Origin of the sequence: Streptomyces sp. SAJ15 (genome assembly GCF_007595705.1) — a bacterium.
Taxonomy (GTDB): domain Bacteria; phylum Actinomycetota; class Actinomycetes; order Streptomycetales; family Streptomycetaceae; genus Streptomyces.
Genome location: NZ_NISY01000001.1, coordinates 977,427 through 1,092,769, shown reverse-complemented (window position 1 = coordinate 1,092,769; position 115,343 = coordinate 977,427). Strand labels below are relative to the sequence as shown.

88 protein-coding genes, 1 pseudogene and 1 riboswitch (1 of these 90 only partly in view) are annotated in these 115,343 nt (G+C 72.5%); of the genes and pseudogenes, 36 read left to right on the top strand and 53 right to left on the bottom strand.

Annotated elements, in window-relative coordinates:
* Nucleotides 1-400: 400 nt before the first annotated feature.
* Nucleotides 401-541, top strand: coding sequence for a hypothetical protein (locus tag CD790_RS34415; protein ID WP_186318864.1), 141 nt, complete (start codon nt 401-403; stop codon nt 539-541).
* On the opposite strand, the gene CD790_RS04770 is transcribed toward CD790_RS34415, so the two are convergent.
* Nucleotides 535-2,133 carry a metallophosphoesterase family protein gene (locus tag CD790_RS04770; protein WP_144381667.1) on the bottom strand — a complete coding sequence of 533 codons (1,599 nt, stop codon included), beginning with the start codon at nt 2,131-2,133 and terminating at the stop codon, nt 535-537. The genes CD790_RS34415 and CD790_RS04770 overlap by 7 nt on opposite strands.
* 151 nt (nt 2,134-2,284) lie before the next feature.
* Here CD790_RS04770 and CD790_RS04760 point away from each other — a divergent pair, with 151 nt between their 5' ends.
* Both CD790_RS04760 and CD790_RS04755 read left to right on the top strand, forming a co-directional pair.
* Nucleotides 2,285-3,328: a 3-isopropylmalate dehydrogenase gene (locus CD790_RS04760; RefSeq protein ID WP_144381665.1), complete on the top strand. Its 1,044-nt coding sequence runs from the start codon at nt 2,285-2,287 to the stop codon at nt 3,326-3,328.
* Nucleotides 3,329-3,474: 146 nt separating this feature from the next.
* Entirely contained in the window at nt 3,475-4,563 is a 1,089-nt protein-coding gene (locus CD790_RS04755) for a branched-chain amino acid aminotransferase (RefSeq protein ID WP_144381664.1), read from the top strand.
* A 111-nt stretch (nt 4,564-4,674) separates the two neighbouring features.
* On the opposite strand, the gene CD790_RS04750 is transcribed toward CD790_RS04755, so the two are convergent.
* The gene (locus tag CD790_RS04750) at nt 4,675-5,649 is read right to left on the bottom strand and encodes an SGNH/GDSL hydrolase family protein (protein WP_144381663.1); all 975 of its coding nucleotides are present in this window, start codon (nt 5,647-5,649) and stop codon (nt 4,675-4,677) included.
* Between the two features lie 263 nt (nt 5,650-5,912).
* Between CD790_RS04750 and CD790_RS04745 the strand changes: the two genes are divergently transcribed.
* Nucleotides 5,913-6,233, top strand: a complete 321-nt coding sequence (locus CD790_RS04745) for a putative quinol monooxygenase (RefSeq protein WP_144381662.1) — start codon at nt 5,913-5,915, stop codon at nt 6,231-6,233.
* A 22-nt stretch (nt 6,234-6,255) separates the two neighbouring features.
* On the opposite strand, the gene CD790_RS04740 is transcribed toward CD790_RS04745, so the two are convergent.
* Together CD790_RS04740 and CD790_RS04735 are read right to left on the bottom strand one after the other, a co-directional pair.
* Complete coding sequence (locus CD790_RS04740; protein WP_260867314.1) at nt 6,256-7,083, bottom strand: MerR family transcriptional regulator; 828 nt, start codon at nt 7,081-7,083, stop codon at nt 6,256-6,258.
* 171 nt (nt 7,084-7,254) lie between these two features.
* A complete protein-coding gene (locus CD790_RS04735) occupies nt 7,255-7,830 on the bottom strand; it encodes a TetR/AcrR family transcriptional regulator (protein ID WP_144381660.1) in 576 nt (191 codons plus the stop codon).
* An 83-nt stretch (nt 7,831-7,913) separates the two neighbouring features.
* On the opposite strand from CD790_RS04735, the gene CD790_RS04730 reads away from it, so the two are divergent.
* Nucleotides 7,914-9,545: an MFS transporter gene (locus CD790_RS04730; protein WP_144381659.1), complete on the top strand. Its 1,632-nt coding sequence runs from the start codon at nt 7,914-7,916 to the stop codon at nt 9,543-9,545.
* Nucleotides 9,546-9,634: 89 nt separating this feature from the next.
* Nucleotides 9,635-10,837, top strand: coding sequence for a serine hydrolase (locus CD790_RS04725; protein ID WP_144381658.1), 1,203 nt, complete (start codon nt 9,635-9,637; stop codon nt 10,835-10,837).
* Nucleotides 10,838-10,862: 25 nt separating this feature from the next.
* Here the strand turns inward: CD790_RS04725 and CD790_RS04720 are convergent, their stop codons facing one another.
* The 9 genes from CD790_RS04720 to CD790_RS04685 all read right to left on the bottom strand — a co-directional run bounded on the left by CD790_RS04720 (nt 10,863) and on the right by CD790_RS04685 (nt 23,613).
* Nucleotides 10,863-12,362, bottom strand: coding sequence for an MFS transporter (locus tag CD790_RS04720; RefSeq protein ID WP_144381657.1), 1,500 nt, complete (start codon nt 12,360-12,362; stop codon nt 10,863-10,865).
* Between the two features lie 29 nt (nt 12,363-12,391).
* Entirely contained in the window at nt 12,392-13,099 is a 708-nt protein-coding gene (locus CD790_RS04715; RefSeq protein ID WP_144381656.1) for a TetR/AcrR family transcriptional regulator, read from the bottom strand.
* A 284-nt stretch (nt 13,100-13,383) separates the two neighbouring features.
* Nucleotides 13,384-15,000 carry a phosphoglycerate dehydrogenase gene (gene serA, locus CD790_RS04710; RefSeq protein WP_144381655.1) on the bottom strand — a complete coding sequence of 539 codons (1,617 nt, stop codon included), beginning with the start codon at nt 14,998-15,000 and terminating at the stop codon, nt 13,384-13,386.
* A gap of 410 nt (nt 15,001-15,410) precedes the next feature.
* Nucleotides 15,411-16,409, bottom strand: coding sequence for a ketol-acid reductoisomerase (gene ilvC, locus CD790_RS04705; RefSeq protein ID WP_144381654.1), 999 nt, complete (start codon nt 16,407-16,409; stop codon nt 15,411-15,413).
* Between the two features lie 94 nt (nt 16,410-16,503).
* Nucleotides 16,504-17,028: an acetolactate synthase small subunit gene (gene ilvN / locus CD790_RS04700; RefSeq protein ID WP_144381653.1), complete on the bottom strand. Its 525-nt coding sequence runs from the start codon at nt 17,026-17,028 to the stop codon at nt 16,504-16,506.
* 36 nt (nt 17,029-17,064) lie between these two features.
* Nucleotides 17,065-18,954, bottom strand: a complete 1,890-nt coding sequence (locus CD790_RS04695; RefSeq protein ID WP_144381652.1) for an acetolactate synthase large subunit — start codon at nt 18,952-18,954, stop codon at nt 17,065-17,067.
* A gap of 261 nt (nt 18,955-19,215) precedes the next feature.
* The gene (locus CD790_RS04690; protein ID WP_144381651.1) at nt 19,216-22,227 is read right to left on the bottom strand and encodes a bifunctional diguanylate cyclase/phosphodiesterase; all 3,012 of its coding nucleotides are present in this window, start codon (nt 22,225-22,227) and stop codon (nt 19,216-19,218) included.
* Nucleotides 22,224-22,379: a hypothetical protein gene (locus CD790_RS34410; RefSeq protein WP_186318863.1), complete on the bottom strand. Its 156-nt coding sequence runs from the start codon at nt 22,377-22,379 to the stop codon at nt 22,224-22,226. Before CD790_RS34410 ends, CD790_RS04690 begins: the two co-directional genes overlap by 4 nt.
* Nucleotides 22,380-22,641: 262 nt before the next feature.
* Complete coding sequence (locus CD790_RS04685) at nt 22,642-23,613, bottom strand: 2-hydroxyacid dehydrogenase (RefSeq protein WP_144381650.1); 972 nt, start codon at nt 23,611-23,613, stop codon at nt 22,642-22,644.
* Between the two features lie 84 nt (nt 23,614-23,697).
* Between CD790_RS04685 and CD790_RS04680 the strand changes: the two genes are divergently transcribed.
* The 3 genes from CD790_RS04680 to CD790_RS34405 all read left to right on the top strand — a co-directional run bounded on the left by CD790_RS04680 (nt 23,698) and on the right by CD790_RS34405 (nt 26,216).
* Nucleotides 23,698-24,699 carry an aldo/keto reductase gene (locus CD790_RS04680; protein WP_144381649.1) on the top strand — a complete coding sequence of 334 codons (1,002 nt, stop codon included), beginning with the start codon at nt 23,698-23,700 and terminating at the stop codon, nt 24,697-24,699.
* A gap of 84 nt (nt 24,700-24,783) precedes the next feature.
* On the top strand, nt 24,784-25,971 hold the full coding sequence (locus tag CD790_RS04675) for a PQQ-dependent sugar dehydrogenase (protein ID WP_399216935.1): 1,188 nt from the start codon (nt 24,784-24,786) through the stop codon (nt 25,969-25,971).
* A 74-nt stretch (nt 25,972-26,045) separates the two neighbouring features.
* A complete protein-coding gene (locus CD790_RS34405; RefSeq protein ID WP_186318862.1) occupies nt 26,046-26,216 on the top strand; it encodes a DUF6191 domain-containing protein in 171 nt (56 codons plus the stop codon).
* Nucleotides 26,217-26,226: 10 nt separating this feature from the next.
* On the opposite strand, the gene CD790_RS04670 is transcribed toward CD790_RS34405, so the two are convergent.
* The 3 genes from CD790_RS04670 to CD790_RS04660 form a co-directional block, all read right to left on the bottom strand.
* The gene (locus CD790_RS04670; RefSeq protein ID WP_144381648.1) at nt 26,227-29,277 is read right to left on the bottom strand and encodes a helix-turn-helix transcriptional regulator; all 3,051 of its coding nucleotides are present in this window, start codon (nt 29,275-29,277) and stop codon (nt 26,227-26,229) included.
* An 80-nt stretch (nt 29,278-29,357) separates the two neighbouring features.
* On the bottom strand, nt 29,358-29,537 hold the full coding sequence (locus CD790_RS04665; protein WP_144381647.1) for a hypothetical protein: 180 nt from the start codon (nt 29,535-29,537) through the stop codon (nt 29,358-29,360).
* A 173-nt stretch (nt 29,538-29,710) separates the two neighbouring features.
* Nucleotides 29,711-31,945: an MMPL family transporter gene (locus CD790_RS04660; RefSeq protein WP_144381646.1), complete on the bottom strand. Its 2,235-nt coding sequence runs from the start codon at nt 31,943-31,945 to the stop codon at nt 29,711-29,713.
* Nucleotides 31,946-32,122: 177 nt separating this feature from the next.
* On the opposite strand from CD790_RS04660, the pseudogene CD790_RS04655 reads away from it, so the two are divergent.
* Nucleotides 32,123-32,785, top strand: a pseudogene (locus tag CD790_RS04655) (MlrC C-terminal domain-containing protein); the annotation flags it as partial.
* A 37-nt stretch (nt 32,786-32,822) separates the two neighbouring features.
* On the opposite strand, the gene gatB reads toward CD790_RS04655, so the two are convergent.
* The 10 genes from gatB to CD790_RS04605 all read right to left on the bottom strand — a co-directional run bounded on the left by gatB (nt 32,823) and on the right by CD790_RS04605 (nt 45,101).
* Nucleotides 32,823-34,331 carry an Asp-tRNA(Asn)/Glu-tRNA(Gln) amidotransferase subunit GatB gene (gene gatB / locus CD790_RS04650; RefSeq protein ID WP_144381645.1) on the bottom strand — a complete coding sequence of 503 codons (1,509 nt, stop codon included), beginning with the start codon at nt 34,329-34,331 and terminating at the stop codon, nt 32,823-32,825.
* Between the two features lie 23 nt (nt 34,332-34,354).
* Entirely contained in the window at nt 34,355-34,585 is a 231-nt protein-coding gene (locus tag CD790_RS04645) for a hypothetical protein (RefSeq protein ID WP_144381920.1), read from the bottom strand.
* A gap of 97 nt (nt 34,586-34,682) precedes the next feature.
* Nucleotides 34,683-36,176 carry an Asp-tRNA(Asn)/Glu-tRNA(Gln) amidotransferase subunit GatA gene (gatA, locus tag CD790_RS04640; RefSeq protein WP_144381644.1) on the bottom strand — a complete coding sequence of 498 codons (1,494 nt, stop codon included), beginning with the start codon at nt 36,174-36,176 and terminating at the stop codon, nt 34,683-34,685.
* A 2-nt stretch (nt 36,177-36,178) separates the two neighbouring features.
* On the bottom strand, nt 36,179-36,475 hold the full coding sequence (gene gatC / locus CD790_RS04635) for an Asp-tRNA(Asn)/Glu-tRNA(Gln) amidotransferase subunit GatC (protein ID WP_144381643.1): 297 nt from the start codon (nt 36,473-36,475) through the stop codon (nt 36,179-36,181).
* 1,239 nt (nt 36,476-37,714) lie between these two features.
* Nucleotides 37,715-39,811, bottom strand: coding sequence for a bifunctional diguanylate cyclase/phosphodiesterase (locus CD790_RS04630; protein WP_144381642.1), 2,097 nt, complete (start codon nt 39,809-39,811; stop codon nt 37,715-37,717).
* 548 nt (nt 39,812-40,359) lie between these two features.
* Complete coding sequence (ligA, locus tag CD790_RS04625; protein WP_144381919.1) at nt 40,360-42,546, bottom strand: NAD-dependent DNA ligase LigA; 2,187 nt, start codon at nt 42,544-42,546, stop codon at nt 40,360-40,362.
* Between the two features lie 34 nt (nt 42,547-42,580).
* Entirely contained in the window at nt 42,581-43,606 is a 1,026-nt protein-coding gene (locus CD790_RS04620; RefSeq protein WP_144381641.1) for a methionine synthase, read from the bottom strand.
* Nucleotides 43,603-43,833: a hypothetical protein gene (locus CD790_RS04615; RefSeq protein WP_144381640.1), complete on the bottom strand. Its 231-nt coding sequence runs from the start codon at nt 43,831-43,833 to the stop codon at nt 43,603-43,605. Before CD790_RS04615 ends, CD790_RS04620 begins: the two co-directional genes overlap by 4 nt.
* Nucleotides 43,834-43,936: 103 nt before the next feature.
* Nucleotides 43,937-44,377 (bottom strand): MarR family winged helix-turn-helix transcriptional regulator, encoded by a 441-nt coding sequence (locus tag CD790_RS04610; protein WP_186318861.1) that lies wholly within the window; start codon nt 44,375-44,377, stop codon nt 43,937-43,939.
* Between the two features lie 34 nt (nt 44,378-44,411).
* The gene (locus tag CD790_RS04605) at nt 44,412-45,101 is read right to left on the bottom strand and encodes an SDR family oxidoreductase (RefSeq protein WP_144381639.1); all 690 of its coding nucleotides are present in this window, start codon (nt 45,099-45,101) and stop codon (nt 44,412-44,414) included.
* 161 nt (nt 45,102-45,262) lie between these two features.
* Between CD790_RS04605 and CD790_RS04600 the strand changes: the two genes are divergently transcribed.
* Nucleotides 45,263-45,823 carry a Uma2 family endonuclease gene (locus CD790_RS04600; protein ID WP_186318860.1) on the top strand — a complete coding sequence of 187 codons (561 nt, stop codon included), beginning with the start codon at nt 45,263-45,265 and terminating at the stop codon, nt 45,821-45,823.
* A 15-nt stretch (nt 45,824-45,838) separates the two neighbouring features.
* Here the strand turns inward: CD790_RS04600 and CD790_RS04595 are convergent, their stop codons facing one another.
* The 3 genes from CD790_RS04595 to CD790_RS04585 all read right to left on the bottom strand — a co-directional run bounded on the left by CD790_RS04595 (nt 45,839) and on the right by CD790_RS04585 (nt 49,320).
* Complete coding sequence (locus CD790_RS04595; RefSeq protein WP_144381637.1) at nt 45,839-46,918, bottom strand: PASTA domain-containing protein; 1,080 nt, start codon at nt 46,916-46,918, stop codon at nt 45,839-45,841.
* Nucleotides 46,919-47,075: 157 nt separating this feature from the next.
* Nucleotides 47,076-48,236, bottom strand: coding sequence for a tRNA 2-thiouridine(34) synthase MnmA (gene mnmA, locus CD790_RS04590; RefSeq protein WP_144381636.1), 1,161 nt, complete (start codon nt 48,234-48,236; stop codon nt 47,076-47,078).
* 193 nt (nt 48,237-48,429) lie between these two features.
* Nucleotides 48,430-49,320 carry a hypothetical protein gene (locus CD790_RS04585; RefSeq protein ID WP_144381635.1) on the bottom strand — a complete coding sequence of 297 codons (891 nt, stop codon included), beginning with the start codon at nt 49,318-49,320 and terminating at the stop codon, nt 48,430-48,432.
* Here CD790_RS04585 and CD790_RS04580 point away from each other — a divergent pair.
* The gene (locus tag CD790_RS04580) at nt 49,319-50,011 is read left to right on the top strand and encodes an N-acetylmuramoyl-L-alanine amidase (protein ID WP_144381634.1); all 693 of its coding nucleotides are present in this window, start codon (nt 49,319-49,321) and stop codon (nt 50,009-50,011) included. The two genes, CD790_RS04585 and CD790_RS04580, sit on opposite strands and share 2 nt — an antisense overlap.
* A gap of 134 nt (nt 50,012-50,145) precedes the next feature.
* Here the strand turns inward: CD790_RS04580 and CD790_RS04575 are convergent, their stop codons facing one another.
* The 9 genes from CD790_RS04575 to CD790_RS04535 all read right to left on the bottom strand — a co-directional run bounded on the left by CD790_RS04575 (nt 50,146) and on the right by CD790_RS04535 (nt 60,545).
* Nucleotides 50,146-51,315 carry a cysteine desulfurase family protein gene (locus tag CD790_RS04575; RefSeq protein WP_144381633.1) on the bottom strand — a complete coding sequence of 390 codons (1,170 nt, stop codon included), beginning with the start codon at nt 51,313-51,315 and terminating at the stop codon, nt 50,146-50,148.
* 135 nt (nt 51,316-51,450) lie between these two features.
* Nucleotides 51,451-52,110, bottom strand: a complete 660-nt coding sequence (locus CD790_RS04570; RefSeq protein WP_144381632.1) for a trimeric intracellular cation channel family protein — start codon at nt 52,108-52,110, stop codon at nt 51,451-51,453.
* Nucleotides 52,111-52,143: 33 nt separating this feature from the next.
* A complete protein-coding gene (locus CD790_RS04565; RefSeq protein ID WP_144381631.1) occupies nt 52,144-53,229 on the bottom strand; it encodes an ABC transporter ATP-binding protein in 1,086 nt (361 codons plus the stop codon).
* An 11-nt stretch (nt 53,230-53,240) separates the two neighbouring features.
* Entirely contained in the window at nt 53,241-54,401 is a 1,161-nt protein-coding gene (locus CD790_RS04560) for an ABC transporter ATP-binding protein (RefSeq protein WP_399216928.1), read from the bottom strand.
* Nucleotides 54,398-55,396, bottom strand: coding sequence for an ABC transporter permease (locus CD790_RS04555; protein WP_222108217.1), 999 nt, complete (start codon nt 55,394-55,396; stop codon nt 54,398-54,400). Before CD790_RS04555 ends, CD790_RS04560 begins: the two co-directional genes overlap by 4 nt.
* A 141-nt stretch (nt 55,397-55,537) precedes the next feature.
* A complete protein-coding gene (locus CD790_RS04550) occupies nt 55,538-57,352 on the bottom strand; it encodes an ABC transporter substrate-binding protein (RefSeq protein WP_260867311.1) in 1,815 nt (604 codons plus the stop codon).
* Between the two features lie 35 nt (nt 57,353-57,387).
* Entirely contained in the window at nt 57,388-58,386 is a 999-nt protein-coding gene (locus CD790_RS04545; RefSeq protein ID WP_144381630.1) for an ABC transporter permease, read from the bottom strand.
* Between the two features lie 412 nt (nt 58,387-58,798).
* Nucleotides 58,799-59,542 (bottom strand): enhanced serine sensitivity protein SseB C-terminal domain-containing protein, encoded by a 744-nt coding sequence (locus CD790_RS04540; protein WP_144381914.1) that lies wholly within the window; start codon nt 59,540-59,542, stop codon nt 58,799-58,801.
* Between the two features lie 223 nt (nt 59,543-59,765).
* Nucleotides 59,766-60,545 (bottom strand): enhanced serine sensitivity protein SseB, encoded by a 780-nt coding sequence (locus tag CD790_RS04535; RefSeq protein ID WP_144381629.1) that lies wholly within the window; start codon nt 60,543-60,545, stop codon nt 59,766-59,768.
* Nucleotides 60,546-60,762: 217 nt separating this feature from the next.
* Between CD790_RS04535 and CD790_RS04530 the strand changes: the two genes are divergently transcribed.
* Nucleotides 60,763-61,524 carry a hypothetical protein gene (locus CD790_RS04530; RefSeq protein WP_144381628.1) on the top strand — a complete coding sequence of 254 codons (762 nt, stop codon included), beginning with the start codon at nt 60,763-60,765 and terminating at the stop codon, nt 61,522-61,524.
* A 177-nt stretch (nt 61,525-61,701) separates the two neighbouring features.
* Here CD790_RS04530 and CD790_RS04525 read toward each other — a convergent pair whose 3' ends face one another.
* Nucleotides 61,702-62,394, bottom strand: coding sequence for an AAA family ATPase (locus CD790_RS04525; RefSeq protein ID WP_399216926.1), 693 nt, complete (start codon nt 62,392-62,394; stop codon nt 61,702-61,704).
* 179 nt (nt 62,395-62,573) lie between these two features.
* A riboswitch (glycine riboswitch) is annotated at nt 62,574-62,681 on the top strand.
* 165 nt (nt 62,682-62,846) lie between these two features.
* On the opposite strand from CD790_RS04525, the gene gcvT reads away from it, so the two are divergent.
* The 4 genes from gcvT (at nt 62,847) to CD790_RS04505 (ending at nt 67,283) form a co-directional block, all read left to right on the top strand.
* Nucleotides 62,847-63,962 carry a glycine cleavage system aminomethyltransferase GcvT gene (gcvT, locus tag CD790_RS04520; protein ID WP_144381627.1) on the top strand — a complete coding sequence of 372 codons (1,116 nt, stop codon included), beginning with the start codon at nt 62,847-62,849 and terminating at the stop codon, nt 63,960-63,962.
* A gap of 121 nt (nt 63,963-64,083) precedes the next feature.
* A complete protein-coding gene (gene gcvH, locus CD790_RS04515; protein WP_144381626.1) occupies nt 64,084-64,464 on the top strand; it encodes a glycine cleavage system protein GcvH in 381 nt (126 codons plus the stop codon).
* A 36-nt stretch (nt 64,465-64,500) separates the two neighbouring features.
* Nucleotides 64,501-65,760, top strand: coding sequence for a serine hydroxymethyltransferase (gene glyA, locus CD790_RS04510; RefSeq protein WP_144381625.1), 1,260 nt, complete (start codon nt 64,501-64,503; stop codon nt 65,758-65,760).
* 140 nt (nt 65,761-65,900) lie between these two features.
* Nucleotides 65,901-67,283: an L-serine ammonia-lyase gene (locus CD790_RS04505; RefSeq protein ID WP_144381624.1), complete on the top strand. Its 1,383-nt coding sequence runs from the start codon at nt 65,901-65,903 to the stop codon at nt 67,281-67,283.
* An 83-nt stretch (nt 67,284-67,366) separates the two neighbouring features.
* Here the strand turns inward: CD790_RS04505 and CD790_RS04500 are convergent, their stop codons facing one another.
* On the bottom strand, nt 67,367-68,098 hold the full coding sequence (locus CD790_RS04500; RefSeq protein WP_144381623.1) for a hypothetical protein: 732 nt from the start codon (nt 68,096-68,098) through the stop codon (nt 67,367-67,369).
* A 404-nt stretch (nt 68,099-68,502) separates the two neighbouring features.
* Between CD790_RS04500 and CD790_RS04495 the strand changes: the two genes are divergently transcribed.
* Together CD790_RS04495 and CD790_RS04490 are read left to right on the top strand one after the other, a co-directional pair.
* Nucleotides 68,503-69,054: a glycoside hydrolase family 25 protein gene (locus tag CD790_RS04495; RefSeq protein ID WP_144381622.1), complete on the top strand. Its 552-nt coding sequence runs from the start codon at nt 68,503-68,505 to the stop codon at nt 69,052-69,054.
* Between the two features lie 78 nt (nt 69,055-69,132).
* Nucleotides 69,133-69,441 carry a hypothetical protein gene (locus CD790_RS04490; RefSeq protein WP_144381621.1) on the top strand — a complete coding sequence of 103 codons (309 nt, stop codon included), beginning with the start codon at nt 69,133-69,135 and terminating at the stop codon, nt 69,439-69,441.
* Between the two features lie 101 nt (nt 69,442-69,542).
* Here the strand turns inward: CD790_RS04490 and CD790_RS04485 are convergent, their stop codons facing one another.
* The 6 genes from CD790_RS04485 to CD790_RS04460 all read right to left on the bottom strand — a co-directional run bounded on the left by CD790_RS04485 (nt 69,543) and on the right by CD790_RS04460 (nt 75,245).
* A complete protein-coding gene (locus CD790_RS04485; protein ID WP_144381620.1) occupies nt 69,543-69,758 on the bottom strand; it encodes an EF-hand domain-containing protein in 216 nt (71 codons plus the stop codon).
* Nucleotides 69,759-69,799: 41 nt separating this feature from the next.
* Nucleotides 69,800-70,456, bottom strand: coding sequence for an N-acetylmuramoyl-L-alanine amidase (locus tag CD790_RS04480; protein WP_260867310.1), 657 nt, complete (start codon nt 70,454-70,456; stop codon nt 69,800-69,802).
* 503 nt (nt 70,457-70,959) lie between these two features.
* Nucleotides 70,960-71,466 carry an ATP-binding protein gene (locus tag CD790_RS04475; protein ID WP_144381619.1) on the bottom strand — a complete coding sequence of 169 codons (507 nt, stop codon included), beginning with the start codon at nt 71,464-71,466 and terminating at the stop codon, nt 70,960-70,962.
* A 309-nt stretch (nt 71,467-71,775) separates the two neighbouring features.
* Nucleotides 71,776-72,543 carry an enoyl-CoA hydratase/isomerase family protein gene (locus tag CD790_RS04470; RefSeq protein WP_144381618.1) on the bottom strand — a complete coding sequence of 256 codons (768 nt, stop codon included), beginning with the start codon at nt 72,541-72,543 and terminating at the stop codon, nt 71,776-71,778.
* 119 nt (nt 72,544-72,662) lie between these two features.
* Nucleotides 72,663-73,832 carry an Ig-like domain-containing protein gene (locus CD790_RS04465; protein WP_144381617.1) on the bottom strand — a complete coding sequence of 390 codons (1,170 nt, stop codon included), beginning with the start codon at nt 73,830-73,832 and terminating at the stop codon, nt 72,663-72,665.
* A gap of 225 nt (nt 73,833-74,057) precedes the next feature.
* Nucleotides 74,058-75,245 (bottom strand): Ig-like domain-containing protein, encoded by a 1,188-nt coding sequence (locus CD790_RS04460; RefSeq protein ID WP_144381616.1) that lies wholly within the window; start codon nt 75,243-75,245, stop codon nt 74,058-74,060.
* A 645-nt stretch (nt 75,246-75,890) separates the two neighbouring features.
* On the opposite strand from CD790_RS04460, the gene glgX reads away from it, so the two are divergent.
* Genes glgX through CD790_RS04445 form a run of 3 tightly spaced genes read left to right on the top strand, consistent with a single transcriptional unit; the run spans nt 75,891 to nt 82,139 of the window.
* Entirely contained in the window at nt 75,891-78,347 is a 2,457-nt protein-coding gene (gene glgX / locus CD790_RS04455; RefSeq protein ID WP_399216991.1) for a glycogen debranching protein GlgX, read from the top strand.
* Between the two features lie 34 nt (nt 78,348-78,381).
* Entirely contained in the window at nt 78,382-80,280 is a 1,899-nt protein-coding gene (locus tag CD790_RS04450) for an ABC transporter ATP-binding protein (RefSeq protein ID WP_144381615.1), read from the top strand.
* Nucleotides 80,277-82,139 carry an ABC transporter ATP-binding protein gene (locus tag CD790_RS04445; RefSeq protein WP_144381614.1) on the top strand — a complete coding sequence of 621 codons (1,863 nt, stop codon included), beginning with the start codon at nt 80,277-80,279 and terminating at the stop codon, nt 82,137-82,139. The genes CD790_RS04450 and CD790_RS04445 overlap by 4 nt, the downstream gene beginning before the upstream one ends.
* Before the next feature lie 24 nt (nt 82,140-82,163).
* On the opposite strand, the gene CD790_RS04440 is transcribed toward CD790_RS04445, so the two are convergent.
* Both CD790_RS04440 and CD790_RS04435 read right to left on the bottom strand, forming a co-directional pair.
* Nucleotides 82,164-83,351, bottom strand: coding sequence for a hypothetical protein (locus tag CD790_RS04440; RefSeq protein ID WP_144381613.1), 1,188 nt, complete (start codon nt 83,349-83,351; stop codon nt 82,164-82,166).
* A 72-nt stretch (nt 83,352-83,423) separates the two neighbouring features.
* Entirely contained in the window at nt 83,424-84,059 is a 636-nt protein-coding gene (locus CD790_RS04435; RefSeq protein ID WP_144381612.1) for a TetR/AcrR family transcriptional regulator, read from the bottom strand.
* A 99-nt stretch (nt 84,060-84,158) separates the two neighbouring features.
* Between CD790_RS04435 and CD790_RS34400 the strand changes: the two genes are divergently transcribed.
* The 5 genes from CD790_RS34400 to CD790_RS04415 all read left to right on the top strand — a co-directional run bounded on the left by CD790_RS34400 (nt 84,159) and on the right by CD790_RS04415 (nt 91,817).
* Entirely contained in the window at nt 84,159-84,329 is a 171-nt protein-coding gene (locus CD790_RS34400; protein WP_186318859.1) for a hypothetical protein, read from the top strand.
* Nucleotides 84,330-84,418: 89 nt separating this feature from the next.
* A complete protein-coding gene (locus tag CD790_RS04430; protein WP_313956473.1) occupies nt 84,419-84,829 on the top strand; it encodes a VOC family protein in 411 nt (136 codons plus the stop codon).
* An 852-nt stretch (nt 84,830-85,681) separates the two neighbouring features.
* A complete protein-coding gene (locus tag CD790_RS04425; RefSeq protein WP_144381610.1) occupies nt 85,682-87,967 on the top strand; it encodes a M4 family metallopeptidase in 2,286 nt (761 codons plus the stop codon).
* Between the two features lie 305 nt (nt 87,968-88,272).
* The gene (locus tag CD790_RS04420) at nt 88,273-89,883 is read left to right on the top strand and encodes a M4 family metallopeptidase (RefSeq protein WP_399216921.1); all 1,611 of its coding nucleotides are present in this window, start codon (nt 88,273-88,275) and stop codon (nt 89,881-89,883) included.
* Nucleotides 89,884-90,143: 260 nt separating this feature from the next.
* Nucleotides 90,144-91,817: a M4 family metallopeptidase gene (locus CD790_RS04415; protein ID WP_260867309.1), complete on the top strand. Its 1,674-nt coding sequence runs from the start codon at nt 90,144-90,146 to the stop codon at nt 91,815-91,817.
* A 156-nt stretch (nt 91,818-91,973) separates the two neighbouring features.
* Here CD790_RS04415 and glgP read toward each other — a convergent pair whose 3' ends face one another.
* Nucleotides 91,974-94,652 carry an alpha-glucan family phosphorylase gene (glgP, locus tag CD790_RS04410; protein WP_144381609.1) on the bottom strand — a complete coding sequence of 893 codons (2,679 nt, stop codon included), beginning with the start codon at nt 94,650-94,652 and terminating at the stop codon, nt 91,974-91,976.
* Nucleotides 94,653-95,086: 434 nt separating this feature from the next.
* Here glgP and CD790_RS04405 point away from each other — a divergent pair, with 434 nt between their 5' ends.
* From CD790_RS04405 to CD790_RS04385, 5 genes are all read left to right on the top strand, one after another.
* A complete protein-coding gene (locus tag CD790_RS04405; protein ID WP_144381608.1) occupies nt 95,087-97,258 on the top strand; it encodes an alpha-1,4-glucan--maltose-1-phosphate maltosyltransferase in 2,172 nt (723 codons plus the stop codon).
* Complete coding sequence (gene treS / locus CD790_RS04400; RefSeq protein WP_144381607.1) at nt 97,255-98,946, top strand: maltose alpha-D-glucosyltransferase; 1,692 nt, start codon at nt 97,255-97,257, stop codon at nt 98,944-98,946. Before CD790_RS04405 ends, treS begins: the two co-directional genes overlap by 4 nt.
* A 431-nt stretch (nt 98,947-99,377) precedes the next feature.
* The gene (locus tag CD790_RS04395) at nt 99,378-100,943 is read left to right on the top strand and encodes a maltokinase N-terminal cap-like domain-containing protein (protein ID WP_144381606.1); all 1,566 of its coding nucleotides are present in this window, start codon (nt 99,378-99,380) and stop codon (nt 100,941-100,943) included.
* A 408-nt stretch (nt 100,944-101,351) separates the two neighbouring features.
* Nucleotides 101,352-103,544, top strand: a complete 2,193-nt coding sequence (glgB, locus tag CD790_RS04390) for a 1,4-alpha-glucan branching enzyme (RefSeq protein ID WP_260867348.1) — start codon at nt 101,352-101,354, stop codon at nt 103,542-103,544.
* A gap of 221 nt (nt 103,545-103,765) precedes the next feature.
* A complete protein-coding gene (locus CD790_RS04385) occupies nt 103,766-104,542 on the top strand; it encodes a class I SAM-dependent methyltransferase (protein WP_144381605.1) in 777 nt (258 codons plus the stop codon).
* Nucleotides 104,543-104,702: 160 nt separating this feature from the next.
* On the opposite strand, the gene CD790_RS04380 is transcribed toward CD790_RS04385, so the two are convergent.
* On the bottom strand, nt 104,703-106,169 hold the full coding sequence (locus CD790_RS04380; RefSeq protein WP_186318858.1) for a cation:dicarboxylate symporter family transporter: 1,467 nt from the start codon (nt 106,167-106,169) through the stop codon (nt 104,703-104,705).
* A gap of 169 nt (nt 106,170-106,338) precedes the next feature.
* Between CD790_RS04380 and CD790_RS04375 the strand changes: the two genes are divergently transcribed.
* From CD790_RS04375 to CD790_RS04360, 4 genes are all read left to right on the top strand, one after another.
* Complete coding sequence (locus tag CD790_RS04375; RefSeq protein WP_144381604.1) at nt 106,339-108,075, top strand: ATP-binding protein; 1,737 nt, start codon at nt 106,339-106,341, stop codon at nt 108,073-108,075.
* 270 nt (nt 108,076-108,345) lie between these two features.
* Nucleotides 108,346-109,047: a response regulator gene (locus CD790_RS04370; RefSeq protein WP_144381603.1), complete on the top strand. Its 702-nt coding sequence runs from the start codon at nt 108,346-108,348 to the stop codon at nt 109,045-109,047.
* 125 nt (nt 109,048-109,172) lie between these two features.
* Complete coding sequence (locus CD790_RS04365) at nt 109,173-110,558, top strand: extracellular solute-binding protein (RefSeq protein ID WP_399216917.1); 1,386 nt, start codon at nt 109,173-109,175, stop codon at nt 110,556-110,558.
* Nucleotides 110,555-111,469, top strand: coding sequence for a carbohydrate ABC transporter permease (locus CD790_RS04360; protein WP_144381601.1), 915 nt, complete (start codon nt 110,555-110,557; stop codon nt 111,467-111,469). The genes CD790_RS04365 and CD790_RS04360 overlap by 4 nt, the downstream gene beginning before the upstream one ends.
* A gap of 12 nt (nt 111,470-111,481) precedes the next feature.
* Here CD790_RS04360 and CD790_RS04355 read toward each other — a convergent pair whose 3' ends face one another.
* The 3 genes from CD790_RS04355 to CD790_RS04345 all read right to left on the bottom strand — a co-directional run.
* Nucleotides 111,482-112,840, bottom strand: coding sequence for a glutamine synthetase family protein (locus tag CD790_RS04355; RefSeq protein WP_144381600.1), 1,359 nt, complete (start codon nt 112,838-112,840; stop codon nt 111,482-111,484).
* Nucleotides 112,841-114,352 (bottom strand): amino acid permease, encoded by a 1,512-nt coding sequence (locus CD790_RS04350; RefSeq protein ID WP_260867308.1) that lies wholly within the window; start codon nt 114,350-114,352, stop codon nt 112,841-112,843. It abuts the gene before it with no gap.
* Nucleotides 114,353-114,433: 81 nt separating this feature from the next.
* Nucleotides 114,434-115,343 carry the 3' portion of a hypothetical protein gene (locus tag CD790_RS04345; protein ID WP_144381599.1) on the bottom strand. It continues 125 nt past the right edge of the window, so the window shows 910 of its 1,035 coding nt (coding positions 126-1,035); the start codon falls outside the window, past its right edge; it ends in the stop codon at nt 114,434-114,436.

The window sequence follows — 115,343 nt, the reverse complement described above, 5'->3', positions numbered from 1 at the left end:
CGCGACAACGACACGCTCCGAGCCGCCCGGCCACCCTGCCACCCAGCCCTCCGGCCGCGGCGCCCCGGACGGGCGAGCCACCCGGACAGCCGAGCCGTGCGGCACAGATCAGGACCCTGGGCGCATCCGCCCCCGCGGGCCGCCACCCGACCGGGGCGCCGCGTCCGGCCGCGCCCCTGGCGGAACTCCGCGTCTCAGATAGTAGGACGTCCGACTAATTGTGCAGACAGCCCGGCTCCGCTGGCTTACGTTGGTGGAAGCCGAACATGTCGCTCCATCCAGCGACGGCGGATGCGGCCCGGTGCGGGCGCAGGTGACCCCTGCCGCACCCCGGCCCCCGCCCCTCACGGCTTCATGTCCACTTTCTCGGGGCTCTCAACAGCAAGAGGAGACCGTGACCATGGCCGAGACCGCCGTCCGCCGCGCCCGCCACACCGTCCGCCGCAAGACCGACCACCTCGACGCCGACCGGAAGAACGCCGCCGCCGCGCTGCAGCGGGCGCTCGACCGCCGCGACAACGGCGGCTCCACCGGTCACTGAGGTCGGGTGCGGCGCGGGCGGGTGATCGTGAAGTGGTCGACCCGCTCGCCCGACTCCGCCAGCGTGGTGACCCTCATCCGCGGCGCGCGCCCGCCCGGATCGACCTCCACCGCGAGGAACGAGAAGCCGGTGTAGCGGACCCGCGACCACTCCACCTGTTCCGGGCTCTTCTGCCGACCCCTGGTCCAGTGGTAGGTGTCCACGTGGTCCAGGTCCTTCTCGTGTCCCTCATAGCTGTCGGGGACCGGGAAGGAGTACAGCCGGGCGCCGGCGCCGCCCGCGGTGGCGTAGACGATCCCGTCGCGCGTGGGGTCGGTCTCCCCGCCGATCGGCACCGGACGGGACTCCCCGCCACGCCGAATGGCGTCGGTCCGCTCGTAGACGTGGTTGTGTCCGTTGACCACCAGGTCCACCCGGTGTTTCTCGAAGAGCGGCACCCAGGCGTCGCGGACGCCGCCGTCCGAGGCGTGCGCGCTGGTGGTGGAGTAGGCGCAGTGGTGGAAGAAGACCACGACGAAGTCGATGCCGGGGGCCTTCCGCAGCTCCCCCAGCCGGCGGTCCAGCCAGCGGGTCTGCCGGCCCTGGGTGTACCCCCGGTTGGCGGGGATCTCGTACGAGACGTCGTTGGCGTCCAGCGCCACCACGGCCAGGTTTCCGTAGACGAAGGAGTAGACGCCGGGTGCCGTGCGCGGGTCGGGGCCGTTCTCGGGCAGTGACCAGCGGGCCAGCTGACCGCCGTAGCCGTCCGGGGAGTACCACGCCTCCATGTCGTGGTTGCCGGTCGTGACCATCCACGGGACCCGTGCGGCCACCGACTCGGTCTGTGCCAGGAACTGGTCCCAGAGCCGCGCGTCATAGGTGTCGTCGGTCTCGCCCTGACCGGAGGAGTCCGCGTAGCAGATGTCGCCGGCGTGCAGATGGAAGGACGGGTTCTGGCCCAGGATCAGCTGGTCGTTGGCGAGCGCGTCATAGCTGATGCCCTGGTCGCCGAAGGCGGTGAAGACGAACCTCTCGGCCTGGGCGGGGGCGGTGCGGAAGGTGCCGAGGGTGGAGAGGCGGTGCGGGTCGGCCGGGTCGAAGCCGTCGTGGCCGACGCCGTAGTAGTAGGTGACGCCCGGGCGCAGCCCGTCCAGCGCGGCGTGCAGGTAGTACTGCTCCACCGGCGGGAGCCGGTCGCTGAGCGGCGGGGTGTGCAGCCGCCGCACCTCCGCCTCGATCTTGCGGCTCAGCTCCCAGGGCTTGAGGCCGACGCGCACGTAGGGCTTCCGCACCGCCAGGGGCACCTGCCAGGAGATCCGCATCTGGGTGCGGGGATCGGCGCCGAACGCCAGGTGGCGCCCGAACGGGGCCACCAGCGAGCCGTCGACCCGGCCCGCCGCGGCGGAGGTGACGCGTGTCGGGGCGGCGGCCGGCCGCTCCGCGCCGCACGCGGCCCCGCCCAGCGCCACCGCGCCGGCCATGGCGCCCGCTCCGGCCGCACCGGTGCGCAGCACCCGCCGGCGGGAGAACCGGGCGCGCAGATAGGCGTGCTGCTCGGCCATCGACATGCGGTCGGCGAGCTGCCGGGGGATGCCGGTGCGTGGTGTGTCCATGCGTCGAAAGGTCCCAGGGGCCGCCGACCTCCAGCCGTACGGCGGGTGAACGGAGCCCGTACGGGGCCGCGTCGGCCGTCCACGCCTCGACCGACTGTCCGTATGGCGGACGATGCGTGTCAATCACTGGGACGGGGAGTAGGGTCCCGGTATGTCTCGCAGCATTCGCCTCGCAGTGATCCCCGGTGACGGTATCGGCCAGGAAGTGGTGGCCCAGGGCCTGAAGGTCCTCACCGCCGTGCTTCCCCAGGACGTGAAGCTGGAGACCCGGGAGTACGACCTCGGGGCCCGGCGCTGGCACGCCACCGGAGAGACCCTCCCGGACGCCGAACTGGACTCCCTCAAGCAGCACGACGCCATCCTGCTGGGCGCCATCGGCGACCCGTCGGTGCCCTCGGGGGTGCTGGAGCGCGGGCTGCTGCTCAAGCTGCGCTTCGCCTTCGACCACTACGTCAACCTGCGGCCGTCCAAGCTCTTCCCCAACACCGCCACCCCGCTCGCCGGCCGCCCCGACATCGACTTCGTCGTGGTCCGCGAGGGCACCGAGGGCCCGTATGTCGGCAACGGCGGCTCGCTGCGCACCGGCACCCCCGCCGAGGTGGCCACCGAGACCAGCCTGAACACCGCCTACGGGGTGGAGCGGGTGGTCCGCGACGCCTACGAGCGGGCCGACGCCCGGCCGCGTAAGAAGCTCACCCTGGTCCACAAGAACAACGTGCTGGTGCACGCCGGCCACCTGTGGAAGCGGATCTTCGACGCGGTGGGGCGGGAGTACCCGGACGTCACCACCGACTATCTGCACGTCGACGCCGCGACGATCTTCTTCGTCACCCAGCCGGAGCGGTTCGACGTGATCGTCACCGACAACCTCTTCGGCGACATCCTCACCGACCTGGCCGCGGCCGTGACCGGTGGCATCGGGCTCGCCGCCTCCGGCAACATCAACCCGACCGGCGCCTTCCCGTCGATGTTCGAGCCGGTGCACGGCTCCGCCCCGGACATCGCGGGCACCGGCAAGGCCGACCCGACCGCGACCGTGCTCTCCGTCGCCCTGCTCCTCCGGCACCTCGGCTACACCGCCGAGGCCGCCCGCATCGAGGAGGCCGTGGCGGCCGACCTCGCGGAGCGGGACGCGGCCGCCCCGCGGACCACCGACCAGATCGGTGACGCGCTGGCGGCCCGGGTATCCGGCTGATCCCGGGGGGATCCCAAGCGCCCCACGGGAGTGATAATCGAATGTGGGGCCGCTTCGCCGAGGGGATGCTCGGACGTCCTAGCAACCGGTGATGCCGCCGGTGCCGGGTGCGGTCCGCCACGACTAAGGTGAAGGACACGGAACCCATGACGACGACCTCGATCGCGCTCAAGCCCTCCCCACAGCCGCTCTCCGACGCGGAGCGGGAGCAGATCCTGGCCAACCCCGGCTTCGGCCGCCACTTCACCGACCACATGGTGACGATCAAGTGGACGGAGGGGCTGGGGTGGCACGACGCCCAGCTCGTGCCGTACGCCCCGCTGCCGCTCGACCCCGCCAACATGACGCTGCACTACGCCCAGACCATCTTCGAGGGGCTCAAGGCGTACCGGCAGCCGGACGGCGGGGTGGCCACCTTCCGCCCGGACGCCAACGCCCGTCGCTTCCAGGACTCCGCGCGCCGGCTCGCGATGCCCGAACTGCCGGTGGAGACCTTCATCGCGGCCTGTGACGCGCTCGTCAACCAGGACAAGGCGTGGGTCCCCGGCAACGGTGAGCAGTCCCTCTACCTGCGGCCGTTCATGTTCGCGACCGAGGTGGGGCTGGGCGTGCGCCCCTCGAACGAGTACCTCTTCGTGGTGATCGCCTCCCCGGCCGGCGCCTACTTCCCCGGCGGTGTGAAGCCGGTCTCGGTCTGGCTCTCCGAGGAGTACGTGCGCGCCTGCCCCGGCGGCACCGGCGCGGCGAAGGCGGGCGGCAACTACGCCGCCTCCCTGGTGGCCCAGGCCCAGGCCGCCGACCACGGCTGCGACCAAGTGGTCTGGCTGGACGCGATCGAGCGCCGCTGGATCGAGGAGATGGGCGGCATGAACCTGTACTTCGTGTACGGGAACCGCATCGTGACGCCCGAGCTGACCGGCTCGCTGCTGCCCGGCATCACCCGCGCCTCGCTGCTGGAGATCGCCGCCGACCTCGGCTACGAGGTCTCCGAGGGGCGGCTCTCGGTGGAGGACTGGAAGCGCGGTACCGAGGACGGCTCGCTCACCGAGGTGTTCGCCTGCGGCACCGCCGCGGTCATCACCCCGGTCGGCTCGGTCAAGTCCACCAGCGCGAGCTGGACCGTGGGCGACGGCCGGCCGGGTGAGGTCACCATGCGGCTGCGCAAGGCACTGCTGGACATCCAGACCGGCGCCGTCGAGGACACCCACGGCTGGATGCACCGTCTGGGCGAGTGACGCCCGAGGCCCCGTGGACGGCCGACGGCCCCCACCGGGCCGTGGACGAGAAGGGCCCGCCCTGGCGCGTCGAACGCCGGGGCGGGCCTCCGTCGTGTCCCGGGCCGCGGCTCAGAGCTCCCGGTGCATCGCCCGCAGCACGGCGCGGGCGGTGTTCGCCTGCCCGAAGGCGTTGGGCAGCACATTGGCGACGTTGTCCGGGTAGGGGTAGCCGGGCGCGGTGAGCCCCTCCACCCAGCGCCACCGGCCGGCGCACACGTCCGCGCCCCGACTGGAGTGGTGGGTGTCCACATAGGCGGCGTACCGGTGGTGCCGGGCGGTCTGCCGCTCGATGACGCGGTTGATCGGGTCGAGCACCCCGTCCCGCAGCCACTCCAGGTCCGCGCGGCTCATGTGGCCGAACTGCGTCTGGTCGCCGACCGTGCAGCGGGAGGCGTCCGCCGGGACGATCGACGGGTAGCCGACGGTGAGGATCTTCGCGTGCGGCGCCTTGCGATGGATCCGGCGCAGCATGTCGTCGTACTCCCGGACCGCCGAGGCCAGTCGGGCCTCGACCAGCTCCCGCGTCCGCTCCTCGCAGGGGACCGGCGAACCGTCGGACGCGCGCGGCGGCTCCTGCATCGCGCAGGCGTAGACGACCTCGCCGAAGCCGGAGTCCTTGCCGCCCATGCCGACGGTCACCAGGTCGGTGTCCTCGTCGACGGCCGCCAGTTGCGGGGCGACGGCCTTGAAGGTCCTGCCCTCCAGATAGTCCCGCGGCGAGCCGAGCGGCACCTGGCCCTGGTGGGCGATCTCCGCCAGCATGGCGTTGTTGCAGGCCACGTCGGTCAGCCGGACCCGCCCGCCCCACGCCCCGGCCACGAGTCGGGGGTAGGAGCCCTCGGTGCGGGCGCATCCGGTGTGCGCGCCCTCCGGGTCGAGCTCCGCGCCGGTGGGCGGGATCACGCCCGCGGTGTACGAGTCCCCCAACGCGACCCAGTTCAGCGGGGCTTCGGGCGACTCGGCCGCGCCGGCCCGGGGCACGGTGCCCACGGCCAGCGCCGCCAGGGCGACGGTGGTCAGCAGGCGGAGCGACGTACGCGTCATGCTCTCTCCCTCGTACTCGACGTACTCCTGGTGCGGGACGTACTCGCGGTGGAGGAACTCACGATCTTCGGTGTCGCTCGACCAAGGGTAGGGATCTCCTCGATCCGCGCCAGAGGGCCGCGTCGCGGTCGGCCACACCGCGCGCGGGGTTCGACCGGCCGTGCGGCGCCCCGACGGCGGTAGGTACGACTTGCGCCGTACCTACCGCCGCCACTACGGTCCTAGGTACGAGATCATTCGTACCTATCTCCCGGGAGCCTCCCATGTCCCCCACCGCCCCGTACACCCTCGTCGGCATCGCCCGCCCCAAGCCGGAGCGCGCGGCCGAACTCAGGGAGCTGCTCCTGTCGTTCGTGGAGCCGACCCGGGCGGAGGAGGGCTGCCTGGAGTACCACTTCCACGAGGACCGGGACGAGCCCGGCGTCTTCGTGTTCTACGAGGCGTGGCGCTCCAAGGAGGACCTCGACGCGCACCTGGCCCTGCCGCACCTCCAGGACTTCTGGCAGCGCCGGATGGAGTACCTGGAGCGCGACCTGGAGATCCGCTGGCTCACGATGCACAGCCCGTACGAGCCGCGCCGGTGAGCCGGTGGCGCGACCGCCGACCTCAGCCGATCGGGTAGGCGATGTCGCACACCTCGTCGGAGGGCCCGGCCGAGGGCCAGTCGGCGAAGTAGACCTCGCGGCAGGGGGCGCCCTCGCTCAGCCCCTGGTCGGCGATCCAGCCCTCGACCGCCTCGTAGGCGGAGAGGATCTGCGGATAGACGACCTGGCCCTTGGTCAGCCGGGTGTACGCCTGGCGGTGGGCCGGCTCGACGCGCACCTCGATCGTGCGGTGCGCGGCGGCGTAGACGCGGGCCGCCTCCGGGTCGGCCACCGGGACGCACGCCTCCGCCGGGCCGTCGCTCTCGTCGCTGACGTCCGCGTGGTACACGACGAACGGGTGCCCGGCGACGCCGCCGCACTCCTCCTCGGCGGCCTTCTCCAACCGATCGAGCGAGGAGCCGATCCAGGCGGGCAGATCGTCGCTCAACAGGTGCTTGCGCAGCGCGAGGACGGTCTGCTCCGGGACCTCGCGGGTGGTGACGTCGTACATGTCTGGCCTCCTGCCTGACAGGCGTGCACGGAGGTGCGCCGCCAGGGCGCGCCGGCCGACCATGTGCTCCTCGATCTCGGCCCAGAAGGCCGCCACCTCGTCCGCGGCCTTCGACCCGGGGAGCTCCAGCACGGTCGCGATCCGCGCGAGCGGCATGTCCAGCCGGCGCAGCAGCGCCACCAGCCGGGCCCGCCCGACCTGGTCGGCGCGGTACCAGCGGTAGCCGGTGGCCGGGTCGACGTGGTCGGGCACCAGCAGGCCCAGCCGGTCGTACAGGCGCAGCGCCTTCGGTGAAAGCCGCGACTCGCGCGCGAACGCGCCGATGCTCAGATACTCCACGGGTAGCTCTCCTCCGTCCCGGGCACCTCGCCCGGTGCACCGCACGATGGGGGTTGCCCCCGGGACAGGGTCAAACCCCCGGCGCGCCCGAGCCGGCGGCGCCCGTCGCGGCGCCGGTCGCTCCGGCGGCACGCACCCGATCGACGGCCGGACCCCCGCCCCGCCGCGGGGTCACTCCCCCGTCACCAGGCGGCGCATCGCCTCGGCCAACTGCTCCCCGCCGGGCGTGAGCTCGTCGTCCAACGCCATCTGCACGACCATCCCGCTCACCAGCGTCATATAGAACGAGCCGAGGATCTTCGCGGAGTCCGGGTCGACCTCGCTGTCGTCGATGCCGTGGAACAGCGCCACCAGCCCCTCGCGCCCCTCCGGTTGGGCGCGGCCGAACGCCGCCCGCAGCTCCGGGTCCCGCTCCGCCTGGAGGATGGCCTCCAGCTGGGCCATCCACAGCCCCCGATGCCGGTCGAAGAGCGCGCGCACCCGCGTCCAGCTCGACGCGAAGCGCTCCAACGCCGTCGCGTCCCCGGGGACTTCGTCCTTCAACATCGCGGCCAGCTCGTCGCCCCAGTCGCCCATGGCGGAGAACAGCGCCTCCCGCATCAGGGCGTCCTTGGAGCCGTAGTGGTAGCCGATGGAGGCCAGGTTGGCGCCCGAGGCGGCCACGATGTCGCGCGCGGTCGTGCGCGACCACCCCTTCTCCAGCAGGCAGCGCTTGGCGCCCTGCAACAGATCCTCGCGATGTCCCATGGACTCACCCTACCCCGCGGCCATACAGCCGTCTTATACAAGCGTTCTAGACAGGCGTTTAATACAGCCGTATAGTCCTCGACATGACGACGCCCTCCCTCAACTCCCCGCGGCGCGCCGGCCGCCGGGAGTGGACCGCCTTCGTGGTCCTGATGCTTCCGCTGCTGCTGGTCTCCATGGACGTGTCGGTCCTGTATTTCGCCATTCCGGCGATCAGCCGCGAGCTGGACCTCAGCGGCACCCAACAGCTGTGGATCTTCGACATCTACGCCTTCGCGCTGGCCGGCCTGCTGATCACCATGGGCTCGCTCGGCGACCGGATCGGCCGCCGCAAGCTGCTGCTGCTCGGTGCCGCCGCCTTCGGCGCCGCGTCGGTCGCCGCGGCCTACGCGCAGAGCGCGGAGATGCTCATCGCCGCCCGCGCGCTGTTGGGCATCGGCGGAGCCACCCTGATGCCCTCGACGATGGCGCTGGTGCGCAACCTCTTCCAGGACCCCGGACAGCGGGCCGCCGCCGTCGGCATCTGGTCGGGCGTCATGACGGCGGGCGTCGCGCTCGGCTCGGTGCTGAGCGGCGTCATGCTCAGCCACTTCTGGTGGGGCTCGATCTTCCTGATCAACGTCCCGGCGATGGTGCTGCTGCTGGTGCTGGCGCCGATCCTGGTCCCGGAGTTCAAGGACCCGGCGCCCGGACGCTTCGACCTGCCCAGCGTGCCCCTCTCGATGGGCGCCGTGCTCCCCGTGATCTACGGACTGAAGAAGATCGCGGCCGACGGCTTCGCGACCACCCCCGCCCTCGCCATCGGCGCCGGGCTCGTCCTCGGACTGCTCTTCGTCCGCCGCCAGCTCACCCGGCGCGACCCGATGATCAACCCCGCCCTCTTCCGCAACCGCGGCTTCGGCTCCGCGGCCGCCCTCAACGCCGTCGCGATGTTCGCCATGATGGGCTCCACCTACTTCACCACGCAGTACCTGCAGTCGGTGCTCGGCCAGAGCCCGCTGGAGGCCGCCCTGTGGAGCCTGGCCCCCTCCCTCCTCATCGGCTGCGCCGCGCCGGTGGCCACCATGCTCGTCCAGCGCGGTGTACGGCGCGCCCACGTCGTCGCCGGAGGCTTCGTGCTGGCGGCCGTCGGGCTCGGGGTGCTGACCCTGGCCGACACGGACTCGCTGTGGACCGTGCTGCTCGGCTGCGGCGTCAGCGCCGCCGGCATCGTCACCGTGATGTCGACCGTCACCGACCTGGCGCTGGGCATCACCCCGCCCCGGACGGCCGGGTCGGCGGCCTCGCTGCTGGAGACCGGCCAGGAGTTCGGCGGCGCGCTCGGCATGGCCGCCCTCGGCAGTGTCGGCAACGCGGTCTACCGGCACGACGTCACCGAGGCCGCCCCCGCGGGCCTTCCCGCCGACACCCTGGACGCCGTGCGCGAGACCCTCGGCAACGCCTCGGTGCTGGCCGGCGGACTGCCGGGCCGCGCCGGCGAGGCACTCCTGACCACCGCGCGCGAGGCCTTCACCCACGGGATGCAGCTCGCCGCCGCGACCGGCGCCCTGGTGCTGCTCGCGGCGGCCGTCCTGGCGACGGTCACCCTGCGGAACGTCGGCGACCGGCCGACGGACGCCCCGTCCGCCGACCCCGAGCGGCCGGAGACCGGCCCCACCGAGGCGGCCAGAGCCGAACTCCCCGAGCAGAACACACCCCTGACGCTCACTCAGTGATCGGAGCGCCTCCCCTACGGCACGCCTCAGGGACGGTCCGGGGATCTCCCCGGATGGCCCTGGGGCGCCGCGCCGTGAGGGTGGAGGTCATGACGACGACACGCCTGTCCCGCCGCTCCCTGCTCGCCACCGCCGCCGCCGGGACCGTGGTGGCCGCCGTGGGGCTGCCCGCCGGCCGCGCGACCGCGGCCACCGTCGGCGCCCCGCGCCGGGAGCCGGCCCCCGTCCCCCCGCTGAAGCCCGGTGCCCTCCGGTCCGCCATCGACGACCTGGAGCACCCGGTGGTGACCGCCGCCCAGCTGCGGATCAGCGGCTCGGCCGGGTCCTGGTACGGCTCCTCCGGAGCCACCGAACTGCCCGGCGGGCGCCCCGTCCGCGCGGGTGACAAGGTGCGGATCGGCAGCATCACCAAGGTCTTCGTGGCCACCGTCGCGCTCCAACTCGTCGCCGAGCGCCGGCTCACCCTCGACACCACCGTCCAGCGGGTGCTGCCCGGCCTGCTCCCCTCCCGCTGGCCCGGTATCACCCTGCGTCAACTGCTGAACCACACCAGCGGGCTGCCCGCCGAGCACGGCCCGGACCTGCCGGACCTCAGCACCCCGGAGCGGGTCTACGACCACCGCTTCGACCGCTGGACCCCGCGGCGGCTCGTGGCCACGGTGACCCACGGGGCGCCGGAGCTGAAGTTCACCCCCGGCACGGCCCAGGAATACCGCGGCGTCAACTACGTGCTGGCCGCCCTGATGGTCGAGGAGCTGACCGGCCGGCCGTACGGGGCGGAGATCTCCGCCCGACTGCTGCGCCCGCTGGGTCTGCGCGGCACCTCGGTCCCCGGCCATGAGCGCCGGATGCGCGGCCCGCACGTGCACGGCTACCTCCGGATGACCGACGGCAGCCTCCGCGACATGGCCGTCGTCGACCCCTCGGACGCCTGGGGCGAGGGCGAGATGGTCTCCTCCACCGCCGACCTGGACCGCTTCGGTCGGGTGCTGTTCTCCGGCGCGCTGCTGCCGTCGCGGCTCCAGCGGGAGCTGTTCACCCTGCCGCCCGAGGAGGTGCGGATGTGGGGTGATCCCTCCGCTGCCGCCCGCTACGGCGTGGGCCTGCAGACGGCCACGGTGAACGGCATCACTCTGTGGGGAAAGACCGGAGAGACGTACGGCTACGCCTCCGGTCTGTTCTCCACCGTGGATCAGGCGCGGCAGCTGGTGTACTCCTTCACCCCGGTGCGCCGGGACGCGAGCCTCCAGGAGATGACCCGGCGCATCGCCCACGCCGCCACCGCGCCGTAGCCGGCCCCGCACTACCGGCGAGCCCTCAAAGAGAGTGCGCCGTGGCGGGCTGCGCGTCCTCGACGCCCTGCTCCCGGGGCGGACGCGGGGTGTTCATCAGGAACGCCACCACCCCGGCCGCGGCCACCAGGATCACCGTGGCCCAGACGAACGCCTCCGTGTAGCCCTCGACCAGCGCGGCCTTGACGGTGTCCTTCGGCACCGGCCCGCGCCGCTCCCCGATCCGCGAGCTCAGGTAGTCGGTGGTGGCGCTGGTGGCGATGGTGTTGAGCAGCGCGGTGCCGATCGAGCCGCCGATCTGCTGCGCGGTGTTGACGGTGGCCGAGGCGACGCCGGCCTCCTCGGCCCGGACGCCGTGGGTGGCGTAGTTCATCGCCGGGGCCATCACCAGGCCCATGCCGAAGCCGACGAGGATCTCCGAGGGCAGCAGGCCGCCCGCGTAGGAGCTGCCGGCGTCGAGCGGGATCAGCAGACCGACGCCGAGGGCGGTGATGAGCAGCCCGGGCACCATCAGGGCACGCGGTGGCACCCTCGGGATCAGCCGGGTGGCGACGCCGGCCGCGCCCACCACCACGGCGAAGGACATCGGCAGGAAGGCCACGCCGGTGACCAGCGCCGAGTAGCCCTTGACGACCTGCATGTAGTAGGTGAGGAAGAGGAAGAGCGCGAACATGCCGACCACCGACATCGCGACGGCCAGGTACGCGCTGCCGCGGGTGCGGTCCGCGACCACCCGCAGCGGCAGCAGCGGCCGCGCCACCCGCCGCTCGACCAGGACGAACGCGAACAGCAGCACGGCGCCGAGGGTGAGCAGTCCGCTGGCTCCGAGCGAGCCCCAGCCCTCGGACTCCGCCTCGCTGCATCCGTAGACGACGGCCACCAGGCCGGAGACGGCGAGCAGCACCCCGGGGATGTCGAAACGGGCGGCGGCGCCGGGGGTGCGGGCGTCGGCCGGAAGCACGTACCAGCCGAAGACGGCGAGGACGGCGATCGGCACGTTCACATACAGGCACCAGCGCCAGTCCAGGTACTCGGTCAACGCCCCGCCCAGCACCAGGCCGAGCGCGCCGCCGCCGCCCGCGATGGCGCCGAAGACGCCGAACGCCTTGGCGCGCTCGCGCGGCTCGGTGAAGCTCACCGCGAGCAGCGAGAGGGCCGTGGGCGCGAGCAGCGCGGCGAAGGCGCCCTGGAGGGCACGGGCGGCGAGCAGCATGCCGAAGCCGGAGGCGGCGCCGCCGAGCGCGGAGGCGCCGGCGAAGCCGAGCAGCCCGATGACGAAGGTCCGCCGGCGTCCGGTGTAGTCGGCGATGCGACCGCCGAGCAGCAGCAGGCTGCCGAAGGCCAGGGTGTAGGCGGTGATGACCCACTGCCGGTCGCCGTCGGAGATGCCGAGGTCCGCCTGGGCCGAGGGCAACGCGATGTTCACGATGGTGATGTCGAGGACGATCATCAGCTGTGCCAGGCCGATGAAGGCCAGTGCCAGCCAACGGCGGGGGTTGGTCACATGGGGCGATTCCATGGTCATGGCCGTGCCTTTCACACAGGGGCGGGGGCTTAGGCGTGGGTGGGGCCGGCGGCCGGGCCGGCGCTGGGGTCGTGATCGGCGTCGGGGTCGGCGGCGGGCCCGGGGCCCTTGGCCAGGCGCTCCCGCAGCCGCTTGAACTCCTCGCCGGTGATGGCGGGCCCGGGCAACGGGTCCCTCGGCCGCTCGGCCCCCGGCGCGCGCAGGCCGTCGATGTAGACGTCCAGATGACGATGGGCGAGGTCGCCGTCGAACGGGATCCGAGCGCCCGGCAGCGGCCGGCTGAGCCGGGTCAGCACCAGGGCGATGTCGCCGAAGACGACGTCCTCGCGGATCAGTCCGTCCCGCTGGGCGCGGGTCAGCATCTCCTGGACCGGCTCGACGGCGTCACCGCGGGCCGCGTCGACCATGGAGTCGACGTCGACCCGGCCCATCAGCGAGGGCATCACCGAGCCGACCTTCAGGTCGAGGGCGGCGTGCATGAACCGTCGCAGCCCCACGGCCGGGTCGGGTTCCTCGGCGAGCGCGCCGTGGGCGGCCGCGATGAGGGCGGTGAACACGTCGAGCGCCACCGCCTGGATCAGGTCGTCGCGCTCGGGGAAGCGCCGGTACAGGGTGGCGATCCCCACCCCCGCCCGCCTGGCTATCTCGTCCAGCGGGGCGTCGGGCCCCTGGTCGACGAAGATCTCGCGGGCCGCGCGAAGGATCTGCTCGCGGTTGCGCTGGGCGTCGGCGCGCATGGCACACCTTCCGAATCACTGAAGCAGGGTGTGAGTGAGCGGGCGCAGGTGGATAAATTTTCTCCACTTAGCGTTCGAGGCTCAGCGTAGCGAGAGGCGGGCATTAATTCAACACATGATGAAAAACTCGCCGCCCCGGTCGACCCGCCGCCCCCGCACCCACCGCCGACCGACCGCCGCCGACCGCCGACCGCCGACCGCCCACCCGCCGACCGCCCGCCCAACGCCACGGGCCCGGCCCCCGCCGAAGCGGGGACCGGGCCCGGAGAAAGGGACGCCGACGGTCAGTCGACCAGGTTCACCGACCGCGCGGAGGTGGCACCGATCTCGTCGGCGATCTCGGCGAGCACCCCGGCGGGGATGGTGTCGTCGACGGTGAGCGCGACCACCGCCTCACCGCCGATCGTCGCCCGCGAGACCTGCATGCCGGCGATGTTGATGCGCGCCTCGCCCAGGATTCGGCCCAGCGTGCCCACCACACCCGGCCGGTCGATGTAGCGGAAGAACGCCATGTGGTCGGCGAGCGCCAGGTCGACGTCGTACTCGCCGACCGCGACGATCTTCTGCAGGTGCTTGGGGCCGGCCAGCGTGCCGGAGATCGAGACCTCCGAGCCGTCGGAGAGGGTACCGCGCACGGTCACCACGTTGCGGTGCTCGGTCGACTCCGAGCTGGTGGTCAGCCGCACCTCGACGCCGCGCTCCTGCGCGAACAGCGGGGCGTTCACATAGGAGACCGTCTCGTCGACGACGTCCTCGAACACACCCTTGAGCGCGGAGAGTTCCAGCACCTTGACGTCGTGCTGGGTGATCTCGCCGTACACCTCGACGTCGAGCCGGACCGCGACCTCGCCCGCCAGGGCGGTGAAGATCCGGCCCAGCTTCTCGGCCAGCGGCAGACCGGGCTTGACGTCCTGGGCGATGACCCCGCCCTGCACGTTGACCGCGTCCGGGACCAGCTCGCCGGCGAGCGCCAGGCGCACCGAGCGGGCCACCGCGATGCCCGCCTTCTCCTGCGCCTCACCGGTGGAGGCGCCCAGGTGCGGGGTGGCCACCACGTTGTCGAACTCGAAGAGCGGGGAGTCGGTGCACGGCTCCTTGGCGAAGACGTCCAGGCCCGCGGCGGCGACCCGGCCCTCCTTGAGCGCGGAGGCCAGCGCCGCCTCGTCCACGATCCCGCCCCGCGCGGCGTTGACGATCCGCACCTCCGGCTTGACCTTGTGCAGCGCCTCGTCACCGATCAGACCGATGGTCTCCGGCGTCTTGGGGAGGTGGACGGTGATGAAGTCCGAGACCTCCAGCAGCTCGTCCAGCGAGAGCAGCTTGACGCCCATCTGCGCGGCGCGCGCGGGCTGCACATACGGGTCGTACGCGACGATCTTCATCCCGAAGGCCGACATCCGCTGGGCCACCAGCACCCCGATGCGGCCGAGGCCGACCACGCCCAGCGTCTTCTCGCTCAGCTCGACACCGGTGTACTTGCTGCGCTGCCACTCGCCCCGCTTCAGCGCGGCGTTCGCCTGCGGGATGTTGCGCGCGGTGGCCAGCAGCAGACCGCAGGCCAGCTCGGCGGCGGTGACGATGTTGGAGGTCGGAGCGTTCACGACCATGACGCCGGCCTTGGTGGCGGCCGCGACGTCCACGTTGTCCAGACCGACGCCGGCCCGGGCGACGACCCTCAGTTTCCGGCCCGCGGCGATCGCCTCGGCGTCCACCTTGGTCGCGCTGCGCACGAGGATCGCGTCGACGTCGGCGATGGCGGGGAGCAGCTCGGCGCGGTCGGCGCCGTTGCAGGTCCGGATCTCGAAGTCCGGCCCCAGGGCGTCGACGGTGGCGGGCGACAGCTCTTCAGCGATGAGAACGACGGGCTTGCCGGCCGGTGTGCCGTTCGAAGCAGTGCTCACGGAGTCTCAGTCCTCACTTGTCCTTCGCGGACGGCCGTCCCGACGGCCGAAGGCGGTGAAGGGGGCAGCCGCGTGGAAGACGCACGACGCTGTGAGCCTGACGCGCTTGTTAGAAAGGCAGTGTAGTGGCGAAAGGCCCCGCGTCTTGCGCCTATCCGGCACTGTCACCCTCACGCGCCTGGCCAGGTCGTCGAGGCGCGCGTACCCCGGGTAACGCGTTTCGCCCGGTCTGCCCCACGATCCCCGCCCACCCGCCCCCGGAAAGGGGCGGGTGGGCGGGGAGGAGTCCCGGCGGGAAGCGCCGGGGTCACCACAGGCGGCGGGTCGGCCGCGTCACGGCGCCCGCCACGGGCGGCGGGGCCGCGGGACCGGGCCACCCCGGCGTCCCGCGACCCCCCGCCCGGAGGCGGTCACGCCTCCTCGTCGACCCAGCTCATCAGCTTGCGCAGCTCCTTGCCGGTGGTCTCCAGCAGGTGCTCGCTGTCCTGGGTCTTGTACTCGTTGTACTTCTTCAGGCCGCCGTGGTACTCGTCCATCCAGTTCTTGGCGAAGGTGCCGTCCTGGATCTCGGCGAGGACCTTCTTCATCTCGGCCTTGGTGGCGTCGGTGATGATGCGCGGGCCGGTGACGTAGTCGCCCCACTCGGCGGTCTCCGAGACCGACCAGCGCATCTTCTCCAGGCCGCCCTCGTACATCAGGTCCACGATCAGCTTCAGCTCGTGGAGGCACTCGAAGTACGCGATCTCCGGCTGGTAGCCGGCCTCGACCAGGGTCTCGAAGCCCGCCTTGACCAGCGCCGCGGTGCCACCGCAGAGCACCGCCTGCTCGCCGAAGAGGTCGGTCTCGGTCTCCTCGGTGAAGGTGGTCTTGATGACGCCGGCGCGGGTGCCGCCGATGGCCTTGGCGTACGACAGCGCCAGCGGGAAGCCGCCGCCGGTGGCGTCCTGCTCGACGGCCGCGATGCACGGCACGCCGCGGCCCTCCTCATACTGGCGGCGGACCAGGTGACCCGGGCCCTTGGGGGCGACCATGCAGACGTCGACGCCGGCCGGCGGCTTGATGAAGCCGAAGCGGACGTTCAGGCCGTGGCCGAAGAACAGCGCGTCGCCGTCCTTGAGGTTGTCCTTGACGGACTCCTCGTAGACCTGCGCCTGGATCGGGTCCGGGACCAGGATCATGATGACGTCGGCCTCGGCCGCGGCCTCGGCCGGGGTGACCACGCGCAGGCCCTGCTCCTCGGCCTTCGCCTTCGACGTGGAGCCCTCGTGCAGGCCGACCCGGACGTCGACCCCCGAGTCGCGCAGCGACAGCGCGTGGGCGTGGCCCTGGCTGCCGTAGCCGAGGACCGCGACCTTGCGGCCCTGGATGATGGACAGGTCGGCGTCGTCGTCGTAGAACAGCTCGGCCACTGGTGGTCTCTCCTAGGTATCGGGGTTGTCCGTCCCACCGTATGACGGGTGGACGGGTGATGGTTGGCGTGGGTGAGTGGCGCGGATGACGCGGTTACGCCGAGCGGTCGAGCGCGCGCAGGCTCCGGTCGGTGATGGAGCGTGCGCCGCGCCCTATGGCGATGGTGCCGGACTGCACCAACTCCTTGATGCCGTACGGTTCCAGCATCCGGAGCATGGCTTCCAGTTTGTCACTGCTGCCGGTGGCCTCGATGGTCACGGCCTCCGGCGAGACGTCCACGGTCTTGGCGCGGAACAACTGGACGATCTCCACGACCTGGGAGCGGGTCTCGTTGTCCGCACGGACCTTCACCAGGACGAGTTCACGCTGGATCGCGGAGCTGTCCTCCAGCTCGACGATCTTCAGCACGTTGACGAGCTTGTTGAGCTGCTTGGTGACCTGCTCCAGCGGCAGCTCCTCGACGTTCACCACGATGGTGATGCGGGAGATGTCGGGGTGCTCGGTGACCCCGACCGCGAGCGAGTCGATGTTGAAGCCGCGGCGGGAGAACAGGGCGGCGATCCGGGCCAGGATGCCGGGGGTGTTCTCCACCAGGACGGAGAGTGTGTGCTTGGACATGAGGTTGCGTCTCTTCCTGTCTCTCGTCCGGGGGGCTCAGTCTTCTTCGCTGTCGCCGAAGTCCGGGCGCACCCCGCGGGCCGCCTGGATCTCGTCGTTGGAGGTGCCGGCGGCGACCATCGGCCACACCATGGCGTCCTCGTGGACGATGAAGTCGACGACCACCGGCCGGTCGTTGATGGCGTTGGCCTCGGCGATGACCTTGTCCAGCTCCGCCGGGTCCTCGCAGCGCATCGAGACGCAGCCCATGGCCTCGGCCAGCTTCACGAAGTCGGGGACGCGGGTGCCGGCGCTCTGCCTGCCGTCGCCCGCCGCCGAGCCGCCGTTGCCCGTGGGGCCGGAGTGCAGGACGGTGTTGGAGTAGCGCTGGTTGTAGAAGAGGGTCTGCCACTGGCGGACCATGCCGAGCGCACCGTTGTTGATGATCGCGACCTTGATCGGGATGTCGTTCAGCGCGCAGGTGACCAGCTCCTGATTGGTCATCTGGAAGCAGCCGTCGCCGTCGATCGCCCACACCGTGCGGTCCGGCCGGCCGGCCTTGGCGCCCATCGCGGCCGGGACCGCGTACCCCATCGTCCCGGCGCCGCCGGAGTTCAGCCAGGTCGCGGGCGTCTCGTAGTCGATGAAGTGGGCGGCCCACATCTGGTGCTGCCCGACGCCGGCGGCGAAGACGGTGCCCTCCGGGGCCAGCTGGCCGATCCGCTGGATGACCTGCTGCGGGGAGAGGCTGCCGTCGTCCGGCAGGTCGTAGCCGAGCGGGTAGGTGTCGCGCCAGCGGTTCAGGTCCTCCCACCAGTCCGCGTAGCGGGTCCGGGCCCACTCGCCGGCGTGGTCGGAGTCCAGCTCGGCCTGGACGGCGACGATCAGGTCGGCGATGACCTCGCGGGCGTCGCCGACGATCGGCACGTCCGCGGCCCGGTTCTTGCCGATCTCGGCCGGGTCGATGTCGGCGTGGACGATCTTGGCGTACGGGGCGAAGGAGTCCAGCCGACCGGTGACCCGGTCGTCGAACCGGGCGCCCAGCGCCACGATCAGGTCGGCCTTCTGCAGCGCGGTGACGGCCGCGACGGTGCCGTGCATGCCGGGCATGCCCAGGTGCTGCGGATGGGTGTCGGGGAAGGAGCCGAGCGCCATCAGGGTGGTGGTGACGGGGGCTCCGGTCAGCTCGGCCAGCACCTTGAGCTCGCCGGTGGCGCCCGCCTTGAGCACGCCGCCGCCGACGTACAGCACCGGGCGGCGGGCCTGGGTGACCAGCCGCGCGGCCTCGCGGATCTGCTTGGCGTGCGGCTTGGTGACCGGCCGGTAGCCGGGCAGATCGGTCTGCGGCGGCCAGGAGAAGGTGGTCTTGGCCTGCAGCGCGTCCTTGGAGATGTCGACCAGGACCGGCCCCGGGCGGCCGGTGGCGGCGATGTGGAACGCCTCCGCGATGGTCCGCGGGATGTCCTCGGCCTTGGTGACCAGGAAGTTGTGCTTGGTGATCGGCATGGTGATGCCGCAGATGTCCGCCTCCTGGAAGGCGTCCGTGCCGATGGAGGTGGAGGGCACCTGACCGGTGATGGCGACCAGCGGCACCGAGTCCATGTGCGCGTCCGCGATCGGGGTGACCAGGTTGGTGGCGCCGGGGCCGGAGGTGGCCATGCAGACGCCGACCTTGCCGGTGGCCTGCGCGTAGCCGGTGGCGGCATGCCCCGCCCCCTGCTCGTGGCGGACCAGTACGTGCCGGACCTTCGAGGAGTCCATCATCGGGTCGTACGCGGGGAGGATCGCACCGCCGGGAATGCCGAACACGGTGTCGGCGCCGACTTCCTCCAGCGAGCGGATGAGGGACTGCGCTCCCGTGACGTGCTCGACGGTGGCGGGCTGCTGCTGCCCGCCGCTACGGGCCCGCGGCTGCGGATGGTGGGACCCGGAAGCCTGCTCGGTCATCGGTCTTCTCTTCTCGAAGATGAGGGTGTACGGGGCTCGGGGGTCGCCCCGCTGGGTGCGTTTGTGGTGCTTTGCGGGTTTCTACTACGAGTCTGATGCAACAAAAAACCCCTCGTGCCGTAAGGCAAGCGAGGGGAGCGCGCCGGTGAGGTCCGCAGGGTGTGGAGGCCCGGAGGGCCGCCCTGCTCAGCCGACGCGCTGTCCAAGTACGAGAATTCGGGTGCGCATGGCTCCGACCCTCTCCCCGACACCCACGGGGTGTCAAGTGGGTGGGACGGGCGTCTCATTATTTGAGCGCAATGGCGGATGGGGGTGAGGCTCTGGCCTGCGGCTTCCATGCGGCGCCCCGCCGTGCACCGCACCACCGCCGTGTGCCACGGCCGCGTGGGCACCGGCGTGCGCCCCCGCGTGCGCGCCACCGTGCCCCACTCCGTGGCGCATCGGGAGCGCCCCGCCGACCAGCACCGGGGTGTGGTCCGCGCGCGGCACCGGGTAGGTGCCACGGGTCAGGGCGCGGCGCAGCCGGTGCTCGTCCAGCGGCCCGGAGAACGCCATGCCCTGGGCGTGCGTACAGCCCATGGCGCGCAACGCCGTGATCTGTTCCGGCAGGTCGACGCCCTCGGCCACCGACTGCATCCCGAGATCGCCCGAGATCTGCAGCAGCCCCGAGGTGATCTTGTGCAGCCGGGAGGACTCCACGACGCCCTCGACCAGCCCCCGGTCCAGCTTGAGGATGTCGATGGGCAGTCGGCGCAGCGACCTGATCGCGGCGTAGCCGCTGCCGAAGCCGTCCAGCGCGATCCGCACGCCCAGCCGGCGCAGCGCGCCCAGCCGCAGCTCCAGCTCGTCCAGCGGCACCCGGGGATCGCTGTCGGTCAGCTCCAGGACGAGCGCGCCCGAGGGCAGCCCGTGCCGCGTCAGCAGGGCCTCCACGCTCTTGGGCGGCATCGCCTTGTCGACCAGCCGGGTGGCCGGCAGTCGCACCGCGACGGGCGCGAGGTGTCCGGCCTGTCGGCGCCGGGCGGCCTGCTCGACGGCCTCCTCCAGCATCCAGCGGCTCAGCTCGGCCAGCCGGGCCGCCTCCTCGCCACTGCCGCCGCGGCCGTTGTCGGCCACCCGCAGGAACTCGGCCGGGGTGAAGAGGATGCCCTGCGCGGAGCGCCAGCGGGCCTGGGCGGCGACCGCGCTGATCCGCCCGGTGGCCAGCTCGACCACCGGCTGGTGCAGCAGCACGAACTCGCCCTCGTGCAGCGCGGCGCGCAGCCGGGAGGCGACCTCGGCCCGCCGCACCACCTCGGCCTGCATCTGCGGGGCGTACAGCTCGACCCGGTTCTTGCCCGCGGACTTGGCGCGGTACATGGCCAGGTCGGCGTTGCGCATCAGGGCGCCGGGGCTGATGCCGGGCTCGGCGAAGGCGACGCCGATGCTGGCGGCGACCCGGACCTCGGTGCCGCCCTCCACCCGGTAGGGCTGGGAGAGCGCGACCCGCAGCCGGTCGGCGATCTCCAGCACATGGCACTCGCGGGCGGCGTGGTCGGGCCCGCCGTCGCCCAGGATCAGGGCGGCGAACTCGTCCCCGCCCAGCCGGGCGGCGCAGTCCCCGGAGCCGGAGCGCACCGACTCCTGGAGCCGCCGGGCGGCCTGCACCAGCAGCTCGTCGCCGGCCTGGTGGCCGACCGTGTCGTTGACCGCCTTGAAGCCGTCGAGGTCGATGAAGAGCACGGCGGTGCCGGCGTCGGTGCGCCGGCGGCCGGCCAGCGCCTGCCGCACCCGCTTGGTGAACAGCGCCCGGTTGGGCAGGTCGGTGAGCGGGTCGTGCTCGGCGTTGTGCTGGAGCTGGGCCTGGAGCCGGACCCGCTCGGTGACGTCCCGGCTGTTGAAGATCAGTCCGCCGTGGTGCCGGTTGACGGTCGACTCCACGTTGAGCCAGTCGCCGCCGCCGGAGCGGAAGCGGCACTCGATCCGGGTGGTGGGCTCGTCGGCGGACGGCGCGGCCAGGAACCGACGGACCTCGTGCACCACCGCGCCGAGGTCCTCGGGGTGGATGAGCGAGGCCAGCTCGGAGCCGACGAGCTCGTCCGCGTCCCGCCCGTAGACCCCGGAGGCCGCGGGGCTGACGTAGCGCAGGATGCCGGTCGGCGCGGCGATCATGATGACGTCGCTGGAGCTCTGCACCAGGGACCGGAAGTGGTTCTCCTTCTGCGCCAGCTCCTGAGTGAGGCTGAGGTTGTCCAGCAGCATGATGGCCTGCCGCACCACCAGCGCCAGCACCACCGCGCAGGCGGTGAAGAGCACCACGCGGTCGATCTCGCGGCCGTCCATGACGTTGTAGAGCACGCCCAGGGTGCACACGGCCGCGGCCAGGTACGGGGCCAGGGCGGCGAGCGAGCCGCCGAGCGGCCGGCTGGGCTGGGCGGCGCGGCGCGGCGGCGCGGGCGGGCGCTCGGCGGCGCGGGCGGCCGCGGCGAGCCCGGCGGAGCGGGCGGCCCAGGGCGCGTACGCCAGCAGCACCGAGCCGGCGAACCAGCCGGCGTCCAGGAACTGCCCGGAGCGGTAGTGCTCCCGCAGCCCGGGCAGGGTGAACAGCGCGTCGCACAGCACGGTCAGGGCGAACGCCCCGATGGCCGTGTTGACCGCGGACCGGTTGGCGGCCGAGCGCTTGAAGTGCAGCGCCAACACCATGGAGACGAGCACGATGTCCAGCAGCGGATAGGCCAGCGACAGCGCGGTGCGCGCCACGCTCTCCCCGGCGCCCCGGAACTGCGCGGTGTGCGCCAGCGCCAGGCTCCAGGAGAGGGTCAGCAGCGAGCCGGCGATCAGCCAGGCGTCCAGCCCCAGGCAGACCCAGCCGGCGCGGGTGACCGGACGCTTGGCGAGCACCAGCAGCCCGACGATGGCGGGCGGCGCGAAGAGCAGGAAGCAGAAGTCGGCGAGGGACAGGCCGGGCACGGTGCGCCCCAGCACCACCTCGTACCAGCCCCAGACGGCGTTGCCGACGCCGGCCATGGCCGAGGAGACGGCGAACAGGAACCAGGCCGGCCGGATCCGGCCGGAGCAGGTCCAGCCGTACCAGAAGCAGGACGCCGCGGCCACGAAGGCGGCCACGCTGAGCCCGAAGTCGCCCATGATCAGGGCGACTTCGGGGGATCCCCAACCGAGCATGGCGCCCGTGGCGTAGCCCCCGCAGACGGCGGCGAGGAGCAGTTGTCGCACCGTCCCCGCACTGCCGGACCGGACCTGCGGGCGGCCGATCACCGCCCCGGGGGCGCTCACCGGACGCCCGCCCGACGCCCCGCGGGCCCCGTGTCGAACAGGTGGATCACCAGCCGCGCCGAAGGCCGGCGCAGCGGCGGTCGGGCGAGGTTGCGGGCCGCCCGCAACCGATGCCCGAGTCGCGTCGGGTCGTTGATCCCATGGCCGAACATCACCCGTCGCCCCCCTTACGGGATCACCCCCGCCGCGCGGGGACCACCCATCGTTCTGGTCCTTCGCCGCGCCGCTCGATCCTTGGCGCGACCCCCGCTCGGGACGATACACCAGATCGGTCACTCAGGGACATAGGCCATCTACCCAGCGTAATGGACTAGGGCGGATTGAATACTCACCGCACACAGACGGTGCCTCTGCGTGGTGCCAGCGGCATGTCAACCGGGGTTTTGGCCGTGATGGGGATGGTGACGGCCGAGATCAGCCGGTTGACGCCACCACATGACGCAGGGGCTCACCGGCCGCGAACCGCCGCAGCTGATCACGCAACAGCCGCTCGGCGCGCGGCCGGAAGGCCGAGGAGGGGCCGCCCACGTGCGGAGTGATCAGGACACCAGGAGCGTGCCACAGCGGGTGCCCGGTCGGCAGCGGCTCCGGGTCGGTCACGTCCAGCGCGGCGCGCAGCCGCCCCGACTCCAGCTCGGCCAGCAGCGCCTTGGTGTCCACCACGGGGCCGCGCGCGATGTTGACCAGCAGCGCGCCGTCCTTCATCCGGCCCAGGAACGCGGCGCCCGCCAGCCCGCGGGTGGCCTCCGTCAACGGCGTGGCCAGCACCACGACATCGGCGTCCGGCAGCAGCCGCGGCAGGTCGTCGATCGGATGCACCGGGCCGCGTTCGGAGGCACGCGCGGTGCGCGCGACGCGCACCACCCGCTCGCACTCGAAGGGCGCGAGCCGGTCCTCGATGGCGGCGCCGATCGCGCCGTAGCCCACGATCAGCACCGTCTTGTCGGCGAGTGCCGGACGGAAGCCGGGGCGCCACTCCCCCGCGTCCTGGGCGCGGGTGAAGCCGGGGATGTCGCGCAGCGCCGCCAGGATCAGGGTCAGGGCGAGCTCGGCGGTGCTCGCGTCGTGCACCCCGCGCGCGTTGCACAGCACCACACCCGGCGGCAGCCAGTTCAGCGCGTGCTCCACGTGGTCCGTGCCGGCGGTGAGCGTCTGGATCACGCGCAGCCCGGTCATGGCGCGCAGCGGACGGACGTAGACCTCGTCGGCCTTCATGTACGGCACGCAGTAGAACGCGCAGCGGGCCGGGTCGGTGGGGTAGTCGGGCCCACCGTCCCAGTGCGCGTACTCCAGTTCCGACGGCAGCCCGTCGATCTCCTCGGGCGGGATCGGCAGCCACACCAGGGGCCGCTGGGACGGGGCGGGATCGCTGTGTTCTGCACTCATGCCAGGAGGCTATGCGAAGCCGTGCGAGACACAGACGTTAGTTTGGGTGCGCGGGACGGGAGCATACGGGGAGGGTGCGGCCAGGTGGAGCGCAGGACTATCGGTGCGGCGACGCTGCGAGTGGGTGCGATCGGCCTCGGCTGCATGCCCATGAGCTGGGCCTACACCGCCTCGCGGCGCAGCGGCGAGGAGTCGCTGCGGACCCTGCACACCGCGCTGGACAGCGGGGTCAGCCTGCTCGACACCGCGGACATGTACGGGCCGTTCACCAATGAGCTGCTGGTCGGCCGGGTGCTCCGGCAACGGCGGGCCGGCGCCTTCGTCTCCACCAAGGTCGGCCTGTTGGTCGGTGACAGCCATGTCGTCGCCAACGGCCGCCCCGGCTACGTCAAGCGGGCCTGCGACGCCTCGCTGCGGCGGCTGCAGACCGACGTCATCGACCTCTACCAGCTGCACCGCCCCGACCCCGAGGTGCCGATCGAGGAGACCTGGGGCGCCATGGCCGAGTTGGTCGCCGCCGGGAAGGTCCGGGCGCTGGGGCTGTGCGCCGTCGGCGCCCGCGCGGCGCAGCGGCGGCCGGGCGCCGGGATGCACGACGCCACGATCCGTCAGCTGGACCGGGTGCAGCAGGTCTTCCCGGTCAGCTGTGTCCAGGCCGAGTTGTCGGTCTGGTCCCCCGAGGCGTTGGACTCCCTGGTCCCCTGGTGCGCGGCGCGCGGGGTCGGCGTCCTGGCCGCCATGCCGCTGGGCAACGGCTTCCTCAGCGGCACCCTCACCCCCGGCCAGGGCTTCGAACCCGATGACGTGCGCGCCCGTCATCCGCGCTTCACCGCCGAGATGATGGCCGCCAACCAGCCCATCGTCGCCGGGCTGCGGCGGGTGGCTCGCCGCCACGGCCCCGAGGTGACGGCGGCTCAGGTCGCCCTGGCGTGGCTGCTGGCGCGGAGCCCGCACGTGATCCCCGTACCGGGGGCGAAGCGGGCCGCATGGGTGACGGAGAACGCCGCGGCGGCCGAACTGCGGTTGACCGAGGACGATTTGGCCGAGATAGCGGGACTGCCCGCCGCGCTGGGGTCCTGGGACTGAGCTCGTCCTGTCCGCCGGGTCCGCCGCCTGAGGCCGCCATCGCGGCTAGTCTGGCCGGAGTCGATCGCGGAGAGGAAGCCGAACGTGCGACGTGCTGGTGTGACCGCAGTGCTCGCCGCTGGTGCGTTGGTGCTGGCGGTGGGGTGCTCCTCCGACGATGAGGGCGGCGGGCCGGGGCGGCCGAGCGCGCGTACGTCGGGGCCCACGGGCTCCGCGAGCGGGTCGCCCTCGCCCGGCGGGGCCTCGCCCTCTCCCTCGGGCGCGCCCGCGCGGGGCTCGGCGAAGGTGGTGGAGACGGTCGCCACCGGCGTCGAGAGCCCCTGGGGGCTGGCGCCGCTGCCCGACGGCGACCTGCTGGTGTCCTCCCGCGACACCGGGAAGATCTACCGGATCGGCCGCGAGGACGGGAAGAAGACCGAGCTGGGCACGGTGCGCGGGGTCGCGCCCGGAGGCGAGGGCGGGCTGCTGGGGCTGGCGCTCTCCCCCGACTTCGGCGCCGACCATCTGATCTACGCCTACTTCACCACCGCCTCCGACAACCGCATCGCCCGGCTGCTCTACGACCCGCAGCGCCCCGAGGGCGACCAGTTGGGCGCCCCGGACACGGTCTTCAAGGGCATTCCCAAGGGGGCGATCCACAACGGCGGACGGATCGCCTTCGGCCCGGACAAGATGCTCTACGCGGGCACGGGCGAGGGCGGCGACCGCAGTCTGGCGCAGGACAAGAAGTCGCTGGGCGGCAAGATCCTGCGGATGACGCCGGACGGCCAGCCGGTGCACGGCAACCCGGACGGCGACTCGGTGGTGTACTCGTACGGCCACCGCAATGTGCAGGGCCTGGCCTGGGACGCGGACAAGCGGCTGTGGGCCAGCGAGTTCGGGCAGCAGACCTGGGACGAGCTGAACCTGATCGAGCCGGGCAGGAACTACGGCTGGCCGCGGGCCGAGGGCACGGTGCCCGACGCCGCCGCGGAGGGACTGGTGAACCCGGTGGAGCAGTGGCGGGTCGCGGACGCCTCCCCCAGTGGCCTGGCCTTCGCCGAGGGCTCCCTCTGGATGGCCGGGCTGCGCGGCGAGCGGCTGTGGCGGATTCCCCTGCGCGGCACCGAGCCGGTGACGAAGCCGCAGGCGTTCTTCGAGGGCACCTACGGCCGGCTGCGTACGGTGGTCGCCACCGACGACGGCGGGTTGTGGCTGGTGACCAGCAACACCGACGGACGTGGCGACCCGGGTGGGCAGGATGACCGGATCCTGCGGGTGAAGGTCGGCTGACCCTCGCGGACCGGCCGCTCCGTCGCGCGTCTGCCTACACTGGCGGGCAGGCGCACGTGGAGACGGGGGGCCACATGTTCAACCTCATCGAGCAGCTGTTCTCACCCGGACGCCGGCACACCGAGGAAGAGCGCAGACGCAACGAGATCACCCTGGACGAGACCGGCTCCGCCGACCCCGGCCGGGGCCCCGTCGACCTGGACTCCGGGCAGGTGGTGATCCGCCCCCGCCGGGCGGACGACTGAACGTTTCGGCTCAGCGCGCGGCCAGGCCGTCGACCAGGCGCAGCCGGTGGGCCAGCGCGCCCGCCTCACCGCGGCCGGAGACCTCCAGCTTGGCCAGGATGTTGGAGACGTGCACGCTCGCGGTCTTCGGCGAGATGAACAGCTCCTCGGCGATCTGCCGGTTGGTACGCCCCACCGCCACCAGGCGCAGCACGTCCCGCTCGCGCGGGGTGAGCCCGAGCGCCTCGGCGGGGTCGGCGGCCGGGGTCTCGGCGGGCCCGCACGGCGCGCGGTCGGGCCGGTGGGCGTCGAGGGAGAGGCGGGCGCGCCGGGCCAGCAGTTCGATCTCCTCGCGCAGCGGGCGGGCGTCCAGCCGTTCGGCGGTCGCCAGCGCCTCGGCGAGCAGGTCGGCCGCCCGGTCCCGTACGCCGGGCGCCGTGCCGCCCGCGACGAGCAGCGCCTCGGCCCAGCGGTGCCGGGCCTGGGCGAGCGGGTGGGGGCGGTCCAGCGGGGCGAGGGCCGCGGCCGCCCGCTCCCACGCCGCGGCCTCGTCACGGCCCTCGGCGCGCAGCAGCTCGGCCTCCAGCATCAGGGCGTGCGCCTCCCACACGGGCACCGCCCGCGGCAGGTCCCGCGCGGCCGTGCGGATCCGGTGCAGCACCTCCGCCCGGCCCTCCTCGGCGGCCGGCAGCCCGCGGGCGTCGGCCTCGGCGGTGGCGGCGGCGAGCAGCAGCGGCCAGGCGTAGCGTTCGGTGCCGCGGGCGAAGCCCTCCGCGAGGGCGCCGTCGAGGACGGCGCGGGCGTCGAGCACACGACCGCGGGCGGCGGCGAGGCCGAGCGCCAGGCGGTGCAGGGGGATGGCGAACTGCGGCTGGGGGTCGTGGGTGCCGAAGTGCTCGCGGGCCGCGGCGAGTTCACGCTCGGCGGTCTCCCACGCGCCGCGCGCCAGCGCCAGGTCGGCCAGCCGGGTGGCGGCGGTCCCCCGGGGCTTGCTGCTGCCGGTGAGCCGCCGGGTGGTGACGGCGGCCTCCTCCGACGCGGTCCAACAGCCCAGGTGGAACTGCGACTCGGACTGGTTGCCGTGCACCCACGCCCGGGCGTCGGTCAGGCCGCAGTGGCGCAGGATGCCGAGCCCCTCCTCCGCCACCTCGACGGCCTCGGCGGACCGGCCGACCCCCTCCAGAACGGAGGTGAGGTTGGTGAAGCAGCGCACCAGGACGGTGATGTCGCCCAGTTGCGTGGCGCGCCGGCTCACCTGCCGCATGGTGGCGAGCCCGCTCGCCACGTCGCCCGCGTCGACCGTCATCCCGCCGAGCGTCATCCGGGCGTTGAGCTCGGTGATCTCGGCGCCCATCAGGCGGGCCAGTTCGACCGCGCGCTCGGCGACGGCCATGCTGTCCGGCCCGGTGCCGTGGAGGGCGCCCCAGGCGGCCACGTGGGAGAGGACGTCGGCGTGCACGGCGGACGGCGGCAGGCCGCGCACCAGCTCCTGGGCGCGGCTCAGCTCCGCCCAGCCGTCGCCGCGCGCCAGCCCCGACGCGAGCTTGGAGCGCTGGGTCCAGAACCAGGCGGTGCGCAGCGGGTCGTCGGCGTCCTCCAGCATCTTCAGCGCCCGCTTGCAGACGGCGAACGCCCGCTCCCGCTGGCCGGACATGGACGCGGCCGCCACCACCTCGGCGAGCAGGTCGACATGGCGCAGCGCCTCGTCCTCGGCGCCGCAGGCCGGGTAGACCTCGGCGTGCGCGAAGGGGCGCTGGACCTCGCGCACCTCGGTGGGGGCGTCCTCCCACAGCTCCATGGCGCGCTCCAGCAGCCGTAGCTGCTCGGCGTGGGCGTACCGCCGGCGCGCCTCGACGGCGGCGCCCAGCACCGCGGGCAGCGCCTTGGCCGCGTCGTGGGCGTGGTACCAGTAGTCGGCCAGCCGGGCGGCGCGTTCCTCGGCCCGCACCAGCGAGGTGTCGGCCTCCACCGCCTCCGCGTAGCGCCGGGCGATGCGGATCAGCTCGCCGGGGAGCATGTCGTCCAGGACGGCCTCGCGGACCAGCGCGTGCCGGAAGCGGTAGCGGTTGTCGTCGCCGGTGGGGCGCAGGATGCTGGCGCCGACGGCGGTGCGCAGCGCCTCGTTGAGCTCGTCCTCGTCCAACCCGCCGACGGCGGCGAGCAGCTCGTGCTCGACGGCGGAGCCGCCCTTGGCGAGGATCCGCACCACCCGCTGGGTCTCCTCGGGCAGCGCCTCCACCCGCACCAGCAGCAGGTCGCGCAGGGATTCGCTGAGCCCGCTGCCGCATCCTCCGCCGAGGCTGCAGGTGAGCTCCTCGACGAAGAAGGCGTTGCCCTCGCTGCGTTGGAAGACCTTGTCCACCAGCGAACGGTCCGGCTCGGCCCCGGTGATGCCGGCGATCTGGGCGCCCACCTCGCTCCGGGTGAAGCGGGGCAGGTCGACGCGGCCGACGGTGCGCGTCCGGTCGAGCTCGGCGAGGAACGGGCGCAGCGGGTGGCGGCGGTGCAGGTCGTCGGAGCGGTAGGTGGCGACGACCAGGAGCCGCGCGGTGTGCAGGCAGCGGACGAGGTAGCCGAGGAGTTCGCGGGTGGAGCGGTCGGCCCAGTGCAGGTCCTCGATGACGACGACCAGGGTGCGGTCGGTGGCCAGCCGCTCCAGCAGCCGGGTGGTGAGTTCGAAGAGGCGGGCCCGGCCGTCCTCGTCGCGGGATTCGCGTGTGGTCTCGCCCAGCTCGGGGAGGAGCCGGGCCAGCTCGCCCTCCTGGCCGGCGGCCGCGCGCGCCAGTTCGTCCCCGAGCCGCCGCCGCAGCGCGCGCAGCACGGCGGAGACGGGGGCGAACGGCAGCCCGTCGGCGCCGATCTCGACGCAGCCGCCCATCGCGGTGACCGCGCCGTCGGCCGCGGCGCGGGCCACGAACTCCTCGGTCAGCCGGGATTTGCCCACGCCGGCCTCGCCGCCGATGAGCATGGCCTGGGGCTCTCCCGCGGCGGCACGGGCGAGGGCGGCGCTGAGCGCGGTCAGTTCGTCGCCGCGACCGACGAACACCGGGCTGACGGTGACGTTCTGCACGCCGTCGAGCATCGCACAGGCGTCTGACGTCCCGGCAGGCCGTTTCTCCGAGGGCGTGATCGACCGGACGGCCATGGCCGGGGCCGCGCCGCTCAGGCGGCGGTGTCGTAGGCGCGGGTGGCCGGCCGGTCCCGGTGTCGGCTCACCCGCCCCTCGGGTTCTCGGCGGGCGTCGCGGCGGCGGCCGTGGGCGGCCTCGCGGGCGAGGCGCTCCCGGGTGGCCTCGCGGAACAGCTCGGTCTGGCGGGCCTGGTACAGCTCGTAGTGAAGCATCGATCTCTCCTGACGAGACGAAGGTAGAGGAACCAAGGTCGTCTTGGTTCCTCTACCTTCGTCTCCCAGGGGGGTCGCCCACATCGGAAGGCTGACCGATCTCAGCCGACCCGGGGGCCTTAGGCGGCGGGAGCGAGGCCCCCGGGGGTCCTTAGGACCCCCGGGGGATCGCCTCAGGAGGTGCGGGCGCCCGTCGCGTCCGGCAGCTCCGCGCGGGGCGCGGGCACGACCAGCGGCTCCGGCTGGCGCACCGCGTCCTCCGGCGGCTCGATGCTGATGCGCGGCAGGCAGCGGTCCAGCCAGCGCGGCAGCCACCAGTTGGCGGCGCCGAGCATGTGCATCAGGGCGGGGACCAGCAGCGTGCGCAGGACGAAGGCGTCCAGGGCGACGGCCGCGGCCAGGCCGATGCCGAACATCGCGATGATCCGGTCGCCGCTGAGGACGAAGGCGGAGAAGACCGCGATCATGATGACGGCCGCGGAGTTGATGACCCGGCTGGTCTCGGCCAGGCCCACCCGGACGGCGACCCGGTTGTCGCGGGTCTGGCGCCACTCCTCGTACATCCGGCTGACCAGGAAGACCTGGTAGTCCATGGAGAGGCCGAAGAGCACCGACACCATGATCACCGGCAGGAAGGGCTCGATGGGCCCCGCGGCGCCCAGGCCCAGCAGTCCGCTGCCCCAGCCCCACTGGAAGATCGCGACGACCACGCCGAAGGACGAGGCGACGGCGAAGATGTTCATCGCCGCGGCCTTGAGCGGGATGCCGATGGAGCGGAAGGCGAGCAGCAGCAGCAGGCAGCCGAGCGCCACCACCACGCCGACGAACAGCGGCAGCTTGCCGATGATCACGGACGCGAAGTCGTCGTAGCTGGCGGTGAGCCCGCCGACCTGGACGTCCAGCGAGGTGCCCCGCTCGGCGGCCGGCAGCACCTCGGTGCGCAGGTGGTCGACCAGGTCCGAGGTGGCCTGGGACTGCGGGGAGCTCTCGGGGATGACGGTCAGCACGCCGCCCGGGTGGGAGCCGCTGAGCTCCGGGCCGCCGACCGCGGCGACGCCCTCGGTGCCGCGCAGCGTGTCGGCGAGCTGGGTGAAGGCCAGCTTGTCGGCGGCGCTGTCGACGTGGCTGGCGAGGGTCAGCGGGCCGTTGACGCCGGGGCCGAAGCCGTCCGCGAGCATGTCGTAGGCCTGCCGCGTGGTGGCGGTGGTGGGGTTGTTGCCCTGGTCGGAGGTGCCCAGGTGGAGCGAGAGGGTGGGCAGCGCCAGCACGAGCATCAGCACGGCGGCGACGGCGCCCAGCAGCTTGGGGTGGCGCTCGACGAAGGCCGACCAGCGGGCCGCGAAGCCGGTCGCCGGCTTCGGGGCCGGACCGTTCTCGGTCAGCTCGCGGCGCTCGCGGCGGTTCAGCGCCTTCATGCCGATCACGCCGAGCAGCGCGGGCAGCAGGGTCACCGAGGAGGCGACGGTGAGCACCACGGTGAGCGAGGCGGCGTAGGCGACGCCGTTGAGGAAGTCCAGACGCAGGACGAGCATGCCCAGCAGCGCGATGCACACGGTGACGCCCGCGAAGACCACCGCGCGCCCGGAGGTGGCCACGGCGCGCTGCGCGGCCTCGGCGACCGGCAGGCCCTGGCGCAGCCCGCGCCGGTGCCGGGTGACGATGAACAGCGCGTAGTCGATGCCGACGCCGAGACCGATCAGCAGGCCCAGCATGGGCGCGAAGTCGGCGACGGTCATGGCGTGGCCCAGCAGCCCGATGCCCGCGTAGGCGGTGCCGACGCCGACGACGGCGGTGGCGATGGGCAGGAAGGTGGCGGCCAGCGAGCCGAAGGCCAGGAAGAGCACCACGGCGGCGGCGCCGATGCCGATGATCTCGCTGAGGTGGCCGGCTTCGGGCGCCTCGGTCAGCGCGATGCCCGCGCCGCCCAGCGCGACCGACAGGCCCGCGTCCTCGTCCGCGGCCGCCCGCGCGGTCTTCACGACCTGCTCGACCTCGCCCTTGTCCAGGTCCTGGGCGGGCGCGTCGAAGGCGACGGTGGCGTAGGCGGTCTTCCCGTCGGGGCTGATCCGGCCGGCCCCCTCGGCGCCGTACGGGCTGGTCACCGAGGCGACGCCGGGGAGCTGCCCGACCTCGTCCAGGGTCGCGGCCATCCGCTCCTCGACCGAGGTGGCGCGGACGGTGCCGTGCTCGGTGTGCCAGACGATCGAGTCGCTGTCCCCCGCCTCGCCGGGGTGGATCTCGTTCAGCAGCGCGGCGGCCTTCGAGGACTCCGTGCCGGGCACGTCGTAGTCGTTGGAGTACGCGGTACCGGTGACGGCGACAGCGGCGGCGGCGCCCACGAAGGCGACCAGCCACAGCACGATGACGGCGATGCGGTGCGTGATGCACCACCGGGCGAGAGCGGTCATGGACTGCTTTCAGGAGGGGACGTTCGTGAGGGGTGGGCGCGGAGCCCGCCCCGTCCTCAGAACTGTGACAGCCGGAGAAGATCATTTGTCCCTTTTGTGGGTTTTACCACAGAGTGCGGAGGCCCCCGGACGGCCCGCTTCCGGCTCCCGGGACGGCCCGCCTCCGGCCCCCGGGCCCAGATCCCCGTGCTGTTGCCCGGCGAGAAGACCAGCACCCGGCTGGAGCCGGCGAAGTCGCTGTTCGGGCGGCTGGCCGCTGTGGAGGCGCTGGACGGCGTGGTCGACGCGGCGCTGTGGGTCGGCCACGCCTGGGCGGACGAGCCACGCTGTCGGGCGGCGGTGGTCGTCACCGCCGACGCCCCCGACCTGGCGCTGGCCCAGGCCGGCGCCCTGGCCCGGACTACTGGGCGCTCGTTCAGCGCCGGCACCGGACCGCACGCCGAACCGCTCGAGGTGACCGGCGAGGTGGTGTCGCTGCGCTTCGGGGACGAGGTCGGCGGCGACCTCGCGGCGCTCCGGGCGGGCGGGGTCACCGTGGTGCTCACCAGCCGCCGCAAGCCCTTCCACACCCTGGCCGACTTCGGGGAGCTCGACCCCCGCGGCTACGACCTGGTCGTGGTCAAGATCGGCTATCTGGAGCCGGAGCTGTACGCGATGGCGGCCGACTGGCTGCTCGCCCTCACCCCGGGCGGGGTGGACCAGGACCTGCCGCGGCTGGGCCACCACCGGGTCGCCCGGCCGCTGTACCCCTTCGACGACGTGGGGTTCGAGGGCCCGGAGCCGACCCCGGTGCTGCTCCGGCGCGAGGACCCGCTACGCCGCGACGGCCGCCCCCGCTGAGGGGACGGCCGTCACGGCGGTCGGCGGGGTGTCGGGGTCAGCCCTCGACGCCCAGCCTCTCCAGGATGAGCTCGCGCACCCGGGCCGCGTCGGCCTGGCCGCGGGTGGCCTTCATGACGGCGCCGACCAGGGCGCCGGCGGCGGCCACCTTGCCACCGCGGATCTTGTCGGCGATGGCGGCGTTGGCGGCGATGGCCTCGTCCACGGCCGTGCCCAGGGCGCTGTCGTCGGAGACGACCTTCAGACCGCGGCCCTCGACGACGGCGTCCGGCTCGCCCTCGCCGGCGAGGACGCCCTCGATGACCTGACGGGCCAGCTTGTCGTTGAGCGAGCCGTCGGCGACCAGCGCGCACACCCGGGCCACCTGGGCCGGGGTGATGGCCAGCGAGGACAGCTCCGCACCGGCCTCGTTGGCGCGGCGGGCCAGCTCACCCATCCACCACTTCCGCGCGGCGGCGGCGTCCGCGCCCGCGTCGATGGTGGCGGTGATCAGCTCGATGGCGCCCGCGTTGAGGACGGACTGCATCTCGTGCTGGGAGATGCCCCACTCCTCGCGGAGGCGGTTGCGGCGCACCCGCGGCAGCTCCGGCAGGCCCGCCCGCAGCTCCTCGACCCACTCCCGGGAGGGGGCCACCGGCACCAGGTCCGGCTCCGGGAAGTAGCGGTAGTCCTCCGCCTCCTCCTTGACCCGGCCGGAGGTGGTGGAGCCGTCCTCCTCGTGGAAGTGGCGGGTCTCCTGGATGATGGTGCCGCCGTCGCCGAGCACCGCGGCGTGCCGCTGGATCTCGAAGCGCACCGCGCGCTCCACCGAGCGCAGCGAGTTGACGTTCTTCGTCTCGGAGCGGGTGCCGAACTTCTCGACCCCGTGCGGCCGCAGCGACAGGTTGACGTCGCAGCGCATCTGGCCCATCTCCATCCGGGCCTCGGACACGCCGAGTGCCTTGATGAGCTCGCGCAGCTCGGCGACGTACGCCTTGGCGACCTCGGGCGCGCGCTCGCCCGCACCGACGATCGGCTTGGTGACGATCTCGATCAGCGGGATGCCGGCGCGGTTGTAGTCCAGCAGGGAGTGGACCGCGCCGTGGATACGGCCGGTGGCGCCGCCGACGTGGGTCGACTTGCCGGTGTCCTCCTCCATGTGGGCGCGCTCGATCTCGACGCGGAAGACCTCGCCGTCCTCCAGCTGGACGTCCAGGTAGCCGTTGAAGGCGATCGGCTCGTCGTACTGGGAGGTCTGGAAGTTCTTCGGCATGTCCGGATAGAAGTAGTTCTTCCGGGCGAAGCGGCACCACTCGGCGATCTCGCAGTTCAGCGCGAGGCCGATCTTGATGGCGGACTCCACTCCGGTCGCGTTGACGACCGGGAGCGAGCCGGGCAGGCCGAGGCAGGTGGGGCAGGTCTGCGCGTTGGGCTCGGCGCCGAGCGTCGTCGAGCAGCCGCAGAACATCTTGGTCTTGGTGCCGAGTTCGACGTGCACCTCGAGGCCCATGACGGGATCGAAGGTGGCCAGTGCGTCCTCGTACGACACCAGTTCAGTGACGGTCACGGAAAACTAACCTTTCAGTGCGCTCAGCCCGCGAGGACGTCGTCGTCGCCCAGGCGCTTGAGCTCGCGGACGAGGAGCGCGATGCCGGTGATGATGGCGGCGGCCGAGACCACCGCGTCCACCAGCTGTAGCTTGTCCTGCTCGGCGCGGGCCTTCTTCGCCTGCTTGACGACGCTGATCGCGCCGAAGGCGGTGGTGCCGATGGACAGGTAGGTGCCGGGCTTGGACTTCTTGAAGCCCTTGGCCTTCTTCATGGCGCTCACAGCATCTCTCCGTTCGCTTCTCCGCCCGCGCGGCGCAGAGGCGCGGGATTCGACGTCGTCTGCGGCCCGGCGGCCGCGCGTGCGTCGCTCACAGGGACGGTGCCTCCTCAAGCAGCGGGTGGCCCCACTTGGCGACGAACGCGGCCTCGACCGCGGCACCGACCTTGTACAGCCGGTCGTCGGCCATGGCGGGGGCGATGATCTGCAGGCCGACCGGGAGCCCGTCCTCGGGCGCCAGGCCGCAGGGCAGCGACATGGCCGCGTTGCCCGCCAGGTTGGTCGGGATGGTGCACAGGTCCGCGAGGTACATCGCCATCGGGTCGTCGGCGCGCTCGCCGATCGGGAAGGCGGTGGTCGGGGTGGTCGGCGAGACGATCACATCGACCTGCTCGAAGGACTTCTCGAAGTCCTTCGTGATGAGCGTGCGCACCTTCTGCGCGGAGCCGTAGTAGGCGTCGTAGTAACCGGAGGAGAGGGCGTAGGTGCCCAGCATGATCCGGCGCTTGACCTCGGCGCCGAAGCCCTCCTCACGAGTGAGGGAGGTGACCTCCTCGGCCGACTTGGTGCCGTCGTCGCCGACCCGCAGGCCGTAACGCATGGCGTCGAAGCGGGCCAGGTTGGAGGAGCACTCGGACGGCGCGATCAGGTAGTACGCGGCCAGCGCCAGGTCGAAGGAGGGGCAGTCCAGCTCGACGATCTCGGCACCGAGCTCCTTGAGCAGCTCCACCGACTCCTCGAACCGCTGCATCACGCCGGCCTGGTAGCCCTCGCCGCGGAACTGCTTGACGACGCCGACGCGCATGCCCTCGACGCTGCCGCTCCGGGCCGCCTCGACCACCGGCGGCACCGGGGCGTCGATGGAGGTCGAGTCGAGCGGGTCGTGGCCGGCGATCACCTCGTGCAGCAGCGCCGCGTCCAGGACCGTACGGGCGCACGGCCCGCCCTGGTCGAGGGAGGAGGAGAAGGCGACCATGCCGTAGCGGGACACCCCGCCGTAGGTCGGCTTGACGCCGACCGTGCCGGTGACGGCGGCCGGCTGACGGATCGAGCCGCCGGTGTCGGTGCCGATGGCCAGCGGCGCCTGGTACGAGGCGAGCGCCGCGGAGGAGCCGCCGCCGGAGCCGCCGGGGATCCGGGTGAGGTCCCACGGGTTGCCGGTTGGGCCGTAGGCGCTGTTCTCGGTGGAGGACCCCATGGCGAACTCGTCCATGTTGGTCTTGCCGAGGATGACGACGTCGGCTTCCTTGAGCTTGCGCGTCAGGGTCGCGTCGTACGGCGGGATCCAGCCCTCAAGGATCTTGGAACCGACGGTGGTCGGCACGCCCTTGGTGGTGAAGATGTCCTTCAGCGCGAGCGGGACGCCGGCCAGCGGGCCGAGCTTCTCGCCCCGGGCGCGCTTCTCGTCCACCGCCCGCGCCTGGGCCAGGGCACCCTCGCGGTCCACGTGGAGGAAGGCGTGCACCTTCTCGTCCACGGCCTCGATGCGGGCCAGGTGGGCCTCGGTGACCTCGACCGCGGTGACCTCGCCGGAGGCGATCTTCGCGGCGGTCTCCGCCGCGGTGAGCTTGGTCAGATCTGCCATGATCACTCCTCCCCCAGGATCTGCGGCACCTTGAAACGCTGCTGCTCCTGGGCGGGGGCGCCGGAGAGCGCCTCCTGCGGGGTCAGCGACGGACGGATCTCGTCCGGACGCATGACATTGGTCAGCGGCAGCGGGTGGGAGGTCGGCGGAACGTCTTGGTCGGCGACATCGGAGACGCGGGCGACCGCGCCGATGATGTCGTCCAGCTGACCGGCGAAGTGATCGAGCTCTTCGCCCTTCAGCTCCAGGCGCGCCAGCCGGGCGAGGTGGGCGACCTCCTCGCGCGTGATGCCAGGCATGCAGCGATCCTCAGGGTGAGTGTGGAGTGTTTCGCGGCCAATCCTATGGCGCGGGGCCCGATCCGGGCGAAACGCTTTCGGCTGCCGCCGTGGCTTGCCCCTCGAAACGGCCCCCGCCCGAGCTCCGCCCGCGACCCGTTCCCGCTCGTGTCCGGGGCCCGTCCCCCCGCGTACCGGGCTCCGCGCGGGGGCCGTTTCCGCCCGTGCCCGGGGGCCGTTTCGGCCCGTGCCCGGGGGCCGTTTCGGCTCGTGTCCGCGGGCCGTTTCCCCTCGTTCCCGGGCTGCGCCCGGGGGCCGTTTCCCCACCCGCCCGCCCGTCACTCCGGTCCGCGGCCTCGTCCCGAGCGGGCACCCCGGCCCCTCACGGCGGGGCCTCACAGGGCCGACACGCCTCGCCCCCTGCCCGCCTGCCACTCCGGACCCACCGCCTTGCCCCGAGCCGGCGCCGCCGGGCCCTCACCGGGGGCCCGACGGGGCCGATACGCCTCGCGCCTCCCAGGCCGCCCGCCACTCCGAGCCGCGACCTCGACCCGGGCTGGCGCCGCCAGGCCCTCACCGCGGGGTCCCACGGGGCCGATACGCCGGGCGCCTCCCTATCCGCCCGCCTGCCCGCCCGCCACTCCGAGCCCGCCGCCTTGCCCCGCGCCGGGCCGCCGGGCCCTCACCGCGGGGCCCGACGGGACCGACACGCCTCGCGCCGCCCTGGCCACCCGCACTCCAGGCCGCGGCCTCGGCCCGGCAGGAGGGGCCGGCCGCTGGCACGGGGGGATCGCCGCGCCGCTCCCCCCAACGGCCGGCGCAACCTGACCTCGCGCTGGGACGGGCGGCCCGAGTCCGTCATGGCCGGATCCCCGGCAGGACCACCCTCGCTCCGAGCTTCCGCCCTGCCCCTCTCCTTCTCGGGCCCTCACCCCAGGCAGGCTCTGCGCGCCCGGCACGCAGCCGTCGCCCGTGCATCGCTGGCTGGCCAGGGCTCATGTGGGCGCCGGTGGGGATGGGCGGAGTAGCGCCCCGCGTCCGCCCCCAGGGGCAACGCCGCGGGCCGGGGCAACGGGCGGGTGGACGGGCGAAAGACGAGGTCGACGAGGGCGCACCGGGGGGCCACCCCGCCGAGAGGACCGGACCCGCCCCGGGGGCAACGCCGCGGGCCGGGGCAACGGGCGGGTGGGTGGGCGAAAGACCTCGGGCGAAGAGCGCGCACACCGGACGACCCCGCCGACACGACGAGGCCCACGCCCCTCACGTCACCGGCTGATCGGCGTCCTCCGTAGGAGCGACCACATGCGCCCCCTCACCCCGGGCCCGCAACCAGGCCGTGGTCTCCTCCGGCGGCATCGCGGCCGCGACCAGCCACCCCTGGACCGCGTCGCAGCCGAGGTCCCGCAGCCGCTCCCAGGTCTCGTCGTCCTCGACCCCCTCGGCGACCACGAGCAGCCCGAGGGAGTGCGCGAGGTCGACCGTACAGCGCACGATCTCGGCGTCCTCGGTGTCGACGGCGAGCCGGGCCACGAAGGAGCGGTCGATCTTGAGCTCGCTGACCGGCAGCCGGCGCAGATGGACCAGGGAGGAGTAGCCGGTCCCGAAGTCGTCGAGGGACATCTTCACCCCGTGCCCGGTGAGGCCGGCGAGCGTGTCGGCCGCGCGCTGCGGGTCCTCCAGCAGCACATGCTCGGTTATCTCCAGCTGCAGCGCCCCCGGAGGGACCCCGTGCCGGGCCAGTCGGCCGGCGACGGCGCCGGCGAAGCCGGGGGTGTGGACGTCGCGGGGCGAGACGTTGACCGCGACGGGCACCTCCAGGCCGTCGGCCCGCCAGCGGGCGACCTGGCCGAGGGCGGTCTCCAGCACGTACTCGGTGAGCCGGGGCATCAGCCCCGAGCTCTCGGCTATCGCGATGAACTCGTCCGGCGGCACCCGGCCCCGGTCCGGGTGGACCCAGCGCACCAGCGCCTCCAGCCCCGCCACATGGCCGTCGAAGCCCACCTTGGGCTGGTAGTGCAGTTCGACGTCGCCGGCGTCCAGCGCCCGCCGTAGATCGCCCAGCAGGCCGAGCCGGTCCGGGGTGTTGCCGTCGCGCCGCGCCTCGTACACCTCGGCGCCACTACGGTCCCGCTTGGCCTGGTACATCGCCACATCCGCGCGGCGCAGCAGCCCCTCCGCGTCCAGCGCGTGGTCGGGGTAGACGGCGACACCGGCGCTGGCCTCCAGGACCAGGGTCAGTCCGTCCAGGTCCAGCGGCGAGCTGAGCGCGGAGATGAGGTGGCGGGCCACCCGCTGGGCGCTGGTGAGCGAGTCCGCGACGGGCAGCAACACGGCGAACTCGTCCCCGCCCAGCCGCGCCGCCTCCGCACCGCGTGGCAGTGCCAGCCGCAGCCGCTCGGCTATCTGCAACAACAGCCGGTCACCGGCGAGGTGACCGAGTGTGTCATTGACGGATCGAAACCGGTCAAGGTCGATCAGCACCAGTGCGGCACGGGCTTCCTTCTGCTCGGCCTCGTCCAGCGCGGTCCAGGTGCGATCCAGCAACCACTGACGGTTCGGCAGCCCGGTCAGCGGATCACGCAGCTGCTCCTCGGCCCGGACCCGGGCGATCCACAGCGTGGAGTCCAGGGCGATTAAAGGCACCGCGAACAGCGGCAGCATCAGCGGCCGGTGCACCGCCACCACCACGATCAGCGGTGCGATGCCCAGCAACGCGACACCCACCAGGGCCTGCCGGGCCAACGCCGCGCGGGCCACGCTCCGCAGCCCCGCACCCGGCGGCGCCATCGCGTACCACAGCAGGGCGCGGGTGACGAGCAGATAGCCGAAGGCGGCCAGGGCTATCTGGGGGGCCGCGTACAGTCGCCAGTCGTCCGGGTGCCAGGGGTTCTCAACCGAAGGGACGGTGCCGAAGACCGCCAAGGCCACCGCGGCCGCCCCGATGCCGAGGATGTCGACCGCCCCGTGCAACAGCGCCTGCCGCCAGCGGTGCCGGCGCGCCGCGCCGACCAGCACCACGACCGCCAGGCTGATCAGCGCGGCGGGCAGCCAGCCGTACAACAACAGGGCGGCCAGGGTTAACGCGGCCCCCGAGCCGGTGCCGCCCCACCAGCGGTCACGGCCGAGCGCCACCAGATGACCGACGATGATGCCGGTGAGGACGGCCAGGGACCAGCCGACGGTCCCGTCGGGGAACAAAGCGTTCTCCGCCTCGAACACCCGGAATATCCCGGCCCCGAACGCGAGCGTGGCCGCCACCACCGCCGCCGGAGGCAGCACGGACGACAAGGTCAGCTCGGTGGGTGGCGCAAGACGGCGCAGCCGCGACGCCGGGGCGGCGCTGTCGGTCGGTTTCATACCCGTCCCTCTCACAGCCGGCGGTGCCCGCGCCACGGCAGGCGCACACCTCAACAGTAGGCCGCAGAAGGCTACGGCGGGCGGCGATCGGCTGCGGTTGCCCGAATGCCACCCGGCCTTCCATAACCATCTGATATGAGCTGTCAGGGTGATGCCCGCCGGTCGTGGCCGGAACTACTCGGTCCACCGACGGGCCCCCCTTCGGTGCCGTAAATGGCCTCAGAACCGTAGGGCCGCTACTGCTCGGCTTACCGCCTCGCCCTACTCCTAATGGCTGACGCCGGCCCCCTCCCTTCTTTGGGGGCTCGGTTCGCCTCCGGGCGCTGTAAGCGACTGCCGACGGTCGACCGTGCTCGACCACTCGTTCCTCGCGGCCTCCGCGCGCGCTCTCCCTTTCGGCAGCCGCGCGCCCTTCGGCTCACTCGCCGGCCCGCACGGGGCCGGAGTGCGTCCGCAGCGGTGCGGCAGGGGGCCGCGAGCTCACCGCTCGTGCCACGCGGCCTCCCCGCGTCCTTCGGCGGACCCGGCCTCAAGGGCCGGGCCGCGGCCTACTCCCCCTCTTCGTCGCCCGGGACCGGCACCCGGGCCTCACGGGCGGCGTCCGGCCCGTCGGAGAGCAGCACGCCGAAGCCCTCCTCGTCGAGGACCGGCACCTTCAGCTGCATGGCCTTGTCGTACTTGGAGCCCGGATTGTCGCCAACCACCACGAAGTCCGTCTTCTTCGACACGGATCCGGTCACTTTCGCGCCACGCCGCTGGAGCTCCTCCTTCGCCCCGTCGCGCGTATACGACTGCAGGGTGCCGGTGACGACGACGGTGACGCCCTCCAGCGGGCGGGGACCCTCGTCCTCGCCGCCCTCCTCCTCCATCCGGACCCCGGCGGCCCGCCACTTCTCGATGATCTCGCGGTGCCAGTCCTCGGCGAACCACTGCTTCAGCGAGGCCGCGATGGTGGGGCCGACGCCCTCGACGGCCGCCAACTCCGCCTCGTCGGCCTCCGCGATCCGGTCGATGGAGCGGAACTCCCGGGCCAGCGCCACCGCCGCCACGGGCCCCACGTGCCGGATGGACAGACCGGTGATGATCCGGGCGAGCGGACGCTGCTTGGCCGCCTCGATGTTGGCGAGCATGGCCAGGGTGTTCTTCTTCGGCTCGCCCTTCTGGGTGGCGAAGAAGGTGACGATCTTCTCCTCGCCGGTCTTCGGGTCGCGCTTGGGCAGACCGCTGTCCGGGTCCAGGACATAGGACCGGATCGGCAGCAGCTGCTCGACGGTGAGGCCGAACAGATCACCCTCGTCGCGCAGCGGAGGGGTGGCCGGCTCCAGCGGCTGGGTGAGCGCGGCGGCGGCCACATAGCCGAGGTTCTCGATGTCCAGGCACTTGCGGCCGGCCAGGTAGAACAGCCGCTCCCGCAACTGGGCGGGGCAGGAGCGGGCGTTGGGGCAGCGCAGGTCGATGTCGCCTTCCTTCATGGGCTGCAGCCCACTGCCGCACTCCGGGCACTCGGCCGGCATCACGAACTCCTGCTCGGTGCCGTCCCGCAGGTCCACCACCGGGCCGAGGATCTCGGGGATCACGTCGCCCGCCTTGCGCAGCGCCACCGTGTCGCCGATCAGCACGCCCTTGGCCTTGACCACGTCCTGGTTGTGCAGGGTGGCGAACTCGACCTCGGAGCCGGCCACGGTGACCGGCTCCACCACCGCGTACGGCGTCACCCGGCCGGTGCGGCCGACGCCGACCCGGATGTCGACCAGCTTGGTGTTGACCTCCTCCGGGGGGAACTTCCAGGCGATGGCCCAGCGCGGGGCCCGCGAGGTGGAGCCGAGCCGACCCTGGAGCGGGATCTCGTCCAGCTTGATCACGGCGCCGTCGATCTCGTGCTCCACCGAGTGGCGTCCCTCGCTGTCGCCGTAGCGCGCGATGAAGGCCCGCACGCCGTCCAGCGAGTCCACGACCTCGTGGTGCGTGGAGGTCGGCAGGCCCCACTCGCGCAGCAGCTCGTAGGCGTGGGACAGGCAGTCGATGTCGAAGCCGTCACGGGCGCCGATGCCGTGGACCACCATGTGCAGCGGGCGGCCGGCGGTGACCTTGGGGTCCTTCTGGCGCAGCGAGCCGGCGGCCGCGTTCCGCGGGTTGGCGAACGGCGGCTTTCCGGCCTCCACCAGGCGCGCGTTGAGCTCGTCGAAGCGCTCGCGCGGGAAGAACACCTCGCCGCGGATCTCCACCAGCTCCGGGATCCGGTCGCCCTTGAGCCGGTCGGGGATCTCGGCGATGGTGCGGACGTTGGGCGTGATGTCCTCGCCGGTGCGGCCGTCGCCACGGGTGGCGGCCCGCACCAGCCGGCCGTGCTCATAGGTGAGGTTGACCGCGAGGCCGTCCACCTTCAGCTCGCACAGGAAGTGGTACGAGGCGGCGCCGAGCTCCCTGGCGATGCGGTCCGCCCAGCCGGCCAGCTCCTCGTCCTCGAAGGCGTTGTCCAGGCTGAGCATCCGCTCGCGGTGCGCGACCTCGGTGAACTCCGTCTCATAGGAGCCCGCGACCTTCTGGGTCGGCGAGTCGGGCGTGCGCAGCTCCGGATACTCCTCCTCCAGGGCCTCGAGTGAGCGCAGCAGGGTGTCGAACTCCGCGTCGCTGATGACCGGGGCGTCCTTGACGTAGTACCGGAAGCGGTGCTCCTCGACCTGCTCAGCGAGCTGGGCGTGCTTCTCCCGCGCCTCGGCGGGCACCCCCTTCATCTGCTGTCCGCCAGCCACCGTTGTCGTCCTCCCGTTACTCAGGGTTGTCAGCGAGCGATCTCGCGGCCCGGGCGCAGTGGGCGAGCGCGGTGCGCGCGTAGGCGGGCGAAGCGCCCGCGAGCCCGCACGCCGGAGTGATCACCACGGAGTCCGCGAGGGTCTCCGGCGACAGCCCCAACCTGCGCCACAGCGTCCTGACACCCATGACGCTACCGGCAGGGTCTGACAATGCGGCGTCCGTGCCGGGCACCGCGCCGACGAAGAGGGTGGTGCCGCCTTCTACGGCCTCCCCGATGGCTTCCTCCTCACGCTCGGTGAGGAGCGAGAAGTCGAAGGAGACGGCGGCGGCCCCGGCCCGGCGCAGCAGCGCGAAGGGCACCCGCGGGGCGCAGGAGTGCACCACCACGGGCGCCTCGGCCGCCGTGCCGACCGCGATCAGATCGCGCAGCGCTCCCTCCACCACGCCGCGGTCCACGGCCCGGTGGGTGCGGTAGCCGCTGGCGGTGCGCACCTGCCCGCTCAGGACGGCGGTCAGCGAGGGCTCGTCCAGTTGGAGCGCCAGCCGGGCACCGGGCACCCGGCGGCGGACGTCCGCCAGGTGGTTGCGCAGCCCCTCGGCGAGCGAGCCGGCCAGGTCCCGGCAGGCGCCCGCGTCGCTCAGCGCGGCCTCGCCGTTGCGCAGCTCCAGGGCGGTGGCCAGGGTCCAGGGGCCCACGGCGGACACCTTGAGCGCGCCGGTGTACCCCTGGGTGAACTCCTCCAGCGCGTCGAGGTCCTCGACCATCCAGGACCGGGCCCGGCGGGTGTCCCGGCCCGGCCGGTCGCTGACCCGCCAGCCGCTGGGCTCCACATGCGCGTACACATCGACCAGCAGCCCGGCGGTGCGTCCGATCATGTCCGCGCCGGGGCCCCGCGCGGGCAGCTCCGGCAGGTACGGCAGCGACTCCAGCGACCCGGTGACGGTCTTGACCGCCTCCCGCGCGTCGCCGCCGGGCATCGATCCGACGCCGCTCGCGGCGCCGGCGCCCCAGATCTGCGTGTTGGTGCTCTTCTCGCTCACCCCGGAAGCCTACGAGCCCGGGAGCCGATGCGGGGAACTCGTGCCCGCGCGGAACCTACCCCGCGTCCGCGACGGGCCGCGCCCCCGATGCCGAGGCCGGTGTTGAACAGCGACAGCAGAACGGCGAGCGCCCGGTACGGCGTCTCGGGGGAGACGGCCAGGGCGAGGGCGAGCGGGCCGACGGCGGCGTAGAGGAGGGAGCCGGCGAGGGCGGCGCGGTGCGACACCCGATGGCCCCGCCGGGCGTAGAGGATGTTGCCGACCAGGAAGAGCAGTCGGGTAAGGGCCTCCCGGCCGGTCGATCGGCCGGGAGGGCCCGGAGCCTCTTCGCTAGGCGCGCCCCAGCGCCCGCAGCAGCTGTTCCCGCAGTTGCTCCCGCCCCTCCGCGGGGAGGTGGTCGAGCGGGGAGTCCTTCCCTATCCGGCGCAGCAGGTCCAGTCGGAGCTCGCGCCCCGCCTCGGTGAGGACGAGTTGTTTGGCCCGCCGGTCCGTGGGGTGCGGTCGGCGCACCACCAGCCCCTGCTTCTCCATCTTGTCGATGACGTAGGTGACGTTGGGCGGCTCGCAGCACATCACCGCGGCCAGCTCCCGCGCCGTCCGCGGCTCCCCCAGCTCCTCCAGGGCCTTCGCCTGGGTGGGGGTGAGGTCCAGCTCCGCGATGCGGCTGCGCTGGTGCGCGTCCATGCGCCGGGACAACTCGGTGACCAGCCCTCGGATCTCTCTGACCCCGCACCCCATCCGCGCCGCGGTGGCCTTCGCTTCGCTGCTCATCCGGCCAGCGTACGTCGGCCGGTCGGCGACGGGCTCAGCCGCGCGGCCGTACCGACAGGTCGGTGATCTCCGCGTCACGCGGCAGGTCCAGGGCGGTCACCACGGTGGTGGCTACCGACTCGGCGTTCATCCAGCGCTCCGGGTCGTACTCCTTGCCCTCCTGCTGGTGCACCTTCCGCTGCATCGGCGTCGCGGTGCGGCCCGGGTAGACGGTGGTCACCCGTACCCCGTTGTCGCTCTCCTCCCCGCGCAGCGCGTCGGCCAGCGCCTTGAGCCCGTGCTTGCTGGCGGCGTACGCGCCCCACTGGGGACTGGTGCGCAGACCGGCGCCGGAGTTGACGAAGACGACCTGCCCCTGGGCGAGCCGCAGCTGCGGCAGCAGCAGCCGGGTCAGCTCGGCGGGGGCGACCAGGTTGACGGCGAGCTGCTGGTTCCAGATCTTCGGGGTGAGGTCGCCGACGCTCCCCAACTCGAAGACACCGGCGACATGCAGCAGCGAGTCCAGCCGGTCCGGCAGCTCCTGGTGGCTCAGCGCCCAGGACAGCCGCTCCGGCTCGGCCAGGTCTCCGACGAGGGTCCGGGCGCCGGGGAACCGCGCGGCCAGCTCCTTGGCCCGCCCGGCGTTCCGCGCGAACAGCCACAGCTGGTCGCCCCGCGCCGCCAGCCGCTCGGCCACGGCCGCGCCGATGCCCGACCCGGCCCCAGTGATCAGATGCGTTCTCATGCCCCCAGCTTGCCGCACCACTCCCCACCGGCGGCGACCATACGCAGGTCCGATAAACGTGACCTTTCCGCCCCGCGAGCGTTCTCGTGGATGGCTACGCTTGCTCGCACGCATGCAAGCCGTGCCCAGGCAGAGGCTGAATGCGAGGGGAGGGGCACACCATGACGGCGCAGATGGAGGTCCCTGTGATGACCGAGGCGATGCGGCACTTCGAAGAGATCGACGCCGCGTTCCCGGACCTCAGGGCCGAAATGATCGACGGAGAGATCTACATCAGCACCGTGGTTACCAGCGCTCACGGCAATATGGTTCTCACCATTGCCGCCCAGCTCTTGTCCAAGTGGTTCGTCATGACCGAGGTCGATACCGTCTACGAGGGATGGCACGGAGAGACCTTCCTCCGCCCCGACATCTCCGTAGCGGACCCCTCCTTCCGCGGCACCCGACTCAGGCAGTTCCCGGCCGAAGAGATCATCCTCGCGATTGAGGTCGTTTCGGAGTCCAACCCCGAGAACGACACCCGGAAGAAGGTCAGGAAGTACGCCCAGGCCGGCATCCCCTTCTACCTGGTCGTCGACCCCATCACCGGCACCTGCCTGCTGTACTCCCTGCCCGAGGGAGAGGGCTACCGCGCGACGCTGGAGACCGACTTCGGCAAGCCGGTGCCGATCGGTGAGCCGATCGACACCACGCTCGACACGTCGGCGCTCTACACGTACTAGCGAGCAGGCGCCGGTTCAGGGGCCGCTCTCCGGTGTCGCCTCCTCCGTAGCCACCGGCCCCGTCGTCGTCGGCGGATCGGTGACCTCGGTCGGACCGCCGGTATCGGTGGGCGAGTCCGTCGGTGACGGCCCGTCGGTGGTCGGGGCGGTCGGTTCGGGGGTGGCCTCCGGGGCGGCGACGACCAGCGTGACCGTGGTGTCGGCGCCCGGCTCGATCGGGGTGCCGGCATCCGGAGTCTGGGAGAGGACGGTGCCGGGGGTGTCGATGGAGGAGGTCTGCTCGATCACCTCGACGGTCAGGCCGGCGTCCGCCAGCGCCTGGGTGGCCTTCTCCTGGGACCACCCGACGACCGACGGGACGACGCCCGCGGTGGAGGGCGGACCGGTGGTGGGCGGGGGCGGCGACGTGGTCGTGGTGTCGCGACCGCCGCCGACGGGGCGTTCGATGACCTGGTCCGGACGCTCGACGTCACGGAGGGCGAAGCGCTTGACCGGCCGGTCGCCGGGGCGGACGACGACGTCCTTGTCCTTGTCGTGCTTCCAGCGCCCTCGGTCGGGGATCTCGACCTCGATCTCGTCGAGGCTGGACTCGGGCTCCCCCAGCGGGTTGCCGCAGTTGCACTTGACCACCGGGACGCCGCGGCGGTCGATGAGGACCGCGATGCCGGCCTGGAGGAGGGCGTCGTACGGATCGGCCTTGCCGTTCTTGAAGCGGTGGTTGCGCACGAGCGTGTCGTTGCCGAGCAGCACGGGCGTCAGTTTGTCGACGTAGCCCTCGATCTCGTCGACGTCGATGCCCAGCACGTCCGCCCACGCCGCGGCCTTCCGCCGGTTGTCCGGGTCCCGCAGGAAGCCCACCAGCTCGGCGATCTCGCAGACCTTGTGGCTGAGGCTGCCGCCGAAGAGCCCACGCTTCGTGCCCCGCTGCTCGCCGCCGTGGTTCCCGGGGCGGACGCCGTCCCGGTCACCGCCGCCCAGGGAGAAGAAGGGCAGTTCGGCGACGATCCCGACGGCCTCCGCGGCGACCAACGCCCCTCTCGCCTGGGGGCCGCATCCGGTGGCCAGGAGCGCGAGGCCCAGCACCACACCCACCACGGCGGATATCCGCCGCCTCAGAACGTTTCGAACATGACGCGAATGCATATTGCACTCCCCCGATCGCGAGGAGTACAGGGTCCACCTCTGACAAAATCGCTAGAGCGGGTTTTGCCAGCCGTTTAGGCCATGTGCGATACGCACGGAGAAGAGGGGCTCAGACCGCGGCTTCCGCCGTCGCCCGCCGGGTGGTGGCGATGGTGGCCGAGCCGACCACACGGGTGCCGTCGTAGAGCACGATCGCCTGGCCCGGGGCCACGCCCCGCACCGGCTCGGCGAAGGAGACCCGCAGCTCGGTGCCGTCGATCAGCTCCGCCGTCACCTCGGTCTCGCCGCCGTGGGCGCGCAGCTGGGCGGTGTAGCGGCCGGGGCCGGCCGGCGGCGCGCCGCACCAGCGGGGCTTGATGGCGGTGAGCCCCAGCACGTCGAGGGCGGCCGCGGGGCCGACGGTGACGGTGTTGTTCACCGGGGAGATGTCCAGGACGTAGCGCGGCTTGCCGTCGGCGGCCGGGACGCCCAGCCGCAGGCCCTTGCGCTGCCCGATGGTGTAGCCGAAGGCGCCCTCGTGGGTGCCGAGCCTGTTGCCCGCCTCGTCGACGATGTCGCCCTCGGCCCGGCCCAGCCGCGCGGCGAGGAAGCCCTGGGTGTCGCCGTCGGCGATGAAGCAGATGTCATGGCTGTCCGGCTTCTTCGCCACCGCCAGCCCCCGTCGCTCGGCCTCGGCGCGGATCTCGTCCTTGGTGGTGAGCGTGTCCCCGAGCGGGAACATGGCGTGCGCGAGCTGCCGCTCGTCCAGCACGCCCAGGACGTACGACTGGTCCTTGGCCTCGTCGGAGGCGCGGTGCAGCTCACGGCCGCCGTCCTCGCGGGTGACGATCGTGGCGTAGTGACCGGTGCACACCGCGTCGAAGCCCAGCGCCAGCGCCTTGTCCAGCAGCGCGGCGAACTTGATCTTCTCGTTGCAGCGCAGGCAGGGATTGGGGGTGCGCCCCGCCTGGTACTCGGCGATGAAGTCCTCGACGACGTCCTCGCGGAACCGCTCGGCCAGGTCCCACACGTAGAAGGGGATGCCGATCACGTCGGCGGCCCGGCGCGCGTCCCGGGAGTCCTCGATGGTGCAGCAGCCGCGCGCGCCGGTGCGGAAGGACTGAGGGTTGGCGGAGAGCGCCAGGTGGACTCCGGTCACCTCGTGGCCCGCCTCGGCGGCGCGGGCGGCGGCCACGGCCGAGTCGACGCCGCCGGACATGGCGGCGAGCACACGGAGGCGACGGCCGTCGCGGGGAGCGTTCGGATCGGGGGCGCCCGGGAAGTCAGTCATAGCCTCTCCAGGGTACGGGGCCGGATGAGGTCGACGCGCCCGAGATTCTCCCGCCGGGCCGCGACGCCCGGTCCGCCGCCGGGGCGCGACGCCGGCCCACCCGACTGGGACGCGCCGAGCCCCGCCGGGACCACTGCACGCCGTCACGATCACGAAGCCCGCCGCAGTGCGCGCGCGGACCGCTCCCCTCCGGTCACGGGCCCGCGGACGGCCCCCGCGCGGCCCCGGCGAGCCGTCCCGGCAGCCGCCCTGCCGCCACGACCAACGCGCGGGCCGCCTGGTAGTAGGCGTAGGCGGACCAGGCGAACGGCACATAGCCCAGATAGCCCGGCAGCGGCATGGCGAAGAGGTGCGGGGCGTCGTTCAGACCGGGCACGTCGTAGACCCAGCCGGTGCCGGCGCGGGCGTTCCACAGCTCCCACACCAGCCCGCACCCCAGCCCGGCCAGGGCCAGCACCAGGATGGTGTCCCAGCGGCCGCGATGGGCGTCGGACAGCAGGCTGGGCCGGCCGGCGAGCCGGTTCCCGGAGTCCAGGATCAGGAAGAGGGCGGGCCACACCAGCGGGTAGGTCACGCGCGGCCAGAGCGCGAGCGCCGCCAGCGAGGCGGCGCCGACCAGCATCAGGACGACCGGGGCGGCCGCGGAGAGCGGCAGTCGCGCGCCGCGCCTCGGCCGCCCCAGCGCGGGCAGCGAGCGCAGCAGCTCGGCGGTGACGCACAGCGCGGGCAGCACGGTGGAGAAGGAGAGCGTGGCGACCAGGTGCCACAGCACCGGCCCATGCTGCTCCCCGCCGCCGTAGGTGACGTACTCCCAGTTGCGCACCCACTGGTTGATCCCCTCGTAGATCCACCAGAAGGGCGCGGAGAGCAGGAAGAGGGTCAGGAAGGCGCGCCGGTCGCGGGTGAGCGGCGAGCTTCCGGTGCGCACCTCGACCAGCCCGTCCACGGTGAGGATGTAGCCCAGCCAGAGCGGGAAGAACAGCTCCTGCGAGAGGCCGCCGCGCACCAGCCAGTAGGCGGGCCAGCATCCGGCGATCAGCGCCGCGCCCGCCACCAGCCGCGCCGGAGGCCGACTTCGCGTCATGGGGCACTCCCTCCTCCCCTCCATCGTTAGGCGACGCGTGAGCGATACGGACACTACGGTCAGCCGGCGCCGTCTGCTGCTCGGCGGGGCCGCCGTCGCCGGGGTCGGCCTGGCCGGGTACGCGGCCCGGGACGGGCTGGAGCGGCTGTGGTGGCGCATGCCCGGGAACGACCGGCCGCGCCGACCGGGCGAGGTCGACCACCGGGACGCGGAGTGGGTGGCGGCCTCCGCCGCGAACTGGCGCCGGGCCGACCGGCCCTACGACTACACCATCGACCGGGTGGTGATCCATGTCGTCCAGGGCGGCTACGCCGACGCGCTGAAGGTCTTCCGGGACCCGGAGCACGGCGCCGCCACGCACTACGTGGTGCGTCAGGACGGTCGGATCGCGCAGACGGTGCGCGAGCTGGACGTGGCCTTCCACGCCGGCAACCGCGACTACAACGAGCGCAGCGTGGGCATCGAGCACGCCGGCTTCGTCGACCGGCCCCGCGACTTCACGGAGGCGATGTACCGGGCCTCGGCCCGGCTGACCGCCGGGATCTGCGCCCGCTACGACATCCCCGTGGACCGCGAGCATCTGATCGGCCATGTGGAGGTGCCCGGCACCGACCACACCGACCCGGGGCGCCACTGGGACTGGGACCGCTATCTGCGGTTGGTCCGCGCGGCGCGCGCCGGCACCCACTAGCGCCTCACCACGGCACCGGCCACCACCCCAGCGCAGGCCACCCCACGTGCCTGGTCCGCACCTGGTCCGACGCGCGCCGTTCGGCCCACCCAGACCGGCTCAGACCAGCTCAGGCCGGCTCAGGTCGACCCCGCTCAGCTCAGCCCCGCGCTGCGGGCCCGCGCCACGGCCGGGCCGATCGCCTCCGCCACCGCGTCGACGTCGGCCTTGGTGGAGGTGTGGCCGAGGGAGAAGCGCAGGGTGCCGCGGGCCAGCTCGGGGTCGGTGCCGGTGGCCAGCACCACATGACTGGGCTGGGCGATGCCGGCGGTGCAGGCCGAGCCGGTGGAGCACTCGATGCCCTGGGCGTCCAGGAGCAGCAGCAGCGAGTCGCCCTCGCAGCCGGGGAAGGAGAAGTGCGCGTTGGCCGGCAGCCGGCCGGCCGGGTCCGGGTCCCCGCCCAGCACCGCGTCGGGCACGGCCGCCCGGACGGTGGCGATCAGCTCGTCCCGCAGCGCGCCGACCTCGCGGGCGAACTCCTCGCGGCGCGCGGCGGCCAGCTCGCCGGCGACCGCGAAGGCGGCCACCGCCGGCACGTCCAGGGTGCCGGAGCGCACCTGCCGCTCCTGGCCGCCGCCGTGCAGCAGCGGTACGGGGGCGTGCTCCCGGCCCAGCAGCAGCGCCCCGATGCCGTACGGGCCGCCGATCTTGTGGCCGCTGACGGTCATCGCGGCCAGCCCGGAGGCGGCGAAGTCCACCTCGAGCTGGCCGAACGCCTGGACCGCGTCGGCATGCAGCGGCACGCCGTACTCCGCGGCGACGGCGGCCAGTTCGGCCACCGGCTGCACGGTGCCGATCTCGTTGTTGGCCCACATCACCGTGGCCAGGGCGACGCCGGCGGGGTCGCGGGCGATGGCCTCGCGCAGCGCGTCGGGGTGCACCCGGCCGTACCCGTCCACCGGGAGCCACTCCACGGTGGCGCCCTCGTGGTCGGCGAGCCAGTGCACGGCGTCCAGCACGGCGTGGTGCTCGACGGGGCTGGCCAGCACCCGGGTGCGGGCCGGGTCGGCGGCCCGACGGGACCAGTACAGCCCCTTGACCGCGAGGTTGTCCGCCTCGGTGCCCCCCGCGGTGAACACGACCTCGCTGGGGCGCGCGCCGAGCGCCGCGGCGAGCGACTCGCGGGACTCCTCGACGGTGCGGCGGGCCCGCCGCCCCGCGGCGTGCAGCGAGGAGGCGTTGCCGACGACGGCGAGCTGGGCGGTCATCGCCTGCACCGCCTCCGGAAGCATCGGGGTGGTGGCGGCGTGGTCGAGGTATGCCATGGTGTGACGATTCTACGAGCCGGGGCGGGGTCGCGTGAGAGCCCGGTCGGCCCACTCGCGCCCGCCCCGGACGGGCCGGGGCGGGGGCGAAGCCCCGTCAGCGGGCGTGCCCGGGGTGGACCGGCGGGCCGGGGTTCAGAGCTCCTCGGGCGTGGCCGAGCGGCGGTGCCAGGCGCGCGGGGCGCGCCAGCCGAAGCGCATGGCGAGCAGCCGCAGCACGAAGGCGGTGGCGGCGGCGATGCTGCTGTTGACCGCGTTCAGCTGCTCGAAGTGGATCAGCAGCGCGGCCATGGTGGAGCCGACGATGGCGGGCACGGCGTAGAGATCGCGGTCCCAGCGCAGCAGCGAGGGCACCTCGTTGGCGAGCACGTCCCTCAGCACACCGCCGCCGGCCGCGGTGACCAGGCCGAGCACGGCGGAGAAGGTGAGGCTGAGTCCGTATTCGTACGCCTTGGTGGTGCCGGCCACGCAGAACAGGCCGAGTCCGGCGGCGTCGAAGACCAGCACCGCGCCGTTGATCCGCTCCACCTGCGGGTGGAGGAAGAAGACGAGCACGGTGGCCACCAGGGGCATCAGGAAGTAACCCAGGTCGGTGAAGGCCGCCGGGGGCACGGCGCCGATGACCAGGTCACGAAGGAGCCCGCCGCCCAGCGCGGTGGCCTCGGCGAGCACCGCCATGCCGAACACGTCGAAGTTCTTGCGTACGGCGAGCAGCGCACCGGAGATCGCGAAGACGAAGATCCCGGCGAGGTCGAGTCCGTGCTGGACGGAGGGGGTGAACACATCGTTGAGCACCCGGCAATTCTGCCGGTCCCCGCTCTGGCGTTCCTACGAGGCGCCTCCGGTCCCCTTGTCGCCCGGTTGTTCCGGCGCGCCCTCGGGCGCGTTCTCCGGGTGGTGGCAGGCGACCCGGTGGCCGGCGACCAGCGCCGCCAGGGGCGGCTCCTGGGTCTTGCAGAGGTCGGTCGCCTTCCAGCACCGGGTGTGGAACCGGCAGCCGGGCGGCGGCGCGATCGGGGAGGGGACGTCGCCCTTGAGCAGGATCCTCCCCCGGTCGCCGGGGCCCGTCCCGTCCTGCCTGGGCCGCCGCCTGGGGTCGGGCACCGGCACCGCGGACAGCAGCGCCTTGGTGTAGGGGTGCATGGGCCTCTCGTAGAGCGAGGTGCGGTCGGCCAGCTCAACGATCTTGCCCAGGTACATGACCGCGATCCGGTTCGAGACGTGCCGGATGACCGACAGGTCGTGAGCGATGATCACGTACGTCAGCCCCAGCTCGCCCTGGAGGTCGGCCAGCAGGTTGACCACCTGGGCCTGGATGGAGACGTCCAGCGCCGAGACCGGCTCGTCGGCGACGACCAGTTGGGGTTTGAGGGCCAGCGCTCGGGCGATGCCGATGCGCTGCCGCTGGCCGCCGGAGAACTCGTGTGGATAGCGGTTGTAGTGCTCGGGGTTGAGCCCCACCAGCGACAGCAGCCGCTGCACCTCGGCCTTGACGCCGCCCTCCGGGGTGACCTTCTGGAGTCGGAAGGGGGCGCCGACGATGGCCCCCACCGAGTGGCGCGGGTTGAGCGAGGAGTACGGGTCCTGGAAGATCATCTGGATGTCGCGGCGCAGCGGTCGCATGCCGGCGGTGTCCAGATGGGTGATGTCCCTGCCCTGGAACTCCACCGTGCCGCGGCTGGGTTCCAGCAGCCGGGTGATCAGCCGGCCCATGGTGGACTTGCCGCACCCCGACTCGCCGACCACGCCCAGCGTCTCCCCCGGCCGCACGTCGAAGTCGAGGCCGTCGACCGCCTGGACCGCTCCGACCTGCCGCTGGAGCAGCCCCTTCTTGATGGGGAAGTGCTTGACCAGGCCGGTGACCTTCAGCAGTGGCGCCGGCTCGGCCGCCGGGACCTGCGACGGGATCGTCATCTCCTGGCCTTTCACAGCTTCGGCGCAATCTCTTCGGTCCAGATCCGGGCGCGTTCCTCCGTCGTCATATGGCACGCGGAGAAGTGGCCGCCGCCCCGCTGCCCGTCCGGGGCCGGCGCGGGGACCGCGCGCAGCTCGGGCCGCTCCCGACGGGTGAGGCCGTCCTTGGGTACGTCCGCGTAGGGGCAGCGCGGGTGGAAGGCGCAGCCGGAGGGCAGGTTGATCAGGCTGGGCGGGGAGCCCTTGACCGGGATCAGCCGCTCGGTGTGCTCCCGGTCGATGCGCGGCATGGAGCCGAGCAGCCCCCAGGTGTAGGGGTGTTGGGGCGTGTAGAAGACCTGCTCGGCGGTGCCTCGCTCGACGCAGCGGCCGGCGTACATCACCAGGATGTCGTCGGCGAGCTCGGCGACCACGCCCAGGTCGTGGGTGATGACGATGACCGCGGAGCCGAACTCCTTCTGCAGGTCCCGGATGAGGTCGAGGATCTGCGCCTGGACGGTGACGTCCAGGGCGGTGGTCGGCTCGTCGGCGATGAGCAGCTCGGGGTTGTTGACCAGCGCCATCGCGATCATCGCGCGCTGGCGCATGCCGCCGGAGAACTCGTGCGGGTAGTTGTCCACCCGCTTGTCCGGCTGGGGGATCCCGACCCGGTCCAGCATCTCCACCGCGCGCTTCCGCGCGGTCTTCTTGTCGGTCTGGTGGTGGACCCGGTAGGCCTCGCTGATCTGTGCGCCGACCGTGAAGTAGGGGTGCATGGCGGAGAGCGGGTCCTGGAAGATCATGGCGAGTTCACGGCCGCGCAGCCGACGCACCTCGTCCGGGGAGGCGCTCAGCAGCTCCTGGCCGTCCAGCCAGATCTCGCCGGAGATGCGGGCCCGGCGCTGTCGGCCGTGTTGGCCGGCCCGGTGCAGCCCCATGATGCCCAGCGAGGTCACCGACTTGCCGGAGCCGGACTCGCCCACGATGCCCAGCGTCTTCCCCTTCTCCAGGGAGAAGGAGACCCCGTCGACGGACTTGACCAGGCCGTCGTCGGTGGGGAAGTGCACCTTCAGGTCGCGCACCTCCAGGAAGGACGTGGGGGGCGGGGAGTCGGCGGGCACCGGCTCGCCGACCGCGCCGGTCTTCGTCAGCGGGGGTCCGGGGGTCTCCCCCGGGGCGGGCACAGTGGTCACGAGAGCCTCACTCGGGGGTCGATCACGGCGTAGAGCAGGTCCACGATGAGGTTGGCGAGGACCACGAAGAAGGCGGCGACCATGGTCACCCCGAGGATCATCGGCAGGTCCTTGCCGCGGATCGCGGTGACCGCCAGGTCGCCGAGGCCGTGCAGGCTGTAGGTGGACTCGGTGAGCACCGCGCCGCCGATCAGCGCGCCGAGGTCGAGGCCGAAGATGGTGAGGATGGGGGTCATGGTCGAGCGCAGCGCGTGCTTGCCGACCACCGTCCGCTCCTTCAGCCCCTTGGCGCGGGCGGTGCGGATGTAGTCCTCGCTCATCACCTCCAGCATCGTCGCCCGGGTGAGCCGGGCGTACATGGCCGCGTAGAGGAAGGCGAGGGTGATCCAGGGCAGCATCAGATTGGTGAACCATCCGCCGGGGTCGTCCATGAAGGGGACGTACTGCGCGGAGGTCCAGCCGAGTTGGTAGGAGAAGACGGCGAGGCCCAGCATGCCGGTGAAGTAGATCGGCAGCGAGACCCCGGCCAGCGCCCCGATCATCGCCGCCCGGTCCAGGACCGTGCCCTTGCGCAGGGCGGAGACGATGCCGACGGCCACCCCGCCGAGCAGCCAGAGCACGGCGGCTCCGCCGGCCAGGGAGGCGGTGACGGGCAGCCGGTCCTGGAGCACCGGCCAGACCTCCTGCTCGGTGCGGAAGGAGTAGCCGAAGCAGGGGGCGGGGCAGTGGGTGACCTCGACGCCGTCGTCGTAGTCCCGCCCGGCGACGATGCCCTTGACGAACTCCCCGTACTGCACCAGCACGGGCTCGTCCAGGCCGAGCTTCTCCCGAATGCCCTCGATCGACGCCGGGTCGGTGTTGCGTCCGGCGTACATCAGTGCCGGATCGGTGCCGGTGAGCTTGGGCACCATGAAGAAGACCGCGAATGTGGCCAGGGTGACCACGAGCAGCATGACGACGACCGTGACCAGCCGCCGGACGATGTACACAAGCACTGTGGTCGGCCTCCGGGCGGCCGCCGCGGGAGGCTCTCCCAGACCGGGTCTGGGAGGCGCTCCCGAGGGCGGCCGCCCGGCAGGCCCTCACCTGCCCTTCGCTCTATCGGGACGGACTACCGGTCGGGTACCGGGACCGGGTTACTTGTCGCCGCCCTTGACGCCGAGCGAGACGAAGTCGACCTTTCCGTTGAAGCCTTCCGACGTGTACACGTTGGTCAGCTCCGGGCTGCGGTAGTTCAGCGTCTTGTCGTAGACGAACGGCACGTAGAGGGCCAGGTCGCTCACCCGCTGGTTGAGCTCCTTGTACGTCTCGGCGGCCTTGGCCGGGTCGGACTCGGCGATCGCCTTGTCGAACAGGGCGTCGATCTTCTTGTCCTTGACCTCGGTGTAGTTGTTGTTGCCGCTGTCGAGCAGGAAGCGGCTGTCCACCAGCGGCTGCAGGAAGCCGGCGCCGGAGTTGAAGTCGGCGCCCCAGCCGTAGATGATCAGGCCGTAGCCCTGCTTCTGCACGTTGTTCGGGGAGCCGATCACCGCGTTGCCCTGGGCGCCGTCGAACTTGTCGATGTCGACGGTGATGCCGACCTTGCCCAGCGCGTCCTGGAGCGCCTCGGCGGAGGCGACCTCGGCGGGCTCGTTCTGGCGCACCGCCACCTTGGTCTTGAAGCCGCCCGGCTTGCCGCACTGCTTCAGCTCGTCCCGCGCCTTGTCCAGCTGGGGCTTGCCGCCGCCCGCCCGCATCCCGTACGGGTCGGAGGAGGCGTCGTGGCCGGAGATGGTCGGCGGCAGCATGTTGATGCCGATGTCGCCGCCGTACTTGCCGCCGCGCGAGGCAAGCAGCGTGGTCTTGTCGGAGGCGTAGATGACCGCGCGTCGACAGTGCACGTTGTCGAACGGCTCGACCGACTGCGGCATCGCCACGTAGCGGATGAAGCCGGTCAGCGGGTCGTCGGTGTTGGCCTTGAGGTCCGCGTCCCGCAGGATCTTGACCCGGGCGGCCTGCTGGACGCCGCGCTGGGTCAGGTTCAGGTGGTAGGTCCCGTCGAGCAGCTTGGCGTCCGCGTCGTCGGCGTTGGTGGTGAAGTCGACGGTGACCTCGTCCGGCAGCGCCGCGCGGACCGGGTCGGAGGACTTCTTCCACGCGGTGTTGCGCTCCAGCACCAGCTTCTTGCCGGGGTCGTACGTCTTGAACTTGTACGGTCCGGAGGAGAACGGCCGCAGGGTGTACTTCGCCCCCTTGTCCTGCTTGGGCGGCACCGGGGTGGAGGTGGGCAGCGCGAGGATGCCCTCGAAGTCGGAGTTGGGCTCGGGCAGGTTGAAGACGATCGTCTTCTCGTCCGGGGTCTGGACGGACTTCAGCCCCAGCTTGTCCTTGGCCTTGTCCTTGTACGGACCCTTGTACTTCTGCCCGCTGTCGAGGATCTGCATCAGGTAGGGCGGGCCGCCGTTGATCACGTCGGTGGCGAAGATGCGCTCGATGCCGTACTTGATGTCCTGCGAGGTGATCTTCGAGCCGTCCTCGTAGAAGAGGTCGTCGCGCAGGGTGTAGGTGTACGTCTTACCGCCGTTGGTGACCTTGGCGCGCTCGGTGGCCAGATCGGGAACGATCTCCTGGCCCCCCTTGCCCGGCTTGGGCGCGTAGGTCACCAGCTGACGCGTGTAGAAGCGGGCGAAGTCCCACATGAAGCCGTAGTAGCCGCGCTGCGGGTCCCAGAAGTCGGCGTCCTGGGTGCTGATGAACTTCAGCGTGCCGCCCGCCTCGGTGGACGGGTTGAGGATCTTGCTGTTGGCGGCGTTGAAGCCGCCGTCCTTGCTCCCGCCTCCACCTCCGCCGGAGCCGTCGCCGTCCTTGTTGCGGCCGTTGTCGCCGCTGCACGCCGCCGCGCCGGCGAGGAGCGCCGCCACGGCGATGCCGGCCGCCAGCCGGCGGGTTGCTCTGCTGCTGGGGATCGTCACTGTGTCGCTTCCTCCGTGAGTGCGGAACTGCCGGGTCAGCGGGAACCCTTGGGGTCGAGCGCATCGCGCACACCGTCGCCGAAGAGGTTGAAGGCGAGGACGGTGATGAAGATGGCCAGACCGGGAATGATCATGAAAGTGGGGTCGGCCTCGAAGATCGGCACGGCGGCCGAGAGCATCTGACCCCAGGACGCGGTGGGCGACTTGACGCCCGCACCGAGGAAACTGAGCGCCGCCTCGTTGAGGATGTTGGTCGGGATCATCATGGTCGTGTAGACCAGGATCGGCGCCACCAGATTGGGCAGCAGCTCCTTGACGAGGATGTAGGCGCGCCCGGCGCCCATGCCCCGCGCGGCCTCCACGTACTCCCGCTCCCGCAGGCTGAGCGTCTGTCCGCGCACGATGCGGCCGACGTAGCTCCACCCGAAGAAGCCGATGACCAGGACCAGCACCCCGAGTCTGACGCCGGAACCGGAGAAGCCCCACAGGTCACCGGGGATGACCGAGACCAGCGCGATGATGAACAGCAGCTGCGGGAAGGAGAGCAGCAGGTCCATGACCCGGCTGATCGCCGCGTCCACCCAGCCGCCGAAGTAGCCGGCCAGGACGCCGAAGACGGTGCCGAGGACGACCGAGACCAGGGTGGCGAGGAAGGCCACCAGCAGCGAGACCCGGGCCCCGTAGACCACCCGGCTGAAGACGTCGCGGCCGTTGACCGGCTCCAGGCCGAAGAGGTAGTCGGAGCTCATTCCGCCGAAGTCGCCCCTGGGCAGGCCGGTTTCGGCCTCCAGCTCGTCCACGTGCCAGTCGTTCGGCGGATGCCCGAACCAGCTCACGATGAGGGGGGCGAAGACGGCCACCAAGATCAGGAAGAGTACGATGATGCCGCCGGCCAGGGCGACCTTGTCGCGCTTGAGCCGCATCCAGGCGATGCGGCCCGGGGACCGACCCTGGATCTCCTTGGTGGGCACGCCGGCGGCAACGTCGACGGCTGCGGTCTCCGCCGCGCCCGTGTCATGCAGTGGTGCCGTCATCGTTGTGGGGACCCCTCTCGGCCGGCGACTGGCCGGCCCACGACCCGCCGCCACGGCGGCCTGGTTCACATCACTGGTGCGTCAACAGGTGCGTCAACAGGTGCGTCAACAGGTGCATCGACTGGTGCGCTTGGTGCGAGGAATGCCGAACGTCGTGCTGCGGACTGCGCGTTGCGTTGCGAGTGGTGCCGGTGGTGCCGGTAGTGCGAGAGCTCGCGAGAAGTGGGGTCGTAGGCGGGAACGCCGACCCTTGGAGCGGGAGTCTTCAACGCGTTTGTGATCACCCGCCAGCCCTGCTCCGCAAAGGATGCGCAACCGTGATCTGGGAAGGGGGGTTCCGTTATACGGACAGTGGTGCCCCGTCAGCGGGGTGATGAGCGCGCCGGCCCGGCCCCCTCCGGGGCGGACCGGCTCAGAAGCCCTGGTGCGGGGGCGGGTAGCCGTAGCCGTACGACGGGGCCTGGGCGCCGCCGTAGGCGTCGCGGTCGAAGAACGGGCGGGCGTTGGCCCGCATCCACATGACCACCGGGTCGTACTCGTCGGCCATCGCCACCGTGGAGACCGGCAGCCCGTCCGGCACCGCCCCGATGGACTGCTGCATCATCAGCCGCACCGTCTCCACCGAGGGCTGGCTGGTGTCGTACAGGTCCAGCCCGATGGCCAGGTACGGGGCGCCGAGTGCCGGCTGCACCCAGGCCCGACGCAGCGCCCGCACCACCGGGGTGCGGTGCGCGTTCTGCCCCAACAGCGCGTAGAACTGCGGAATCTGGATGGCCGGCTCGCTGATCCGCAGCGGCCCCGCGGGCAGCCGCTCCAGCCCGCCGGCGATGCGCCGCAGGTCGAGCCAGGGGATGCCGACGCCGCCGCCGGGGGCGTGCGGGTTCAACCACAGGCCCCAGCGGTCGCGGAACAGCGCGGCGGCGACCTGGCGGCCGCCGATCACCTCGTGGGCGCGGTTCCAACCGCTGGCGGCGAGCTCCTGGGCGGAGGTGACACACGGCGCGTAGCCGAGGCCGTCGACGTCCATGTTGCCGTACTGGGCGTCGGGCGAGCCGGGGCGGCCGTGCCACAGAAGCATCCAGACCGCGCCGTCGGCGAGGGCCTGCAACAGCGCCTCGTAGGCGTCGTACCGGCCGGGAGCGACCTGCGGCAGCATCTGCTCGACCTGACCGGCGGTCGTCGCGCCGTCCTCCCGTCGCCCTCCGCCGCCGTGGTACGAGTCGCCGCGCTCCGCCCCCCAATCTGCGCCCGCGCTCACCTGCGTCCGCCCCTTCTCTCGGTTCTCGCGGCCCGCACCGCACCGCACCGGGGCGCGCCCATGCGTCCCCTCAGGTCATCCAACCAGCTTACGAGTACGTACCGACCGCGCGCGGCGCGGTCTACAGGTCACGGTCGTAGAACGGCCGCACCCGCTCGCGCATCCAGTCGCCGACCGGGTCCCGCGCGACGTCCAGCAGCACCAGCTGGACCGGCCAGGGGACGGCGACGGTACCGAGCGCGCGGCCGAGCGCGTCCACCACCAGCGCCTGGACCTCCGGGGAGGGCTGGTCCACCTCGACGCCGACGAAGAGCGCGGGGTCCTGACCCTCCACGCTGGCCAGTGCGCGGCGCGCGGTGCGGACCCCGCCCAGCGCGGCGAACTCCAGCCCGGCGGCGGCCAGGAAGTCCACCGGCTCGTCCTGCCAGTCGGGCTCGAAGAGCCGCACCCGGCCGCCGGTGGCCGGGCCGTCCAGCTCGCCGCGGCCCGCGCGGCACAGTTCGGCCACGGCGGGCGGCGGCAGCGGCGCGCCGACCGCGCCGCCCGGGTTGAGCGCGATGCCGACCTGTGGCGGCAGGCCGCGTGCGAACTCCACGGCCGGGGCCACGGTGAACGACAGATGGGTGCCGGCGACGCGCAGGAACTCCTGTTCGGAGCTGAACACCGGGACGTACACCTGGCCCCCCAGCTCCACGGTGGGCAGGTCGAGGTCGGCGCTGGCGGGGCCGCCGCCGTTCGGCAGCGGGACCCACAGATGACTGCGGCTCAGGACCTCGAGGATGCGGGCGCCCGCGTCGGGCACGCCGAGCGAGGCGGCGAGCACCTCTTCGAGTTCATTGCCGGGGAAGGCGCCGTCCAGCGATGCGGGCGCGTGCTGCCCGTAGTGCTCCGGGATGCTCATGTCGTCCAACCGCCGTCTCGTCCAACCTGCAGAGGCACCCTAACGGCTGCGTGCTCGACGGCGGCCGGCGACCACCCGTTTTCTCGGCGAAACCGCAGGTCGCGGGGCGCACCGCGGCAAGGTGAGGCAATACCGGGGGTAGTCGTCGAGTTGCGGACGGTGAACGGCGGGCCCAGCGTGGAGACGCCCGATCGACACAGCGAAGGGATCTGCCCTCATGCACGTCAACAAGGTGACCTCCACCGCCATAGCGGCCGCCGTCTGCGGATCGCTCGCCATGGTCAGCATCGGCCCGGCCGTCGCCGCCACGCACACCGCGGAACGGGTCTCCGCGGTCGTGACGGCGCCCGACCCACAGGCGTCGGCGCGCATGACGATGCAGAAGCTGGCCGAGCTGCGGATGCTGGGTGTCGAGATCACCACCAAGGCCCGGGCCAAGAGCCCGAACATGGCCGAGCTGAAGCAGCTCCAGGCGCGCATGAAGACCACCGCGGACGAGATGCTCGCGGCGATCAAGCAGACCGCGGGTTCCAAGGCGACGACCACCGCGGCCGACCCCATCCAGGACGTCAAGGACCTGCTGGCCCAACTGACCGACCACGTCACCCAGGCGATCACCGCGCTGACCGCCCTGGACCTGGCCGCTCTCACCACGGCGGTCACGGCGATCCTGGACGACCTGGCCGAGCTGGTGGTGGCGGTGCCGAAGCTGTTGACCGCACTGCCGGTCCCGGTGCCGCCGCTTCCTCCCCTCCCCCTCCCGCTGCCCCTGCCGCTGGAGGACGAGGCGGACATCGGAGCGGAGGACAGCCCGGACCACTCCGTGGAGGACGCGGAGGACCAGGCGGAGGAGGACGCGGTCATCAGACCCGAACGACCGCAGACGCCCGGTCAGCCGCAGATGCCCGGTCAGCCGGGGCAGAACCAGCCTCAACTTCCGGAGAGGCCGGCACTGCCGGAGAAGCCGAAGATGTCCTGAGCGGTGCGCGCCACCGCGCCGGACCGGCGCCCCAGCGCGCCCGGAGGGAGCGGCACCCCGCCGCCCCCTCCGGGCGCGCCTCGTCGTCCGGCCGCCGGCCGGGGCCGCGCCTCGCGCGTCGGACCGTCCGGCGCGGGGCCGGCACCGCCCCGGGGCGCGCCCGGTCGAGGTCCGCGCTCAGTCGAAGCCGATGGTCTCCAGCGCGTCCACGGCCGCGCGGTCCAGCAGCACCGCGGAGGAGCAGCCGCGCGGCGGCCGGCCGGCCTCCGCCTCCTCGAACAGCCGTGCCATCGCGCGCCGGTGCCGCCCGAAGGCGTAACCGGAGACCGCGCGGCCACGCGCGCTCTGCCCCGCCAACGCCACCGCGGGTGACACGTCCAGCAGCACCGCGTGCAGCCGGCGGCCCTGCCGCCGGGCGCGCCGGGCCAGCCAGCGGCGCACCCACACCAGCTGCCCGCAGTCGTGCACCACCACGCTGGCGCCGGAGCGCACCGCGCGACGCAGCCGGGCGTAGTGCGCGCAGCGCACCAGGGGGCGGTAGACCACGTACGGCAGCCAGTCGGGCAGCCGGCGCTGCCAGCGTTCGCGGGTGTCCTGCGAGTCCACCCGGCAGACGGCCCCGCCGCGCAGGTCCAGGCCGGCCACGGTCCGCTTCATCAGGGTGCTCTTGCCGCTGCCGGGCAGCCCGGAGGCGACGACGAGGTCGCCGGCCGGGTAGCGCAGCTCCCGGGCGGGGTGCCCGGCGCGCAGGTCGTGGACGGGCGCTCCCCGGCCCGGTCTGACCGTGCGCCCCCCGTGGCGCGCGGGTGTTCGGCCCGGGGACAGGGGGGTGTCCGCGGTCGTGGTCTGGTCCGAACGGTGCCCCTGCACGGTGATCGACCTCCAAGGTCCGGTCACGTCCGCTTACCCGAAGAGTGTCAAGCAAAGGTAATGACGGACAAGGCGGTCTCCGGGGACCGTGGCGGATCGCACCCGGGTGGGGGGTTCCCTTCACGCTCATACGTGCGATGATGTGCGCGCAGCTCAACCGCAACTCCATACCGGCCGCATGAATCCGCGCGGGAGAGTCCCCGGCCCGGCCGTCCGTGCCGCGCACCGGGGCGCCGAAGGAGCAAGCCTCCCTTGAATCTCTCAGGCACCGATACCGCGTGGGCGAGGCAGATCTGAAAAGCGAGCCGCCGCCGTGGCTCCGCCGAAGGTGCAAGCCGGACCCCTCCGTACGCGTTGCGTCGCGTTCGACCGGGTCACGGTGAAGCTCTCAGGTTCCGATGACAGATGGGGAGAAGTCACCGACGCCACCCCTCGCCTGGGAGCAACGAACCATGACCGACGCCCCCCGTCTTACCGCGCTCGACGCGCTGCACCGCGCGCTCGGCGCGACCATGACCGACTTCGCCGGCTGGGACATGCCGCTGCGCTACGGCAGCGAGCGTGACGAGCACAACGCGGTGCGTACCCGCGCGGGACTCTTCGACCTCTCGCACATGGGCGAGATCACCCTCACCGGCCCGCAGGCCGGGCAGGCGCTGGACCACGCGCTGGTGGGCCACCTGTCGGCGCTGGCCGTCGGCCGCGCCCGCTACACCATGATCTGTGACGCCGAGGGCGGCATCCTCGACGACCTGATCGTCTACCGCCTCGGCGACGAGGAGTACATGGTCGTCGCCAACGCCTCCAACGCCCAGGTGGTGCTGGACGCGCTGACCGAGCGCGCGGCCGGCTTCGACACCGTGGTGCGGGACGACCGGGACGCCTACGCGCTGATCGCGGTGCAGGGTCCGGAGTCCCCCGGCATCCTCAAGAAGGTGACCGACGCCGACCTGGACGGGCTGAAGTACTACGCGGGCCTGCCGGGCACCGTCGCCGGCGTCTCCGTGCTGATCGCGCGCACCGGCTACACCGGCGAGGACGGCTTCGAGCTGTTCGTGGCGCCGGCCGACGCGGAGCGGCTGTGGCAGGCGCTGACCGAGGCGGGCGCGGACGCCGGCCTGGTGCCCTGCGGGCTGTCCTGCCGGGACACGCTGCGCCTGGAGGCGGGCATGCCGCTGTACGGGCACGAGCTCACCACCGCCACCACCCCCTTCGACGCCGGGCTGGGCCGCGTGGTCAAGTTCGACAAGGAGGGCGACTTCGTGGGTCGCGCGGCCCTGGAGGCGGCGGCCGAGCGGGCCGCGGCCAACCCGCCGCGCAAGCTCGTCGGGCTGATCGCCGCGGGCCGCCGGGTGCCGCGCGCCGGCTACCCGGTGGTCGCCGGCGGTGAGGTGGTCGGCGAGGTCACCTCCGGTGCCCCGTCCCCGACCCTCGGCAAGCCGATCGCGATCGCGTACGTCGACGCCGCGCACGCCGCCCCGGGCACGGAGGGTGTCGGCGTGGACATCCGCGGCGCCCATGAGCCGTACGAGGTCGTGGCGCTGCCGTTCTACAAGCGCCAGCGCTGACGCTTTCGTACGTTCGCTTCTGTGACGTTCGCAGCCTTTACACCGGTCTGCGCTCGCACCCCTCTGTCCCACCTGTCAAGACGTGGCACGACCACCCCGCCCTATCCAGGAGAATCAGGTCATGAGCAACCCCCAGCAGCTTCGCTACAGCAAGGAGCACGAGTGGCTGTCGGCCGCCGAGGACGGCGTCTCGACGGTCGGCATCACGGAGCACGCGGCCAACGCGCTCGGTGACGTGGTCTACGTCCAGCTCCCCGAGGTCGGCGCCACGGTGACCGCCGGTGAGACCTGCGGCGAGCTCGAGTCCACCAAGTCGGTGAGCGATCTGTACTCCCCGGTGACCGGCGAGGTCACCGAGGTCAACGAGGACGTCGTCAACGACCCCTCGCTGGTGAACTCCGCCCCCTTCGAGGGCGGCTGGCTGTTCAAGGTGAAGCTGACGGAGGAGGCCCCGGCCGACCTGCTCTCCGCCGACGAGTACGCCGAGTTCTCCGGCAGCTGACCGTACGCACCCTCATCTGACCAGATCGGGAACCTGATGTCGCTTCTCAACAGCTCCCTGCACGAGCTCGATCCGGACGTCGCCGCCGCCGTCGACGCCGAGCTCCACCGTCAGCAGTCCACCCTGGAGATGATCGCCTCGGAGAACTTCGCTCCGGTCGCCGTCATGGAGGCCCAGGGCTCGGTTCTCACCAACAAGTACGCCGAGGGCTACCCGGGCCGCCGCTACTACGGCGGCTGCGAGCACGTCGACGTCGTCGAGCGCATCGCCATCGACCGGATCAAGACGCTCTTCGGTGCCGAGGCGGCCAACGTGCAGCCGCACTCGGGCGCCCAGGCCAACGCGGCGGCGATGTTCGCGCTGCTCAAGCCGGGCGACACCATCCTGGGTCTGGACCTGGCCCACGGCGGTCACCTGACCCACGGCATGAAGATCAACTTCTCCGGCAAGCTCTACAACGTGGTGGCCTACCACGTGGACGTCGAGACCGGCCGGGTCGACATGGACGAGGTCGAGCGGCTGGCCAAGGAGTCCAAGCCGAAGCTGATCGTGGCCGGCTGGTCCGCCTACCCGCGCCAGCTGGACTTCGCCGCCTTCCGCCGGATCGCGGACGAGGTCGGCGCGTACCTGATGGTCGACATGGCGCACTTCGCCGGTCTGGTCGCGGCCGGGCTGCACCCGAACCCGGTGCCGCACGCCCACGTCGTCACCACCACCACCCACAAGACGCTGGGCGGCCCGCGCGGCGGCGTGATCCTGTCCACCCAGGAGCTCGCCAAGAAGATCAACTCGGCGGTCTTCCCGGGGCAGCAGGGCGGCCCGCTGGAGCACGTGATCGCGGCCAAGGCGGTCTCCTTCAAGGTCGCGGCGTCCGAGGAGTTCAAGGAGCGCCAGCAGCGCACCCTGGAGGGCGCGCGGATCCTCGCCGAGCGTCTGGTCCAGGACGACGTCAAGGAGCACGGCGTCTCGGTCCTCTCCGGCGGCACCGATGTGCACCTGGTCCTGGTCGACCTGCGCAACAGCGAGCTGGACGGCCAGCAGGCCGAGGACCGGCTGCACGAGATCGGCATCACGGTCAACCGGAACGCCATCCCGAACGACCCGCGCCCGCCGATGGTCACCTCCGGCCTGCGGATCGGCACCCCGGCGCTGGCCACCCGGGGCTTCACGGCCGACGACTTCCGCGAGGTCGCCGACATCATCGCCGAGGCCCTGAAGCCCACCCACGACACCGAGCCGCTCAAGGCCCGGGTCGCGGCGCTGGCCGAGAAGCACCCGCTGTACCCCGGTCTGTAACCGACCCGGGGTAACAAGCACCACGGGGCACCCCGCACACTGGAGTGTGCAGGGTGCCCCGTATCGCCCCACACTGCCGCAACACCGGCACCCTCCGCACCACCAGCACCACCCACTAGCAGACAAGGGAGTCCGCCACCGTGGCCATCTCCGTCTTCGATCTCTTCTCGATCGGCATAGGCCCGTCCAGCTCCCACACGGTGGGCCCGATGCGGGCCGCCCGCATGTTCGTGGGCCGGCTGAAGAAGGACGGCCTGCTCGCCCAGACGGCCGCGGTCCGCGCGGAGCTCTTCGGCTCCCTCGGCGCCACCGGCCACGGGCACGGCACCCCCAAGGCCGTCCTGCTCGGCCTGGAGGGCCACTCCCCCCGCACCGTCGACGTCGAGATCGCCGACGACGAGGTCGAGCGCATCCGCACCAGCAAGCGGCTGCGGCTGCTCGGCGCCGAGATCGGCACCGACCACGAGATCGACTTCGACGAGTCGACCCAGCTGATCCTGCACCGCCGCCGTTCGCTGCCGTACCACGCCAACGGCATGACCCTCTTCGCCTACGACGAGGCCGGCGCCCCGCTGCTGGAGAAGACCTACTACTCGGTCGGCGGCGGCTTCGTCGTCGACGAGGACGCCGTCGGCGCGGACCGGATCGTCCTCGACGACACCGTCCTGAAGTACCCCTTCCGCACCGGCGACGAGCTGCTGCGCCTCTCCCGCGACACCGGACTGTCGATCTCCGCGCTGATGATGGAGAACGAGAAGGCCTGGCGCACCGAGGAGGAGATCCGCGAGGGCCTCCTGGAGATCTGGCGCGTCATGCAGGGCTGCGTCTCCCGCGGCATGTCCCGCGAGGGCATCCTCCCGGGCGGCCTCAAGGTCCGCCGCCGTGCCGCCAGCACCGCCCGCCAGCTGCGCGCCGAGGGCGACCCGCAGGCCCGCAACATGGAGTGGATCACGGTCTACGCCATGGCCGTGAACGAGGAGAACGCGGCCGGCGGCCGGGTCGTCACCGCCCCGACCAACGGCGCCGCCGGCATCATCCCGGCCGTGCTGCACTACTACATGAACTTCGTGCCCGGCGCGGACGAGGACGGCATCGTCCGCTTCCTGCTCGCCGCGGGCGCCATCGGCATGCTCTTCAAGGAGAACGCCTCGATCTCCGGCGCCGAGGTCGGCTGCCAGGGCGAGGTCGGCTCCGCCTGCTCCATGGCCTCCGGCGGCCTCGCCGAGGTCCTGGGCGGCACCCCGGAGCAGGTCGAGAACGCCGCCGAGATCGGCATGGAGCACAACCTCGGCCTGACCTGCGACCCGGTCGGCGGTCTGGTCCAGATCCCGTGCATCGAGCGCAACGGCATGGCCGCGGCCAAGGCCGTCACCGCCGCCCGCATGGCCCTGCGCGGCGACGGCCGGCACCATGTCTCCCTCGACAAGGTCATCAAGACCATGAAGGAGACCGGCGCCGACATGAAGGTCAAGTACAAGGAGACGGCGCGCGGCGGTCTGGCGGTGAACGTCATCGAGTGCTGAGCCCTGCTCAGCCCCTCACCCGCGGTTCCCACGGCCGCGCCCGGCGTCTCGCGACGCCGGGCGCGGCCGTCGCCGTTGTCACGTCATGCCGTCCGCGGCCGGTCCCGGTGCAGGGCGCGGCGCAGGGTGATGCCGTGGTGGGTGCGCAGCCGGCGGACCTCCCAGACCGAGAGCGCGGTGACGGAGACCGGCGGGGCGATCAGGAAGAGCAGCTGGACGGCGGGCGGGGCGGCCACCGGCGCGTCGTCGAAGAGCTGGAAGCCGAACATGGTCCACACCAGGACGGGCGCCAGCAGCGGCGGCAGTATCTCGTGCACATCGGCGGCGCGGAAGGTGAAGTGCACCGAGAAGACGATCGCGCCCAGTCCGAAGAGCAGCACGAACAGCGCGGCGACGAGGCTGAGCGGGTAGACGACGAACTGCAGGATGCCGAAGTCCTTCGCGAACTCCAGGCCGCCCTCGGCGAGCAGCCACCACAGCACCACCGGCCAGGCGCAGAACGCCGCGACGGCCAGCAGCGGCCGGCCCACACGGTTCAGATAGAGGGAGCGCAGCGGGGGGCGGGCGGCGATGAGGAAGGCGATCAGGGCGATCGGACCGGTGACGACCAGTACGCCGGCGCTGATGAAGACCTCGGTGAACCTGTCCTTGGCGAAGTCCGTCGCGGACTGCCGCATCGGATAGGCGTAGATCATCCACAGGGTGGCGGCGACGCCGACGGCGGTACGGGCGATATGGGCCCGGGTGATCAGCGGATCGTCGGTCCGGTCCAGCCGGCTGGGAGCGAAGATCGTCAGCGCGAGGACGAACGGCAACGCCAGAAAACCCCCGCACCCCGCCGCCATGACTCCCCCGGCCCCCGCTCGCGTCACGCCACTCCGGGCCCGCCGCTCTGACGGGTCCCGGTCAGACAGTAACGGATCTTCACAGGCCCCCGCCGACCGCACCCGCACCCGAGGGCACGCCCAGGGCCGCGCGCGGCTCTGTACCACTCGCGGCCCCGGCGGCGTCGAATGTTGACGGAACCCGCGCAAGGCGTGCCCGGAGCGCGCACGACAGGCTTCGGTGGTGGCGTTGCACGCCGCACCTCACCGGGAACAACCGGAAGAAGCCTTTCCCTCCCCCACCCACCCCCCACCGGTACACCCTGCGCTCTTCCCCCTCCGGGGAGGTCCGGCATATCGCCATATCCCCATATCCCCCCACGGGAGGCAGCCCCATGCTGCGCGGCATCGACGTCAGTTCGCACCAGTCCTCGTTCGACACGGACGGGGTGGATTTCGTGATCATCAAGGCCACCGAGGGCCGCACGTATGTCAATCCGCGGCAGACCGCGCAGGCGCGTCGGGCGCGGAAGGCCGGTTGCCTGGTGGGCTTCTACCACTTCCTGTGGCCCGGCCACATCGTCGAGCAGGCGCGCCACTTCACCCGCGAGTGCCCGGGCCGCCCCGGCGATCTCCTGGCCGTGGACTGGGAGACCACCGGCGCCGGCACCCGCGCCGGCAACGCCGAGAAGGACCGCTTCATCCGGGAGGTGAAGAAGCTCCGGCCGGACCACCGGGTGCTGCTCTACTGCAACCGCCACTTCTGGCTCCAGTACGACACCACGTCGTACGCCGGGGACGGTCTGTGGATCGCGGACTACGTCACGGCGGGCCGGCCGCGGATCGAGGCCGACTGGCTGATCCACCAGTACACCGACGTGCCGCTGGACAAGGACGTCGCGGACTTCCCCGACCGGGAGCGGATGCGCGCCTGGGCGTCGGGCTAGCGCGCCGGCCGTCCCGGGGCGGGCCGGGGCGCGCCCCGAGGGCGGGGCGTTGTCAGTGGGTGGCCCTAGGCTCCTCGTATGGGTTACGCAGACCTGCGCGAACTCCAGAGCGCGCTGAACACGGCATCGGACATCGCCTTCTCTCTGGAGGCCGCTCCGAGCCCCCACGAGGCGGAGCAGTTGACCGAGGCGCTGAGGCGGGCCCTGGCGGCCGCCGGGGCGCTGGGCGCCGGGCATGGCGCCACGGGCTGCGCGGAGCATCCGCGCGGGGCCGTCGACCCGCTGTACGGGGACAAGGAGGACCCGCTGCCGCCGGGCTACGGGCGCTGTCTGCTCTGCAACGACCGGCGCAGACGGGCCAGCGCCCAGCGGCGCGGCTGGCGCTGAGGCGCCGCCGCGCCGCCGTGGGGCCGGAGGTCGGCGGCACGACGCCCCGTGGCGCTCGCGCCGTCGCGCGACGCGTCGCGGCCGTGCCGCCGTATGGCGTCTCAGCCCTTGCTCTGGGCCGCCCAGAACTCCTCGAAGGACAGCAGGCCGTCGCCGTTGGAGTCGTGGGAGTTGATGACGGCCTGAGCGACGGTCTCCGTGACGTACGGGTCACCCAGCTGCGCCATGACGCTCTTGTACTCCACCGCGGTGATCATCCCGTCCCCGTTGACGTCGAACCTGTCGAACGCCCGGCGCGCCTCTTCGATGTCCGCCACTGTTCCGCCCCTTCGTTGTGCGTTGTCTGAACTCGCACAGGTTAGCCGTTGACCAGACGCAGGTAGCGATCCCAGTCCCAGTAGGGGCCGGGATCGGTGTGGGTGGCACCGGGGACCTCGTTGTGGCCGATGATGCGGGAGCGGGTGGCGGGGATCGAGTAGCGGGCGCAGATGGCGGCGGTGAGCGCGGCGGACTGTCGGTACATCACATCGGTGAAGTACTCGGGCCTGTCGATCCAGCCCTCGTGCTCGATGCCGATGCTGCGCGTGTTGTACCCCCAGTTCCCCGCGTGCCAGGCGATGTCCCGCTCGCGGACGAACTGGCCGATGTAGCCGTCCGCCGAGGCCAGCATGTAATGCGCGGACACCTTCTTCGCCGGGTTCTGGAAGATCCTCCGGGCGTTCTGGAAGGTCTCCTGGGTGACGTGGACGACGATGTGGTCGATCGGATAGGCCGTGGGGCGGCTGGACACCGTGTAGTTGGCGGTGCTGGCCGGGATCCAGTGGGTGGGGGGATAGCCCGCGGTCCCGGTCGGGTCGGGGTCGCCGGCGTTGGATCCGGCCGGCCGTGCGGCGCTCGCCGCGTTCGCGGTGGCCGCGCCGAGGCCGAGCGCGGCGGCGCCGAGGCCCGCGCCCGAGCGCAGCAGCCGACGGCGTGAGGGACGGGATTGAGGCGTGTCTGTTTGACGCATGTCCATGGGGGGCTCCCGATGCGTTGCCGATGGCTCTCATCGTGCGCATTCGACGGGAGCATGCCAAGGATTGACGCGACACAAGAGTGAGGGAAATACCCCGCTTCAGGTCTAGACCATTAACGGATCAACATGAGAAACAATCAAGCTTCATTACCGAATCGCGTGATACACCTCGCGGCTACCGGCCATTAATAAGGTGCGTGGCCCATCTCACCTTAGATTGCTCAGCGGAATGTCCGATCTATTCGAGAACGGACGTAGATGCCCTTTTGAAATGGCGCAGTGCGTCTGCAATAGTCGGAACCAGCGACCCCCATTGACCCGGGCTCGGTCGCCTTTCGCCGCCGCGGATCACACCCCTAACGATCCGCGGCGCGCACGCAGAGGCCCTGACCGCCGCACTCCGGCGCAGGGGCCTCTTCGCTTTCTCCGCTTTCCCGGAGGCGCCCCCTGGGGCGCACGCACCGCGCTTCCCTTGAGGCCGCCCCCTCAGGCACGCCGCCCGCTCAGCGCTCCGCCGCGACCCGCATCTCGAACCAGGTGGTCTTGCCTCGCGGTAAGAGATCCACGCCCCAGCGCTCGGAGAGCTCGTCCACCAGGAACAGCCCGCGCCCGCTGACATCCAGCGGCGCCACCGGCATCAGGCAGGGCAGCCCGCGCGAGGGGTCGCGGACCTCGATCCGCAGCCAGCCCCGACGGCGCAGCAATCGCAGGCCGAAGGCGCGGGCCCCGGTGTGCCGCACGGCGTTGCCGACCAGCTCCGAGACGAGCAGCACGGCATGCTCGGCGACCTCGCCGGAGAGCCCCCAGTGACGGGCCACCACCATCTCGGTCAGCCGGCGCGCGGTGGACGCGGACTCGGGCCGCGAGGGCAGCCGCACCTCGTCGACCATCGGGTTCCCGAACACGTCCAGCGCCCGCAGCGCCAGCTCGTCCGGGGCGGCCGACACCCCCCGCGCCGCGGCCGTGCCCATGCGCCGCTGCGGCTGCTTCATTCCCTCCAAGCCCGCCATGACCCCCATCATGGCCGCCCGGAGGCCGCTTGGGGGCGGATCCGTGCGATTCCGAACAGCCCTGCCGCAACCCCCACGCAGCGGTCGCAACATATGCCAGGGGCAGCCATCTGGCCGAGATACCTCGCCTGAGCTGGGATGACGCGCCGCTTACAGAAGATCGCCCAGCGTGCGGAGCGGCGGCCGCGGGCCGTTGCCCGAGCGGCGAAATAATTCCCTCGCACGGGGCACACGAGGCGGCGGGCGGCCCGCCCAGGGTCGCTCGCCGCCTCGTCACCGCGCCGCGTCAGCGGCGCAACGTGCCCTCCGTCAGCGGAACTTGGCCTTTCCCGGCCCCTCCTCGACGAAGCTGCGCATGCCGATCTCCTTGTCCTCGCTCGCGAACAGCCCGGCGAACCAGTTCCGTTCGATGGCGAGGCCGGTGTCGATGTCGGTCTCCAGCCCGGCGTCCACGGACTCCTTCGCCGCACGCAGCGCCATCGACGGCCCCTGGGCCAGCTTGGCGGCCCAGGCGTGAGCCGCCTCGTAGACCTCGGCGGCCGGCACCACCCGGTCCACCAGGCCCAGCGCGAGCGCCTCGTCCGCCTTCACCTGACGGCCGGTGAAGATGAGGTCCTTGGCCTTGGAGGGGCCGACCAGTCGGGCCAGCCGCTGGGTGCCGCCGGCGCCCGGGATCAGACCGAGCAGGATCTCCGGCTGCCCCAGCTTGGCGTTGTCGGCGGCGATCCGGAAGTCGGCGCACAGCGCCAGCTCGCAGCCGCCGCCGAGCGCGTAGCCGGTGATGGCGGCGACGACGGGCTTGGGGATGCGGGCGACGGCGGTGAACGAGTCCTGAAGGCCGCGGGACCGGGCCACCATCGCGGCGTGGTCCATGCGCTGCATCTCCTTGATGTCCGCGCCGGCCGCGAACACCTTCTCGCCGCCCCAGACGACCACCGCGCGCACATCGTCGCGGCGGCCGGCCTCCTCGGCGAGCTCGCGCAGTCGGTCCTGGGTGGCGATGTCCAGCGCGTTCATCGGCGGACGGTCCAGTCGGATGGTTCCTACGCCCTCGGCGACCTCAAGCTTCACAGTCATGGGCGCAGGTTAGCGCGCGTTCACCTGCCGTGGTTCCGGTCGGTACGACAGCGGGCCCGGTGCGATTGGTCACACGCACCGGGCCCGTCGTCGCGGGGTCGTCGCCCCGAGGTGGTCCGTCAGCCGGCCTTCCACTCCTGCCAGGACATGTTCCAGCCGTTGAGGCCGTTCTCCGGCTGGATGGTGCTGTCGTTGGAGTTCTTGACCACCACCACGTCGCCGAGGATGGAGTTCTTGAAGAACCAGGCTCCCGGGGAGCCGTTGTCGCCGCCGCCGCGGACGTCCTGCAGACCGACGCAGCCGTGGCTGGCGTTGACCGACCCGAAGGTCGACGCGCCCGCCCAGTAGTTGCCGTGGATGAAGGTGCCCGAGGTGGACAGCCGCATGGCGTGCGGCACGTCCTTGATGTCGTACTCGCCGCCGAAGCCGACGGTCGCGCCGTTCATCCGGGTCACCTCGTGCTTCTCACTGATGACCATCTGTCCGTTGTAGGTCTCGGTGCCCGGCGCCCCGGAGGTGATCGGGATGGTCTTGACGACCTTGCCGTTCCGCTTGACGGTCATCGTCTTGGCCTTGGCGTCCACGACGCTGACCTGACCGCGGCCGATGGTGAAGCGCACGGTCTTGCGCTGGGTGCCGTAGACGCCCGGCCTCCCCTCGACTCCGTCGAGCGCCAGCTTCACGGTCACCTTGGTGCCCGGCGCCCAGTACTTCTCGGGCCGGATGTCCAGTCGGTCGTTGCCGAACCAGTGCCCCTCCAGCGGCACCGCCGGCTCGGCGGTGACCGAGACGGCCTTCTCGACCGCCGCCGGGTCGGTGATGCCGCGGCTGAACCGCAGCGAGACCGGCATCCCGACGCCGACCGTGGAGCCGTCCTCCGGGGTGAAGAAGCCGGTGAAGGTGTTCTTGGGGGACAGCGTGGTGAAGGTGGCGTGCCGGGCCGCCTGGCGCCCGTCCGCGTCCTTGGCGACCGCGTCCACGGTGTACTCGGTGGCGGTGCCCAGATGGGTCGAGGGCGTCCAGCTGCGACCGTCCGCCGAGATCTTCCCCGCGACCTTCCGGCCCTTGGAGTCGGCGACCTTCACCGAGGTCAGCGTGCCCTTGGCGACGGCCACCTTGAGCGCCCCGCGGGTGGCGACGTCGGCCGCGCCGTCCTTGGGGGCCAGGGTCAGCACCGCCTGGGAGGGGGCGTTCTTGTCGCCGCCCGAGCCGCCGCCCTTCTTGTCGTCGTCGGAGCCGCCGTCCCCGCCGCACGCGGTCGTCAGCGCCAGCAACGTCCCCAGCGCCAACGCGGACAGTCCTCTGCGGCCCCGCGTGGCCGGTATCCGTCGCACCTTCACTACGGCCTTCTCCCCTCCATGGCCCCGCGCCCCCCGCGGCAACCCGATGACAACGCGGTCAGGCCGCGTCTGGCGATAGATAACCACACGGGCGCGATGGTGAACCGTCCCCCGATGTCACCGTTCAGTCCCAAGTGAGCAGCGCGTAGATCAAGGCCGCCGGCGCTCCGTCGGTCAACGCAGGGCGGAGCCTTTCAGCCACTGCGGCCAGGACAGGTTCCAGCCACCCAGTCCGTTGTCCGGAGCCACCCGGTGCCCGCGGGAGTTGACCACCTCGACCACGTCCCCGACCAGCGACTGCCCGTAGAACCAGCCCGCCGCGGTCCGCTCGCCGCCGCCGCGCACATCACGCAGCCCGATACAGCCGTGGCTGGTATTGAACGCCCCGAAGGTGCCGGGAGTGGCCCAGTAGTTGCCGTGCAGGAACGTTCCGGAGGAGGTCAGCCGGAGCGCGTGTGGAACGTCCGAGATGTCGTACTCGCCACCGAATCCGACTGTTGAGCCGTTCATCCGGGTCATCTCCAGTCGCTCCATCACCACCATCCGCCCGTTGTAGGTCTCGTGGCCCGCCGCTCCCGTCGAGACCGGCAGCACGGCCGGGGGCCGGCCCTCCCGCCGCACGGTCAGGGTGTGGTCGACCGCGTCCACGGTGCTCACCTGCGAACGACCGATGGAGAAACGCACCTTTTTGCGCTGGATGCCGTACGCGTCGGCAGCGCCCCGGACATCCCGCAGCCGTAGGTCGACGGTGACCTCGGTGCCCGGGCGCCAGTAGCGCCGCGGTCGGAAGTCGAGCCGGTCGGCGCCGAACCAGTGGGCGGCGATCTCCGTGTGCGGACGGGCCGTCACCCTGATGGCGCGTTCGACGGCGGCGCGATCCGTGATCGGCCGGGTGAAGGAGAAGGAGACGATCATCCCGATGCCGACGGTGGAGCGGTGCTCGGGGGTGAAGTAGCCGATGAACCGGTGCCGGGGGACCGCGGTGGTGAAGGTGGTGTGCCGCGCGACGCGCCGGCCGCGCCCGTCGACGGCGACCGCGTCCACCACGTATCTCGCGCCGAGCATGAGCCGCGGCTCCCGCGGGCGCCAGTCCCGGCCGTGCGCCGTCAGCCGGCCGGCCACCGGCACCGCCTCGCCGCCGTCCTCGGTGCGCGTCACCCGCACCCGCTCCAGCCGCCCGTCCGGCACCGTCACCGTCAGCCGGGTGGCGGCCCGCACCGCCCGGGCCCCGTCCCCCGGCGTGATCCGGATCGCCTCCTCGGGCGGAACCACCGCGCCCCCGCCGAAGTGCGCCAACCCGCACCCGGCGAGCGCCAGCAGCGCTCCCGCGATCCAGCCCGCACGCCGCCGCAGGCCCGTCACCCGCCCGCGCCCCCACGCCCCTTCACCGACTCGACTCCACACGCCCCACCCAACGACCAGCCCCCACCGCGGGCAACGAGCCACCACTCCACCGGCGGCCGACCCGGGGTGAAGCCCTGGCCGTTGTGGGCAGAACAGTGGATGAGGACGGGAACGGACCCGCCGGCACGGGACGCCAGGCGGGCCGCGCCCGGCGGCGTGACGGCGATGGGGGCTCGCGGCGGTGTCCACCCCGCCCTCCCCGGCCTGGCGACGACGGGCCGCGGAGCCGAGCCGCGAGCCGCCGGAGGCGACCAGGTGACGAGCGCAGCCGAGCACGGGACGACAGCGCGGGGCGTGCCGCCCGCGGACGGCGCGGGTCGCGCGGACGCACCGCACGGCCACGACCCCCGTACCGACGGGACCCCACCGGCGGGCGCCGGGACGGCCGGGGCGGACGGGGCCGCCGTGGACGGAGCCGGTGCGGGAGTCGTCGCGGACCGGGCCACCGTCGACGGAGCCGGCGCGGACGGAGCCTGCGCGGACCGGGCCACCGTCGACGGAGCGGGTGCGGCCGAAGCCGGTGCGGCCGCGGCCGGCGCGGACAGGTCGCTTGCGGGCCCGGCCGCCGGGGACGGCACCGGGGGCGGCACGGCCGGTCGGGGCGTGGCGGCGGAGCCTTCACGGACCGGACGCGCCCCGGCGACGGTCGCGGCCAACGGGCGGCCCCGACCGGTGGTCCCGGCCGTGCCCGCGCCGCGCGGCGCCGAGGGGCACGACGCCGTCGCGCGGCGGCCGACCGTCTGGCCCGGCAGTCCGCAGCCGCTGGGGGCCCGGGTGCGGAGGGGCCCCGACGGGTCGCTGGGAACCAACTTCGCGCTGTGGGCCGGCGGCGCCGAAGGGGTGGAGCTGTGCCTGTTCGACGACGACGGCCGCGAGACGCGCCGCGCGCTCACCGAGCTGACGCATGAGATCTGGCACGGCTTCGTGCCCGGGGTGCTGCCCGGTCAGCGGTACGGCTACCGGGTCCGCGGCCGCTGGGACCCGTGGACCGGGGCCCGCTGGAACCCGGCGAAGCTGCTGCTCGACCCGTACGCCCGCGCCGTGGACGGCGAGTTCGGCGCCGGGGGCGGCCCACTGCCCCCGGAGGTCTACGCCCATGTGCGCGACTGGCCGCAGCAGCACGTCGCCGACACCGTCCGGGACGAGCGGGACTCGGCCCCGTACGTCCCCAAGGGCGTGGTGGTACACGACGAACCGTCCGACGGGCCGGACGAGTGGATGGACGACCGGCGGCCGAAGACGCCGTGGGCCGACTCCGTCATCTACGAGCTTCATGTGCGCGGCTTCACCCGGCGCCACCCCGACATCCCGCCGGAGCTGCGCGGCAGCTACGCGGGGCTCGCGCATCCGGCCGCGCTGGAGCACCTCACCCGGCTCGGGGTGACCGCCGTGGAGCTGCTGCCGGTGCACCAGTTCGCCCACGAGGACCATCTGCTCCGCCGCGGCCTGCGCAACTACTGGGGCTACAACTCGATCGCCTACTTCGCCCCGCACGCCGGGTACGCCGCCTCCGGCACACGCGGGCAGCAGGTCGGGGAGTTCCGGCGGATGGTGCGGGCGCTGCACGCGGTCGGCATCGAGGTGATCCTCGACGTGGTCTACAACCACACCGCCGAGGCCGGCGAGCTGGGCCCGACGTTCTCGCTGCGCGGCATCGACAACCGCGGCTACTACCGGCTCCAGCACGACCCGCGCCGCTACGCCGACTACACCGGCTGCGGCAACACCCTCCATGTGGTGCAGCCGCAGGTGCTGCGTCTCATCACCGACTCGCTGCGGTACTGGGTCACGGAGATGGGCGTGGACGGCTTCCGCTTCGACCTGGCCGCGGCGCTGGCCCGCTCCATGCACGACGTCGACATGCTCTCCCCCTTCCTGGCCGTCATCGCCCAGGACCCGGTGCTGCGCCGGGTGAAGCTGATCGCCGAGCCCTGGGACGTGGGCTCCGGCGGCTACCAGGTGGGCGCCTTCCCCCCGCTGTGGACCGAGTGGAACGACCGCTACCGGGACGCGGTGCGGGACTTCTGGCGCGGCGCCCTGCCGGACGTGCGGGACCTGGGCTACCGGCTGTCGGGCTCCAGCGACCTGTACGCCTGGGGCGGCCGCCGGCCGTACGCCTCGGTCAACTTCGTCACCGCGCACGACGGCTTCACCCTGCGCGACCTGGTCTCCTACGAGCGCAAGCACAACGAGGGCAACGGGGAGGGCAACCGCGACGGCACCCACGACAACCGGGCGTGGAACTGCGGGGCCGAGGGCGAGACGGACGACCCGCGGGTGCGGGCGCTGCGCCGCCGCCAGCTGCGCAACCTGCTCACCACGCTGCTGCTGTCCACCGGGGTGCCGATGCTGGTGGCGGGCGACGAGATGGGGCGCACCCAGGGCGGCAACAACAACGCCTACTGCCAGGACAACGAGGTCGGCTGGGTGGACTGGACGCTGCTGGACGACCCCGGTTGGCGGGCGCTGGCCGACCTCACCGCGCGGCTGGTCGCGCTGCGCCGGGCCCATCCGGTGCTGCGCCGGAGGGCGTTCTTCTCGGGTCGGCCGCAGGCCCCGGACGGGCTGCGCGACCTGGCGTGGTTCACCGCGCACGGTGCCGAGATGACCGAGCGGGACTGGTACGGGCCGCCCGCCGCCTTCGGGATGTACCTGTCGGGGCGGGACATCCCGCAGCGGGACGCCCACGGCTTCCCGGTCACCGACGACAGCTTCCTGGTGCTGCTGCACTCCGGCGCGTCCCCGGTCCGCTTCACCCTTCCGGGCCCGCCGTGGGCGGCGGAGTACGAACTCCTCGTCGACACCGGGCGGGAGGAGCAGGAGGCCGCGCCGGGCACCCGGCACCCCGCGGGCCGGCCCCTCACGCTGCCGGGGCGCACCGCCCTGCTGTTGCGGGCGCTGCCGGTCGCGGAGCGGCCCGCCGCCCCGGTGCCGGGGACGGCCCCCGGCGCGGACTCGGACACGGCCCCGAACGCGGCCCCGGGCGGGGAATCGGGCACGGCCCCGGACGGGGAATCGGGCACGGCCCAGGGCGCGGCGCAGGGTGAGAAAACCGAGTGAGCGGTGTCAGGCTCAAACCGTACGCTCACTGCTGATGGCTGCGACGAGTGACTCACCCGAGACCGCGACAGACCCCGCCCACCGACCCGCACCACCCCGACAACGGTCGGTGGTGCGCTCGCTGCTGCGGCTGTGGCCGTACGTACGCCCCGTGCGCGCGCGGTTGTTCACGGCGGCGGGGGTGGCGATCGTCGCCTCCTGTCTGAGCCTGGTCATGCCGCTGGTGCTGAAGTGGTTGGTGGACGGCCCGGTGGCGGACGGGGATCCGGGCGGGGTGTGGCTGGGCGGGGCGCTGCTGCTGGTGCTGGGGCTGGCCGAGGCGGGGCTGTTCGGACTGCGCCGCTGGCTGGTGGCGCGCCCGCTGGCCGGGGTCGAGGCGGCGATGCGGGCCGACCTCTACCGCCATCTGCAACGGCTGCCGGTCTCCTTCCACGACCGCTGGCCGTCCGGACAGTTGCTGTCGCGCGGCACCACCGACCTGATGCTGGTGCGGCTCTTCCTCGCCTTCCCGCTGACCTTCCTGGTCGTCAACGGCGTGACCGTCCTGGCCGGTTTCGCGATCCTGCTCGCCCAGGAGTGGACGCTCGGGGTGGTGCTGCTCTCTCCGGTGGTCCCGCTGGTCGTGGTCTGCTCCTTCTTCGAGGCCCGGTACTCCGCGGTCGCCCGCGCCGCCCAGGACCAGGTGGGTGATCTGACCACGGTGGTCGAGGAGGGCGTGCTCGGCATCCGCATCACCAAGGGCTTCGGCAGGCACCGCAGCCAGGCCCGGGCCTTCCGCTCCCTCGCCGGGCGGCTGCGCGCCACCGAGCTGCGCAAGGGACGGCTGCTCGCCACGATCTGGGCGCTCATCATGACGCTGCCCGAGCTGGCCATCGGCGCCACCCTGCTGCTGGGCACCGTGCGGGTCGCCGACGGCGACCTCTCGGCCGGCTCCCTCGTCGCCTTCCTCTCCATCGCGCTGGCGCTGCGCTGGCCGGTGGAGTCGCTCGGCTTCCTGCTGGCGATGAGCCAGGACACGGCCACGGCGACCGACCGCTTCTTCGAGGTGATGGACGAGCCGGAGGCCGAGCCGTCGTCCGCCGACGCGACGGCCGCGCGACGGGACGGTGCGAGCCACGGCGGCGAGGCGCGCTCGGACGGCGAGACGTATTCCAGCGGCGGGACGGCCGTCGAGACGGCGCTCGGGCTGCGCTTCGAGGGGGTCGGCTTCCGCTACCCGGACGCCCCGCGGGGGGAGCCGCCGGTGTTGCGGGGGGTCGATCTCTGGGTGCGGCCCGGGGAGACGATGGCGCTGGTGGGGGCGACCGGGTCGGGGAAGACGACGCTCACCGCCCTCGTGCCGCGGCTGCACGAGCCGACGAGTGGCCGGATCACCGTGGACGGGGTGGACATCACCGCGCTCAGCCGCCACGAGTTGCGCGGCCTGGTCGCGGTCGCCTTCGAGGAGCCGACGCTGTTCTCCGCGACGGCGGGCGAGAACGTGGCGATGGGCGCGGAGGACGCCGGCCCGGAGGACCTCACGCGGGCCCTGCGGATCGCCCAGGCGGACTTCGTCCACGCCCTGCCGCAGGGCACCGAGACCCAGGTCGGCGAGCAGGGTCTGAGCCTCTCCGGCGGCCAGCGGCAGCGGCTGGCGCTGGCCCGCGCGGTGGTCGGGCGCCCGCGCTTCCTGGTGCTCGACGACCCGCTCTCGGCGCTGGACGTGCACACGGAGGCCCTGGTCGAGGCCGCGCTGCGCGAGGTGCTCGCCACCACCACGGCGCTCATCGTCGCCCACCGCCCCTCCACCGTCCTGCTGGCCGACCGGGTGGCGCTGCTGTCCGAAGGCCGCGTCGCCGCCGTGGGAACGCACCACGAACTCCTGCGCGACTGCGCGGAGTACCGCTCGCTGATGTCCGGCACCCCCGGTCAGAAGGGGGACACCCACCGATGACCACGACCTCCGCCGACACCTCGGCCCCCGCCCGGGACGGCCGGGACGCCGAGGGCGCCGACGTGCCCACCGACCCGTTCGACCACGACGCCCTCCCCACACCCGAGGGCGCCTCGCGCGCGCTGCTGACGTCGCTGCTGGCGCCGCACCGCCGGCGGGTGTGGGTGGCGGCGCTGTTGTTGCTGCTCCAGCAGGCCGCCATGCAGGCGGGGCCGTTGTTGGTGGCGTACGCGATCGACCGCGCGGTGCCGGCGCTGCGCCATGACGACCACGGCCCGCTGATCGCGGTGACCGCGGCGTACCTGGGCTGCGCCGCGGCCTCGGGCGGTCTCCAGTACCTCTTCATCCGGGTCGCCGCGCGAGTCAGCCAGGACGTGCTGCTGGACCTGCGGGGTCGGATCTTCCGTCACTCGCAGGCGCTGAGCGTGGACTTCCACGAGCGCTACACCTCGGGTCGGCTGATCTCGCGGGCCACGACCGATGTGGAGTCGCTGCGCGAGCTGCTGAGCGAGGGGCTCGAGGAGCTGCTGGGCGTCGCGCTCTCGGTGGTCTACATCAGCCTCACCCTGCTCTATCTGGACTGGGGCCTGGGCGCCGCCGCGGTGCTGTCGTTCTGGCCGCTGTATCTGCTCGTACGGTCCTTCCAGCGGCGTTCGAAGCGGGTCTACGAGAAGCGGTCCACGGCCATCGCGGCGGTGATCGTGAAGTTCACCGAGACGATGAACGGGATCCGACCGGTGCAGGCGTTCCGCCGCGAGCGGTCGAACGACGCGGAGTTCCGGGAGCTGAACCGGCGGCACGAGCGGATCAACGGGGACTCGATCCTGGAGATGGCCCGCTATGTGGTGACCTCGCGCCTGGTCGCGAACGCCGCGCTGGCGGCGATCGTGCTCTGGGGCGCCTATCGGGTGGCCGACGGGGAGCTGGCGCTGGGCGTGCTGGCCGCGGCGGCGCTGTATCTGCGGCGGCTGTACGACCCGATCGACCGGCTGGGGATGTTCCTCAACTCCTACCAGTCGGCCGCCGCCTCGCTGGAGAAGATCGCCGGCCTGCTGGCGCAGCGTCCCTCGGTGCCCGAGCCGGCGGCTCCCCGGGAGCTGCCCGAGCGGCCGGCCGGCCACCCGGGCCGCGAGGTCGTCTTCGAGGACGTGCGGTTCGCCTACCGCACGGGCGGCGAGGTGTTGCCGCGCTTCGCGCTGACCCTTCCCGCGGGGCAGACGGTGGCGGTCGTCGGATCGACCGGCGCCGGCAAGTCCACCCTGGCCAAGCTGCTGGCCCGGTTCTACGACCCCACCGAGGGCCGGGTGCTGCTGGACGGCGTCGACCTGCGCGAGCTCGCCACGCCCGAGCTGCGGCGCGGGGTGGTGATGGTGACCCAGGAGGCGTTCCTGTTCTCCGGCAGCGTCGCCGACAACATCTCCATCGGCCGCCCCGACGCCACCCGTGCGGAGATCGAGCGGGCGGCGAAGGCGATCGGCGCGCACGACTTCATCACCGCGCTGCCGGACGGCTACGACACCGATGTGCGCAAGCGGGGCGGCCGCATCTCGGCGGGCCAGCGGCAGCTGGTCGGCTTCGCCCGGGCGCTGCTGGCCGACCCCGCCGTCCTCATCCTCGACGAGGCCACCTCCTCGCTCGACATCCCCGGTGAGCGGGCGGTGCAGCAGGCCATGCACACCGTCCTGCGCGGCCGCACCGCCGTGGTCATCGCGCACCGGCTCTCCACAGTGGAGATCGCCGACCGGGTGCTGGTGATGGAGGGCGGCCGCGTCGTGGAGGACGGCACCCCGGAGGAGCTCATCGCGGGACGGGGCCGCTTCGCGGAGCTCCACCGGGCGTGGCGGGACAGCCTGGTGTAGGGCCGGGGTACGGCCGAGGAGCGGTCAGGCGGTGGGGTCGACCGCGTAAGCGTAGCGGAAGTGGTCGTACTCGCCGACGGTCCACACCACCCGGTCGCGGCCGTCGTAGCTCAGATCCTCGGGCCCGGTGGACAGGCGGCTGCGGGTTTGGGGCGCGCCGCTTTCCGGCCGCCATGCCATCAGCCGTCCGCGCCGGCTCTGGCCGGCGCTGACGGAGAGGTAGTAGGTGCCGTCGACGCTCGCCGCGCCCTGCACCTGCCGTTGGCCGATCGCGTGGACCTCGGTGGCAGCCAGGCGTCCGGTCTGGTCGTTCCAGCCCGGCGCCAGCGGCCAGCGGACGGCCTTCGGCCTGGGCCTGCCGTCCTCGTCGTACTCACTGACCAGCAGCGAGTGCGGCGAGGTCGTCCGGTCGACGGACACGGCCGAGAAGCGCAGCCGGCGGCCGGCGTTGTCGTAGGCGCCGACCTGGGGCAGGAGGTACTTGTAGCCGTAGGAGTAGTAGTCGCCGGCGTCTCCGTTACCGTGCAGTCCGATCCACTCCGCGCGGTCGTCCCTGGCCACGAGGATGGTGCTGAGGTCGAAGACGCGTAAGCCCTTGTACGTGTCGGCGACGTACAGGTAGCCGCCGTACGCGGCGATGCCGCCGGCGTGGGTGTCGACGGGGGCGTACGTGTACCGGCCCGCGGAGTCCCGGTACGGCTCCACCAGCAGGACGTGCCGGTACCTGAGCGGCGCCCCGGCGCGCCAGCCGACGATGCTGATCCGCGCCCCGTGCTCCTTCACGGCGCCGCGGGCGTACCACGAGACGTAGAGCGTGGTGCCCCCGCCGAAGTCGTCGTACGACGTGGTGACCCCCTGCGGACGCCACTCAGCTCTCTGCTGGTCATGAGCCACGTCCCAGTGGAAGCCGTAGGCGTACTCCTCGGCGATGTTGGCGCGCCCCTCGGCGGTCTCCACCAACCCGCCGGTGCGGTTGGCGTTCGCGAGCACCTGATCCTGGGAGACCTTGGCCAGGATGCCGGCCAGGCCCGCGATCGACGCCCGGTAGGACGTCCGGCCCAGGCGCCGCTCACGGGGCCGGACGCGTCCGGCGATGCGGTAGTCGCCACCAGGGGCGGCCATCGCGGTGCCGGGCAGCGAGACGCCCGCCACGGCGGCGGCCAGCGGCCCGGCGGTGAGTCCTGTCATCAACGATCTGCGTGAGATGGTCATGCCAGCGGAGGTTATGGCCGGAACTCACACCTCAGTAGACGCCGGACACCGCCTTTTCCGTGTCCCGTCGCCTCAGCCGGTGGCGTACCGGCCGAGGGTCGGTTCGAGCAGGCCGAAGACGTGGGCGGCCTCGGCAGCGACGGTGTCCGCGATCCGCCCCTCGCCCTGCCCCGCGAGGGTCAGCTCCTGGATGCGGGTGAACAGCAGCCGGTGCGCGGCGCCGAGCTGGGCGGCGGCCGCCCGTGGGGCGATGTCGTCGGGGCCCGCGCCGGTGCTCTCGGCGAGCTCGCGGGCGAGGGCCTCCTCCCGCTGGTCGTGCAGGTCGCGGAGGCGGGCGGTGAGGGTGGGGCTGTCCGCGATCATGCGGGAGAACGCGGGGCCGGCGAAGCCGGCGATGGGGTCCTGTCGCTCCACCGCGTCGAGGAAGGCCCGACGCAGGGCGGTCAGGGCGGACTCGCCCGCCTCGCGTCCGGCGACGGTGCGCGCCAGGCCGGCGGTGAACTCCTCGTGGTGGTCCAGGGCGAGGTCCTCCTTGCGCGGGAAGTAGTTGGTGACGGTCTTCTTGGCGACGCGGGCCGCGGTGGCGATCTCGGCGATGGTCGTGTCCTCGAAGCCCTGGGCGAGGAAGAGCCGGGTGGCGTGGTCGGAGATCAGCTGCCTGGTCTCCTGCTTCTTGGACTCGCGCAGTCCCATGTGTTCGGTAGCCATGAAAAAACTTTATACCCGACGTAACTTTTCACTTGACGCAATGGGTATGCCCGGGCTAACTTTACGTCCGTCGCAAGTTTTAACGAAGGGAACCACCGTATGCAGCACTCCAGCAGCGACCTCTCCGCCACCGTCGCGGCGTTCCTCGCCGGCCAGGGCGGCGGAACGGGCCCACTGCGGCCCGCACCCCGTCGCCGCCGGGAGTTCACGCAGCCGACCCGCCTGAGGAACGCGGCGCCGCGGACCCACCTCCCCCGCCGGACGCCCTGACGACGGTCGCCGCGGCCGTCACCCGTCACGGCGGACCGCGCCACCCGAGCAAGCCCCGCACGAGCACCGCACCGCACGCACCGCACCGCATCGAGGAGCCAGCCATCAACATCACCACCTCCACCGTCTGCCTGACCGTCGACGACGTGGCCGCCTCGCGCGACTTCTTCATCACGCACTTCGGCTACGCCGAGGCCATGGCGGCGGACGGATTCGTCTCGCTCACCCACCCGGACGGCGGCGTCAGCCTCGCCATCCACCGGCGCGGCCTCCCCGTCCTCCCCGACGACCTGCGCGAGCAGGTCAGCCGGGGGGTCATCGTCGCCTTCACCGTGACCGGCCTCGAGGCCCACCAGGACCGACTGCGCGCCGCCGGGGTCCCGATCACCCTGCCGCTGCGCGAAGAGCCCTGGGGCGAGCGCCTGTTCATGGTCGCCGACCCCAACGGCGTCCCGGTCGAGCTCGTCGAGTGGGCCACACCCCCGGCCGGCGACGCGTAGCCGTCCCGCGAGGGCGTCATCACCCTCCCTGCCCGACGGGCCCCCGACTCCGGCCGTGCGCCGGAGTCGGGGGCCCGTCGGCCTGCCCGCCCGCCGACCTCTCCGCCCGTCGACCGTCGGCGGCGCGCCGAGGACGCGCGGTCGTGAACCGGCCACCCGTACCGGCGCGTCGCGCGGTCGGCGCGCCGGCGACCGACTCCCGAGAGCGGGCGCATCGGGTGCGAAAGCAGCGCGCACGTCCCTCCGCCGACCCATGGCCCGGGGATGCGCCAGCGGTCGTCGGGACCACGGTCGCCCCATGTGTCGTCGAGCGGCTCTGCCGTGAACTCCCATGGAAGCCATGCCGTTCGACCCAGGTCAGAAGCTTGAGCGACTGCGACCGGGTCCGGCCGAGGGGAGTCGGGAGGCGCGCGCCTCGCGCCGCGACAGGCCGTCCGGCCTCCGCGGCACGGCGGACCGGCAGGGGTCGGGACCGGTGGCGAGCGGTTCCCGCGGGTCGCCGAGGGGAGCGCCGGGGCTCGGTCGGTTGGGAGATGGCCGAAATCGTCATGGCCCCCATCGCGGGGAGCGCTCCACACCGCTCCATCCATCCGTTATACGGACACTGTTCTTTCGTCAACGGACAGTTTCCGGCCAACTTCTTGTCGCGCTCCTGACATATGCACGTCCACGGTGGGACTCTTCCCTCTGCCGACCCCCGCAGCCGTTTCCCCCTCGCTTCACCCGCTGCGCCCCGTCGGCCAGGTCTCCCCCCACACGCACCACGTTCTTCCTCGCTCTCCCCGGCCGGCGTCCCAGCCGACCGGTTGATCCGGACCGCGTCCCACCGCGGCCACCGCAGAAGGAGTCAGCGTGAGACCCACCCCCCATCGGCGCGCCGCCGCGACCGGCGCTCTCGTCGCCGTGACGGCGATGCTCACCGTCGGCCTCCAGTCCACCTCCGCCACCGCACGCCCCGACGACGCGAACCCGGTCGCCGGCATCGCGGCGACCAAACCCGACCCCGGCGCGCTGCCGGTGAAGTTGTCCCCCTCCCAGCGTGCGGAGCTGATACGGGAGGCCAACGCCACCAAGGCCGCGACGGCCAAGGAGCTCGGCCTGGGCGCCAAGGAGAAGCTGGTCGTCCGCGACGTCTCCCAGGACGTGGACGGCTCCACGCACACCCGCTACGAGCGCACCTACGCGGGGCTGCCGGTGCTCGGCGGCGACCTGGTCGTCGACGAGACCAGGAGCGGAAAGGTCGAGTCGGTCGCCAAGGCGACCAAGGCGCGGGTGCGGGTCGCGTCGCTCACCCCGACCGTCAAGCCGGCCGCCGCCTCGCAGGCCGCGGTGAAGTCCGCCAGGGCGCAGGGGTCGAAGGCGACCGCCGCCGAGCGGGCGCCGCGCAAGGTGATCTGGGCCGCCTCCGGCAAGCCGGTGCTGGCCTGGGAGACCGTCGTCGGCGGCCTCCAGCACGACGGCACGCCCAACGAGCTGCACGTCATCACCGACGCCAAGACCGGCAAGAAGCTGTTCGAGTTCCAGGGCGTCAAGGAGGGCACCGGAAACACCCAGTACAGCGGGCAGGTGACGCTGGGCACCCAGCAGTCCGGCTCCACGTACACGCTGACCGACACCGCCCGCGGCAACCACAAGACGTACAACCTGAACCGCGGCACCTCGGGCACCGGCACCCTCTTCTCCGGTCCCGATGACATCTGGGGCAACGGTCAGCCCTCCAACGCGGAGACCGCGGGCGCCGACGCGCACTACGGCGCCGCGCTGACCTGGGACTACTACAAGAGCGTGCACGGCCGCTCGGGCATCCGGGGTGACGGCGTCGGGGCGTCCTCCCGGGTCCACTACGGCAACAACTACGTCAACGCGTTCTGGCAGGACAGCTGCTTCTGCATGACCTACGGCGACGGATCCGGCAACGCCAAGCCGCTGACCTCCATCGACGTGGCCGCGCACGAGATGTCCCACGGGGTCACGGCGGCCACCGCCAACCTCACCTACAGCGGCGAGTCCGGCGGCCTGAACGAGGCCACCTCCGACATCTTCGCCGCGGCCGTGGAGTTCTACGGCAACAACGCCCAGGACGTCGGCGACTACCTGGTCGGCGAGAAGATCGACATCAACGGCAACGGCACGCCGCTCCGTTACATGGACAAGCCCTCCAAGGACGGCCGGTCCAAGGACAGTTGGTACTCCGGCATCGGCTCCGTCGACGTGCACTACTCCTCCGGTGTCGCCAACCACTGGTTCTACCTGGCCTCCGAGGGCAGCGGCCAGAAGGTGATCAACGGCGTCAGCTACGACAGCCCCACCTACGACAACCTCCCGGTCACCGCGATCGGCAGGGTCAACGCCGAGAAGATCTGGTTCAAGGCGCTGAGCCAGCGCATGACCTCCAACACCAACTACGCCGGGGCGCGCGACGCGACGCTGTGGGCGGCCGGTGAGCTGTTCGGCGTCGGCAGCTCGACGTACAACAACGTGGCCAACGCCTGGGCGGCGGTCAACGTCGGCCAGCGGGTCGCGGACGCGGTGTCCATCACCCCGCCCGGCGACCAGACCACCATCGTCAACACCGCGGCCAACCTGCAGATCCGGGCCACCAGCACCAACCCGGGCGCACTGCGCTACGCGGCCACCGGGCTGCCCGCGGGCCTGTCGATCAACGCCTCGACCGGTCTGATCTCCGGCACCCCGACCGCCACCGGGACCAGCACCGTGTCGGTCACCGTGACCGACTCGGCCAACAAGTCGGCCACCGTCTCCTTCAAGTGGACCGTCAACACCGACGGCGGCGGCAGCGTCTTCGAGAACACCGCCGACGTGGCGATCCCGGACGCCGGCTCGGCCGTGACCTCGCCGATCAACGTCAGTCGGACCGGCAACGCCCCCTCCGCCCTCAAGGTGGACGTGGACATCGTCCACACCTACCGCGGTGACCTGGTCATCGACCTGGTGGCGCCGGACGGCACCTCCTACCGGCTGAAGAACTCCAGCGGCTCCGACTCGGCCGACAACGTGAAGGCCACCTACACGGTCGACGCCTCCTCCGAGGCCGCCAGCGGCACCTGGCTGTTGAAGGTCCAGGACGTCTACTCCCTGGACACCGGCTACATCAACAGCTGGAGGCTGACCTTCTAGACCGACCGGCCCGAGCTCGCCGAGCTCTCACCCCGACTCCGTGAACCAGGCGCCGCCCAAGGTGATCCCGACTCCCTTGGGCGGCGCCCGCGTTCACGCCGCGGCGCGCCCACGACCCGTCCGTAATGCGGAGGTTGGATGTCATCCAACGGACGGATTCCAGCCGACCTGGCGCCACACCCGTGACATGTACGCATCGCTTGTGACAGTCTGCCCACGCGCTTCACAACCGCACCTCTTGTTCCGGACCGGACGACACTTCCCCGTCGCCCGGCCCAACCCCCCCACAGCAACGAGGAGTTCGTGTGAGCAAGAAGTCCAACACGCACATATCACGTCGTACCAAGCGCCGGGTGGCTGCCGCCGCCGGCGCCGCCATCGCCACGGCGGCCCTGGTCGCCACCGGCATGACCACCGGCTCCGCCCAGGCCACCCAGACCGAGGCCGCGGCACCGCCGAAGACCACCGGCGCCCAGCCCCTCAAGCTCACCGCTTCGCTCCGCGCGGAGCTGCTGCGGGACGCCGACGCCACCAAGGCCGCCACCGCCCGGACACTGGGGCTCGGCGCCCAGGAGCGACTGGTCGTCAAGGACGTCGTCAAGGACGTCGACGGCACCCTGCACACCCGCTACAACCGCACCTACGAGGGCCTGCCGGTGCTCGGCGGCGACCTGGTCGTCCACGAGACGAAGAGCGGCAAGGTCACCGGGGTCACCAGGGCCACCCGCGCCACCATCAAGGTCGCCTCCACCAAGGCCGCCCTCGCCGCCCCGACCAAGGGGGCCCGCAAGGTGGTCTGGGCGGGCGGCGGCACCCCGGTGCTGGCCTACGAGACCGTCAAGCGAGGTGTGCAGAAGGACGGCACACCCAGCGAGCTGCACCTGATCACCGACGCCACGAGCGGCAAGAAGCTCTTCTCGTACCAGGCCATCGAGACCGGCAGCGGCACCAGCCAGTACAGCGGCAAGGTCGAGGTGGGCAGCAGCAAGGAGGGCGAGGGCTTCACGCTCAAGGACGGCGAGCGCGGCGGCCACCAGACCCTCGACCTCGACCACGGACAGAGCGGCGAGGGCAAGCCGCTCACCGACCCGGACGACGCCTGGGGCAACGGCAAGCCCGACGACCCGCAGACGGCCGCCGTCGACGCCGCCTACGGAGCCCAACTGACCTGGGACTACTACAAGAGCGTGCACGGCCGCTCCGGCATCAAGGGAGACGGCAAGGGCGCCTCGTCGCGGGTCCACTACGGCAGCGGCTACGTCAACGCCTTCTGGGACGACGGCTGTTTCTGCATGACCTACGGCGACGGCGAGGGCGACAAGAAGCCGCTCACCTCGATCGACGTGGCGGCGCACGAGATGACCCACGGCGTCACCTCGGCGACCGCGGGCCTGGAGTACAGCGGCGAGTCGGGCGGTCTGAACGAGGCCACCTCCGACATCTTCGCCGCCGCCGTGGAGTTCGGGGCCGGCAACTCCGAGGACGCGGGCGACTACCTGGTCGGCGAGAAGGTCGACATCCGCGGCGACGGGAGCCCGCTGCGCCACATGGACAAGCCCTCGAAGGACGGCAAGTCCAAGGACGACTGGTACGACGGCGTCGGCAACGAGGACGTGCACTACTCCTCGGGCGTGGCCAACCACTTCTTCTATCTGCTGTCAGAAGGCAGCGGCAAGAAGGAGATCAACGGGGTGAGTTACGACTCGCCGACCGCTGACGGCAAGGCAGTAAGCGGCATCGGTCGCGACAAGGCGGAAAAGATCTGGTACAAGGCGCTGACCACCTACATGACCTCGACCACGGACTATCACGCCGCCCGCGAGGCGACGCTGAAGGCCGCGAGCGACCTGTACGGCGCCGACAGCGCCGAGTACAAGGGTGTGGACAGCGCCTGGGCGGGAGTGAACGTCCGCTGATTCGCCGGCGGACGGAACGTTTCTGACCAGCCGTGAGAAACCGACCGGTGCCCGGAATGTAACACTCCGGGCACCGGTCGTATTGTTATATGGATTTGAGATCCTCTTTACCGGACATCTTCCTGCCAATCGCCTATTTCGCCCGTGACATGAACGCGCGATTGATGGCAATCTCTCCATTCATGCGGCGCTCGCCGCGTCTTTGTTCGGTTGGGGGGCGCCGACGCCTGCCCATCCCCCACAGCTAACGGGAGACACGCGTGCCTTCACGTTCCTCCATATCCCGCAGAAACCGCCGCACCGCCGTCGTCGCCGGCGCGGCAACCGTGACCGCGGCCCTGCTGGCCGCGGGCATGACCACCGGTTCCGCGGGCGCGGCCACTCCCAAGACCGCTGAGGCGGGCGCCCAGTCCGTCAAGCTCTCCCCCTCCGTCCGCGCCGAGCTGCTGCGCGACGCCAACGCCACCAAGGCCGCCACCGCCAAGTCGATCGGCCTGAGCGGCAAGGAGCAGTTGGTCGTCCGCGACGTCGTCAAGGACGCCGACGGCACCACGCACACCCGTTACGAGCGCACCTACGAGGGTCTGCCCGTCATCGGCGGCGACCTCGTCATCGAGGAGTCGCCGGAGGGCGACACCCAGGACGTCGTCAAGGCCACCGAGGCCGACATCAAGGTCGCCGACACCAAGGCGTCCATCGCCCCGGCCGGCGCCGAGAAGAAGGCCCTGGGCATCGCCAAGGCCGCGGGCGGCACCAAGGCCGAGACCGACAACGCCCCGCGCAAGGTGGTCTTCGCCGCCACCGGCAAGCCGGTCCTGGCGTACGAGACCGTGATCGGCGGCTTCCAGGAGGACGGCACGCCCTCCCGGCTGCACGTCTTCACCAACGCCGACACCGGTGCGAAGCTGGCCGAGTACCAGGACATCAAGACCGGTTCCGGCCACAGCCAGTACAGCGGCGACGTCAAGCTCGGCACCTCGAAGAGCGGCAGCCGTTACACGCTGACCGACAAGGCCCGTGGCGGTCACGTCACGTACAACCTGAAGAACGGCGGCAGCGAGGAGAACCCGAACCCGCCGAAGTGGCGTTACTACGACGCCGACGACAAGTGGGGCAACGGCAAGCCGTCCAACGCCCAGACCGCCGCCGTCGACGCCGCCTACGGTGCCGGCGTGACCTGGGACTACTACAAGAACGTCCTGGGCCGTAAGGGCATCCGCAACAACGGCAAGGCCGCCTACAGCCGGGTCCACTTCGGCCAGAACTACGTCAACGCGTTCTGGGACGACAGCTGCTTCTGCATGACCTACGGCGACGGCGAGGGCAACAAGAAGCCGCTGACCCAGCTGGACGTCGCCGGTCACGAGATGAGCCACGGCCTCACCTCCGCCACCGCCAACCTCAACTACTGGGGCGAGGCCGGCGGTCTGAACGAGGCCACCTCGGACATCTTCGGCACGGCCGTCGAGTGGTACGCCAAGAACGGCAAGGACAAGGGCGACTACCTCATCGGCGAGAAGATCGACATCTTCGGCAACGGCGCCCCGCTGCGGTACATGGACAAGCCCTCCAAGGACGGCTACTCCTACGACTACTGGAACCGCAACATCGGCCAGGACGACCCGCACTTCACCTCGGGCCCGGCCAACCACTTCTTCTACCTGCTCTCCGAGGGCAGCGGGAAGAAGGTCATCAACGGCGTCGAGTACAACAGCCCGACGAAGGACGGCAAGAAGGTCACCGGCATCGGCCGCGCCAAGGCGGAGAAGATCTGGTACAAGGCGCTGACCTCGTACATGACCTCCACCACCAACTACAAGCAGGCGCGTGACGCCACGCTGAAGGCCGCGCGTGCGCTGTACGGCCACAACAGCACCGAGTACAAGGGCGTCAACGCCGCGTGGGCCGGTGTCAACGTCAAGCACCAGGGCTGAGTAGCCCCCTCCGCGCGAGCGGTCCCCCATGACCGGGTGGTGCCCGGGGCTGCCCAGCCGCCCCCGGCACCGCCCACCCAACGACCGGGGCTCCTGGCATCCGCCAGGAGCCCCGTTCCGTGTACCCGGCCCCCGGCCCCCCGGTCGGCCGTCGGCTCAGCGCATCAGCATCCCGGCCGCCTCGCCGCTGTCCGCGAAGGGCTCGGCGACCAGGCCCAGCTCCGCCGGTTCGGCCAGCAGCCGGTGCGCCGGCAGCACCCGCACCGTGTAGCCGAAGGGCCCGGTGCGGTCCAGGGCCAGCGGACCCTCGTACAGCCAGCGGCCGTCCGTGTCGGGGCCCGCGGTCGGCTTCAGCGGCACCCGCTGGGCATCGCTGATCCGGTCGTCGTCGCCCACCCGCCCGGCGACCACCTGCACCTCCACATCGCCCGGGTCCAGCCCGCCGAGCCCGACCCGGACCCGCAACGGGAGCGTGGCCCCCAGCTCCGCCGCGCCCTCGGCGGCGGGGTCCGCGCTGACCGCCGCGGACCAGCCGGCCTCCACATGGTCCACCGCCACCCGCGGCCACGCCTCGCGCACCCGCTCCTTCCAGGCCGCGAACGCCCGCGCAGCGGACAGGTCCAGCGCCCGGTGGGCGTGGGCCGCCGGAGTGTAGAGGCGCTCCACGTACTCCCGCACCATGCGGCCGGCCAGCACCTTGGGGCCGAGGGTGGCGAGGGTGCGGCGCACCATGTCGATCCAGCGCTCCGGCAGGCCCTGGGCGCCGCGGTCGTAGAAGCGCGGCGCCACCCGCTCGGCCAGCAGCTCGTACAGCGCCGCCGCCTCCAGGTCGTCGCGGCGGTGCTCGTCGGTGCCGCTTCCGTCGGCGGTGGGGATGGCCCAGCCGAAGTCGGGTTCGTACCACTCGTCCCACCAGCCGTCCAGCACCGACAGGTTCAGACAGCCGTTGAGCGCGGCCTTCATCCCGGAGGTGCCGCACGCCTCCAGCGGCCGCAGCGGGTTGTTCAGCCACACGTCGCAGCCGGGGTAGAGCTTCTGGGCCAGCCCCATGCCGTAGTCCGGGAGGAAGACGATCCGGTGCCGCACCCGCGGGTCGTCGGCGAACCGCACCAGCTCCTGGATGAGCCGCTTTCCGCCGTCGTCGGCCGGGTGCGCCTTCCCCGCCACGACCAGCTGCACCGGGCGCTCGGGGTGCAGCAGCAGCTCCAGCAGCCGGTCCCGGTCCCGCAGGATCAGGGTGAGCCGCTTGTACGAGGGGACCCGGCGGGCGAAGCCGATGGTGAGCACGTCCGGATCCAGCACCTGCTCGACCCAGCCGAGTTCGGCGGTGCCGGCGCCGCGCTGCCGCCAGGACGCGTACAGCCGCCGGCGCACCTCCACCACCAGCTGCTCCCGGAGCGAGCGGCGCAGCTCCCAGATCTCGGCGTCCGGAATGCCGGCCACCGAGTCCCAGCGGTCCCGGTCGCCGGCCGCCGGGTCGCCCACGGACAGCGCGTCCTCGGTGCGGGCCGCCCCGACCTGCCGGGCGCCCAGCCGCAGCACCTCCGGCGCCACCCAGCTGGGCGCGTGCACCCCGTTGGTGACCGAGGTGATCGGCACCTCCTCCGGGTCGAAGCCCGGCCAGAGCCCGGCGAACATCTCCCGGCTGACCCGGCCGTGCAGGGTGGAGACCCCGTTGGCGCGCTGGGCCAGCCGCAGCCCCATCACGGCCATGTTGAAGAGGTTGGGCTCACCCCCGGGGTAGGTCTCCATGCCCAGCGCCAGCACCCGCTCGACCTCGATGCCGGGCAGCTCGCCGTCGTCGCCGAAGTGCCGGGCGACCAGTTCCCGGTCGAAGCGGTCGATGCCGGCGGCGACGGGGGTGTGGGTGGTGAAGACGGTCCCGGCGCGCACCGCCGCCAGGGCGGCGTCGAAGTCGGCTCCATCGGTGATCAGTTCGCGAATGCGCTCCAGGCCGAGGAAGCCGGCGTGGCCCTCGTTGGTGTGGAACGCCTCGGGCTCGGCGTGGCCGGTCAACCGGCAGTACGCGCGCACCGCGCGCACCCCGCCGATGCCCAGCAGCATCTCCTGCTGGAGCCGGTGCTCACTGCCGCCGCCGTAGAGCCGGTCGGTGACACCGCGCTCGGCGGGCTCGTTCTCCTCCACGTCGGAGTCCAACAGCAGCAGCGGCACCCGGCCGACCTGGGCCTGCCAGATGTGCGCCCGCAGCAGTCGGCCGCCGGGCAGCGCCAGCCGCACCTCGGCCGGGCGCCCGTCGGGCTCGCGCAGCGGCGACAGCGGCAGCTCGTGCGGGTCCAGCACCGGATAGTGCTCCTGCTGCCAGCCCTCGCGGTCCAGGGACTGCCGGAAGTAGCCGTGGCGGTAGAGCAGTCCGACGCCGATGAGCGGGACGCCCAGGTCGCTGGCGGCCTTGAGGTGGTCGCCGGCCAGGATGCCCAGGCCGCCGGAGTACTGCGGCAGCGCGGCGGTGATGCCGAACTCCGGCGAGAAGTAGGCGATGGCGGCGGGCAGTTCCCGGGCCGGAGCCGCGCCGCACGCCCGGCTCTGGTACCAGCGGGGTCCGGTGAGGTAGTCGTGCAGATCGTCGGCGGCGGCGGTGAGTCTGCGGAGGAAGCGGCGGTCGGCCGCGAGGGCGGCCAGCCGCGGGACGGACACCGTGCCCAGCAGTCGCACCGGGTCGCCGCCGGTGGCCTGCCAGCCCTCGGGGTCGACGGCCTCGAACAGCTCACGGGTCTCGGGGTGCCAGGACCAGCGCAGATTGCGCGCGAGGTCGCTGAGCGGTCGTAGGGGTTCCGGAAGGACGGGACGCACGCTGAATCGACGAATGGCCTTCACGCTTCGACGGTAGCGGTGCACCACATACCGATTGAGGCGTTTCGCCCGTCCCGGCCCCCTCTTTTTGGGTGGCCGGTGCGGTGGGTGGGTGGGTGCGGGCGGTGGGTGGGTGCGGGCGGTGGGTGGGGGCGGCCCGGTCCGTCCCGGGGCCGAGGGGCGCGCGGCGGCCGTCGACAGTCGCTCGAAGCGCCCGGAAGCGAACCAAGCCTCAGAAAGGGACGGCAAAAGAGGTACGCGCCCCGGATTGTCCCCCCGCGCCTCGTGGAAGGCTTCCCCAACACCCCCCATGGCCTCACGCCATCCGCCCACCAGAGTGAACGCGGACAGGAGCAGTCATGCCCGCAGCCCGTCGCCCGACAGTGGAGCAGTTACAGCAGTTACAAAGGACGGACACCTCCACCGCCCACCAGCCCGCGACCGCGCCAGGTGATCCTATGATCGGACGCATCCCCGTACTGGACATCCGCCCGCTCATCGACTGCGGCCGACGCCCCGCCAAGGCGGTGGTCGATGAGACCTTCCAGGTCAGCGCCACGGTCTTCCGGGAGGGTCATGACGCGGTGGGCGCCAACGTGGTGCTTCGCGACCCGGCCGGGCGGTCCGGTCCCTGGACCCCGATGCGTGAACTGGCAGCGGGCAGCGACCGCTGGGGAGCCGACGTCACCCCGGACGTCGAGGGCCACTGGACCTACACCGTCGAGGCGTGGAGCCATCCGATCGCCACCTGGCGGCACCAGGCGGGCATCAAGATCCCGGCTGGGCTGGACACCGATCTGGTGCTGGCGGAGGGCGCCCGGTTGCACGAGCGCGCCGCCGCCGGAGTGCCCAAGAGCGAGGGGCGGGAGGCGGTGCTGCGCGCCGTCGACGGGCTGCGCGACACGCACCGGCCGGTGGCCGACCGGCTGGCGGCCGCCCTCGCTCCCGAGGTGGTCGGCGCCCTGGAGCTGCATCCGCTGCGCGAGCTGGTCACCGCCTCACGCGCGCTCCCGCTGCGCGTCGAGCGGGAGCGCGCGCTGTACGGGGCGTGGTACGAGTTCTTCCCGCGCTCGGAGGGGGTGCGCCTCGTCTCCGGGGACACGGCCGGAGCGGGTGCGTCCGCCGGCGGCGGGGAGTCCAGAGCGCCGCTGGGCGCGAACCCGGGCGCGGCGGTCGGGGCGGATGCCGAGGTCCCGTACGCCGTGGGGCCGGACGGCGGGCACGGCGCACCGGGCCACGGGGCGCCCCGGGCCGGCGACGGGCGGCCGCATCTGGTCGGCGGCACGCTGCGGACCGCCGCCGAGCGGCTGCCGGCGATCGCCGCGATGGGCTTCGACGTGGTCTACCTCCCGCCCATCCACCCCATCGGCACCGCCTACCGCAAGGGCCCCAACAACACGTTGTCCGCGGGGCCTTACGACGTCGGTTCGCCCTGGGCCATCGGCTCCGCCGACGGCGGGCACGACGCAGTCCATCCGGAGCTGGGCACCCTGGAGGACTTCGACCACTTCGTGGCGCGGGCGCGGGAGCTGCGCATGGAGGTGGCGCTGGACTTCGCCCTGCAGTGTTCGCCCGACCATCCGTGGGTCGGCAAGCATCCGGAGTGGTTCCACCACCGGGCCGACGGCAGCATCGCCTACGCGGAGAACCCTCCGAAGAAGTACCAGGACATCTATCCGATCGCCTTCGACGAGGACTTCCGCGGCATCGTGCAGGAGTCGGAGCGGGTGCTGCGGCACTGGATGGACCACGGGGTGCGCGTCTTCCGGGTCGACAACCCGCACACCAAGCCCGTCGCCTTCTGGGAGAAGGTGATCGCGGACATCAACCGGACCGACCCCGACGTGATCTTCCTCGCGGAGGCGTTCACCCGGCCCGCGATGATGCACACCCTGGGCGCGATCGGCTTCCAGCAGTCGTACACGTACTTCACCTGGCGCAACGAGAAGCGGGAGCTGACCGAGTACCTGACGGAGCTGTCCGGGGACGCCGCCGCCTTTATGCGGCCCAACCTCTTCGTGAACACCCCCGACATCCTGCACGCCTACCTCCAGCACGGCGGCCGTCCGGCCTTCGAGGTGCGCGCGGTGCTGGCCGCCACCCTCTCCCCCACCTGGGGCGTCTACTCGGGGTACGAGCTGTGCGAGAACACCCCGGTGCGGCACGGCAGCGAGGAGTATCTGGACTCGGAGAAGTACCAGCTGCGACCGCGCGACTGGGCCGCGGCCGAGCGCGAGGGGCGAACGATCGCGCCGCTGATCACGGCGCTCAACCGACTGCGGCGGCGCCACCCCGCGCTGCGTCAGCTACGTAATCTGCGCTTCCACCAGGCGGACAACGACGCCGTCATCGTCTACTCCAAGCGCACCCCGGCGCCCCGCGAGGACTGCGTGTTGACCGTGGTCAACCTGGACCCCCACCACACCCAGGAAGCCACGGTCTCGTTGGACATGGCGGAACTCGGCCTCGACTGGCATGAGTCCGTACCGGTGCGCGACGAGCTCACCGGCGAGACCTACCACTGGGGCAGGGACAACTATGTGCGCCTTGAGCCGGGCCGATCGATGGCGCCCGCGCATGTGCTGTCCCTGCGACCGTCCTCACCGATCGGAGGGTCACCCACACCATGATCGTCAATGAGCCCGTCCAGGACACCTTCGAGGACACTCCCGCCAAGGACCGGGATCCCGAATGGTTCAAACGCGCCGTCTTCTACGAGGTGCTGGTGCGTTCGTTCCAGGACAGCAACGGCGACGGCATCGGCGACCTCAAAGGTCTGACGGCCAAGCTCGACTACCTGCAATGGCTGGGCGTCGACTGCCTGTGGCTGCCCCCGTTCTTCGCCTCCCCGCTGCGCGACGGCGGCTACGACGTGTCCGACTACACCGCCGTGCTCCCGGAGTTCGGGGACCTCGCCGACTTCGTGGAGTTCGTCGACGCCGCACACCACCGCGGCATGCGCGTCATCATCGACTTCGTCATGAACCACACCAGCGACCAGCACCCGTGGTTCCAGGAGTCCCGCTCCGACCCCGAGGGGCCGTACGGCGACTACTACGTCTGGGCCGACGACGACAAGCAGTACCAGGACGCGCGGATCATCTTCGTCGACACCGAGCAGTCCAACTGGACCTTCGACCCGGTACGCAAGCAGTACTACTGGCACCGCTTCTTCTCGCACCAGCCGGACCTCAACTTCGAGAACCCGGCCGTCCAGGAGGAGGTGATGGCCGCCCTGCGCTTCTGGCTGGACCTCGGGATCGACGGATTCCGGCTGGACGCCGTCCCGTATCTGTACGCGCAGGAGGGCACCAACTGCGAGAACCTGCCGCGGACGCACGAGCTGCTGAAGCGGGTCCGCGCGGAGATCGACGCCCACTACCCCGACACCGTGCTGCTGGCCGAGGCCAACCAGTGGCCCGAGGACGTCGTCGACTACTTCGGCGACTACACCAAGGGCGGCGACGAGTGCCACATGGCCTTCCACTTCCCGGTCATGCCGCGCATCTTCATGGCGGTCCGGAGGGAATCCCGCTACCCGGTCTCGGAGATCCTCGCCAAGACCCCGGCCATCCCCGCCGGCTGCCAGTGGGGCATCTTCCTGCGCAACCACGACGAGCTGACGCTGGAGATGGTCACCGACGAAGAGCGCGACTACATGTACGCGGAGTACGCGAAGGATCCGCGGATGCGCGCCAACATCGGTATCCGCCGCCGACTGGCCCCGCTGCTGGACAACGACCGCAACCAGATCGAGCTGTTCACCGCGCTGCTGCTCTCCCTGCCCGGCTCGCCGATCCTCTACTACGGCGACGAGATCGGCATGGGCGACAACATCTGGCTGGGCGACCGGGACGCGGTCCGCACCCCCATGCAGTGGACCCCGGACCGCAACGCGGGCTTCTCCTCCTGCGACCCGGGGCGGCTGTATCTGCCGACCATCATGGACCCGGTCTACGGCTACCAGGTCACCAATGTCGAGGCGGCCATGAGCAGCCCGTCCTCGCTGCTCCACTGGACCCGGCGGATGATCGAGATCCGTAAGCAGAACCCGGCCTTCGGTCTGGGGTCCTTCACCGAGCTGCCGTCCAGCAACCCGGCCGTCCTCGCGTTCCTGCGCGAGTGCAAGGACGACCTGGTGCTGTGCGTGAACAACTTCTCGCGCTTCGCCCAGCCCACCGAGCTGGACCTGCGCGCCTTCAGCGGCCGCAACCCGGTCGAGCTGATCGGCGGCGTCCGTTTCCCGGCCATCGGTGAACTCCCGTACCTGCTGACCCTCGGCGGTCACGGCTTCTACTGGTTCCGCCTTCGCCGCTAGCGCGGCACGCTTTCGCGATACGGCGCCCCGTTCCGCCGCCCATCCCCCGCGGACCCCTGCGGGGCGCACACCGTCGGGAGACCCCCGCCCGCGCGGGAACGGCGCGCCCCTCCCGCCGTCGCGACGCGCGACCCCCCACCGGGCCCCCCGCCGGTCCGGCACGCGGCTACGGCGCATCGGCGGGCGTCTCGCCCGGCCGCTCGACCGCCGTTCACTCTCGCGGCGGACACCAGGGCCCCGGCCGTGGGGCGGGACGTTAGGGCGGCGCCGCACGGGGCAGCCTCCCTACGTCGCGCGCGGCGCCGAGCACTCGGCACGCGTCGCCGTACGGACGATCCTCGCCCGACACGTCCCGCACGTCGCACAGCCATTGCCGCAATCCGGGACACTTTGCCCTATCTGTCGTGTGCCCGGGGAAAGGACGCGACGCCATGCCGGAAGCTCCCTTCGCCCGGAGGACACCGCACGCATCGGCGGGTGTGCCACACGCCGCCGGCGCGCCGGGCGCCCGCGCCCCGGGCGGACTGCTCCCCTCGCTCGCGCCGCTGCTGGCGCGGTGGCTGCCCCGGCAGCGGTGGTTCGCCGGAAAGGGGCGCCCGATCACCGGCTTCGCGCTCGTCTCGGCGGCCGAGCTGCTGCCCTGCGCGGCCGGCGGGGCCACCCCCGGCCTGCTGCACCTCCTGGTCCGGGCCGAGCAGCCCGGCACCCCGGCGGGCGGCCCGGGCGCCGACTGCTACCAGATCCTGCTGGGCGTGCGCTCCACCCTCCCGCCGCTGCTCGCGCCCGCGCTGGTGGGGCGGCCGGCCGGCGGGCCGCTGGACGGGCAGACGGTCTACGAGGCGCTGTACGACCCGCGGCTCGCCACCCTGCTGCTGGAGCGGCTGCGGGTGCCGGGCCGGCTCGGCCCGCTCCGCTTCGCCCGCGAGCCGGCCACCTCCATGCCCTCGGTGCTCACCCCGCGACTGATCACGGCCGAGCAGTCCAACTCCTCGGTGGTCTACGGGGAGGCGTACATCCTCAAGATCTTTCGCCGGGTGAGCCCGGGGGTCAACCCGGACCTGGAGCTGCCGCTGGCCCTGGCCCGCACCGGCTGCGCCCGCGTGCCCTCGCCCACCGCCTGGTTCGAGACCGTCCCGGCCGGCGCCGACAGCGCGCCCTTCACCCTCGGCGTCCTCCAGCCGTACCTCGCCGGCTCCACCGACGGCTGGCAGCTGGCGCTGCGCGCGCTGGCCCGGCACGCCGACTTCGCGCCCGCGGCGCACGCGCTGGGCCGGGCCACCGCCGAGGTGCACCTGGCGATGGCGCAGGCGCTGCCCACGGTCATACTGCGCCGCCCGCAGATCGACACGCTGGTGGCCGCCATGACCGAGCGGCTCAACGCGGCCGCGTCCGCCGTGCCCGCCCTGCACCCCTACCGTGCCGCGCTGCGCGCCGCCTTCGACGACCTGGCGGCGCTGGGCCGCGCGGGGCACTGCTGGGCGGCCCAGCGCATCCACGGGGACCTGCACCTGGGCCAGGTGCTGCGGGCGGCGGACGACGGGCCGTGGTCGCTGATCGACTTCGAGGGCGAGCCCAGCCGCCCGCTCGCCGAACGCCGCCGCCCGCAGCCCGCCGTGCGGGACGTCGCCGGCATGCTGCGGTCCTTCGACTACGCCGCCGCGGTCGCCAGCCGTACCCGCGCGACCGAGCACGGCGGGGGTGCCACCGCCCCGCGGACCGGGCCGCGGGCGGGCGGCGGGACCGGGGAGCCGGGCGGACGCGGCGACGCGCCGGCCGCGGAGTGGGCACTGCGCACCCGCGCGGCGTTCTGCGCGGGCTACGCCCAGGCGTCCGGCGCCGACCCCCGCGACGCGCCCGAGCTGCTGCGCGCGTACGAGACCGACAAGGCGATCTACGAGGTGCTCTACGAGGCCCGGCACCGCCCCGACTGGCTCTCCGTCCCGATGTCCGCCATCCGCCGCCTGGCCGGCGTCCCCCGGACCGCGCGCGGCACCTGACCACCCCGCACCCACCTCGTCACCCGGCTGGCGGCGCCGCCGCTCGCCGCCCAAGGAGGACCTTCCGTGACCGCTCGACCGCCGTCCCCCAGCGACCCGTCCGACCAGGTCCCGCCCCAGCCCCCCGTGCTGCCCCCGCTGGCGGGGCCGTCCGGGGGGCCCGCGTCCCCCGCCGGCGTCCCGGCGACGTTCCTCCCCGACCGCCCGGAGGCGGCCGGGCCGAGCGGGGCGGGCCGTGGTCGGTCCTCGTACGACGCCCCGCCGACACCCCGGGCGCAGCGGTCCGCGGAGCCCGGGGCGCGGCGGGAGGACGCGGCGACGACCGACGTGCGCCGGGCGGTGACCGGGCGGCCGCCGCGGCCCGGCGAGGCCGCGGCCGAGCCGGCGCCCGCCGACGGCAGCCAGGGGGTGCGGCCGGCGCCGCCGCTGGACGCCGGGGAGCGGGAGCGGCTGCTGGCCGGCGCGCACCACGACCCGCACGCCGTGCTGGGCGCGCACCTGGTGGGCGGCGGGGTCTGCTTCCGGGTGCTGCGCCCGTTCGCCCGGTCGGTCGTGATCAGCGCCAAGGGGCTGCGGGCGCGGCTGCGCTCGGAGGGCGACGGGCTGTTCTCCGGGGTGCTGCCGCTGCGCGAGATCCCCGACTACCGGCTGCTGGTGGCGTACGACGGCGACGAACTGGAGCTCCAGGACCCGTACCGCTTCCTGCCCGCCCTGGGCGAGCTGGACCTGCATCTGATCGGCGAGGGCCGGCACGAGCGGCTGTGGCAGGCGCTGGGGGCGCACCCCATGACGCACCAGCAGGTCACCGGGGTGCGCTTCACCGTCTGGGCACCGAACGCGCGTGGTGTGCGGGTGGTGGGCGACTTCAGCTACTGGGACGGCACCGCCTTCCCGATGCGGTCGCTGGGGCGCTGCGGGGTCTGGGAGCTGTTCCTCCCGGGGGTGGCCGAGGGGGCGCTGTACAAGTTCGAGATCGTCCGCCCCGACGGGAGCCGTACGCTGCGCGCCGACCCGATGGCGCGGCGCACCGAGTGCCCGCCGGCGACCGCCTCGGTGGTGCACACCTCGTACCACCGCTGGCGCGACGAGGAGTGGATGGCGCGCCGGGCCGGGTTCCGACCGCACGATTCGCCCTTCTCGGTCTACGAGGTGCACCTGCCCTCCTGGCGGCCGGGGCTGACCTACCGCCAGCTGGCCGAGCAGCTGCCCGGCTATGTGAAGGACCTCGGCTTCACCCATGTGGAGTTCCTGCCGGTGGCCGAGCACCCGTTCGGCGGCTCCTGGGGTTACCAGGTCACGGGCTTCTACGCGCCGACCGCCCGGCTGGGCACGCCCGACGACTTCAAGTACCTCGTGGACGCGCTGCACCGGGCGGACATCGGGGTGCTGATCGACTGGGTGCCCGCGCACTTCCCCCGGGACGACTGGGCGCTGGCCGCGTTCGACGGCACGGCGCTGTACGAGCACGCCGACCCGCGCCGCGCCGCGCACCCCGACTGGGGGACCCTGGTCTTCGACTACGGCCGCACCGAGGTGCGGAACTTCCTGGTCGCGAACGCGGTCTACTGGTGCGAGGAGTTCCACATCGACGGGCTGCGGGTGGACGCGGTCGCCTCGATGCTCTATCTGGACTACTCGCGCGAGGCGGGCGAGTGGACGCCGAACGAGCACGGTGGCCGCGAGGACCTGGACGCCGTCTCCTTCCTCCAGGAGATGAACGCCACGGTCTACCGGCGCTGCCCGGGCGTGGTGACCATCGCCGAGGAGTCCACGGCCTGGGACGGGGTGACCCGGGCCACCCACCACGTCGGCGCCAGTGGCTTCGGCGGCCTCGGCTTCGGGCTGAAGTGGAACATGGGCTGGATGCACGACTCGCTCGACTACATGACCCACGAGCCGGTGCACCGCAAGTACCACCACCACGAGATGACCTTCTCGATGGTCTACGCGTACAGCGAGAACTACGTGCTGCCGATCTCGCACGACGAGGTGGTGCACGGCAAGCGGGCCCTGGTCTCCAAGATGCCCGGGGACTGGTGGCAGCGACGCGCGAACCACCGCGCCTACCTGGGCTTCATGTGGGCCCACCCGGGCAAGCAACTGCTCTTCATGGGGCAGGAGTTCGCGCAGGGCGCCGAGTGGTCCGAGAGCCACGGCCCCGACTGGTGGCTGCTGGACCCCTCGTACTCCGCGGAGCCGGACCACCGGGGCGTGCGCGACCTGGTCCGCGAGCTCAACCACCGCTACCTGGGCGAACCCGCGCTCTGGCAGCGGGACATCGTCCCCGAGGGCTTCCGCTGGATCGACGGCGACGCAGCCGACGACAACGTCTTCGCGTTCCTCCGCTTCGCCGCCGACGGCTCCCCGCTGATCGCCATCAGCAACTTCTCCCCCGTGGTGCGCCACGAGTACCGCATCGGCGTCCCCGACGGGTTCCCGCTCTGGCGCGAGGTCCTCAACACCGACAGTCCCCGCTTCGGCGGCAGCGGCGTCGGCAACCCCGACCCCCTCAAGACGGACCCCACCCCCTGGCACGGCCGCCACAGCAGCATCCTGCCGGTGCTGCCGCCGCTGGCCACGGTGTGGCTGAAGCCGGTCTGACCACGCCCGTGTCCGAGCTCGCGCGGTCGGACGGGCTGGGGCGCGCGCACGCGGTCGTGCCGTCGGCGCCCCTCGGGGCGGGTCCCGGGCGCCGGTGACCTGGATGGCACCGCCTGGGTGGCCCGTTCCGGGGGACCGGCGCAGAGTGGATGGCTGTACGCCCCGCTCGGCCCGGACCGGCCCTGAGACCGAGGACCGCCACACGACCAAGGACCCTCACGATGACCACGACCCGCGCCGCCGACCGCGCCCGCCTCGGCCACAGGCTCCGCCACGCCTCCCGGCACCCCGACCGTGTCGTGCCGTATCTGCGCAGGCTCGGCCGTGACTGGAGGCTGCGGCTCACCACCCGTGACCATGTGGCCTACTACCGTGCGGTGATGAAGGCGGACACCGCCAGAAGCCCTTCCGCCGCGGTCGGCAGCGCGACCGAGGAGCGGTGGCTCGCGCTCGGCGAGATGCAGTTCGACTATCTGCTGCGGCACGGGCTCAGTCCGAAGGACCGGATGTTGGAGATCGGCTGCGGCAACCTGCGCGCGGGCTGGCGGTTCATCGACTATCTGCGCCCCGGGCACTACCACGGCGTCGACATATCCCCCGAGATCCTCTTCGCGGCGGCCGACACCGTCGCCGAGCGCGGCCTCCAGGCCAAGGTCCCCCACCTCACCCTCGTCCGCGATCTGCGGCTGTCCGCCCTGCCCGCCGGGTACTTCACCGTGGTGCACGCGCACAGCGTGTTCTCGCACTCCCCGATCGAGGTCGTCGACGAGTGCCTGCGCAACGTCGCGCGGGTCATGGCCCCGCGCGCCTTCTTCGACTTCACCTTCAACCGCACCGAGGGCGAGCACCACCACGTGCTGCGGGAGGACTTCTACTACCGGGCCGACACGCTGACCGAGCTCGCCGCCTCCCACGGCCTCTGGGCCCGTGTCATGGAGGACTGGGAGCGGCTGCCCCACAAGCAGTCCAAGATCCGCGTGCGCTGCGTCCGGAGGTGAGTGGTCTTCGGTGTCCGCGCGGGGAGAGACGCACGGCGGCCCTGCCTCGCCGATATGAGGCAGGGCCGCCGCGTTGCCCCGGGGGGAGGGGCGTCTGAGGAGGCGACCCGGGGCGTTCTGGGGGGACCGGAGTCGCGTCGCGGCTGTCGCCACGGGAGCGTCAGACGGTCGCCGGCTCCTTGGCCGTTCCGCCGTTCGCGCCGGCGCCCGCCGCGCCGTCGGTCCCGGCGGCGTCCGTGTCGGCCGCGTCCCGTGCCGACTCGGGGTCGGCCGGGACGCCGTGGCCGTCGTCCACCAGCGTCTTCTCGTCGAACGGCAGTCGGCCGGCCAGCACCTCGGCCATCCGCTCCTTGTCGATCTCCTTGGTCCAGGTGCCGACGAGGACGGTCGCCACGGCGTTCCCGGCGAAGTTGGTGAGGGCGCGCGCCTCGCTCATGAAGCGGTCGATGCCGACGATCAGCCCCACGCCGTCGACCAGCTCGGGGCGGTGCGACTGGAGGCCGCCGGCCAGCGTGGCCAGGCCCGCGCCGGTGACACCGGCCGCGCCCTTGGACGCGATGATCATGAAGAGCAGCAGCGAGATCTGCTGGCCGACGGAGAGCGGGTCGCCCATCGCCTCGGCGACGAAGAGCGAGGCCATCGTCAGGTAGATCGCGGTGCCGTCGAGGTTGAAGGAGTAGCCGGTGGGCACCGTGATGCCGACGACCGGCTTGCTGACGCCGGCGTGCTCCATCTTCGCGATCAGGCGCGGCAGCGCCGACTCCGACGAGGAGGTGGACAGGATCAGCAGGAACTCCCGCGCCAGGTACTTCAGCAGCAGGAACAGGTTCACCCCGGCGACCAGGCGAAGGATCGTGCCGAGGACGACCACCACGAAGAGCAGACAGGTGATGTAGAAGCCGATCATGATGACGGCCAGGGACTTCAGCGCGTCCACGCCCGTCTCGCCGACCACCGCCGCGATCGCGCCGAAGGCGCCCACCGGGGCCACCCACATGACCATGCCGAGCACCCGGAAGACCAGCCGCTGGATGTGGCCGATGCCGCGCAGCACCGGCTCCCCGGTCCGGCCCATCGCCTGCAGCGCGAAGCCGACGAGCAGCGCGACCAGCAGCGTCTGGAGCACCTCGCCCTCGGTGAAGGCGGAGACCAGCGTCTTGGGGATGATGCCGAGCAGGAAGTCGGCGGTGGACTCGTGGGCGCCGCTCGCCTGCGCCTCGCCGGCCTTGGCCGCCTCCTTGGTGAGGTGCAGCCCGCTGCCCGGCTCCAGGATGTTGCCGACGAGCAGACCGATCGCCAGGGCGACCGTGGACATCAGCAGGAAGTAGCCGAGCGCCAGACCGCCGACGGCGCCCACCTTCGCGGCCTTGCGGACCGACCCCACGCCGAGCACGATCGTGCAGAAGATGATCGGCGAGATCATCATCTTGATCAGATTGACGAAGCCGGCGCCGATCGGCTTGAGCTCCGCGGCCACGCCGGGCGCGGCGAAGCCCACCGCGATGCCGGCGACCACCGCGCCGATGACGGCGAGGTAGAGGTAGTGGGTGCGATCCCGTGGGGCGGTCTCCGGCTGTCTGGCTCCCGGTTCCTGTCCGGCGTCCCGGGGCGAGGTCTGCGTGGCCACGGCTGCCTCCTTCTGTACTGGCTCGTCCTGGCGGTGTACGTGTTCGTCCGGGTGGGGTCACGTGCGGCTCACGTCCTGGACGGTCCCGGTGACTATGCACCAGGCTGTGACGGCGGTCACCCTTCCGTACATTTCGTTCACGCCCGGCGGCACGGGCACACTGAGCGCTATGCGCGTCCCCCGTCCCCGCAGCCTGGCCGGCCAGCTCTTCGCCATGCAGGTGGTGCTGGTCGCGGTCGTGGTCGCCGGCTGCGCGGTCTTCGCGTACCTCACCGACCGGAACCAGGCCGAGGCCGCCGCGCGCCGCCAGGCCACGGCCGCGGCGACCGCCGTGGCCGCCTCCCCCGCGGTCGTCGCCGCCGTGCGGTCGGCCTACCCGACCGCCACGCTCCAGCCGTACGCGGAGCGGGTGCGCCGGAACACCGACGTCACCTTCGTCACGATCATGAACACTCGGGGCGTCCGCTGGACCCACCCCGACCCGGCCCGTATCGGCGAGACCTTCCTCGGCCACATCGGGCCCGCGCTGCGCGGCCGCACCTTCTCCGAGACGTACACCGGCACCCTGGGTTCCTCGGTGCGGGTGGTCACCCCGGTCCGCGACCACGGGCGGATCGTCGCCCTGGTCAGCGCGGGCATAACGGTCGAGGAGATCAGCCACCAGGTGCGCGGCCAGCTGCTCGCCCTGCTGGCCGTCGCGCTCGCCGCGGTGGCCCTCGGCGGCCTGGGCACCTACGTCGTCAACGCCCGGCTGCGCCGCCACACCCACGGCATGAACGCCACCGAGCTCAGCCGGTTGCACGACTACCACGAGGCCGCGCTGCACGCCGTGCGCGAGGGGCTGCTGATGCTCGACGGGCAGCGGCGGATCGCCCTGGTCAACGACGGGGCGCAGGAGCTGCTGGGGCTGCCGCCGGACACGGTCGGCCGGTACGTCAGCGAGCTGGGTCTGCCGGCGCGGCTCACCGGCGCCCTGCTGGCCGCCGAACCGCGCGTCGACGAGCTGCACCTCACCGCGGAGCGGGTGCTGGTGGTGAACACCTCCCCCGTCAGCGGCGGCGAGCGGCGCGGCACCGTGGTGACCCTGCGCGACCACACCGAGCTCCAGGCGCTCTCCGGCGAGCTGGACTCGGTGCGCGGCTTCGCCGAGGCGCTGCGCTCCCAGGCCCACGAGGCCGCCAACCGGCTGCACACCGTGGTCTCGCTGATCGAGCTGGGCCGGGCGGCCGAGGCGGTGGACTTCGCCACGGCCGAGCTGGAGCTGGCCCAGGCGCTCACCGACCAGGTGGTGGCGGCCGTCGCCGAACCGGTGCTGGCCGCGCTGCTGCTGGGCAAGGCCGCGCAGGCCAACGAGCACGGCGTGGAGCTGGTGCTGGCCCCGGACAGCCGCATCGACGACGGCGTCCTGCCGGCCGGCCTGCCGGCCCGGGACCTGGTGACCATCCTCGGCAACCTCATCGACAACGCCATGGACGCGGCGATGGACACCGCGGCGGACCAGACCCACCGGCCGGCCGACCGCGAGGGCGCGGCCGCGGAACCGAGCGCCCGGGCGGACGCGTGCGCTCACCCGGACGCCGACGCGAACGCTCCCGCGGACGCGGGTGCGGTCCACCGGGCCCGGGTCACGGTCACCGCCCGCGCGGCCGACGGCGAGCTGCTCCTGGCCGTCAGCGACACCGGCGCCGGGGTCGCCCCCGCCGACGCCGAGGAGATCTTCGAACGCGGCTGGAGCACCAAGGCCCCGCCCTCCGCCGGCCCCGCCGCACCCGGCCGCGGGCTCGGCCTCGCCCTCGTCCGCCAGGCGGCCCGCCGCAACGGCGGCACGGTGGAGGTCACCCCCGCCGGCCCCGCCGACGGGGCCCGCTGCGGGGCGACCTTCGCGGTCCGGCTGCCGCTGGTCTGACCCGGGCCGCCGACTCCCGCGGGAGGGCGAGCCGCGGTCGCCGACTCCCGCCGCGCGGCGAGCCACCGCCGCCGGCCGCCCGCGCGTGCCGTCGGTTCGGGCCACCGCAGCCGACCACCGCCCGCGCCTCGGGTCGGGCCCGCGGTCGGGGGGACGTGCGCGGTCGCCGGTAGGCCCGGGCGCGTCGCTGGCGTATTCTCGGCCGCGCCGCGCCGTGGGGCGCCTCCAGGGGGCACCTCTCGGCGGGAGCCGGGGAGAAAGGATCACGCCATGAGCGCGCCGTACGCCATTCGCGTGCTCGTCGTCGAGGACGACCCGGTCGCCGCGGACGCGCACGCGCTGTACGTCTCCCGCGTGCCCGGGTTCACCGTCGCCGGCACCGTGCACTCCGGGAGCGGGGCGCGCCGCCATCTGGAGCGGGACCCGGTCGACCTGCTCCTGCTCGACCTGTACCTCCCCGACGCCCACGGCCTCCAGCTGATCCGCTCGTTGCGCGCCGCGGGCCATACCGCCGACGTGATCGCGGTGACCTCGGCGCGAGACCTGGCCATGGTGCGGGAGGGCGTCTCGCTCGGGGTGGTGCAGTACGTCCTGAAGCCCTTCACCTTCGCCACGCTCCGGGACCGGCTGCTGCGCTACGCCGCGTTCCGCGCCACCGCGGGCGAGGCCAGCGGCCAGGACGAGGTGGACCGCGCCCTGGCGGCGCTGCGCGCGCCGCAACCCGCCGAGCTACCCAAGGGGCTGACCCCGGCCACCCTGCGGGCGGTGACCGAGGCGCTGCGGGCCGCCGAGAACGGCATCTCGGCGACGGCCACGGCGGAGGCGGTCGGCATCTCCCGGATCACCGCCCGCCGCTATCTGGAACACCTGGTCGACACCCTTCGCGCCGAGCGCGCCCCGCAGTACGGCCAGGTCGGCCGCCCCGAACTGGTCTACCGCTGGCTCAGCAGGGGCGCGCCCCCGGGGCGTTGACCACCCGGCCGCGCGGCCGCCCTGGCCGCCCCGGCCGCCGCGCCCGGCCCATTGACCTCCACGGAAGGTAACCGTACGGTCACCGAGCAGCAGCCACCGAGGCGAGCAGCCAGGAGGTCGTGCCCGTGCGCCCCACCGCCACCCCCGCCCGAACCGCCGCGGTCGTCCTCGCCGCCCTCCTCGCCGCCGCCGGGCTCACCGCCTGCGGCGACGGCGCGGGCGGCGACCCGGACACCGTCAAGGTCGCCTACAACCGCTCGACCGACAACACGGTGCGCCACAAGGACCGCTATCTCGCCGCGGTCAAGGCGGAGTTCGAGAAGGCCCACCCCGGCAAGAAGGTCAAGCTGATCCCGATCCAGGCGCCGGACAACGACTACGCCGCCAAGACGCAGCAGATGATGCGGTCCTCGAAGACCGCACCCGACGTGATCTACGAGGACGGCTTCCGGATCGGCTCCGACATCGAGGCCGGCTATCTGCGCCCGCTGGACGAGTACCTGACGACCTGGCGGGACTGGGACCGGTACGCCCCCGCCGCCCGGGCGGCCGCCCGGGGCGAGGACGGCAGGACGTACGGGGTGCCCGTCGGCACCGACACCCGCGGGCTGTGGTTCAACAAGGAGATCTTCGCCAGGGCCGGTCTGCCCGCCGACTGGCGGCCCCGCGACTGGGCCGAGGTGCTGGACGCGGCCCGCACCGTGAAGCGCCGGGTCCCCGGGGTCGTCCCGCTCAACGTCTACACCGGCAAGGGTCCGGGCGAGGCGGCCGTGATGCAGGGCTTCGAGATGCTGCTGTACGGCACGGTCGACGGCCCGGGCGAGGACCCGCTGTACGACCGCGAGGCGAAGAAGTGGATCACCGGCAGCCGCGGTTTCCGCGACGCCCTCGGCTTCGTGCGGACCGTCTACGCGGAGAAGTTGGGCCCCGACGTCTCCGACGCCCTCGACCCGAACGTGAACACCAGCGTCTTCGGCGACTGGCTGCCGGACGGCGAGCTCGCCATCGCCCTGGACGGCTCCTGGCTGGGCCAGAACTGGATCAGGACCGGCGGCAGGCCCTGGCCGCGGTGGTCGCGCGTCCTCGGCCAGGCGCCGATGCCCACCCAGGCCGGGCAGGCCCCGGGAAGGGTGAGCATGTCCGGCGGCTGGACCTGGGCGATCCCCGCCAAGTCCACCAAGCCCGCGCTGGCCTGGAAGTTCATCGAGACGCTCCAGACCAGGGAGAACGCCGCCGAGTGGAATGTGACCGACGCGCAGATCGCGGTCCGCCGGGACGTGGCGGAGGACCCGGCGTACCTGCGCTCCATGCCCGGCGTCGACTTCTTCACCGACCTGGTCGACGTCACCCGCTACCGCCCCGCGCTGCCCGTCTATCCGCAGGTCTCCGCGGCGATCGGGGAGGCGATGGAGGCGGTGACGACGGGCGACGCCTCCCCCCGGGAGGCCGCGCGGGCGTACGACGAGGAGCTCGCGTCCCTCACCGACGCCGTGGTGCGGCGGGACCGATGACGGCCACCGCCGCCCGACCGGACGCGGCCGCCGAGCGGACCGCCGGGCGTGCGCCCCGCCGCCGGCCGCTGCGCTGGCTGCCGCTCGCCCCGGCCACCGTTCTGCTGCTGCTCTTCCTCGGCGGGCCGATCTGCTACTGCGCGTACATCGCCTTCACCGACATGCGGTTGACCGGCTCGTCCACCACCGACTTCGTCGGCCTCGACAACTTCCGGCGGGCCTTCGGCGACCCGGACTTCCGCAACGCCGTCGTCCTCACCCTCGTCTTCACCGTGGTCTCCTCGCTGCTCGGCCAGAACACCCTGGGCCTGGCGCTGGCCCTGCTGATGCGCCGCGCCTCCCGCCCGGTGCGCACGCTCACCGGAGCGATCGTCATCGCCGCCTGGGTGGTGCCGGAGATCGTCGCCGGCTTTCTGCTGTACGCCTTCTTCCGCCGGGAGGGCACCCTCAACGCCCTCCTCGACCAGCTCCATCTGCCCGGCCAGAACTGGCTGTTCACCCTCCCCATCCTCGCCGTCTCCTTCGCCAACGTCTGGCGGGGCACGGCCTTCTCGATGCTGGTCTACTCCGCGGCGCTGGCCGACATCCCCGACGAGATCACCGAGGCGGCCGAGGTCGACGGCGCGCGCGGTGCGCGCCGGCTCTGGTACGTCACGCTGCCGATGATCCGCCGCTCCATCGGCACCAACCTCATGCTCAACACCCTCCAGACCCTGTCGGTCTTCGGCCTGATCTGGGCGATGACCCGCGGTGGGCCCGGCAACCGCAGCCAGACCCTCCCGGTGTTCATGTACGACCAGGCGTTCCTGAAGAGCCTGATCGGCTACGGCACGGCGGTGGCCCTGCTGTTGCTGCTGGTGGGCGCCGTCTTCTCCACGGTCTATCTGCGGCTGCTGCGCGAGGAGGTGTGACGGCCGACGGCGTCAGGCCCGGCCGAACCACCGCTCCCGCTCGGCGTCGCTCACCTCCGCCCCCAGTCCTGCCGACCCGGCCAGCGCCTCCGCCTCGACGCGCGCCGCGTGCGCGTAGTGCCCGGCCACGGCGGGGCCCAGCAGCTCCCGGGCGAGCGGGCCGGTGCCCAGCGCCTCGGCGGCGGCGGCGAGGGTGCGGGGCACCGGCGGCCCCGCCTCCTCCCGGTAGCCGTCGCCGACGCAGGGCGGCGGGGGCTTGAGCCGGTGGTCGATGCCGTGCTCGATGGCGGCGAGGGCGGCGGTCAGCGCCAGATAGGGGTTGGCGTCGGCGCCGGGCAGCCGGATCTCCAGATGGCGGCCGGGGCCGCGGCCGGCGATCCGCACGGCACAGGTGCGGTTGTCGACGCCCCAGCTGAACCGGGTCGGTGCGAAGCTGCGCTCCACGTACCGCTTGTACGAGTTGACGGTCGGGGCGTAGAGCGGGGCCAGCTCCGGCAGCGCCGTCAGCAGCCCGGCGACGGCGTGTGCGGCCAGCGCCGTCGGGGAGCCGTCGGCGTCGGCGAGCACCGGCCGCCCCTCCCGCCACAGCGACAGATGCAGATGGAGGCCGCTGGCCACGCCGGTGGCGGGGGCGGCCATGAAGCTGGGCACGGTGCCCAGCCGTTCGCCCAGGACCCGCGCGCCGTGTTTGAAGACCGTGTGGCCGTCGCAGGCCGCCAGGGCGTCCCCGTACGGGAAGGTGATCTCGACCTGGCCGGCCGCCCCCTCGGTCTTGGCGGCCTCCAGCGGCAGCCCCGCCTCACGCAGTCCGCGGTGCAGCGCGCGCAGGAAGCGGTCGGTGAGCGGGTCGTGGTCCAGGGCGCAGTCCCGGTTCCGCGGGGCGACCGGCTCCGGCAGCCGGCCGTCGGCGACGTCGGCGTAGCGTCCCCGGTAGAGCACGAACTCGGTCTCCAGGCCGACCCCGGCGGTCAGGCCGTGCTCGGCGAGCCGGGCGAGCCGCTCGCGCAGCAGCCGCCGGGGCGAGACCGGCACCGGGCGCCCGTCCAGGTCCGCGTCGGCGTGCACCAGCGCGGTCCCGGGCCACCACGGCAGCCGGTGGACCGCCCGCGGGTCCGGGGTCAGCCGCATGTCGCCGTAGCCGGTGTCCCAGGAGGCGAGCGAGAACCCGTCCACCGGCCGCATGTCGACGTCGGTGGCCAGCACGTACGCGCACATCCCGGCGCCCTCGGGCACGACGCGGTCGATGAAGTGCCGGGCGTCGAAGCGCTTGCCCTTCAGGCGCCCGGGCATGTCGACGAGGGCGAGCAGCACGGTGTCGACCGCTCCCCGGTCGATGTCGGCGCGGAGCTCGTCGAGGCTCAGCGCACCCATTCAGATCACCTCCTGGAGCAGCTCGGCGTTCTTGCCGGAGGTGTCGTACGTGGGTGTGGTGAGCGAGCGTCGGGCGAACGGCCACCAGACGGTGGCCAGCAGCAACGCCACCGCCAGAGCGACCGAGGCGTAGTTCATGGAGGCGGCGGTGACCGGGCTGACCTGGGGCAGGCAGAACAGCACCGTCGCGAAGCCCACCCAGCAGACCGCGATCCAGCCCACCACGCGGCTCCACCGGCCCAGCGTCCACGGCCCCGGGGCGAACCGGTGCGGATGGCGCAGCCGCAGATAGACCGGGATGACGTAGGAGGGGGTGATGCCGATGACGTTGATCGCGGTGACGGCGGTGTAGGCGGTCTCGGAGTAGAGCGACGGCAGCGCCAGCACGAACGGGCCGGCGACGGCCAGCCACACCGCCGCGTACGGGGTCTGGGTGCGGGCGCTCACCCGCTGCCACAGCGCCGACCCGGGCAGCGCCCCGTCCCGGCTGAAGGCGAACGCCATGCGGCTGGCGGCGGCGATCCCGGCGTTGGCGCAGAACAACTGCGCCACGATGACGATGAGCAGCAGCGCGGTGGCGCCGTCGGTGCCCAGCACATCGATGAAGATCTGCGCGGGCGGGACGTCGGCGCCCTGGGTGGCGGCGTAGTCCTGGATGGCGAAGGTCAGCCCCGCCAGCAGCACGAAACCGGCGATCCACGAGACCCAGATGGAGCGCACGATGCCGCGGGCGGCGGAGACCGAGGCGTTGGTGGTCTCCTCCGACAGGTGCGCGGAGGCGTCGTACCCGGTGAAGGTGTACTGCGTCAGCAGCAGCCCGATGGCGGTGACGTAGAGCGGGTTGGACCATCCGGTGTCGTTGACGAACTCCCCGAAGACGAAGGACGGCGACTGGTGGCTGTCGGGGGCGATCGCCAGGACGGCGACGATGACGGCCACTCCGAGCAGATGCCACCAGACGCTGATGGAGTTCAGCAGGTTGACCATGCGGACGCCGGCCAGGTTGAAGCCGGCGAACAGCAGCAGGATGGCGGTGAAGACGGCCATGGTGGACTCGGGCGTCGGCTCGATGTCGAACTGGAGGTCGAGCAGGGCGCCGATGAACAGCGCCGCGCCGTAGCCGCTGCCGGCGATCCCGCCGAGCAGTCCGAGCAGATTGATCCATCCGGTGTAGTAGCCCCAGCGGGGACCGCCGAGCTGGTGGGCCATGTAGAACATGGCGCCGGAGGTGGGGTAGGCGCTGGTCACCTCGGCCAGGGCCATCCCGATGAACAGCACCATCAGCCCGACGCCGGCCCAGCCCCACAGCATCACCGCGGGGCCGCCGGTGACCAGCCCGAATCCGTACAGGGTCATACAGCCGGAGAGCACCGAGATGATGCTGAAACTGATCGCGAAGCTGCCGAAGCCGCCCATGCGGCGGGCGAGGACGGGCTGGTAGCCGAGGTCGCGTAAGTGCTCCTCGTCCCGCCGGTCGCGTCCGGTCCTCAGCCTCTTGGCGGCGTGCGACACGAAGACTCCCTGGTTCCTCGGGGTTTGGGGGGTGCGTCGGGGGTACGGCGTGGGGGGGTGACGCGCCGGCGGCGGCGCGGCTCAGAACGAGGGCCGATGCAGCCGCCGCCCGGCGTCGCCCTGGGCGACACCGAGACAGTGCCGCCGGATGCGGGCGAACTCGGCGGCGACGAGGTCGGTGCGGCCGGGGTCGGCGATCCGGTACTGCCAGGGCCGGGCGGTGGCGTACCGGCCCATCCAGTGGAAGACACGGGCGGCGTCGTCGAACCGGTGGGCGGCCCAGAGGGCGTGGGCGAGGTAGTTGGCGTCCATCAGCGACCGCTCGGCGGGGTCCGAGAGGTCGAACCACCGCCGTACGCCGCGCTCCGCGTCCCGGATCGCGCCGTCCTGCACCCAGTGCAGATCCAGCGCGTGGTCGCCGCCCTCGGGGTGCGACTCCCGCCAGCGCTCGGCGTGCACGTACAGCGGCAGCACCAGCAGCGGCGACCCCGGCGGCGCGTGGTCGGCGGCCCAGCGCGCGAAGAGCGCCATCTGCGCGTGTCCGCCGAGGCCGCCGAGGAACTGCATGGCCCGGTGGTACGCCTCCCGGTTGCCCGGGTCGCGCCGGTCCGCCTCCGCCAACAGGCCCCAGGGGCCGGGGCACAGCATCGGATCGGGGTGCGTCTGCCGGTACTCCTCGACCTGGTGCCACTCGTCCAGCGGTGCCAGCGCCAGCCGGCACACCCAGGGCACCGGGTCCTGCGGCCGCGCCTGCGCGGCGGCCGCGCACGCCTCCTCCGCCTCGCGCCACAGCCTCGTGGTCTCCGCGTGCCGGATCCGCCGCGCCCGCATCGCCCGCTCGACGGCCACCCGCGCCCGCATCACCCGGCCCGCGCCGCTCTCCGGATCCTCCGCCAGCCAGGCGTCCACCACGTCCGAGCCGGCGGCCGCCGCCCCCAGCACCTGCGTCCGGTAGGTCCACCGTCCCCAACCGCCCTCGTCCACCAGCAGG

Bases quoted from the DNA above. Each gene is read 5' to 3' on its own strand.
- CD790_RS34415 (WP_186318864.1), top strand. From the start codon at position 401: ATGGCCGAGACCGCCGTCCGCCGCGCCCGCCACACCGTCCGCCGCAAG.
- CD790_RS04770 (WP_144381667.1), bottom strand. From the start codon at position 2,133: ATGGACACACCACGCACCGGCATCCCCCGGCAGCTCGCCGACCGCATG.
- CD790_RS04760 (WP_144381665.1), top strand. From the start codon at position 2,285: ATGTCTCGCAGCATTCGCCTCGCAGTGATCCCCGGTGACGGTATCGGC.
- CD790_RS04755 (WP_144381664.1), top strand. From the start codon at position 3,475: ATGACGACGACCTCGATCGCGCTCAAGCCCTCCCCACAGCCGCTCTCC.
- CD790_RS04750 (WP_144381663.1), bottom strand. From the start codon at position 5,649: ATGACGCGTACGTCGCTCCGCCTGCTGACCACCGTCGCCCTGGCGGCG.
- CD790_RS04745 (WP_144381662.1), top strand. From the start codon at position 5,913: ATGTCCCCCACCGCCCCGTACACCCTCGTCGGCATCGCCCGCCCCAAG.
- CD790_RS04735 (WP_144381660.1), bottom strand. From the start codon at position 7,830: ATGGGACATCGCGAGGATCTGTTGCAGGGCGCCAAGCGCTGCCTGCTG.
- CD790_RS04730 (WP_144381659.1), top strand. From the start codon at position 7,914: ATGACGACGCCCTCCCTCAACTCCCCGCGGCGCGCCGGCCGCCGGGAG.
- CD790_RS04725 (WP_144381658.1), top strand. From the start codon at position 9,635: ATGACGACGACACGCCTGTCCCGCCGCTCCCTGCTCGCCACCGCCGCC.
- CD790_RS04720 (WP_144381657.1), bottom strand. From the start codon at position 12,362: ATGACCATGGAATCGCCCCATGTGACCAACCCCCGCCGTTGGCTGGCA.
- CD790_RS04715 (WP_144381656.1), bottom strand. From the start codon at position 13,099: ATGCGCGCCGACGCCCAGCGCAACCGCGAGCAGATCCTTCGCGCGGCC.
- ilvN (WP_144381653.1), bottom strand. From the start codon at position 17,028: ATGTCCAAGCACACACTCTCCGTCCTGGTGGAGAACACCCCCGGCATC.
- CD790_RS04695 (WP_144381652.1), bottom strand. From the start codon at position 18,954: ATGACCGAGCAGGCTTCCGGGTCCCACCATCCGCAGCCGCGGGCCCGT.
- CD790_RS34410 (WP_186318863.1), bottom strand. From the start codon at position 22,379: ATGTTCGGCCATGGGATCAACGACCCGACGCGACTCGGGCATCGGTTG.
- CD790_RS04685 (WP_144381650.1), bottom strand. From the start codon at position 23,613: ATGAGTGCAGAACACAGCGATCCCGCCCCGTCCCAGCGGCCCCTGGTG.
- CD790_RS34405 (WP_186318862.1), top strand. From the start codon at position 26,046: ATGTTCAACCTCATCGAGCAGCTGTTCTCACCCGGACGCCGGCACACC.
- CD790_RS04670 (WP_144381648.1), bottom strand. From the start codon at position 29,277: ATGCTCGACGGCGTGCAGAACGTCACCGTCAGCCCGGTGTTCGTCGGT.
- CD790_RS04665 (WP_144381647.1), bottom strand. From the start codon at position 29,537: ATGCTTCACTACGAGCTGTACCAGGCCCGCCAGACCGAGCTGTTCCGC.
- CD790_RS04660 (WP_144381646.1), bottom strand. From the start codon at position 31,945: ATGACCGCTCTCGCCCGGTGGTGCATCACGCACCGCATCGCCGTCATC.
- CD790_RS04645 (WP_144381920.1), bottom strand. From the start codon at position 34,585: ATGAAGAAGGCCAAGGGCTTCAAGAAGTCCAAGCCCGGCACCTACCTG.
- gatA (WP_144381644.1), bottom strand. From the start codon at position 36,176: ATGGCAGATCTGACCAAGCTCACCGCGGCGGAGACCGCCGCGAAGATC.
- gatC (WP_144381643.1), bottom strand. From the start codon at position 36,475: ATGCCTGGCATCACGCGCGAGGAGGTCGCCCACCTCGCCCGGCTGGCG.
- CD790_RS04630 (WP_144381642.1), bottom strand. From the start codon at position 39,811: ATGAAACCGACCGACAGCGCCGCCCCGGCGTCGCGGCTGCGCCGTCTT.
- ligA (WP_144381919.1), bottom strand. From the start codon at position 42,546: ATGAAGGGGGTGCCCGCCGAGGCGCGGGAGAAGCACGCCCAGCTCGCT.
- CD790_RS04610 (WP_186318861.1), bottom strand. From the start codon at position 44,377: ATGAGCAGCGAAGCGAAGGCCACCGCGGCGCGGATGGGGTGCGGGGTC.
- CD790_RS04605 (WP_144381639.1), bottom strand. From the start codon at position 45,101: ATGAGAACGCATCTGATCACTGGGGCCGGGTCGGGCATCGGCGCGGCC.
- CD790_RS04600 (WP_186318860.1), top strand. From the start codon at position 45,263: ATGACGGCGCAGATGGAGGTCCCTGTGATGACCGAGGCGATGCGGCAC.
- mnmA (WP_144381636.1), bottom strand. From the start codon at position 48,236: ATGACTGACTTCCCGGGCGCCCCCGATCCGAACGCTCCCCGCGACGGC.
- CD790_RS04580 (WP_144381634.1), top strand. From the start codon at position 49,319: ATGGGGCACTCCCTCCTCCCCTCCATCGTTAGGCGACGCGTGAGCGAT.
- CD790_RS04585 (WP_144381635.1), bottom strand. From the start codon at position 49,320: ATGACGCGAAGTCGGCCTCCGGCGCGGCTGGTGGCGGGCGCGGCGCTG.
- CD790_RS04575 (WP_144381633.1), bottom strand. From the start codon at position 51,315: ATGGCATACCTCGACCACGCCGCCACCACCCCGATGCTTCCGGAGGCG.
- CD790_RS04565 (WP_144381631.1), bottom strand. From the start codon at position 53,229: ATGACGATCCCGTCGCAGGTCCCGGCGGCCGAGCCGGCGCCACTGCTG.
- CD790_RS04545 (WP_144381630.1), bottom strand. From the start codon at position 58,386: ATGACGGCACCACTGCATGACACGGGCGCGGCGGAGACCGCAGCCGTC.
- CD790_RS04540 (WP_144381914.1), bottom strand. From the start codon at position 59,542: ATGCTGCCGCAGGTCGCTCCCGGCCGGTACGACGCCTACGAGGCGCTG.
- CD790_RS04535 (WP_144381629.1), bottom strand. From the start codon at position 60,545: ATGAGCATCCCGGAGCACTACGGGCAGCACGCGCCCGCATCGCTGGAC.
- CD790_RS04530 (WP_144381628.1), top strand. From the start codon at position 60,763: ATGCACGTCAACAAGGTGACCTCCACCGCCATAGCGGCCGCCGTCTGC.
- gcvT (WP_144381627.1), top strand. From the start codon at position 62,847: ATGACCGACGCCCCCCGTCTTACCGCGCTCGACGCGCTGCACCGCGCG.
- gcvH (WP_144381626.1), top strand. From the start codon at position 64,084: ATGAGCAACCCCCAGCAGCTTCGCTACAGCAAGGAGCACGAGTGGCTG.
- glyA (WP_144381625.1), top strand. From the start codon at position 64,501: ATGTCGCTTCTCAACAGCTCCCTGCACGAGCTCGATCCGGACGTCGCC.
- CD790_RS04495 (WP_144381622.1), top strand. From the start codon at position 68,503: ATGCTGCGCGGCATCGACGTCAGTTCGCACCAGTCCTCGTTCGACACG.
- CD790_RS04490 (WP_144381621.1), top strand. From the start codon at position 69,133: ATGGGTTACGCAGACCTGCGCGAACTCCAGAGCGCGCTGAACACGGCA.
- CD790_RS04480 (WP_260867310.1), bottom strand. From the start codon at position 70,456: ATGGACATGCGTCAAACAGACACGCCTCAATCCCGTCCCTCACGCCGT.
- CD790_RS04475 (WP_144381619.1), bottom strand. From the start codon at position 71,466: ATGGCGGGCTTGGAGGGAATGAAGCAGCCGCAGCGGCGCATGGGCACG.
- CD790_RS04470 (WP_144381618.1), bottom strand. From the start codon at position 72,543: ATGACTGTGAAGCTTGAGGTCGCCGAGGGCGTAGGAACCATCCGACTG.
- CD790_RS04450 (WP_144381615.1), top strand. From the start codon at position 78,382: ATGGCTGCGACGAGTGACTCACCCGAGACCGCGACAGACCCCGCCCAC.
- CD790_RS04445 (WP_144381614.1), top strand. From the start codon at position 80,277: ATGACCACGACCTCCGCCGACACCTCGGCCCCCGCCCGGGACGGCCGG.
- CD790_RS04440 (WP_144381613.1), bottom strand. From the start codon at position 83,351: ATGACCATCTCACGCAGATCGTTGATGACAGGACTCACCGCCGGGCCG.
- CD790_RS04435 (WP_144381612.1), bottom strand. From the start codon at position 84,059: ATGGCTACCGAACACATGGGACTGCGCGAGTCCAAGAAGCAGGAGACC.
- CD790_RS34400 (WP_186318859.1), top strand. From the start codon at position 84,159: ATGCAGCACTCCAGCAGCGACCTCTCCGCCACCGTCGCGGCGTTCCTC.
- CD790_RS04405 (WP_144381608.1), top strand. From the start codon at position 95,087: ATGATCGGACGCATCCCCGTACTGGACATCCGCCCGCTCATCGACTGC.
- treS (WP_144381607.1), top strand. From the start codon at position 97,255: ATGATCGTCAATGAGCCCGTCCAGGACACCTTCGAGGACACTCCCGCC.
- CD790_RS04395 (WP_144381606.1), top strand. From the start codon at position 99,378: ATGCCGGAAGCTCCCTTCGCCCGGAGGACACCGCACGCATCGGCGGGT.
- CD790_RS04385 (WP_144381605.1), top strand. From the start codon at position 103,766: ATGACCACGACCCGCGCCGCCGACCGCGCCCGCCTCGGCCACAGGCTC.
- CD790_RS04375 (WP_144381604.1), top strand. From the start codon at position 106,339: ATGCGCGTCCCCCGTCCCCGCAGCCTGGCCGGCCAGCTCTTCGCCATG.
- CD790_RS04370 (WP_144381603.1), top strand. From the start codon at position 108,346: ATGAGCGCGCCGTACGCCATTCGCGTGCTCGTCGTCGAGGACGACCCG.
- CD790_RS04360 (WP_144381601.1), top strand. From the start codon at position 110,555: ATGACGGCCACCGCCGCCCGACCGGACGCGGCCGCCGAGCGGACCGCC.
- CD790_RS04355 (WP_144381600.1), bottom strand. From the start codon at position 112,840: ATGGGTGCGCTGAGCCTCGACGAGCTCCGCGCCGACATCGACCGGGGA.